Raw genomic sequence first — 111,883 nt, forward strand, 5'->3', positions numbered from 1 at the left:
TTGGTGTCGAGCACTTCGGTCAGCCACTCATTGGTGACTTCGAAGCGGAAGATCGGGTTCTCTGCCGGGATGACGTCGGTAAAGCGCACGTTCCACACGACGCGGCCCTGTTCGATCTGGCTGGCGGTGTTCAGTACCGGATCAGCGTAGACCTCGAAATTGATGAGCGCGCCTGCGTTGCGCTGATCGCGCATGAAGGCCTGCAGCCCTTCGGTGACGTCGTGAACGTACGTTTTGGTGATGCCACGGTCGACGGCCCATTTGTGGCCGGCCTGCGCGGCGTCCATGAGAATGTCGAGCGTACGCACGCGCGTGACGAACGACCATTTCGGATCGGCCGACAACGTGCGGTTGCCCCACAGGCGATAGCCGCCATCACGGATGATGGTGGCGATGCGGGCCTCGTTGAGCAGGTTGGCGCGGCAGGTTGGATCGTTGTCGAGAAACTCGATGGGCCGGCCGGTGCCGGTGATGCCGACAAATTCCTTGTTGGACGGCGACGCCCAGTAGCCGTACTGCGCATCGGTGTAGGCGAACAGGCCTGCAACAAAGGCTGAAGCCGGCGCATCGACCTCTGCATTGGTGGCCGTGTCCCACGTGCGCGCGCCGGGGTCGACCATGTAGAGGCGTTTGGAGCCGAAGTTGCGTGCGTACGCGAGCGCGGCTTCGTCGGTGGTGTTCGGCCCGTCGATGATGCCGATGGCGCGCAGCTTGGAAGCCAGCGCATCAACGGCCGTGGCGACCGGCTGGCGCGCGGAGAACCCAGGCGCGATCAGCAAGCGCGGCTGCACGTTGAAGCGCGATTTGGCATCGAGCATCGACTGCAGGCCTGTGCGCACGCCACCCGCCGTGACGCCACCGATGATGCCGGACGTGAGCGCGTTGGCGTCTTCCGACTCCGCCACGCCGGTCGCCACGATGACCGCCGAGGTGCGGGCATAGATGGCGTTGATGGCACGCGTGATGGCGCTGTTCTGACCGAAGGCCTGCGCTGCCTCGCGCGGGTTGGTGATCTGCACCGGCACATCGGGCTGCACGAGATCCGGGCCGGGAGTGTAGGTGTCAACCAGGCCGATGATGGACGACGACGGCACCGCAATCGGGCGCGGGCCGGTATCCACGATCGTGGTGGTGATGCCGTGGAAGAAGGAAGATGCCATGCGGCTCCTCGATGGGAAGTGAGAAAAGAAAAAGCCCCGCGCAGTGGCGGGGCTTGCTGGGTTGGGGGTGAGCGCGCTGACAGGCCAGCGCACTATGTCGACTTAGTTGTCGATGTCGATCTCGATGGGATAACGCCCGTCGCGCGGCACATGCGCCTGCTGCGTGTGGATGGATTTCCCTGCGCTGTACACCGTGACGGTGTAAGTGCCCTCGGCGATCTCGATTTCCTTGCCGAAATCGACGCCGTTATGGCCCCACCGCGCCGTGCCAACCGTGACGGCCGGCCCGACGAGATTCTCTTTGTTGTGCCCCACAAGGGTGACGACGACTTTTGCCATGATTGCTCCTCAACAGTTGAGCGTTGGACGGGTCGTCATGGGCGCCTGTATGAGAATGGCGCTCCGATGACCCTTCGTACGGTAGGGAGCGAGGCATCGGTTTCCTATGGGGCATGCGTCATGGGCCGGACGTTTCTGCCGCGGCCGCCTGATCATTCGAGGGCATCAGTTCCGACAGTGCATCGGGAATGACCGGCCATGCAAACTCGACCGGAAAGCCCGGCAGCGATGTCACGTCGCGCAACGCCTGGCGGTATTGGCCGGCCAGGCGCATGCGCTCCATGTCGCCCGCGTCCATCGCCTTGTAGACCAGCGTGTCGGCCACCTTGAGACGACGCTCTCGCTCGGCGCGCGCGTCGCGTGCCAGAACGAAGGTGCGCGCCGCAGCGCCGTGCTTCTGGACGAGCGCTTTGAGCCCTTCTTCTGTTGGCGCCGGGCTGGCGAGCTTCCATTCGTAGATCTGAGCGTCTGACAGTTGCTCGCTAGTCTCCGGGGAGACAAGGTGAAAAACCCAAAAATCGGTACCGTGCACCGCCTCGGGGTATTCCTGTTGAATACAGAAAATCAGTTCGTCGTGTGTCAGCATGGGGGCATATCACTGATTGCGCAGCCAGACGGCGCGTAGGTATAAGAGATAGAAGGCATTACGCAGGCCCACCAGCACCCATGGCGCTGGCACGTCGGCAGAACCACCGCGTTCACCCGTGGGGACTGCCCCAAACTCTGCAATACCGCTTGCCCACTGGCATTGCCCGCCGGCGCCAGCTTTGCCGTTGTTCAGGTTGGTGAGGTATTCGGACAACCACATCCCCGCCCACTGCATGTAGACATTGCCGTTGGTGGCGAGGATGCCGGCACCCGCCTTGATCGCGCCTTTGGAGACGAATTCACCGTTGCCGTTGAAGACAAAGGCAAGGCTGGTGTCCCCCACGTGCATCGCTACGAGTGGAACGGAGGCGTTGGTCCCTCCCGCATAGGCTTCCAGTGCGGCCAGATGCCGTTGACCCCATTGCGTCCATCGCAAGCCCATGTAAGCGGCGCCGGGTTCTGGGCAGTCGATTTGCAAAGCGGGCGTTCGGCCGCCGGTCCAGTCGACCCATGCACCGCCTATCGAACTACTTCCATTGGGTGAGACCGACAACGCTGTCTGACCGTATCCCACTCCGAATCGAAGCCCCTTACCTGCGGCGAGCGAGCCACCGTCCGCCGTGAGCGGCGCGGGAAGATTGCTTGTATCCCATGGCGTTGACCCCGCAAAAGCGGGCCTAGCCGCAAACTCGACGTTGCCTGACTCGAAGTCGATACAGAACGGCGTGTGTCTATTGGTGCCGTCGACGTTGTAACTATTCAGGACAAGGTTGCCCGACGGCCCGGCCATGAACAGGCGCCAGATGACCGTCTCACCGCCGAACTCAAGAAAGCCACGCCCGTCGTTGTTATGCGCCGGTAGGTTTACCCCGCCACGCGTCTTGAACAGATCGGCCACGATCCCGGCTGGGGAGAACATGTTTCCGTTGCCGTCGATTGAGCACACTCGCACGTACGTCGAGAAGTCGCCATTGGCAGCCGTATTGCGGTCGATGATGAGTTGCCCTTGGTTAGGCACCACGCGAAAGCGCCCAACCGTGATGGGCTGTGCCGTGTCAGTCAGGAGAAGCTCATTCGACGGGCCGCTGATGTCGACAATGCCTGTGACTACGCCACCTGAACGTGGCAAGGCGTCGGCCGCGATCTCTTGTACTTCATCGACATGCGCAGACAACGCCTCAACCGATGCCTTGGTCGCGTAACGCTTCTCGGCGTCGCCGCTTGCCATGCGCACGGCTGTCACCTGCTCATCAACGTACTCGCGCGTCGCTACCACGATTGCGGGGTCGATCTTGAGCACAATGCTGCCCGCAGCCTTGTGGATCAGCATCATGCGGTAGAACTGTCCACGCCCGGAGCCCTCTGCAAGGACGGGCTTGTAGCTGGGCGGCACGTTGGCCACTGCAAACAGCTCGCCGTCCTGATCGTACAGGCCCAGCTCGCGCGTCCACCAGCCGCCCACCTCTTCGGGCAGGTAGACCTCTGCAATCACGATGCTTGGGTTCTTTTCATCGCGTACGAGGCGGTTCAGCGGCCGGCGCAGGCGCTCGCGCACCAACGCGCGCTGTACGGCGCTCGGCATGACGTCTGCGTCTGCGCCGCCGTCGATACCGCCGTCGCCGACGGCCATTTCCGTGAGCGGAACCATCGTATTGGTGACCAGCGCGCGGGCCATTTTGGCCTCGCCGATCTCCGTCAAAGTCGCAAAGTACTTAGCCATTCGATACCGTAGTGATTTCAATGATGTGGGCGGCCACCGCTGAGTGGGTGGTGCCTTCTGCGGCGACAACGTCGGGCATGTACGGGTACACGGTCACGGTATCGCCCTCGATGCAGGCAGCGTGCGTGCCTGCGTAGCCCGCGATCTCTGCACTGAGCGTGAGGCTGGCGAGGTGCCGCGAGAGCGGCCGTACGTCGTCGACGATCTGTTCAATCTCTTGATAGGCAGCCTCGGTAACGCCCGTGTTCTCGATGCCGACGTCGAGCGCGAACGTGCCGCGCCTGCCGGGTGGCTGCGTTTGCCACCACTCCTGAAGCGTCAACCGATAGCCCAGTGGCTCCAGAGCGCGCCGCAAAGCCCCCGCCGTGCCCTTGCGCTGGTGCACGGCAAACGCATCTCGGACGACATGGCGCTTGACCTCTTCCGGCCAGTTCGCATTCCACCGGTCTACCGATCGGGCACTTGCCAGGTATGGCAGCAGCGGCACGGGGCACGTGTCTGCATCCCAAAGCTGATTGAGCGGTACCGGCGTGTCGAGCAGCGTGAGGATGGTCTGCGCAAGTGCCCGCTCAAGCGGTGTGGCGTTGGCCGGCAGCAGCGTCTTGTCACTCATCCATGCCCCCGACAACGACGTCGATACCCTCGCAGTACGACGCCTCTGTCAGGTCGACAATGACGTCTTCGGCGGGCTCTGACACCTCGACGCGCTGCACGCCTGAAACGTGCGCGGCTGCGAAGATGGCAGAGCGCCGGACGTCGCGGCCGATGCGGCGCTGTTCGCGTGCGTAGGCGTTGAGGCGCTCCCATGCCGCGGCCACCATCGGCTCGGCCTCGGGGCCTGGGTAGTGGTACAGCACGATGCGCAGGCGGTACCGAATGATGCGGGCGGCCTGCACGGTCAGCCGGTCGCCCAGCGGGCGCACGTCTTCATCGCTCAGGGCCTGCCGCACGCGCTCGACGAGTTCGTCGGACGCGGTGCCATCGCCTTCGTTGCTGAGCACGGAGACAATGACTTCTGCCGGCGCCGGCGAGATCGCTCGCGCATCTGCCACGCGGCCGTCTGCGGCACGTGCGTGCAGCTCGTAGGCTGCGCGTGGGCCAGCCACAGAGAGACGCTCGAACGCGCCCTGCGCACGCGTGCGCAAGCTGGCTTCCGATTCCATAACGGGCGCGACGGGCGGGAACGCTTCCGGGTCGCCCGGCACGGCAACAAGCCGTTTCGTGTCCAGGCCGGCCGCAAGGTGTTCGAGATCGGCGCCGACGGCAAAGCCCAGCATGGTCGACCGAGCGGAGTCGTTCACGTGCGCGCGCTGTTGCACGTCGACGTACGCGAGCAGCTCGAGCAGCTTCACCACAGGGTCTGATTCCATGGTGGCGGACCACTCCGGGCACAGCGCCCTGAAGGTCGCAAGGTGCCGCTGGTAGCTCGCCTCGATGTCGAGCGGTTCAACGACATCGGGCGGTGGCAATGCGGACAGGTCAATTACGCTCATGACATCACCTTCAGATCGACGGCCCGTTCGTTGTAGATACCGACGACACGCCAGACCACTTTGCCGTCTTCAATGCCTTCCACCCGCACGCGCGAGAGGCGTAGACGCGGCTCCCACCGGGTAATGGCGCGTGCGGCTTCGGCCTGCGCTGCGGCAACCCACCCACGTGTAATGGGCAGGTCGACGCGGTTGGGCAGATCACTGCCGTATTCGGGCCGCTCGCGCCGCGTGCCGCGACGTGTGCTGAGGATGTCGGTCAGGCTTTGCAGCAGGTGGTCCATGCCCGAGAGCAGCGCGCCCGTGCGTCTGTTCATGCCGACGATGGCCACTGTGCCTCCAACGAAAAAAGGCGGCACGTGGCCGCCTTGCGATTGATGATTGGGAAACCTAGAACGGCGCGCCCACCGGGGCGCCGTCGCCCTGCTCCATGTGGGAGTGGCCGCGCAGGGAAACATCGCCTGCGACCACGTCGTCGGTGGCTTGGATGCCGCCTTGAATGGCGACAGCGGCCCCGCCTGCGGCGCCCTGCCCGGTCATCCCGCCCATGAACGCCAGCGCCTTTTCCACCAAGGCATTGCCGGTGAAGGTGGAGGCCGGCACATCGGCGAGCAGTTGCGGCGCCTTCAGCTCGGCGCCGTCGCTGCGCAGCGTGAGCGACGTGTCGCCCACCTGCAGGACGATTTGACCGCCTGCCGGCACCGCGAGCCGGTATTCGTGCGCGGCGTGGTCGTAGTGCTCGCGGGCGCCGTCTGGGTAGTCGCAGGCGGTAACGTCTGCCGAATCGCCGTTCGCGCCGCCGTGCTGGTCTGTGTAGAAGCCGGCCAGGACGAAGCCGCCTTCGAGGCAGCCCGACGGCGAGACGAGCAATGCCTGCTCGCCCGGCGACGGCGGGCGCCACTCGCGCACGGCGCCCGCGGCACGCGACCACCACGGCAGCCAGTCAGACGTCCAGTCGGCAACGTTAACGGTGCAGCGGGCGGCGGCGACGTCGACCTGCGCTATCACGCCGGCCTGCACGATGCACGCTAGGCGCCGGTCTGATTCACCCGCTTCGTAGCCCATAGTCGGCCCCGGTGTGGCGCGGCTGGATGTCGAAATCGACGGTCGTGCCGCTGGTGTCTTCAAACGCCCATTCGGGCGGCCCGAGGTCGAACTCGTGTTTCCATTCGGCGGCGATGACGCTATAGCCGTCCAGATCGGGGCGCATGCCGTCCGGGTGGAAGCCGTCGCTCTCCAGCTCGGCCATCGTGACGGGCAGGCCCCACGTCTGGTGGTGCAGTACCTTGATGAGTCGCGCGGCCAGCGCCCACATGGCAGCTTCCGCGTTTGCCTCTGTTGGATCGCCGACCACGCGCACCTCCACTACCATCGTGACGGGCGGTTGTCCGGTGCCGGCATCTGTACCGGGCCGGAGCGCGCCAACATACAGCAGGATGGCGGGCAGCGGCAGGCGTTCTTCGATCTCTGGCGCCCAGCCGATGAGGGCGACGTCGGGGAACTCCGCTTTCAAGCGGGATTCGACGGCGTTGAACAGTTGTTGCAGATCAGCGAGCATGGCCGGTTGCCTTGAGGATTTCGTATTTCACTTCCTGCTCCAGGATGACCATGAGGCGCGCTTCGATTTCGGCGGCGGCTTTGCGGAAGGCGGCTTCGCCCTTGTCTGCCCAGTCGAGGTTGACGCCCTCGATAGGCATTCGCGCCTTGCCGACCCGGCGGAAGACCTTGCCGTCGTTTTTGCTGCCGCGCTTGCTTCGGTAGATCCACGCATTGTCGAACCGGTGCCGGCCGACGGACACGCCGCGCCGTGTTTGGCGAGGGTTGCCGAGCCGGTGCGCCTCGATGGCGTTGAGGCCAAGCCAGACCTTGCCTTTGTCGGCGCTGCGCAGGAAGAAGTACAGCCGCTGCCGTATCAACTTCTGGGCGATCTGCATTTCCGCAGAGACCTGCTTGGCGGTCTGGCCCTTCACCCAGTTGGCGCTCTTCTTCAGGGCGCGGCGCCAGGCGTTTCGCATGGCTTCCTTTCCTAGGTGACTCAGGGGCGCAAGCGCTCCAGCAATGTCGAGCTCGGCCTTTAACGTGACGGACATGGTTCGGGCCTCAGAACGAGCTTGGTCATGCCGGAGCCATCCGGTTGCAGTTCCATGACGCTGAACACATCGCCCAGCGCCTTCACCCGCGTGCGCGGCCGGACGCCTGCGGCATCGGCATCACGCAGGATCACGAACGGCTCACGCAGGCCCGTGCGCTGCCCGCGCATGGCTTCGACGTCCAGCCAGGGCGAATAGAACATGCCCATCACCGGCTCTGGCTTGCCGTCGATTTCCACCGCGTCGGACAGCGCTTCAAAGACTGCCGTGTCGAGGTCGGCCACGTGGTCCCGGAACGCCATATCAGGCGGCCTTGCCCGTGGTGGCCGACAGCTTGATCACGGCGCGCGGGCGGGTGCACAGGTGCAGCGGGTTGGACTGCGCTTCCAGCTCGACGGCCTTACCGAATTTGCCGGCTTCCTGCTTGGCGTAATACGGCAGGCCGTTGGTGTTGACGGCCTCCATGTAGTCGGCCGGCGCGAAACGCGTGATGAACAGTTCGGGCACGCCTTCCGGCACGGCGTAGGCTTCGTCGTCGCCGATGTAGCCAACGTTGCCAACGCGCCCGCGATAGCGCTCCCACGTGACGCCGCCGAAGTCGAACGTGTCACGCGGGTCGCCACGCAGAGCGGCGGCCATCTGGGTGTTGAGATACGTCTCGCGGATGTCCTTGGACGTCATCAACTGACGCCAGAAGTTGCGCCCGCACAGAGCGCGCACGCCCGTATGCGGCGTGGCGCCGAGCGAATCCTCGATCATGTCGAGCAGTTCCAGCGTGGAGGAACGCACGTCGCCGATGAGGATGGGCAGTTGCTGTTGCTTCAGGCCGAAGCGCTCGAACAGATCGACCAGGACGGATTTGCCGTCCGAGTCGAGGATCTGGCCCTTGATGGCGCCGATGCGGTGGAACTCGTGGGTGGCATCGAGCTGGCGGCGCATCTTCTGCAGGCGCTTGCTGACCACGCTCTGCAGGGCTTCCAGTTCGGTTTCTTCGCCGAAGGCGCGCAGGTTCTGCACTTCATCGGCCTTGATGGTGGCGATTTCGGGCAGGTGCACGGCGTTGAACGGAATCACCTGACGCTTGCCGCCGACCACAACCTGCCCGGGCGAGCCACGCTCTGCCGAGGCGACGAGCTGCAGTTGTTCACCGTCGCGCTCGATCTGTGCGGTGGTGACGGTCATGCCCTCCTCTTCGAACAGGCCGAGGGCGGCCAGCCGCGAGGGCACCGTCTCCAGCTCGTTGATGCTGGCGGTGAGCGCCGTCATGGAAAAGGCGTCGTCATTGAACAGGGCCATATCAGCCATGTGTTTCTCCTGAATTCGGGTGGGTGTGCTTAGCGGACGGCGATGAAGGCGGCGAGCAGGTCGGTGCGCGCTTTGGCGTCCAGGCCGGTCAAGCGAGCCTCGGCTACTTCCGCGAGGCGCACGATGGCGGTGGCGCGGCGGACGGCTTCCGAGGCACGCAGCGGTGCGTAGAGGATGGCGGCGGCTTTGCCTTCGTCGGCGGTGCCGTAGGGGACGTAACCGGTGCCATCGGCTGCGTGCTCGAGCAGTTGGCCCGCAGGCAGCGCGTCGCCAGCGGCGACGGCGATCTGCTCACGCGAAAGGCTGCCCGGCGCTTCGGTCAGCAGGAATTCGGCGGTTTGCACGCCTTGTGTCTGGATCTGCATCTTCGTGACTCCAATGTGTGGCTTCAGGCGAACGCCGAAGCGGATTTCTTGCGGCGGGCGCTGTAGATGCTCGGGCCGTGCGGGCCGGTCTTGCGCTCAATGGTTTCCTGCCCTGTCACAGGCTGGCGGTTAGACAGGCCCGGCGTGCTGCTCGCCATGACGCGGTCGTACAACCGGGCGCGGACCTGATCGGCGTTCAGGCCGTCAGCAACGAATTGCGCGGCCAACTCAGGCAGGTGCGCTGCTGTGCAGAGGCCGGCGATGTCTTTAGCGCGGGCGACAACGGCGTCGATGGCTTCGGTGCTGGCGAGCGCGCTGGATGACACGACGGCCTCGGCCAGTTGCGGCAGGCCGGCGGCGCGGCACGCGGCAAAGGCGTGTTGCGCGAGCGCGCCGGGATCGGGTGGCGGCGTGGTGGCGACAGGCTGCGGCGATGGCGCGGGCGGTTGCAGCGTTGCGGGCGGCGCAACCTCCAGCGCGTTCAGCAATGCCTCTGGCGTGTGCTGGAAACGCGCGAGCAGCTCTTCGGTGCGCACGGACGCCTGCAGCTTGACGGGCGCCTCGATCTGGTCGGCGAAGCCGCGATCTTTGGCCTCGACCGCCGTCATCCACGTCTCGGCGTCCATCATGGCGACGATCTCATCGTCGGCCAGGCCGCACTTGTTGCGGTAAGCGGCGACGATGCCGTCGCGCGTCTTGTCGAGCAGGTCGGCGGTCTTGCGCATCTGCGCCGCGTCGCCGGCGGCGATGGTCCACGCATTGTGGATCATCATCATGGCGTTCTCCGGCATGACGATGGCGTCACCCGCCATGACGACGAGCGACGCAGCAGAGGCGGCGATGCCATCCACCCGCGCCGTGACCTTGCCGCTGTAGCGGCGCAGCGCGTTGTAGATGGCAAAGCCGTCGAACACATCGCCGCCGCCAGAATTGACGGCCACGAGGATTTCGTCGGCGTCCTTTGCCACGGCGTCCAGCTCGTTGACGAATGCCTTGGCGGTGGTGCCCCAAAAGCCGATGTCGTCATAGATGCGCAATTCAGCGACCGTCTTGCCGGCGGCGTTGCGCGCGGCCTTGAGGTCGTACCACTTCCTCTGTTTAGCTTTCATCGTTGGTGTGTTCCATGTTGTCGGTGGCATCGCCGGACATGTCGCGCTGGCGGGCGTCGGAATCGAACACGAGGCCGAGCCTGTCGGCGCGTTCGAAGTCGGCTGCGTACTCGGCGTCGGTGGTTTCCGGGTCTTCGCCCTGGGCGAGGATCGTGGCCGAGCGGCTGGCCAGCCCGGCGCGGATGGCGATGCGCTGTGCCTGCACGTCTTGCAGCGGGTTGATGTACGGCCAGCCTTGCGGCACCCAGCGCACACGCAGGTAGAAACGGCGGTCCCGGTAGTAGTTGGGCATGGGCAGCACGCCCGACAGCGCCACTGCGTCTGTCCAAGCGGCCCACACGGGGCGGCAGTACTGGTGGATGAAGACGTTCCACTGCAACTGCTCAAGCTGGCGCCGGAATTCACCGAGGATGACCCGCAGCGCGCGATCGCTGACGTCTCGCAGGTCGCCGGTGAGCACTTCGTATGGCAGGCCCACGGATGCGGCGGCGGCCATGAGCTGCTGGCGCATGAAGGGGCCGTAATCGGTGCCGGCGCCCGGCGGTTCGGCAAACTGCACCTCCTCGCCGGGCAGCAATTCCTGCAGGGAGCCGGGCTCCATCGACGTGAGCGCTGTGCCATCGGCATCGAACTCGATTGGCTTGCCCGTCACCGTATCCAGCTTCACGCTGGTCGGTGCTGGCCGGGTGATGAAGCCGGCGAAGAGGTTTGCCACCTCCTGCCGCACAAGCACTGCATCGTCGAAGCTGTCGAGCGTGTGCAAGCGCAGGAGCACCGTCGCCAGCGCTGAGCAACCCCGCACCGCACCCGGCCGCACTGGCTCGAATACGTGCTGGATCTCGGCGGCCGGCACGCGCACCATTCCCGCCTGCGTGGTCGCCCGCCCTGTCTCGCCCGGGTGGCGTCGGTGCAGGTGGTAGGCAACGCGGTCGCCGTCTCGGTCGAACTCGACGCCGGAAACAATCTCGCTGCCGTTGGGCAGCAGTTGGTTCATGTTGGCCGGCAGGTGGTCGGCTTCGAAAAGCTGCACCTGCAGCGGCACGCACAAGCCACGTTCGGGACGGCGCGGACGTACGCGGTTCAGCACCTCCCCGTCGGTAAACAGGGAGCGAGCGGCGAGCGTCTGCAAGCCGTAGAAATCGAGCAGGCCATCGGCGTCGGCTTCCGGTACCCAGTCGCTCCACAGCTCTTTGAGCGCGCTGCACATGTCGGGGTCGGGATGCTCGGGATGAGGCACGATGCCAGTCCCAATCGCATTGGTCACCAAGCTTGCAATCGCTTTCTTGGCCCATGGGTCATTGCGGACGGCACCTCGGGCGCGCGTGCGGATGGTACCGAGGTTTTGCGTGACAGAGGCGTTTGGCCCAGCGCCCGAAGTGCGCCAGGCGCGACCACGGCTGCCGGTGGTGCCGCCAGCCTCGTATGCCTGCGCCCGGACCGCCCGCTCCGCCGGCAAGACGAAACCAAGCTGGCCCAGCGCAGGAAAACGGGTCATGTCACCCCCTTCCCTGCCGAGCGCAGCCGGATCACGCGCGATGCCGGTGCGGCGTCTTCGAGGTTGCGGACGATCTCGCTGCGGATGCGCAGCATTTCGTCCACGGAGCGGTATCGAGCGCGCCGGTCCTGAAACTGAACCTCGAGCTCGCCCTTTACCAGCGCACGCTCGATGCGCTGGAGATCTTGCTTCGTGTAAGCCATGCGGTTCTCTATCGTCGTTTGAGGTAGCGCGACGCCGCCACGCGGCGGCGTGTGTGCGCGGTGCGCGGCGGCTCTAGGGCCGGTGGTGCGGCGGCTTCTTGCGGCGCTTCGTCGTTAACGGGCGCCGCGGCAAACAGGCTGCCTTGATCGAAGTGCAGCCGCAGCCGGCGCCAGTCGGGTTCCTGATACTTGTGCACGCCCAGGTAATACGCGGCGGCGAGGTTGTAGACGTTGAGGTCCAGGATCTCGTTACGGTCGCCGCGCGCCTTGACCCATTCGGTGCGCGGGAAGCCCTTCACGTAGCGCACGATCTGCTTTTCAGCGGTGAGCTGCTTGTAGAACTCCATGGGGAGATCGTTCGAGAAGTGCAGCGCGCCGGGGCCGCTGGTCAACTTGAAGCGGTTGTAGATCCAGTCCTTGGCGGTGTCGGTGCCGACGATCCACAGTTCGGCGCCATCGACTTCGGTGGTGCCTTGCCACGTGACATCCACGCGCGAGGGGCGCTGTGCGATCACGGGCCGGTTGGGCTTGCTGGCGCCCTTCACTGCAAGCACGTGGCGCCACTGACGCAGGCGCGTGAAGTGGTACACGTCCTGCGTGTGGCTGCCGCCGGAGTCGATGGCAACGGCACGGATCTGCATCTCTTTGCCGGAGGCGTGCAGGAACGTTGCCTGCAGGGCTTCGTCCAGCGTGGTCCATAGCGCGGCGTCGGACGGGTCGCCCATGAACACCTGGTGGTCGATCGTCCAACGCTCCATGCCCTCGCCCCAACCCATGATGAGCAGTTCGAGGCGGTCGTCCTGTGTGTCGACGGCGGCGGTGAGCAGCAGCGCGCCGGCGGGCAAGGTGCGCAGGCGGTAGTCCTCGGCGCGGTCGCGCAGTTCGTCCGCGCTGGTGCGCTGCTGGGCGTTGTCCCAGACGCGCGCCAGGCGCGTGTTGTAAAACACCTGCATCAGGCCCGGATCGCCTTTCTCAAGCGCCAGCTTGGCCTCGCGGTGTTCCTTGATGAGCGCGCGCCACGACACCCAGCCCAGCGGCGAGTACACCGTCGACAGGTGAAAACCCACCGTCTCGCCGTCGCCCTGCGCGTGCGCGATCCAGCGGCCGGTCTTGAACAGTGCGGGTTTCTCGTGCTCGCGGATGCGGTAGAAGCACGCGGGGCACTCACAGTAGACGTCGGTCAGATCATCACTGGCGCGTAGCTGCTCGAATTCGAGGATGTGCTCATGACCGCAGTGCGGGCACGACACGTAGTAGTGGCGCTGGTCGCTCTGGGCGTAAAGCTCGGCGATGCGCGAGGCGCCGTCGATGGTGGGCGAACTCGAGTAGTAAAACTTGGCGTTGCGGCCGAACGTGCTGGCGCGCTTTTCGGCGATGCCGATGGGGTCGCCTTCGTTGTTCAGGTCACGCACCCAGCGGTCGATTTCGTCGCCATAGATGTAGCGCGCGGAGACTTCGGCCAGGTTGGCTGCGGAGCCGGCTGTGTTGATGAACAGCGTGCCCTTGCGGAAGTCTTTGCGCTCGGCGGTGTTGGCGGCGTCGCGCGAGCGGGTTGATGCGACGCGCTCGCGCAGGACCGGCACAGCTTCGATCGTTTTTGCCGCACGCGAAGAGAAGCGCCGTGTGAGGTTGAGTGTCGGTTGCAGCGCGAGGAAGTTGGCCGGGGCGCGATGAATCGTCGCCGAGATCCAGTTCAACGCAATCTGCGTCTTGAACAACTGCGATGCGACCATGGCGACCACGCGCAAGCACGGGTGCGCAGGCGACAGGCACTGCATGGGCTCGACGGCGTACGGCGTGCGCGCGGAGCGGTAGGGTCCAGTTTCAGCGGCGCCCGACTCGTCGGGAATCACCATGAATTCTTCGGACCACTGGTCTACCCACAACTCGGGGTCGGGCTTGAGGCCGGCCAGGAAGGCGCGGGCGAACAATGCGGCTCCGTCAGGATGGCTCACGATGTGTCGATGGGCTCCATGGAGCCGTACCTCTCTTTCCCCGCGCGTGACAGGTCGGCCAACTTGCCGCGGTCGGGATCGTTGATGGATTCAGAAAGCACGGTGGCGCCGTGGGCGATCATGTCGTCGAGCACCTTGCGCAGGGCGGCTTCGAGATGGCGCTCGACGGCCCAGGGGTCGGTCATCGAGGCAAGCTCGGGGGCGATCTGGCGCGGCAGGCCCATGATGCGATCGCGCAGGTTGGCGCCGATCTTCTCGGCGGCGTCTTCGACGGCGATGCGGCTGACCAGCAGGCCAGAGACCCATTGGTATTCGGTGCGGGCTAGCTGTGCCTGGTAGTACTCGCGTTCGGCGCGGGCGGCTTGGAAGTCGTGACCAAGGGATGGGTCGACATCGGGCGTTGTGTCTTTTGGGCTGTAGACGTCGCGGTTGATGCGTTCGGCTTCGTGGCGGGCGCGGACGGCTTCCTTTGCCGGGTCTGCGCCGCGTTTGATCTTTGCGAGCGTGGCATCGACGTCGACCAGCTTGCCGTCGGGCGTGGTGACCAGCTTCCCTTCTTTGCCAAGCTTGGTGACGTAGCTGGGCGACCAGTTCTGCCGCGCCGCGAACGCAGAGCGCGTCAGGAGGATCGTTTCACCCATGATTTCACCATTTCACCTCGTTGGAGGTGAATTTCACTAAGCTGGAAAACTGGCCGCTAACGAAGAATCGCAGGTCCGCTCACCCGCAGTACCCCATGAGCCCAGGGGCCCCCTGGCTTTCCGGGGGGGGCGAGGCCTGTGAGCTCGCGTGGCCCGACGCCCCGCCCGGCAGTCCGCCGAGCTCCAGCGAGCGCACAAAACAAAAAGCCCGACACGGCGAACCGGTCGGGCTTACGTTTTCTATGGGCGTGCGTCGCCCCACGAACCGAACTTTAAGCGACGCCCCCACGCCCCATCAATACTCGACACCGAATTTAACAATCCACGGCCTGATCGCCACCTTCGCCGCCGCATAGGCCAGCGGCTGCCGCAGCCCCGCACGCGGGTTCCGCCACACACCCGGCCCACGCCTGTTCCGGCACTCCACCCGGATCGCCAGCGCGTGGTCGCCCGAGATCGCCTCCATCGCCGCCGCCACCTGCTGCATCTGCCACGCATCCACGCTCGCCTCGTGAATGTCATCCGTCGACATCCACTGCCGCGAGCTTGCAGACCCACCGCACGTCGCATCCCGGTTCGAAAACCACTTCTCCCCCGAATACTGCGCCTCCCAGCAGAACCACGCGAACAGCAGATCATCGAGCGCCTGATCCTCGCTCGTCACCAACGCAGATCGCCTCGTCACCTCACGCGGCTTAACGCAATACATCCTGCCTCCTCGATCCGACGATTTCGCGCATGCGCGCAAGTTGCTGCTCCGCCCGCACCACAGACGGCGGCGCCCCCACCAACGGCGCCTCCGGAATCGGCGGCAAATGCTCCACCACCGCCACCCGCCAGAACGCCGACCACCGCTCCTCAGCATCCGCCCAGCGCGCCGCCTCGACCGCACGCATCCCAAACCGCACCGCCGACCAGAACACCGCCCGCGACGGCCACTCACCCTTGCCGCACGCCGCCAGCGCCGCCGCGTTGAACGCCTCTTCACCCGTCATGCCGCACCTCGCTGCAAGCTCGCCGGCCGCAACCGCCCCGCATGCCACGGCAACCCCGCCACCGCCTGCTCTGCCTGCGCCTGCAACCGCGCCAACGCCTCATCCTGCTGAGCCCGCAGCGCCCGCGCCCGCTCTCGCGACTCCCGCACAGCATTGGCATAAGACGGCACCCAATCCGGATCGCTCGCCCGCTTCGCGTGGTACGCCAACATCGCAAACGGATCATCAACGCCACCGGCTGCCATACGGCCCCGCCATTCGTCGATCACCACCTGCCTCATGGCCTGAGGAGCACGAGCCACAATCCGCGCAACACGCGCTCGCTCCGGGCCTCTCAGGTCAACCGGCCACGCAAGGTCTGCCTGCCACGCCACGTCCTGCCCTTCTTCACTCTCTGATCGCGGGGCCGCAGGCCCATCCCCAACCACACGTGCGGTCTGACCACGTTGCTCTGAGAGCCGGTGCCTCCTTGCGCCGCGACGGTGTTGGGGGCCGTTTCGATCCTCCCGCGCCGCAGGCGTGGGGGACTCAATCTCCTGCTTCTCACGCCCCCGGCGTGGGGGGTTAGGGGGGTTGGTGTTTACGGGGTTACCGGAATACGGATGTGTGGCGGCTTTCGCGTTATCCACAGACTCCGGCACATCCTTAAAACCCGCGTCAGCATTGAATTCGTAGCCATCCTGCGGGTGTATCGAACCTCGACCGGCTTTCTTTTGGACGCACGAATCCGTATCCGCCAACGGGCACGCAAAAACGAGCTCGTACTGCCCGCCGAGCCGGCGCAGCAGCCCCAGCTTCTCCAACTGCGCCAGCATCCGCTGCAGCTTCGACTTGTCATGCGCCAGGTAGCGCACGCCACGGCGCGCAGTGCGCTCCGTCCACTCACGCAGCGCCTGATACGAGATCCGCACCACGCGCCCCACAACGCCCGTACGGAAGTCCATACGCGGGCGCAGCGCCACCAAGTACAGATGCGCGATCTCCGCACCCGCCCCGGCCAGCGCGCTCAACTCAAGATCATTGATGCGATACGCCGACACCCTCGCCTCCATGCTTGCGCGCCAAGCCCATGTACCCCGCCAGCCACGCCGCGTGATGCGCGCTGCCAACCGGATACTCGTTCGCCTCATCCAACGCGCGGCCAGACAATGCAGCCGCCCTGCCCTTGGCCCAAACAGCGCCAACGGCCTCGATAGGAATGTCCATGGAATCGCCCTTACAGCCGCAGAGGCGCGGCCCTACACAGCACGTCAAACACCGCCACAAACTCCGGTGGCGTCGACGCAACAACGGTGGATCGAAAAGCGAGGCGCTCCGCCTCAGTAGAAATCGCGCGATAACGCGACGCGCAGGCCAACGCCAGCGCAGAAGACTCACCAGCCGCATTGAACGGCCAAAACACATCAGCCAACGGCCACGCGCAAGCATCCAACAGATGCTCCGCAAACTTCGACAGCACCGGCAACCCGCGAGGCTTAAACGCCCCCGCGATGCGATGCCACGCACAACACATCTGGTCCACCCGCTCGCACGACAAGCCCACAGCAACACGCCCCGCCTTGCAGCACGTCATACCGTGTGAAAAGCGTGGCGTGTTGTCCTGCGTTTGTGTCATGCGCGGTCTAGCCCTGTCAAAAATCGATACAACGTGGCGCTACAGGTTGCCGCCCCGGCTGCTGGCGGCAACACTGCTTCGTCGGGTTTACGGACCCGATGAAAATCACTTCAACCCTTTCAACGAGAAAACATGGAACTCAAAGAAGCACGCCACACTGCAACTCAATTGCTCTTGAAGTTGATCGAACATCAGCCGTATCTACTTCAAACTCCACAGCCCGTCGCGGGTGTAACTGGAGCAGCCGCAGCGCTGTTCTGCGAACACTTCATCGAGACCTACGCTGCCGGCCTGGTCAAGAAGGCTCAATAACCTCTGCCAATAGCATCAGCTCGCGCGTGAGGGCCTCACGGGTCTGAGCCAGGCGCGCGGGCATCGTGAGATTAAAGTCGTTGTATTCCTTGACTTGGGCGCACAGCACATCAGCAATTTTCTGGGCATGCTCAGGCGACAACTTCGCCGCCCCACCGCAATTCGCTTTACAGCTTTGCATCACTTCTCCTATGCGCTCTCGCGCTTCAAAAAACAGTCAATCACGCCTTGCCACGCAACCGCAGCAACCGCTCCGCATCACGCTGCGCACGCACACGCAGCAGCTCACGCAGCACCATCACAGAAGCAGTCGCCTCTTCAAACTCCCGCTCCAGCTTGCGCATCTCACCCTCGGAGAGATGGTTGTCAGCCAGCGCCGCAGACATCGCGCGGCTCACATCGCCCACCTCGGCCAACACCCCGCACAGCGCCTCATACAGATCCGTATTCGGCAGATCCTCCCGCGCCACCTCGGGCAGCGGAATCGCCACCATCCCGTGCCGCCAGCACAGCGCCTGAATCGGCAGCTTCGCGTTCGGCACGCCAGCACCTTCCGCGTGCTCCACAATCACCGACACCTCTTCAAACGACACATAGTTCGTCTGCACATGCGGCAGCAGCTTGTTGCGCAGCACCGCGGCGGACTTGTCCATCCGTGCGGCCAATCCTTCAACGCCGCCCGGATAGCCGCGTGCAACCCAGTAGAGCGCGTCGTGTTGGTTGATCTCGGAATAGTGGTGGCTCAAGTTGTCTCTCCTAAAGAAGCTGTCATGGGCGGGCTGTGCGGGTCGCACTACCGGCGGTTTTGGTGGGCGCGTACACTTGCCTCATCGTTGGAATGGCACGGGCCAGCGCGCAGAAGCTGACGGCTGAATGCCCTCATTGGCGAGCAAGTACTGCTTGCCCGGCTCACGCGACGAATGCGCCAAAGACGGGCCGCAGATGCCGCAGCCGGTATCATTCGAGGCTTGGGCAGCATTGGCCGTTGGTGTAGCCGTGTGGACGGCGCGCGGGCAGAGACAAGCTCGGGCCAGATCAGATGCCAGTCGTCGGGCCGGAGATCCGGACGTCGAACCGCGCCCTGCGTCGCGACTTCAATTGCGACGCATCGCGCTGGGCTGATCCGCAGACCCTTGTTCACGACTTGCGACAAGTAGATCGGCGACATGTCGATGGCGCGCGCGAGTGCCGTCAGACGGCCACGTTGAGCACGGACATACTCGATTAGTGTCATGGCCATGACGATAGCGTTTTCTATCGCACCAAACAATAGAATCACATAATTTTGCAATCGCTAGGAAAGGGACAACACCATGGATTTGCGCGCGCGAAGAGTTGAGAAACTTCGCCAAGTGGTGAATGACGCGGGCGGTCCCGCCGCCTTCGCTCGATTGCACGAAGGCGTCAACCCGACCTATGTCTCGCAACTGCTCAATGGCACCGCACCGTTTGGTGATCGAGCAGTGGAGAAGATGGAAAAGCTCATTGGGCTACCGGCCGGGACATTCGACGCTGGAGAGGCCGCCCCTGACACGCAGCTTGCAGAGCGTGACCGAGTTATTGCAGAACTCCGGCAACAGTTGGCGGCAAGTCGCGCCCGCGAGGCCCGCGCAGTGAAATTGCTGACTGAGGCAGCCAGCCTGCTCGTTGACACGGAAGTACTTGCGTTGGACCCGGCAGGGAGCAAGTCACGACGCTTCGAGGATGCGCCAGCGGAGGTTGCCAAGCCATCCGACTACGGCTACCCCCCTCTCCCAAATACTAAGGCGCAGCGCAAGCGCGCCAGTTGATGAATCCCGCTTCGGCGGGATTTTTTGTTTCCTGTTGAGCAGGATGCGAATAAGAGAATTCTTATTCTATTGTTGGCCGCCCACCAACAACATGACTGCCCGCGCGGGCCGTCAGTCGAATCAACAATGGGTATCCTCATTCAGTTTCCTCAGCCAGGCACGCGCACACCGCCTGGAAAACGTCAGGCCAACCATAGCGCACCGCAGGACGAGCGCCTTGCAGCCGCCTACCGGCGCGACCTCGATCGCGCGGTCGCACTGTTGCTCGAGCACGTTCAGAGCAATGCATACGACGGCGTCTCTCTCATCTTGAAACCGAAGGCGCGGAACCAAAAGCCGGCCCTCGTCGTCGGGGGCTTCTACAGGCACAGACTGACTGAAGCAGCCGATGCTGCCATGCAGTTGCACCTTGCGATCAAGCTGCGGGCTAGGGAACAAGCTGCCGGGACACAGGCCCTAGACGCCCGCCTTCAACCTGAATATCCCCTGGATGGCAGCGTAAGAACTATGGACTCACAAATGCAGCAGAAATGGCACGAGGCCACCTTGCGCTATCACCGTTGCGAACAAATGCTGCGCATCGCGTTTAGCAAGCAACTCCGGGCTTCCCCGGAAACCACCTCTATCTTGCTTAGCATCACGCAGCTCCATATCGAGACGGTCGCCAACTGTCTTTGGGAGGTGGTGCGCCAACCAGGTCGGGCAACGCCTCAGTCAAAGCTCGAAACCCTCAATGCCATCCAACTATTTAGGACCGTGCGTGCCCAGGTCTCGACGTGGATGCCGCCCGCTGGCCAAGAGGCGGCATACTTTGCGGCCAATTCGGGCGCCCTTTCCGTGGACATGATGGACGAAGGCATTATGTTGCTCAGCGGTGTAGAAACCGCGCTTGCACGGATCATCGGCGAAGACTCCAGTGGGCCCGTAAGCGAGGAGCAACGTGCGGGTCACTGAACGTGCAATCAGCCGCCCCACTGTGTCTCCGAAGGCCCAGAGTCCGCTCGGTTCTGCCGCGAGTTGGACTCGACTTCGCTTTGTTCCCGATGCCAGTTTTTCCAGGCTTCCTGTTCGTGTTTGACATTCTCCAGGCTCACCAATCTCGGGCGGATGAGCGGAATGTCGCTTTTGAAGGTATCGAAAACATATCGATGTGCATGCTCGACAATGAGCTTCCGAATGAACGTTGCTAATTGGATGTCAAGCACTGCCCCCCGCCTCACACGCCGCCGACCTATCGATTTATGCAGCAGATGCTTCGGGCTAAGGGGAAGAAACACATCGCAAGGTCGGACTCCCCAGCCCCCGTCGAAGTCGTAGCTGGTAGAGCTATGCAAGCGGAGTTTCATGACCGGCTTGTCCGACGTAGGCCATGTAATACCTTCTGGGGCACGCAGGATCGTCCAGTCATCATAGGAAATCCGGTCGATCGTGCTTGTCAAATGATGCCGAACGCCCCACAACCACAACTTTCGGCCAACAACAGCAGTCGTTTTTATCGTACCGGCACCGTCCGGATCTCTCGTAATTGACACATCTACGGGGAAAAGGCTGGAGCGCTCAAGACTCTGCTTGGGCAGCGCCGTGCCGGCACGCGCGGCTGCTTTCAGCGTCCTTACAGAGGTCTCAAGGCTAGCGTCCATCACTGCCTGCAAAGATTGACGTTGCCGGTTCAGAAAAGCGGACAAGCTTGCCGGTGTACGGACGTCTTGGGCAACCGCAAACCTCACCAGTGTCCTCCAGTGATCAGAAGACATTCGCTCATCGTTCACAGCACGCCGAATGGCCTCCTCTGCGGGCTCCTCAAATTCTCGGCTCAACCAACGTTCAAACTCGTCCGTCTCTACCTTACCGTCCATGTAGGTGTAGAGGTGTTGGTGAAAAGCTATTCCGCGAAGCGAATGCGCCTTCCATTGAGAAACATTTTCGTGCGGAACAAGTAGCCGATAAACGAAAATTTGCCCACTCGAAGACCACTGCTTCAAATAGACTTGCGGAACATAATGATTATCTCGATGAAACTGTTTCATTTCAGCCACCACCACACGTCGATCAATTTCCAGATCAATGAATCAGCCGCACAAACATGCCACCAACCATCACAAACCCACTCCCCTTAATATTCTTTGGCCATCAAACCAACTTCAATTCCCCGTCAATAGCTTGTCCACAGCTAAGTGCACACGATCTCGAGGAAGAGAAATACTCATATCCAGCCAATGAACAACGTTGTAGTACCAGGTATCACCGGAATTCAAATATCTATCCAATATCAAAATTACACGACTTCGCGGGCTGACACGAATCAATTTTAGCGCAGCCACTCGCCGCACTGAGTCATCCTTGCTATTCAGAAATGAAAAGATTGCCTCATCCGAGAGGGACTTAAAGTCTTTGTCCTTCGACTTCGCAATCAGGGCAGCCAATAGATCGCCACCCATCTCGATCTGCACAACGTCAGCAAAACGCCCCCTTGATATAGAGAGAATTGCATCCGCACAAACGAGATATTTCTCACTTCTAGCTTGAGACAAAAGACTTCGGGTGCTGTAGTCAGAAAGGTCTGAATTCTCAACAATCAACCTTATATCAGACCATTCGCCATGCCTCCCCAAGAATTCGATTAAATCGCGACGAAAGTCTCCGCCCTTTCCCTCGGCGCGCAAGGCATTACGAACTCTCGCAATATCTTCAGATTGAGATTTTTCGCAGAGCAGCGAAATTCCCAGATCCATAAACTCTGAAACTAAGGATTTTTTCAAATTTCTTAACTTGGCAAATGACTCCGATCCCTCCCCAAAAACCTTCTCCATCATTTGAATTCGACTCTCTATAAAGTTTTCGAATCCATCATCGATTGCTTGCCTTAGCTCCCTCCCATACTTTGAAAACCGCTTACTAACGAGAGCAAAGTAAGGGTGGCCGTCGAAAATGATATCCGGCGAAGCAGCCAGCCGCTCAAGGTCTGCCGGCGACTGCGACATACTGTAATAGCGCCGATACTTTTCAAAATAAGATATCGCTGCCCCACCACCTAGTCCGAGAAGCCCGGGCTGCCGAACTCCATTCACGAGGGTCGACTTAGCTTGCTCATCCGCTACTGGAAGGCCTGCGTCAACGAGCGCCTCCAGCCCAAGCAGTCGAACGGCGACGTCTGCATCTGTCAGAAGTTTTTGTGCCAACTCGACGGTGAGGAGCCCCAACCTACGTGCTCCAGACACCGCTGCCGTACGTACATGTACATCCGAATGATTGACTCCCTCAATGAGGAGTTCGCGCGGGATTGACTCCGGATTCCGAAATAGAGAGTCCACCAAACTCTTATCAGTCGAGGTTGGCTGGAGTTCGTAAAGCGACCGGATCGCGAGGTCACGGCTTTCACGGAGATTTATGCGAACGATAGCTTCTGCTGCCGACTTCCGAGTCTGGTAGTCATTGATGTCGTACTCCGCTCGGATCAGGTCGATGTCCGCACCAACGCCATATTCGCCAAGATACGCTAGGGCCGCCTGCTTCACAGCGGAACTGGAAGAAAGCCATGCATCGACAAACATCGATCTATTTTCTAATTGTCTCGCGCTAATCCTCTCACCTAATAACCGCATAGCATTCAGTGCTGCGGCGTTTCTCCCACCGGACCGTCCAATGATCGAACGATACAGCAGTTCATCGCTCTTTAAGCCCCCTAGGGCTTTCAGCCAGCACCATACCGGAGCACTTTCGCCTGAAAAATGTTCCAACCCGGCGCGAAGCAGTGCGCGCAGTTCTGTTTCACCGAATTCATTCGTCGGATCTATTGAGAACAGTAAATTGCAGTCATGTACACCTAGAACACTGTCATCGTTCTCCTGGCTTCCGACCGTAGTGCCGAGCAATCTGAAGCGAGCAACGTCTCGTGCGGACTGCTTGGAATTTTCACCCTTCTCCACTTTTGATAGGAATTCACGAAGAAAATGCCCGCTTTCATTTGACAGTGACGATTGTGGGCTTCCTTTTTCCTTTTCGTTCGCGCGCTGACCGCCATGCTCCAAAGGTGCGTTGCTTACCGACGTTGACGCGCTTCGTTCAGCATCTCGCAACCTTTTGAGATAGCTGACTAGACACCGCCGCAGCCTTTTTTCAAACGAATCAGACTCAGAGAAAGTTTCATATAGAATTTCCTTTCCGTCTGTTATTTCTTGCTTGAAATCTAAAACCCTCTGCAAACCTGGACCCGGATCACGCGTCAACTCTGGATCGATATCTTTAAAGAACAAGCTAATATCCGGTTTGCCATCTTTTTTATAACGATCGACAGACAGCCGAAATTCCTCTTCAAATCCAGAAGTAAATCTTCCATTCTTGTCCGGCGGAGTACCCCATCGCTTCCACATTATGCCGACGAATAGCTCGCAGCGCTCCAGCTCGGTATTTATGAGCGCTTGCGGTCGGCCGGCTGCGGCGGTGGTGTCCTCCCACCCCACCAGCTCAAGCTGATAACCGTAGTCCTCTGCGACCAGTTGATTCACTTCGTCAACTGCAACTTTCGCCAGCTTTCTTTCGTCAACAACATCCCCCGGAGACGCGAGAAAGACTTTGATTATTTTTCGGCTTTCGGCCATCGATCCCCCCATTTAGACCTTGCACATGGTCCGCGAGATCTTACCAATTTGCGGCGTGTTTGCTTCTGCAAGCGGTTGTGGATTGAGTGAGGAACATCTTTATGGAGAAACCATGCAACACAAAATCACCTTTTTACTATTGATGCAATAGATAGTTTTTACTATCGTTCTTGCATCATGAGCCCGGAGAACGAAATGAGAGCTTTTCGCTGCAGTGCAGTTTTGGCATACCTCGTTACCATTGGCGTCGTCCTAGCCTTCCACGCATACGCCCTCCATCTCGACGAAACGTCCGAGACAGAGCCCACGCGCATCACCCAGCGCCAGGCATGAGGAGGACACGATGCGCCGTTCCGCCCTCCACCGCCTCGCGTCCGGCCACTTCAGCCACCACCCCGCCCTCGGCCTTGCCGTAGTGCTCTTCGCGTTCGGCCTCGCCGGCGCCATCGCGCCCGACGCCGCAATGGTGCTCGGGGGCTGACATGCCTCCGCGCCCCATCGCAGACGCGGCCGTGCTCGCCGAGCGCAACAAGCTGCGCCTCATTTGCACCGACGCGCAGGCCCTGGCTGCGGGCCCCGTCCGCACCGCCATCGAGGCATCCGCGCACGCCCGCACCCATCCGCGCATTCGCACGACCCGCCGCGTGTGGGTCGACCTCAAGAAACTGGCTGCAGGCGACTTCGACGACTGACCAGCCGCAACGGAGACCAACCATGCATCGCATAGTGAACCGTACCCCCGCCACCCTTCGCATCGGCAAGCACAACGTGCAACGCCGCCCCGTGCCCGGCTCGCTGCATTGCAGCTACACCCTGCGCATCGACGGCGTTGTCGTGTGGGAGAGCATCAGCATCCCCTGCGCACGAGACCTCGACGGCGCCGTCAAAACGCACCGCTCGTGTCAGAAAGTCATGCAGGCCGCGCGCCGTGGTGGGCGCCGGATGGGTATGCAGAAGATCAACGGTGCCGTTCGGCCGAAGCGGGGGGCGTTGTGATGACGGCCACGGAAACCGCAAAGGAAGACACGCTCAATCCCCCGGCCGGCTCAACGGAGCTCGAAAAGCTGCGCGCACTGATCGCAGATGACGGCTTTGCCGCCACATTCCAAACGATGGGGCGGTACCGGACGGCACTGCTGCAAGTAGCAGCCGCGCTTGCACGAAGCTCCACTCCGAACGCCGAGGCCGTTGTTACTGACCATTCTGTTGACGTCGACGAAATGGTTCAGCAGCAGACCGGGCCCCTCGTGCATGCAGAGGGCCGCGAATTATGAGGCCCATCATCTATCTTGATCTTCAGTCAGTTGCGGCCGCGATATCGCTCTCCGAGACAAGCGTCCAGCAACTGGTGCGCGAAGAAGCCTTTCCAAAGCCGCGCAAGATCTCCGCGCGTCGCGTTGGATGGCTCTTGCGTGAGGTGCAGGAGTGGGCGGAGGGCCGCCCGGTCTCCGACCTGCTGCCCCCAAAGAACACCAGCCGGCGCGGCTAACGGCTTGGCAGGGCCGCGCACCTCTCTAAATGCGCGGAAAGCTTCAGCAGCCACTCTCGCCGCTCCCGGTCGTAGGTGTGCCGGTTGTACACACCTTCGACGCCCGGGAGCATATGCCCAAGAATTGATTCGCCAACTTCCATCGGGCACCCCAGCGCAGCCAACATCGTCCGCCCTGTCCGTCGCAGATCATGGGGAGCCCAGTACTCCACTGGCAGCCGTGCACGCTCCCGCTGCGGGTGTGACTTGCAGTAGGACATGCGATTCCACACTGCGTGGCTGATTACCTTTTGCTCTGTGTGACCGGTGGTCTGCGACGGAAAAAGATACCCCTTCCGCGCTACCGCAAGGCGTCTACGCACGACCGCCTCCGCGCGGCCAACCAGCGGTACGCGCAGGTCGGTCGCACCCTCGTTCTTTACGTTCTTTGTCTTGGCGTGCGGCACAGTCCACCACAGCCCGTCCGCCTCCTCTGTAACCTCCTCCGCCTCCATGCTGACGATCTCGGCGCCGCGAGCACACGTCCAGAGGTAGAGCGTCAATACGTCGTCGATCAAGGCCGGGAAATTGGGCAACCAACGGATAAGCTCGCCCACCTCGGCATCTGTGAGCACGCGCTTCGCCGTGCCCATCGTCTTGCCCTGAATACGTCGACCGACGCTGCGCAGGCGACCGCGCATCACCTCGCGCCACCAGTTGGGCACGCCCTCGCTCAGCCGCCCAGAATCATGGCCATACGTCCAGGCCGCGCCCAATTCAGTACGGAGCTTCCCTGCCTGCGTCGGGATGTGGGCGTACGAGTTGATCAGGTCAAATGCCACTGAACGGGTTACCTGCTCGGGCAGCATGTGCGCAATCGGCTCGAGCATCGTGTCGAACATCCGCCGGATCTCTTTTGCACCCTTTAGCGCGCGATGGCGCTCCACGTGCCCGACCAGGTAGTCGTCACACATGCGTCGAACCGTGTAAGGAATGTGGTCCGGTACAATTTCGCCGTTTGAGACCGCCCGCGCCGTTGTGCGGCTATTGCGTCGCTCGTTTGCAATGTCGCGGCCGCTATCGCGCGCCTGGCGTAGCTTTTCCCATTCGACGATCGCCGCTGCCGGAGACATGGCCGGCCATTCGCCAATCTTCACTTGGCGCATGCGCGCATCAACGGGAGATTTGTATCGGTAGATCCAGGTCCGCCGCGTAGCGCTGCAGACCAGGCGCAGCCCGGGCTGCGTGTCGAGAGTCAGATGCAGCCCAGGTTTCAAGGCCTTGGCGGCACGTGCATCGAAATACATGGCGTAGCTTTTTTCAGCGTAGGTTTTGCCGCTACACCACCCCGAAGGGTCGGCGTAGGAATCGGGGCATGATACGCGAAAAAGCTACGCTGAAACGCCAAGTGTAGGCGAGCGAAGATGAGTGTAGACGTTATCCAAGAAAACTCGGGCATTGCCCAAGAACCCATATCCAGAAAGGGTTCACAGGCAGTTAGCCAAAAAACTCAAGACTTTGCGGAGCAGGATTTAAGCAAGCACACGCCGATGATGCAGCAGTATCTGCGGCTCAAATCGGGGCATCCGAACACGCTCGTCTTCTATCGCATGGGCGACTTCTACGAGCTGTTCTTTGAAGATGCCGAAAAAGCCTCGCGCCTGCTCGATATCACGCTCACCGCGCGCGGCAGTTCCAACGGGCATCCGATCCGCATGGCGGGCATCCCGTTCCACGCTGCCGAGCAATACCTTGCCAAGCTGGTCAAGCTGGGCGAATCCGTTGCCATCTGCGAGCAGATTGGGGACCCTGCCACGACCAAGGGACCGGTCGAGCGCAAGGTCGTACGCGTCGTCACGCCCGGCACATTGACGGATGCAGCGCTGCTGTCCGATAAGGTCAACAATCATCTGCTGGCCATTGCGCATCTGCCGGGCAAGCGTGGCACAGCGCCGCTGATTGGCCTCGCGTGGCTCAACCTCGTCGGCGGCGAACTGCGCGTGATGGAGTGCAGCCCCGACCAGCTCGACCGCGAACTCGAACGTATCCGCCCCGCCGAAGTGCTGGCCGACGATGCAACGCTGAGCACCATCCAGGTGGATGTTGCCCGCACGCGTTTGCCCGATTGGCACTTCGACGTGGAAGCCGGCACCCGCCGCCTGCGCGAACAACTCGGCGTGGCGAGCCTCGTCGCCTTTGGTGCGGAAACATTGACGGCCGCGCTGGCGGCTGCCGGCGCGCTGCTGAATTACGCAGCAGCCACGCAAGGGCAATCGCTACGTCACGTGATCGGCCTGACCGTCGAGCATGAAAGCGAATTCATCGGCCTGGACACCGCCACGCGCCGCAACCTGGAGCTGACCGAGACGCTGCGTGGGCAGGAATCGCCCACGCTGTTCTCGCTGCTCGACACCTGTGCGACCAGCATGGGCAGCCGCCTGCTGCGCCACTGGCTGCATCATCCGCTGCGGGATCGCGCAGTGCCGCAAGCGCGGCAGCAGGCGATCGAGGTGCTGCTCGGCAGCGATTGGCAAGCGTTGCGTACGACGCTGCGCACGCTGTCGGATGTGGAGCGCATTACCGGGCGACTGGCGCTGCTGTCGGCGCGCCCGCGTGATCTGTCGTCCTTGCGCGATACGCTCGCGCGCCTGCCCGAGATCCGCGAAGAGCTGCCGCAGAGCGATGCTGCACCGCTGCTAGCCGAGCTGTACGCCGCGCTCACCCTGCCCGAAGACGCCCACGCCCTGCTCCAGAGCGCCGTGATGGCAGAACCGGCAGCGATGGTGCGCGACGGCGGCGTCATCGCCCGCGGCTACGACGCGGACCTCGATGAGCTGCGCGACATCTCCGAAAACTGCGGCCAGTTCCTGGTCGATCTGGAGGCCCGCGAGCGCGAGCGCACCGGCATCGCCAACCTGCGCGTCGAGTACAACCGCGTGCACGGCTTCTACATCGAGGTCACCAATGGCCAGGCCGCCAAGGTGCCCGATGACTACCGCCGCCGCCAGACGCTGAAGAACGCCGAGCGATACATCACGCCCGAGCTGAAGGCGTTTGAAGACAAGGCCCTGTCGGCGCAGGACCGCGCGCTGTCGCGCGAAAAGCTCCTCTATGAAGAACTGCTGCAGAAGCTGCTGCCGCATCTGGCCGAGTTCAAGCGCATTGCCGCCGCGCTGGCGCAGGCGGATGTGCTCGCAACGCTCGCCGAGCGTGCGCATGCGCTGTCGTGGTCGCGCCCGATGCTGACAGATGCCCCCGGCATTGAGCTGACGCGCGCACGCCATCCGGTGGTCGAACAACAAGTCGAACAGTTCGTCGCCAATGACTGCGTGCTGCAAGACGCGCGCAAGCTGCTGCTGATCACGGGCCCGAACATGGGTGGTAAGTCGACCTTCATGCGCCAGACCGCATTGGTTGTGCTGCTCGCTTATGTGGGCGCGTTTGTACCGGCGGAAGCCGCGGTCATCGGCCCGATCGACCGCATCTTCACGCGCATCGGCGCGGCCGACGATCTGGCCGGCGGGCGTTCGACCTTCATGGTTGAAATGACCGAAGCTGCTGCCATCCTGCACCGGGCAACACCCAACAGCCTGGTGTTGATGGACGAAATCGGGCGCGGCACGAGCACGTTTGATGGCTTGGCGCTCGCCTGGGCGATTGCGCGCCACTTGCTGTCGCACAATCGCAGCCACACGCTGTTCGCCACGCACTATTTCGAGCTGACGCAGCTGCCGCAGGAGTTTGCACAGGCCGCCAACGTGCATCTCTCCGCAGTCGAACATGGTGACGGCATCGTTTTCCTGCATGCCGTGCAGGAAGGTCCGGCAAGCCAAAGCTACGGCCTGCAGGTCGCGCAACTGGCGGGCGTGCCGCAACCGGTCATTCGCGCCGCGCGCAAGCGGCTGGCCTGGCTGGAGCAGCATTCCGCCGACACCGGCGCCACGCCTCAGCTCGACCTGTTCGCACTCGCCGCCGATACGCCCATCGAAGACGAAGACAATGCCGAAGCCCCTGGCAGCGCGCTGACGGATGCGCTCGACGGAATCAACCCCGACGACATGACACCGCGTGAAGCGCTCGACGCGCTGTACCGGCTCAAGGCGCTGGCGAGCCCGTCCGCCTGATTCCGATGACCCGGCCCGGCGCAGCTTCCCGCACGCTTCAATGCATTGCCATGACGTTGGCGATGCTGCTGCCGGCGGCTGCGCCAGCCGCGCCAAAAGGTGCGAAGCCTGCAACTGACGCGCCGGCCGCCTTCACCTTCACGGTGATCGGCAACGTGCCCGAACGCGCGGAAGATATCGCCCCCGCGCGCGCGCTGCTGGACGCCATCGACGCCGAACACCCGGCCTTCGTCGTCCACCTGGGCAACCTCAAGGGCCGCGATGAACCGTGCTCCGACACGCTGCTCGAAGCCCGGCACGACCTGCTCGACAGCCTGATCGCGCCCGTCATCTACATCCCGGGCGACCACGACTGGAGCGACTGTCAGCGCCCCGCCGCCGGCAGCTTCGACCCGGTGGAACGCCTGTTGCGCCTGCGCGAGTTGTTCTACCCCGACGACAACTCGCTCGGCCAGCGCACCATGACTGTCATGCGCCAGTCCGACCAGGCCAAGTTCCGCAGCTACCGCGAAAACACGCGCTGGACGATGAGCAATGTGCTGTTCGTCACCCTCAACGTGCCCGGCGACAACAACAACTACAAGATCGCGGGCGGGCGCAACGGCGAATACGAAGATCGCCTCGAAGCCAATCGCCAATGGCTCGCGCGCGCCTTTGCCGTCGCGCGCCAACGCAAGATGGCCGGCGTGGTCATCATGATGCAGGCCGATCCGCTCTTCGAAGACGGGTGGGAACGGCGCCGCGCGCTCAACCTGTTCGACGGCTTGCTGCGTCGCCGCTCGCATGACGGCTACCTGGCACTCAAGCGCCAGTTGCGAACACTCACGCGCGACTACGACGGCGCCGTCCTACTCATCCACGGTGCCAGCCAGACCTTCACCCTCGACCGCCCGCTCAATGACGAAGACGGCCGCCCGGACTCGCACGTCATGCGCGCACGGACCTATGGCTCACCGGTGCTCGATCGCTGGCTGGAAGTGTCCGTCACGCCGGGCCGCACGCCGCTGTTCCATATCCGCAGCCGCCGCCTCGACAACACCCCCACCCCGGTACCGGAAATCACGCCGGCGCCGGCGCAATAAAAAAACGGGAGCCGAAGCTCCCGTTCTCGTATCTCGATGGACCTGCCGATCAGTGCAGCGTGTGCGGCTTATCGTCCTCGTCCTCGTCCACCACTTCAAGACCGTTTTCACCGTGCACGTGGCCATGCTCGATTTCTTCAGCCGTGGCTTCGCGCACTTCAATCACCTTCAGCTCGAAGCGCAGCGCCATGCCGGCCAGCGGGTGATTGCCGTCCAGCACAACCTTGTCTTCCGCCACGTCGGTGACGGTGTAGACGATGGCGTCTTCCTCTTCGCCATCTTCAGGCACGCCCTCGAACTGCATGCCGACTTCGAGCGGCTCCGGAAAGCGATCGCGCGGCTCGATCTTGATCAACTCTTGATCGTAGTCACCGAAGGCGTCGTCCGGTTCAAGCTGCAGCTTGGTCTCGAAGCCTTGCTCCTGGCCGTCCAGCGCTTCCTCGATCTTGGGGAACGTGCCATCATAGCCGCCGTGCAAATACACCATCGGCTCATCGGATTCCTCGATGACGTTGCCCTGCGCGTCGGACAGTTTGTAAGCCACCGACACCACCGTATTCTTCGCGATTTTCAATTGCGCACTCCATGAACGAAGTCTCATTATACGCTGCCGAGGGCGGCGTCCAACCCGCTCTTCCGGCGGAGCGTCCGGCGCAACTCCTCGGCGGGCTGTCCCCGCGCGATTTCATGCGCACGCACTGGCAGAAGAAGCCTCTGCTGATCCGTCAGGCGCTTTCCCCCGAAGAGATGCGTGCGCTGCACTTTCCGCTGTCGCCCGAACGTGTACTCGCCTTGGCCGAGCGCCCCGATGTTGAGTCCCGCCTGATCGCGCAATCGCGCGGGCGCTGGTCGTTCAACCACGGCCCCTTCGACGAACGCCCCCTGCCTTCGCGCAAGACGCGCAACTGGTCGGTACTGGTGCAGGGCGCTAACCTCGTCGAGCCGGCAGTCGAAGCGCTCATGCAGCGCTTTCGATTCATTCCCGACGCGCGGCTCGATGACGTGATGATCAGCTTCGCCACCGACGGCGGCGGTGTCGGCCCGCACTTCGATTCGTACGATGTGTTCCTGCTGCAGGCCCACGGCAAACGCCGCTGGCGCATCTCCGCCCAGGACGATCTCACGCTCGTGCCGGATCTTCCGCTCAAGATCCTCGCCAATTTCCAGCCCGAAGAGGAATTCGTGCTCGAGCCCGGCGACATGCTGTACCTCCCCCCGCACTACGCACACGACGGCGTGGCCGAGGGCGACTGCATGACCTACTCGGTCGGTTTCCGCTCACCGTCGTACCGCGAACTGGCCGGCCACTTCCTGGGCTTCCTGTCGCAAACGCTGGAAGACGACCCTAACTTCGAGGGCCGCTACGCCGACCCCGAACAAAAACCCACCGACCGCCCCGGCGAACTGCCGGCGGCCATGGTCAAGGCGCTTGCCCAAAAGCTCAACGCGTTGCGCTGGACGCCTGAACTCGTCGGAGAATTCCTCGGCGCGTACCTTTCCGAACCGAAGGATCACGTCGACTTTGTCACGCAGCCGCGCCTGCCGCTCGCTCGTTTCACGGCCCGTGCGCGCAAGGAAGGCATCGTGCTCGACGCACGTACGCAGGCGCTCTATGACGCGCAACGCTTCTGGATCAACGGCGATACGTTTGAGCCCTCGGGAACGCTGCTTGCGTGGCTCTCCGCGTTGGCGGACGCGCGGCGTGCGAGCGCTGCGTCCGTCGAGGCGGCGGCCGGCTTGCCGGATCTCATGGATACGCTGCACGCATGGTACGAAGAAGGCTGGTTGAGGCTGGCTGGACCCGCGCAACGATGACTCCGCGTTGAAACAGATCGTTACAAAAGCGTCTGAATCGTGGGTGCATCAGGCCCGACTCAGCTACACAGGGTAGGTAAAGGTCGCTATAATCCGACGCTAGCTTGCAGCCAAGGGGCCCTTGCGCTTGGCTGCCGGCACAGAAGAAGGTGTAGTACCAGAGCGATAATTACCGGTAATTATTCATCGCCCTTTCTGTTGTTCGCTTTCCATATTCAGTTTAAGGATCGAAAAAATGAAAAAGTCTCTCCTGATCGCCTCGCTGATGGCTGCTGTGGCTCTGGCTGCTTGCGGTAAGAAGGAAGAAGCTGCTGCTCCGGCTGCTGCTCCGGAAGCTTCGGCTCCGGCCGCTGCTGCTCCGGCCGCTCCGGCTGCTTCGGACGCTGCTGCAGCTCCGGCTGCCCCGGCTGCTTCGGACGCTGCTGCTTCGGCTCCGGCTGCTGACGCTTCGGCTCCGGCTGCCAAGCAATAATCGCGTTTCTCGCGAGACAAAAAGCCGACCTTCGGGTCGGCTTTTTTCATGGGCGCAAACTAAAGCAGCGGCATGCGAGCAGCAACGGCAACGCCCATCCGCCATTTAAAGTTGTTTCTGAATCTTACAGACAGCGTCGATCGGACCTGCCGCCCTCAAACGGTGCGCCAAAGCAGGCCCTCTTCCTGATCCGCGATCGGCACGTCTTCAACGCAAGCCCCCAGCGGCTGGGCAATCGCCTCAGCAGCCAATAAGGGCGTGTTGTTCTGCTTGGACAGATGCGCAGCCACGACCGTATGCAACGCGTCGTGGCGCACTCGCGCGAGGATCGCGGCGGCAATGTCATTGGCCAAGTGGCCAAAATCCCCACCGATACGACGCTTCAAAGACCATGGATAGGCTGAATTGGCCAGCATCTCCCGGTCGTGATTGCATTCGAGCACGAGGGCATGCATGCCCGCCAGATGGGCGCAGAGGTATTCCGTCGACATGCCGGCGTCGGTCAGCACGCCCAGGCGCCGCGCACCGTCGTTGAAGACGAACTGCAACGGCTCGCGCGCGTCGTGCGGCACGGTGTACGGCAAGATTTGCAAATCGCCGACACAGAATATATCGTCGGCGCGGCAGAAACGCACGGCCGCACGGTCGGCGCCGCGCAGGTTTTCTGTGGCGCGATACGTGCCGTGGCTGGTCCAGACGGGGATATTGAATTTGGCGGCAACCGCATAGGCGCTGCCAACGTGGTCGCTATGCTCGTGCGTGACGAGGATGGCGCTGAGGGATTCCGGCGTGCAGCCCAGGCGTTCGAGCCGCCGCACGGTCTCGCGGATACCGAATCCGCAATCCAGCAGGATGCGCGTGCACGTCGTTCCGCTAGCGGATTCGACGAGCAGCGCATTCCCTTCACTGCCGCTGCCAAGGCTGGCGAATCTCAGTGTCATCGCCCACCCAGGCAGCCGTACTGCATAACGCCGATTACCGCAGTTGCTCGTCGAGCAACGACAGGATGCGCTTGCCGATGTCGCCGGTCTGCGCGGAGCCATCGTCGTTCTGCACCAGCACCGTCGACGACGTGCCGGCATCCTTCACCACCACGCGGTAACGCTTGGCGCGCTTGAGGTCTTCGATCTTCGTGCCCGAGAACAGGCGCGAGAAGAAGCCCGGTGCGTTGGCTTCGGCACGCGTGTCAGCGTAGCGGACGAAGTACACGCCTTGCGAACGGTCGCGGTCATCCACAGTGAAGTTCACGCGGTCCAGTGCCAGACCCACGGTACGCCAGGCGCGGTCAAAGGGTTCCGGCACCTGCAGGGCCGGCTGGCCGTTCGATTGCGTCAGCAGCGACGGGCCGGTACGCGGGGCGGGCTCGGCCTTCGTGCCATCTTGCACCGGGTGCGCCGCCTGCGTTTGTGCAAGCTTCTGCTGCGCGGCTTCCTTGCTGGCGCCCAGACGCTGCATCAGGCGCGAGAGGAATTCGGCTTCGAGTTCCGGATCGGCCGGACGCGGTGTCCACACGGTCTGATCTTTGGACGAGCCGACCAGTTGTTCCTGCGCGCCACGGTGCGAGATGTAGATCTCGACCGTGCCGGTCGGGCCCTTCTCGATACGGGTGCGGAACTTGTCGCGCTCCGACGTCGAGTACAAACCATCGAACACCTTGCCGACAGTGCGGCGGATGATGTCCTGCGGGATCTTCGCGCGGTTTTCTGCCCAGTCGGTTTCCATGATGCCCGTCTCGGGCGAGTCGATCACCAACAGGAAGCCCAGTTCTTGCCAGAAAGTACGCAATTGCGGCCACAGGGCATCCGGCGTGGTCTTCACAACCAGCCAGCGCTGATTGCCATCGCGCTCGATACGCATGTCGGACACGGCAGGCAGGACGTTTTCAGTGCCCGAGCCAGGCGTCGTGACCTTGGGTGCCGTCGACGTGTAGGCCGACAGCGTGGTCGTGCCCGTGTCCGGTGCGGCGTAGCGGCGGTCAGCCTGGATACCGGTCAGGTCGGGCGGGACCTCAAGCGTCGGGCCCTTCTTGGCCTGCGATTTGTAATCGATGCGGTCCGGCTGCATCGCCTCATTGACGGTATCGCAACCGGAAATCAGGGCAACCGACAGCGCGGCCAGCAACAGTTGAGCGGACGTCGCCACAGCCCCGCGACGGGTTTGGTGCAGTTTCATTGACTTGCGATCCTTCAGATGAGAACGATGGCTTAAGGGCCTGAGAAGCGCCTTGAAACAATCAGGAGAGCAGCCCGGCATCCTTCAGGGATGCGCGCACAACCTCGTGATACTGGGGTGCCAGCGGCGTCAACGGCAGGCGAATACCGCCTTCCATCTTGCCCATGGCCTGAAGAGCCCACTTGACGGGAATCGGGTTCGACTCGACGAACAGATTCTTGTGCACCGACAGCAGTTGCATGTGGATGCGGCGAGCCGTTTCCACGTCGCCGCGCATGGCAGCGACGCACAGCTCGTGCATGGCGCGCGGCGCCACGTTGGCCGTCACGGAAATGTTGCCGTGACCACCCAGCAGCATCAGTGCGATAGCGGTCGGATCATCCCCGCTGTAAATCTTGAACGAGGCCGGTGCGCCCTTGATGAGCTGCGCAGCGCGATCGATGTTGCCGGTGGCCTCCTTCACGCCGATGATGCCCGGCACTTCGGCCAGACGCAGCATGGTTTCGACCGTCATATCGGCCACCGTGCGGCCCGGCACGTTGTACAGAATGACCGGCAGATCCACCGACTCGGCCACCTTGCGGAAGTGCAGGTACATGCCTTCCTGCGTCGGCTTGTTGTAGTACGGCACGACCTGCAGGGAGGCATCGGCGCCCACTTGCTTGGCATAGGCCGTCAACTCGACCGCCTCGGTGGTGGAGTTGCCGCCGGTGCCGGCGATGATGGGGATGCGCTTGTTGGCCTGCTCGACCGCCACGCGGATCAGCTCTCGGTGTTCTTCCACCGACACCGTCGGGGATTCACCGCTGGTGCCGACGATCACGATGCCGTCGGTGCCTTCGGCGATGTGCCAGTCGATGAGCTTGCGCAGGGACGGAAAGTCAAGGCTGCCGTCCTCGTGCATGGGCGTGACGATGGCGACGAGACTGCCGGAAATCTGGATCATGGTTTCGAAAGCAGACAAAAGCGTGAACGTAAACAGTCGGATTGTACCGGATCGTCAGAACGGATTCGCCACATCTGAGACCCGCCAAGAGACGGGTAAGCCGCCATCCTCAGCAACTTCAAAGTGCGTAGCGCGGCGCAACCGCACCAGCAGGCTGGCGAACCGCGCAAACCCGCTGCACGTAAGCGTCCCGGGGCGATGCGACAAAACCGTCTTCGTAGCCAATCACCCGCAGATGGCCTCGCACGGCATCGAGCAGTTCGCCCGGTGCCAGCAGGAATGCCGGATTGGACGGCTTCCCGACGGTTTCGTTTCCGACGGCAAAAGTTTCGTAGATCAGCCGGCCGCCCGGCGCGACGGCCGCCACCAAGTGCGGCCAGAGCGGTCGGTGCAGGTAATTCGTGACAACGACGGCATCGAAAGTGGCCCCCGCAGGCAACGGCCACGGGCCGCCTTCGACATCGGCGACGATGGTTTCGGCAATGCCCGAGAGCCCCGAAAGCGCTGCCGCATCGCGGTCGATGCCCGTCAGGCGCAAGCCGCGTGCGGCCAGCCAGCGCACGTGGCGGCCACTGCCGCAAGCCACATCCAGCACGGAGGCTCCGGGCGGCAGTTCAGCCGCCCAACGCGCCACCCACGGCGACGGCGCAGCGAGCGCGTGCGGATCCAATGCGACTGCAGACATCAACGGCCCATCAGCTGTACGACAGGCCCATCGCCTCGCGCACCTCCCGCATGGTCTCTTGCGTGACCTTGCGGGCGTTGTCGCAGCCGTCGGCGATGATGGCGCGCAGCAGTGACGGATCGTCCAGGTATTTCTGGGCGCGCTCGAGCATCGGCTGCTGTTCGCGCAGGATGCCCTCGATCACGGGCTGCTTGCATTCCAGGCAGCCAATGCCGGCACTGCGGCAGCCCTTCTGCACCCACGCCTTCGTGTCGGCGTCGGAATAGACCTGGTGCAATTGCCAGACCGGGCACTTGTCCGGGTCGCCCGGATCGGTGCGGCGCACGCGGGCCGGGTCGGTCGGCATGGTGCGAACCTTTTTCTCGACGGTTTCCTTGTCCTCGCGCATGCGGATCGTATTGCCGTACGACTTGGACATCTTCTGGCCGTCGAGACCGGGCATGCGCGATGCCTCGGTCAGCAGCACTTGCGGCTCGGGCAGGATGATCTTGCGGGAACCTTCCAGGTAGCCGAACAAGCGTTCGCGGTCGCCCATCGAGAGACTCTGCGATTCGGCCAGCAGTGCGCGGGCCTGCTCCAGGGCTTCGTCTTCGCCACGCTCCTGGTAGGCAGTGCGCAGCTCCAGATACAGCTTGGCGCGCTTGCCGCCCAGCTTCTTGGCCGCCTCGAGCGCCTTCTCTTCGAAGCCTGGTTCGCGTCCGTACAGATAGTTGAAGCGGCGGGCAACTTCGCGCGTCATCTCGACGTGCGGCACTTGGTCTTCGCCCACCGGCACGAAGCCAGCGCGATAGATCAGGATGTCAGCGGCCTGCAGCAGCGGATAGCCGAGGAAGCCGTAGGTGGACAGATCCTTCTCCTTGAGCTTCTCGATCTGATCCTTGTACGTCGGCACGCGTTCAAGCCAGCCCAGCGGCGTGCCCATCGAGAGCAGCAGGAACAGCTCGGCGTGCTCGGGCACACGGCTCTGGATGAACAGTGTGGACTGCGTCGGATCGACGCCGGCAGCGAGCCAGTCGATCAGCATTTCCCACACCGACTCCTCGATCACCTCGGGCGACTCGTAGTGCGTGGTCAGCGCATGCCAGTCGGCGACGAAGAAGAAACACGGGTATTCGGCCTGCAGCCGAACCCAGTTTTTCAGGACGCCGTGGTAATGCCCCAGGTGCAGAGCACCGGTCGGACGCATGCCGGAGAGAACGCGGTCAGGAAACATGTGGGAAATGGAGTTGAAGACTCAGGAAAACAGCATCTGCAGCGGACTCAGAATCCACTGCAGCACTTGAAACAACAGCGCCATGATCGGGCGCATCCAGACGTTGGTGATGACGTTGGAAATGATCAACGCCATCACGATGAAGAAGCCGAACGGTTCAATGCGCGACAGACCCAGCGCCATCCTTGGCGGCAGGAATGCGGCCAGCACGCGCCCGCCATCGAGCGGCGGCAGCGGAAACATGTTGAACGCCGCCATCACCATATTGACAAGAATGCCGGCGCGCGCCATGCCGACCAGGAACGGCTCGTTCACGCCGCCCACCGCGAACAGCACCGCCAGTACGCCCCAGAGGATCGCTTGGACAAAATTGGTGGCGGGCCCCGCCAGCGCCACCCACATGCCATGCCAGCGCGGATCGCGCAGGCGGCCGAAGCGCACCGGTACCGGCTTGGCATAGCCGAAAACGAAAGCGCCCTGGGTTGCGAAATACAGCAGCAGCGGCATCGCAATCGTACCGATGGGATCGATGTGCCTCAGCGGATTGATGCTGACGCGGCCCATGACATAGGCGGTATCGTCGCCGAAATGCTTGGCGACATAGCCATGCGCCGCCTCATGCAGCGTGATGGCAAACAGGACGGGAATCGCGTAAACCGCGATGTTCTGGATCAGTGTGGGGTCCATAGGCGGCCTATTGTAGCAAGCGCGCGCCGCAGCACGGCGCCACCGGAACACGCGCCAAGGGCTCGCCTACAGGCCCACGCGGGCCGGATCGCCCCGCCCCTGTCGCACGAGTTCGGGCTCGCCGCCGGTCAGGTCGATGACGGTGGTGGGTTCGGCCGGGGCCGGGCCGCCGTCGATGACGAGTTCGAGCTGCTTTTCGAGCCGATCCCGAATGGCCTCGGCCTCGTTGAGCGGTTCGTCGTCGCCGGGCAGTTGCAGCGTGGCGGAAAGCAGCGGCTCACCCAGTTCGGCCATCAGCGCCAGAGGAATCGCGTGTTCGGGTACGCGTAGGCCAATGGTCTTGCGCGACGGGTGCGAGAGCCGGCGCGGCACCTCCTTGGTGGCCTCCAGCAGGAAAACGAAGGGCCCCGGCGTCGCCGCCTTCAACACGCGGTACTGCTTGTTGTCGACGCGCGCAAACGTGGCCAGTTCGGAAAGGTCCCGGCACATCAGCGTGAGGTGGTGCTTCTCGTCGATGCCGCGCACACGGCGCAGGCGCTCGACGGCCGATTTGTCGTCCAGATGGCAGGCGAGCGCATAGCAGGAATCGGTAGGCAGCGCGACCAGGCCGCCGGCGCGAATGATCTCCGCCGCCTGGCGAATCAAGCGCCCTTGCGGCGTGGTCGGATGGATCTGGAAGAACTGCGACATAGTGGACGCGCGCTCAGGACATCCACCGGCTCCACACCGGCGTCAGGTTGTCGGGCAGCGGCGGCAGCATACCCAGTTCGACCCGTCCTTCACCAGGGCCATGGAAGTCCGAGCCGCGCGACGCCAGCAGCCCGTAGCGGCGGGCCACGTCGGCGTACAGCGCGTATTGGTCAGGCGTATGGCTGCCGGTGATGACCTCGACGCCTTCGCCGCCCAACTCTTTGAATTCGTCAAACAGCACGCCGTGCTCGACCAGCGACAGCGTGTAGCGCCCCGGATGCGCCATTACCGCGACGCCACCTGCGCCCTTGATCCAGCTGATTGCGTCGGCCAGGCGCGACCAGCGATGCGGCACATAGCCCGGTTTGCCGTCGCCGAGATAGCGGTCAAACACCTCGTGGATGTCGCGGCAGTGGCCGTGCTCAACCAGGAAGCGCGCGAAGTGGGTGCGCGAGACCATGTCGGGATTACCGGCGTAGCGCAATGCGCCTTCGTAGGCGCCTTCGATGCCGAGCTTGGCAAGCGCGGCGCTGATGTCTTCAGCGCGCGCGCAGCGGCCAGAGCGTGTGCGTTCCAGCCCCTGCACCAGATCGACGTTATCCGGATCGATACCCAGGCCGACGATGTGCAGCGTGCGCCCCGCCCAGGTCACGGAGATCTCCACGCCCGAGAGGTACTCCATGCCCATCGCCGCTGCCGCTTCGCGCGCGGCGGCCTGGCCCCCGACTTCGTCGTGGTCGGTCAATGCCCAGAGCGTCACACCGTGGGCGGCAGCGCGCGCGGCAACGTCTTGCGGCGCGAGCAAGCCGTCCGACACCGTGGAATGGCAGTGCAGATCGGCATTTCGGGCGGAGGCGGGGGAGATGTTCGGCATTTCGTCATTTTACTGCTGCGGCGCGCAACCGGGGGCCCTCACCTCACCCCGGATCGGCATCCGGAAGACCCGACTGTCCGTGTCGGTGTTCGCAGCGCGCCGCTTGCTGCAGGCTATAGTGGCCGCATTGTTTCGTTCTCTACGCTTTGCCATGACTTCCGCCGCCACCCTCACCGCCGATTCCACCCAGCCCTTGGAGCAACGCATCGACGTGCTTGTCGTGGGCGCGGGGCCGGTAGGCCTGTTCGCGGCGTTCCAGGCGGGCGTGCTCGGCATGTCGTGTGTGCTGGTGGACGCGTTGGACCGCCCAGGTGGCCAATGCACGGAGCTGTACCCAGAAAAGCCGATCTACGACATCCCGGCGCTGGTGTCGTGCACGGCACAGGAACTCGTCGATCGGCTCATGGCCCAGTGCGCGCCGTTCAACTACCCCATCCTCTGCGGCCGCCGCGCCGAAACCGTGGAAACGCTGCAAAGCGAGCACGGCCAGCGCTTTCGCGTCACCACCAGCGCCGGCGACGTGTTCGACTGCGCCGCCGTCCTCATCACCGCAGGCAACGGCGCATTCTCGCCACAACGCGTGGCGTTGCCCGAAGCGGCCGCGCTGGAAGGCCGCCATCTGCACTATGCGGTGCGCGACACCGCGCGCTTTGCGGGCAAGCGCGTCGTCATTGCCGGCGGCGGAGATTCCGCGCTCGACTGGGCGCTCGCGCTGCGCAAAGTGGCTGCACGCGTAACGCTGGTACATCGGCGAGAGGGTTTTCGCGCGGCCGACGCGAGCGTCGCTGAAATGCGCGCTGCCGTCGCCGCCGGCGAAATGGACTTCGTGCTTGGCATGCTTTCGCGACTGGACAGCACGCCCGACGGCACACTTACCAGTGCGGCCATCCGCGGGCGCGAAGGCGAAACCGTTCTGGCCTGCGATGAACTGATCGCCCTGTATGGCCTGGTCTCCGAACCGGGTCCAATTGCAAACTGGGGCGTGGAGATGCGCGCGGGCCGCATCACGGTGGAAACGACAGCGTACGAGACCTCGCGCCCGGGCGTGTTCGCGGCGGGCGATATCGCGCTGTATCCGAACAAGCAGAAGCTGATTCTGTCGGGCTTCCATGAGGTCGCGATGGCGCTGCGTCGCGCTTACCGCTATGCGAATCCGGACAAGACGCTCGTGCATACGCATTCAAGCAACGACACCGGGCTGCAGACGAAGCTGCATGTGGCGGTGGAATAAGTCCTCCGCATGCGCGCGCCATCCCTCTACGAAACCGTGCTTGGCGAGCGATACGCGCAACTGGCACCGGCGGTGCAGACGTTCCACCAAATGACCGGCGCAGTGACCCTGCGCGGCGAGGTCGAAACGGAACCGCCCGCCTCGTGCCTCGCGCGCGGGCTCGCATGGTGCATCCGCACGCCGCGTACGCCGACGCGTGGCCCGATCCGGGTCAGGCTCGACGCTGCTGCCACGGAAGAAACCTGGACGCGCCATTTCCCGCACCACACGATGCGCTCAACGTTGTCCCTGCATCGGGGACACATCATGGAGCGGCTGGGCGCGGTGCGTCTGCTCTTTGCGCTGGAAGCGGAGCACGGCACGCTGCGGATGCGCCTGGAAGGCTTGCGCTTCCTAGGCATCCCCTGCCCGACATGGCTGCGGCCGGCCGTGTTGGCCGAGGAAACCGGTGATGGCGATCGCCTCCACTTCAACGTACGCGCCAGCGTGCCCTTGCTGGGCGTGGTTGCGGCGTATCGCGGCCACTTGGACCTGACGACGCTGGAGCGTGAATGATCGTCGTCTACGATGCGCACTGCCTCCTGTGCAACGGTTCCATCCAGTTTCTGCTGCGACATGATCGTCAAGGCGTGCTGCGCTTCGCATCCATGCAGGGCGAGACGGGGCGGCAACTGCTCGCGCGGGCGGGCGTGAATCCGGATGACGTCGATACCGTGCTGTTCGTGCGGGATGGCCGTGCGTGGCGTGAAAGCGCCGCCGTCCTGCGCGTCCTGCATGCGCTCGGCTGGCCATGGCGGTTGGCATGGGTCGGCTGGTTGATCCCGCCGGCACTGCGCGATGCTCTGTATCGCTGCGTTGCGCGCAATCGCTATCGATGGTTTGGGCGGTCAGACACCTGCATCCTGCCGCCGCCCGACGCGGCACGGCGGTTTCTCGATTAAGCGCGCCGCTCAGCGCTGCAAGCAGAACGCTTCAATCAGCGCGGCCACCTGCTCAGGCTGATCGTGGTGCAGCATGTGCCCCGCCTCCGCAATCAGCACTTCGCGGAAATCGGGAAACGCCGCAAAGCGCGTCTTGAACTCGGGCAGCGGCACGTCGCCTGCAATGGCCTTCAGCGTGGGTGAATCGACTGCCTCGACGTGCAGCACGGGCGCGGTCACACGGCGCCAGATTTCCATCACCTCATCCAGCCGATAAAGCTGCGGATTGATGATCTTGTGCGCAGGGTCGCCGAGGATCTCCCAGCGGCCCTCGGCGTTCTGGCTCGACCAGTGTTGCGCCAGGAATGCCGCCTTGTCGGCCGGCAGGCGCGGGTTGATCTTCTGCAGGCGCGCGGCGACGTCTTCAACCGTGGCGTAGGTGTTCAGTCGCGGCTTGTCCTTCAGCTCGTCGAGCCAACGCGCATAGCGGCGCGGCGCCTGCGATGCCTTCGACGCCGACATACCGAAGCCCTCCAGATCCACCACGCGCCGCACGCGCTCGGGTCGGATGCCCGCGTACAGGCAAACCACGTTGGCGCCAAGGCTGTGCCCGACCAGCGTCACCTGCCCTTCGGGCTGGTAGTGATCGATGATCGCTTCGAGGTCGGCCACGTAATCGGCAAACCAATAACTCTCCACGCCTGGGGCGTCGGTGGGCCGAGCGGTCTGGCCGTAGCCGCGCCAATCGGGCGCCACGATATGCCAGCGCTCGCGCAGCGCATCCACGAGAAACTGGAACGATGCCGACACATCCATCCACCCGTGAAACAGGAACAGGATGGGCGCACCCGGCTCGCCCCATTCGCAGATGTGATAACGCAGGCCACGCACGGGCAGGTATGTCGAGCGGGAGGCCTGGCGCGCGGCAGGCTGTGTGGTGGAGTCCATGGTTTCCGTCACCGAATAGAAATCGAACGATCGTTCTTTTTCGGAAGATTATAGCGGCGGATGGGCAACGCCGTGGCGCTTAGAACGACGCTTCCAGCGCGGCAATTTCGTCGTCGTCGAAACCGGCCTGGCGGCGGGCTTCGAGATTGAATGGCCCGCGCAAACGCGGCGCACCGTATTGCTCGGCCAGCTTGCGATACGTCGGCACGGGGTCCAGCCCGGCGCGCTCGCACAACCAGCGGTACCAGCGGTTGCCGACCGCTACGTGGCCGATCTCGTCGCGCAGGATGACGTCGAGGATGCCTGCGGCCACCATGTCGCCGGCCTGCGCCAGCTTGGCGCGAATCGGCGGAGAGGCATCGAGCCCGCGCGCCTCCAGCGTGCGCGGCACCAGTGCCATGCGCGCGAGCGGATCGGCGGCGGTTTTCTCCGTCATCTGCCAGAGGCCGTCATGGGCCGGGTGATCGCCGTAACGGCAGTCGAGCGTCACCAGATGGGCGGAAAGCAGGGAAAAGTGCGTTGCTTCTTCGGCAGCCACACGCATCCAGTCCTGGTAGAACGCTGCGGGCATACCGGCAAAGCGCCACACGGCGTCCAGTGCGAGGTTGATGGCATTGAATTCGATGTGCGCGAGCGCGTGGAGCAGCGCTCCGCGACCACGTGGCGTATCGATCGCACGACGACGCGGGACTTCGGAAGGCGGCACGAGCACCGGCGCGTCTGGGCGGCCCGGGACACCGCTTTCCGGTGCCGCAATGACTTCATCAATGCCCCAGCTCGCGTCGTCGGCGCTCTTGGCACGCTCGCCCAAACGCAGCGTGGCGTCCACTTTGGTGGCCGGATCAGTGAGACAAAGCGCGGCCAGGGCGGCATGGCGCAGCGTGTCGGTGGGCGTTTGGGAGTCGGGCTGTGAAGCGGTCATCAGCGTACAATTTGGACTTTCCGCCATTTTAATTCGACGCATCGGCTTGCCTCGCCCGGCAAGCTTGAAGACGCGCCCATTTCCTCCATCTACGTAGATTCTGGAGACCGATCGTATGGCCCTCTACCAACTCGGCGACGTTGCCCCGACCATTGACGCAAACGCCTACGTGGCCCCGGAAGCGACCGTCATCGGCCGCGTGGAGCTGAAAGCACGCGCGAGCGTGTGGCCGGGTGCCGTCATCCGCGGCGACAACGAGCCGATTACCGTGGGCGAGGCGAGCAACGTACAGGAAGGCTCGGTGCTGCATACCGACCCGGGTTGCCCCCTGAACATCGGCGACCGCGTGACGATCGGCCACCAAGCCATGCTGCACGGCTGCACGATCGGCGAAGGCTCGCTGATCGGCATCCAGGCGGTGGTGCTCAATCGCGCGGTGATCGGCAAGAACTGCTTGGTGGGCGCGGGTGCGATCGTCACCGAGGGAAAGGTCTTCGAAGACGGCACGCTGATTCTGGGCGCGCCCGCCAAGGCCGTGCGCAAACTGACGGAAGACGACATTGCCAAGATGCACCTGAACACCGAAACCTATGCGGTGCGCCAGGCAATGTACAAGCAGCAACTGAAACGGATCGATGGATGACTGACGAGCTGAAGAAATTTGTATTCGACGCCGCGCCCGTGCGCGGTGAACTGGTGCGCCTGGAAGGGACGTGGCAAGAGGTGCTGAGCCGCCGCCGCTACCCTGCCCCGGTCAGCACGCTGCTGGGCGAAATGATGGCCGCCGCCGCGCTACTGTCAGCCAATCTCAAGTTCAACGGCGCGCTGGTCATGCAACTGCACGGCGACGGCCCGGTGCGCATGCTGGTCGTGGAGTGCAACTCCGACCTGTCGATGCGCGCGACCGCCAAGATTGCCGAAGGCGCCGAAGTTGCCGACGACGCCACGCTGGCCGCCATAGTCAACGTGCACGGCAACGGGCGCTTCGCTATCACGCTCGATCCGCAAGACAAGCTGCCCGGCCAGCAACCGTATCAAGGCATCGTGCCGTTGTCGGATGAGAACGGGCCGCTCGCCAGCATCACCGAGGTGCTTGAGCACTACATGCAAAGCTCCGAGCAGCTCGACACGCGCCTGTGGCTGGCCGCGAACGACAAGGTCGCGTCGGGCATGCTGCTGCAACGCCTGCCTTCGTATGGTGGTGCCATGGAAGGCCGCACGGGCCATGCGCCCGCGCAGATGGGCGAGACCGGCCTGCCGCTGCACACGGACGTGCAGGAGCAAGATCTCGACACATGGGAACGCGTTTGCCAGCTCGGCAAAACGCTGCGCCGTGAAGAACTGCTCGAGCAGCCCATCGACACGCTCATCAAGCGCCTGTACTGGGAAGAAATGGAAGCGGCCGGCATTCGCATGTTCGAGCCGCAACGCCCGCGTTTCCGGTGCTCGTGCTCGCGGCTGCGCGTGGGCTCCATGCTGCGCACGCTCGGCCAACCCGAGGTCGACAGCATCCTGGAAGAGTGCGGCAAGGTGGAAATTGACTGCGAATTCTGCGGCCAGCACTACAGCTTCGACGCTGTGGATTGTGCACAACTCTTCGCGCAGGAGACCGTCGCACAAGGCATCCAGGGGGCGTCCGACCAGCGCCACTGAACACGGCGACATAGTATGAAGTGGGCGTGGCGCGCGGCACTTATCGGTGCCGCCCACGCTCTAAGTTGCCAGTTCCTTCATCTGCCGCTTATTGCGGAGCGCACCATGTCTGAGTCCACTACCTGGCCTTCGCGATCGTCGAATCTCTCTCGCGCTGGCGCGCTGGCGTTGCCGATCGCGGCGGCGCTGCTGGCGTCGGCCTGCGTTGCCGTGCCGCGCGGCCCGGGCGGTACACCCTACACCGCGCGTTTGTCGGACGATACGCAGGCTGCAGCACCGGCGCCATTGTCGGCGGAAGACCGCAAGAAGCTGGATGCGCTGAATGCCAAGGCGCTGCGCGAATCTGATCAAGCCATCAGGCGCGATGCCGAAGCGCGCGCGTATGCGGCCGCGCCATACTACGCGCCGTATCCGTACTACGGGGGCTATTCGGTGTACTACGGTAGCGGATGGCGCCACCGTGGCGGCTGGGGTGTCAGCTACGGTGCACCCGTCTGGGGCTATCCGTACTACTGGTAAATCCCGGAAATTGTCCTGAAGACGAGCACGTTTGCAGAACGCGTTCGCATTGCGGGCTCAGTGATGAGCCGGCTGGCCTGCCGCAGGCGGGGGCGGCGGCGGAGTTTCGCTGGTCTTCGGGGCCGGCGCGACAAACTGCACGAAGCCTTCGTCGTCCTTCACCATCCCCAGCTCATAGCGCGCGCGCTCTTCAATGGCGCCCGTGCCTTCCTTCAGATCCTTCACTTCGCCTTCGAGCTTGGTGTTGCGCTGCTTGAGTTCAGCGTTGCGCTGATTCTGCGCCGTCACCTGCTTCTGCATGTCCCACACACGCAGCCAGCCTCCCTTGCCCAGCCAAAGCGGGTACTGGATGGCAAGCAACAGCAGCAATAGGAACAGCGTAATCAGGCGCATAGAGACAAGCGTTGGCGGTACTCGAGCCCCAAATGCCATGCGACCGCCAGAGCGGCGGTCGCACGGTCATGCAGAGCGAAGCTGCGCGGAATTATCGCAGGTTATAGAACGCCGACTTGCCCGGGTAGCTGGCGATATCACCGAGGTCTTCTTCGATACGCAGCAGTTGGTTGTACTTGGCCATGCGGTCCGAGCGCGACAGCGAGCCGGTTTTGATCTGGCCCGCATTCGTGCCAACAGCGATATCAGCGATGGTGCTGTCTTCGGTTTCGCCCGAGCGGTGCGAGATCACGGCGGTGTAGCCGGCGCGCTTGGCCATCTCGATGGCCGCGAACGTCTCGGTCAGCGTACCGATCTGGTTGATCTTGATGAGGATCGAGTTGGCGATACCCTTCTCGATGCCTTCCTTCAGGATCTTCGTGTTGGTGACAAACAGGTCATCGCCCACCAGTTGCACCTTCTTGCCAAGCTTCTCGGTCAGAACCTTCCAGCCCGCCCAATCGCTCTCGTGCATGCCATCTTCGATCGACACGATGGGGAACTTGTCGGCCAGGTTTGCCAGGTAGTTGGCAAAGTCTTCCGACGACAGCTGCAGGCCTTCACCTTCCAGGTGGTACTTGCCGTCTTTGTAGAACTCGGAAGCAGCGCAGTCCAGCGCCAGCAGCACGTCTTCACCGGCCTTGTAGCCCGCCTGCTCGATGGCCGAGAGGATGGTGTTCAGGCACTCTTCGTTGCTGGCGAAGTTCGGCGCGAAGCCGCCCTCGTCGCCCACGGCCGTGCTCATGCCCTTGTCGGCCAGGATCTTCTTCAGCGCGTGGAAGATCTCCGCACCGCAGCGCAGGGCTTCACGGAAGCTCGACTGGCCGACCGGCATCACCATGAATTCCTGGATGTCCAGGCTGTTGTTGGCGTGCGCGCCGCCGTTGACGATGTTCATCATCGGCACCGGCATCTGCATTGCGCCCGAGCCGCCAAAGTAGCGGTACAGCGGCAGGCCGGCTTCTTCGGCAGCAGCCTTGGCGACAGCCATCGACACGGCCAGCATGGCGTTCGCGCCCAGACGGCTCTTGTTCTCGGTGCCATCCAGGTCGATCAGCGTGCGGTCCAGGAACGCCTGCTCGGAGGCGTCCAGGCCCATGATCGCTTCGGAGATCTCGGTGTTGATGTGCTCGACGGCCTTGAGCACGCCCTTGCCCAGGTAGCGCGACTTGTCGCCGTCGCGCAGTTCGATGGCTTCACGCGAGCCGGTGGATGCGCCCGACGGCACCGCGGCGCGACCCATCACGCCCGATTCCAGCAGCACGTCGCATTCGACGGTGGGGTTGCCGCGCGAGTCCAGCACTTCGCGACCGATGATATCTACGATGGCACTCATGTAATCCCTCTTGATGTCTTAAAGCAGGTAACGCTACGAAGTCGATTCAGATACCTTCGACCACGATCATGTTCATGTTGGCAGCCTTGGCGCGCGCATTGCGCGCGGCCAGGTACTCCTCACTGTTGTAGAAGGACTTGGCTGCGTCGTAGCTCGGGAACTTGAGCACGACGATGCGGGTGGGGTTCCACTCGCCTTCCAGTTGCTCCGTCTTGCCGCCGCGCACAAGCGGCTCGGCCCCATGCGCTTGCATGGCCTTGGTCGACAGCGTCTTGTATTGCTCGTATTGCACGGGGTCTGTCACGTCCACGTACGCGAGGATGTAGCCAGCGGCCATGTCTCTCTCCGGATCCAGAAACAAAAACTGAACTGAGCTGAACCGAAAACGACAGCGGCGGCTGGTGGAGCCGCCGGTCGTCAGGGGGAAAATCAGTCGAACTGATTTTCCAGGAAACCGCTGCGCTTGGTGAGCACATCCAGTTCTTTCAGTACCGACAGCAAGTCTTTCATGCGGCGCAGCGGCACCGCATTCGGGCCGTCTGATTTTGCGCATGCGGGGTCCGGGTGCGTTTCCATGAAAACGCCCGCCACGCCAACGGCGATGGCCGCACGTGCCAGCACCGGCACGAACTCGCGCTGGCCGCCCGAGCTGGTGCCCTGGCCGCCCGGCAGTTGCACCGAATGCGTGGCGTCGAACACCACCGGCGCCCCCGTCTCGCGCATGATCGCCAGCGAGCGCATGTCCGACACGAGGTTGTTGTAACCGAACGAGGCGCCGCGCTCGCAAGCCATGAAGTTGTCTTCGGGCAGACCGGCATCGCGGGCAGCGTGACGCGCCTTGTCGATGACGTTCTTCATGTCGTGCGGTGCGAGGAACTGGCCCTTTTTGATGTTGACGGGCTTGCCGCTCTGCGCACAGGCGCGGATGAAATCGGTCTGACGGCACAGGAAAGCCGGCGTCTGGAGCACATCCACGACTTCGGCCACCGGCTTGATCTCGTCAATCTCGTGGATGTCGGTCAGCACCGGCACGCCCACCTGGCGACGGACTTCCGCCAGAATGCGCAGCCCCTCTTCCATGCCCAGACCTCGGAACGAGGCGTCCGACGAGCGATTCGCCTTGTCAAACGACGACTTGTAGATGAACGGAATGCCTAATGCGCCCGTGATCTCCTTGAGCGTGCCGGCGGTGTCGATCGCCATCTGCTCGGATTCGATTACGCAGGTGCCGGCAATCAGGAAGAACGGTTTGTCCAGGCCGACTTCGAAATCGCAGAGTTTCATGATGTTCCCGTGTGCCGGCGCTTAGGCGACAGCGCGTTGCGTGTTCTGCTGCTGATGCGCCAGCGCGGCTTCCACGTAGGCCTTGAACAGCGGGTGGCCGTCACGCGGCGTCGAGGTGAATTCCGGGTGGAACTGCACGCCGACGAACCATGGGTGCATCGACGCCGGCAGTTCCATCATCTCCGGCAGGTTTTCCGACGGCGTACGCGCCGAGATGATCATCCCGGCCTTTTCCAGCTGCGGCACGTAGTGGTTGTTCACCTCGTAGCGATGACGATGGCGCTCGTTGACTTCCGCGCCGTAGATCGCCGCTGCCTTGGTGCCCGATTGCACCGGCACGCGCTGCGAGCCCAGGCGCATGGTGCCGCCCAGGTCGGAGTCGGTCGAGCGCTTTTCCACGCGGCCATCGCGATCCAGCCATTCGGTGATGAGCGCAACCACCGGGTGTTCGGTCTCGTCGTTGAATTCCGTGCTGTTGGCGTCTTTCATGCCAGCCAGATGACGGGCGAATTCGATCACAGCCAGTTGCATCCCCAGGCAGATGCCCAGGTAAGGCACACCCTTTTCACGGGCGTACTGAATTGCGCGAATCTTGCCTTCCGTACCGCGCTTACCGAAACCGCCCGGCACAAGCACCGCGTCCAGCGTATCCAGCACCTGTGTATGGCCCGACTCCAGTTCTTCGGAATCGATGTACTCGATATTGACGCGCGTCGAGGTGTGCAGGCCAGCGTGGCGCAGCGCCTCGATCAGCGACTTGTACGACTCGGTCAGGTCAACATACTTGCCGACCATGCCGATGGTGATCTCGTGCTGCGGGTTTTCCAGCGTGTGCACCATGTGTGCCCACACCGACAGGTCCGCCGGCGGCGCTTCAATGCGCAGCTCTTCGCAGATAATGCGATCCAGCCCCTGCTCGTTGAGCATCTGCGGGATCTTGTAGATGGTGTCGACGTCCCACACCGAGATGACCGCGTCCTGCGGCATGTTGGCGAAGAGCGAAATCTTGGCGCGCTCATCGTCGGGAATCGGACGGTCGGCGCGGCACAGCAGCGCGGTCGGCTGCACGCCGATTTCGCGCAGCTTCTGCACCGAGTGCTGGGTCGGTTTGGTCTTCAGCTCGCCGGCGCTGGCAATGAACGGCACCAGCGTCAGGTGAATAAACGCGGCCTGGTTGCGGCCCAGACGCAGGCTCATCTGACGCGCAGCTTCCAGGAACGGCAGCGATTCGATATCGCCCACCGTACCGCCGATTTCCACGATCGCCACGTCGGCCTTGCCGTCGTGCGACGCCGCGGCACCGCGCTCGATGAACGCCTGGATTTCGTTGGTGATGTGCGGAATGACTTGCACCGTCTTGCCGAGGTACTCGCCGCGACGCTCCTTGCGGATCACGGATTCATAGACCTGACCGGTGGTGAAATTGTTCGACTTGCGCATCTTGGCCGAGACGAAACGCTCGTAGTGGCCAAGATCGAGGTCGGTTTCTGCGCCGTCCTCGGTCACAAACACCTCGCCGTGCTGGAGCGGGCTCATGGTGCCCGGGTCGACGTTGATGTAGGGATCGAGTTTGAGGAGGGTGACTTTGAGGCCGCGCGACTCAAGAATGGCCGCGAGCGAGGCGGCGGCGATGCCCTTGCCGAGTGAGGACACTACGCCACCGGTAACGAATACGAACTTGGTCATGACCTAGCTTGCCGGGGAAAGCCGGATTATAGCAAAGGTCCCCCTCCGATCCGTGACAGAACGGTGGAATTTGCCCGACAGCCGTCTCGCCTATGCGGCGTGCCGCATGGCGCCTGCGTTGGCGCGCATTTCGTTGATCAACTCGCGGATCAACTCAGCGGTTTCCAGTGGTTTTTCCATCGGATAGAGATGGCTGCCCTCGATCCAGCGGAGCTTGCTGCCGACGATGCGCCGGGTTGCCCCCAGTCCGACCTGGCGAATTTCACGCGAACGCGTGCCTGCCACAAAGCTGACAGGAAACGCCGTTCCGCCCGCAACCTTGCGCCCCATGTTGGTCGGCAACGTCCGGTAGATCTGGTATTCGATTTCGCGTGAGAAGCGCAGTGTGCGCTCGCGGTCACGGCCGGTGGGCTCGGTGCCGTGCTCGACGTAGTCGCGCAGCACGTCTTCGTCCCAACGATCGAACTTGCGTTTGGCCTTGAAGTGGCTCCAGACGGCGTCGAGATCGGGCCACAGATGACGGCGGTTCTTCGTGGCTGCGGCAGGCGATTGGCTCTCGTCGATGTCCAGCCATTGCGCCACGCGCAGCAGCTTGGCGCGCCACCCCGCGATGATCGGCGAATCGAGCATGACGACGCCGCGCACGCGCTCCGGCCGGCGCAGGGCCGCCATCAGGCTCAAAAAGCCGCCTAGCGAATGGCCCACCAGCCAGACCGGCTCGGGCTGTGCGTCGATTTCTGCGAGCAGCTCCTTCACCAGACCAGGCCAGGAACGTGTCACCGGAAAACGTGGATCGTGCCCAAAACGCTCTACCGCGCGGATCTCGAATTCGTCACCCAGCACGCCCAGCATCTTGCGATACGTTCCGACCGGAAAGCCGTTGGCATGCGAAAAGAGCATCACATCGCGCATCGCAGTTCCTGTGTCGTTCAGTGCGACTGCTGGGATCCGCCAGCCACGCGCTGGATCGTGGACACCTGCTCCAACGCCGGGCCGGGCGCACGCTCCGGCGCTGCCGCAGCTTCGGCAGCGGGCGGCGCAATGCGCACGGGCTCGACCTCTGCGGAGGGATGCCCTTCGCGGCGCAACGGATGCAACGGCGAAGTGCCGGTTTCCCAATCCGGATCGTCGATTTCGGCAAACACCTGGCGCAGCCGCTTGCCCCATGTCCCACGAATCATCGTGAAATAGGGATTCTCTTCGTCGATGGCGACAAAGCGCGTCACACGCAGGGAGTCAGCCTCGTAGACCAGCAGATCCAGCGGCAGGCCGACAGAAATGTTCGACTTCAGTGTCGAGTCCATCGAGATGAGCGCACATTTTGCGGCTTCGTCCAGCGGCAACCCCGGGCTGACCACGCGGTCGATGATCGGCTTGCCGTACTTGGCCTCGCCGATCTGGAAATAGCAGTTCTCGGGCGTCGCTTCAATGAAGTTTCCGGCCGCGTAGACGTTGAAGAGGCGCGGCCGCTCTCCGCCGATCTGCCCGCCAAAGATGATGCTGACATTGAAGTCGATCTTGGCCTTGGCGAGTGCCGCGGCGTCGCGGTCGTAGACCTCGCGCACGGCCTCGCCCACGATCGTGGCTGCCTCGAACATATCCCGCGCCGTCCACAGCGAGCGCGGCTTGGTACGCGCTTCGGTCAGCACTTGGCGCACCGCCTGGCTGATGGCGAGATTGCCGGCCGTCAGCAGCACCATGACCCGATCGCCTTCGCGTTCGAAGACGGTCATTTTGCGGAACGTGGAAATGGCGTCCACGCCCGCATTGGTACGGGAGTCGGACAGGAACACAAGGCCTGCGTCCAGGCGCATGGCGACGCAATAAGTCATGAGCGAAGCAACAAACGGAAACGGTGGGTTGAAGGCATTCTAACGCGCCGACCGGAACCCATCCGCGCGCTTGGAAGAGGTGCTCAGTTCACTCCAACTGCCTCGTCGGGTAGCGGCTCGATGGAGATGCTGACATCCAGCGTCTCGGCACCGCCGCCCTGCCGCACACCGCGAATTGGAGCGGCCGACTGGTAATCGCGCCCGACCGCCAACCGGATGTGGCGCGCATCGGTAAAGCATTGGTGGGTGACGTCGACGCTGCACCACGTATGCGATTCGGCGTCGAGGCAAACGTCGGCCCAGGCATGGCTGGCAAGTTCTTCTTCGCCCACCGCATGGAAATAGCCGCTGACATAGCGCGCCGGCACGCCCAGGGCCCGGCAGCACGCGACCATCACCTGCGCCTGGTCTTGGCATACGCCCGTACCCAGGCCAAACGCCTCTGCAGCGGTCGTGCCGACGTGGGTCGTGTTCGACTTGTAGCGTACACGCTTGGCGATGGCTTGCGCCAGGCGCACGGCAGATTCCGCGTCGCCGAGCATCAGCGCGTGCTCGTGCGCGAAGTTGAGCATTTCGGGCTGCGCCGAAGTCAGCGGCGTGGCGCTCAGAAAGTACAGCGGCGAAACGCGATAGCGCCCGTGTCCAGGCGCATCGACAAAGCGTTGGCTGCCGGGCGAGCCGGCTGGAAACACCTCGACTATGCCGCGCGCGTCGATGGTGACGTCTTCCGTACGGTTGCCGAGGGTGAAGTGATGAACGACGTTGCCGAAGCCGTCGGTGGCGCGCGTGAGGTTGCCAGGCGCGTGAATCTGCCAGTTGTCCACCCGCTGCAGCTCGCCGCTGCGAGGCGTCAGCCGCAGCTCATGCACGCTGTGGCGCAGCGGCTCGGCATAACGGTAGACCGTCGTATGTCGAATTTGGTATTTCACGATGACACGGGCGCCACCCCAAAGGGGCGCCCCGATGTATGCACAATGTCCTGCACGTCACACCACCTCGAGCGGCACCAGGAAATCCTGGCTGATGCCGTTGCCCAGGTCGCCGATCCGCTCCAGGAAGTTGGTCAGCCAGGCATGCAGGCCGACGGCAAAAATATCTTCGATGCGGGCGTACCGCAGGTCGGCGTGCAGTTTACCAGCGCGACGCTCAGTCTCCGCCGATTGACTGTTGCGCACGGTGGAAAGAATGTCGACCACCTCGTCCATGCTGGCCAGCAGCGAGCGTGGCATGTCGCTGCGCAGAATCAGCAATTCCGCCACGCGCGTCGGCGTGATGATGTTCCGATAGATCTTGCGGTAGACCTCGAAGCCGGACACGGAGCGCAGCGTGGCGGCCCAGTGATAGAAGTCCCCCTGCTCAGCGGCGGTTTCATCGCGCGTGGGCGTGGACTGGAACTTCACGTCAAGCAGCCGCGCAGTGTTGTCTGCGCGCTCCAGAAACGTGCCCAGGCGCATGAAGTGGAACGCGTCATCCGTCAGCATGGTGCCGACCTGCACGCCGCGCGACAGATGCGAGCGGAACTTCACCCACTCAAAGAATTGCGACGGATCATCGCGCAGCATGCCTTCGGCAATCAGGCGCTGCACCTCCAGCCACGTGGTGTTGATGGTCTCCCACACCTCGGTCGTGATGGAGCCTCGCACGGCGCGGGCGTTCTCGCGCGCGCCACGCAGGCAACTCATGATCGACGACGGGTTCGTCATGTCGCGCACCATGAAGTCGATCACGTCGTCGCGCGAGAGCAGGCCGTAGCGTTCGTCAAAAACCTGCGTCAGTTCAGAGATGTCGAGCATTGCCCACCAGCCCTGCTCGGCCACTTCCGCGGATTGCGGCAGCAGCGAGGTCTGGTAGTTCACGTCAAGCATGCGGGCGGTGTTCTCGGCGCGTTCGGTGTAGCGCGCCATCCAGAAAAGGTGGTCTGCGGTGCGGCTGAGCATGGCGTTCCCTTCTACGTATTCGATAGGCGATTGATCGATTGCCTGGTTGCGGCAATGAGCGAGCGTTCAGCGCTCCAGCACCCACGTATCCTTCGTTCCGCCCCCCTGCGACGAGTTGACCACCAGCGAGCCTGCCCGCAGCGCCACGCGCGTGAGGCCGCCCGGCACCATGCGCACATCCTTGCCGGACAGCACGAACGGCCGCAGATCGATGTGGCGCGGCGCGATGCCGGCTTCCACATACGTTGGGCAAGTCGACAGCGCCAGGGTGGGCTGGGCGATGTACTGATCAGGACGGGCCTTTACCACCTCGCGGAAAGCGGCGATCTCTTCCTGCGTAGCAGCCGGACCGACCAGCATGCCATAGCCGCCTGCACCGTGCGTCTCCTTGACCACCAGTTCGCCCATGTGGTCGAGCACGTATTGCAGGTCGTCCGGCCGACGGCACATGTAGGTCGGCACGTTATTGAGGATCGGCTCCTCGCCGAGGTAGAAGCGAATCATGTCGGGCACGTACGGATAGATCGACTTGTCGTCCGCCACGCCGGTGCCGATGGCATTGCAGATCGTGACGTTGCCCGCGCGATAGACCGACAGCAACCCTGCCGCGCCCAGCGAAGAATCGGGCCTGAACACCAGCGGATCGAGGAAGTCGTCGTCCACACGGCGGTAGATGACGTCGATACGCTGCGGGCCCTGCGTCGTGCGCATGTAGAGGTGGTCGTCCTGCACGAAAAGGTCGTGCCCCTCGACCAGCTCAACGCCCATCTGCTGCGCCAGGAACGCATGCTCGAAATACGCCGAGTTGTACATGCCCGGCGTGAGCACCACCACAGTCGGGTCGGCAATGTTCTGCGGCGACACGCTGCGCAGCATGTCGAGCAGCATGTCAGGGTAATGCGCGACCGGCGCCACACGATTGCGCGCGAACAACTCCGGGAACAGCCGCATCATCATCTTGCGGTTTTCGAGCATGTAGGACACACCCGAGGGCACGCGCAGGTTGTCTTCCAGCACGTAGAACTCGCCCTCGCCGGCACGCACGATGTCGATGCCCGCCACATGCGCGTAGATGTCGCGCGGCACGTCGACGCCCAGCATGTCGGGGCGGTATTGGGCGTTGTTGTAGATCTGATCGGGCGGGATGACACCGGCGCGCAGGATGTTCTGCTCGTGATAGATGTCGTGCAGGAAGCGGTTGAGCGCATCAACGCGTTGCCGCAGGCCGCGTTCGAGCTTGGCCCACTCACTGGCCGGGAAGATCCGCGGAATGATGTCGAACGGAATCGTGCGTTCGGTGCCGCTGTTCGATTCGTCCTTGTCGCCGTACACGGCAAAGGTGATACCGACGCGGCGGAAGATCAGATCTGCCTCGGCGCGCTTGTTCTGCAACGTCGTGGCGGATTGCGCACCCAGCCATTCGGCGAAACGTGCGTAGTGGCCGCGAACCTCGCCCTGCTGGACGAGCGCTGCCGGGGCCGGTTCGGCGGCATGGGGGCTGCGGTCCCCATCATGCCAGTTGAGCATTTCATCGTAGAACCGGACTGCCATGCTTTTCTCCCCTGACGGCGCCGCGCAATGTACGCGGCACGTGGTTTTTATAGCACAGCGGTTTTGACCCCCACAATGGGGCCAACCCGTTATGCCGCCAAGTTTACGGCTGGGCGTCGAAGGCGCCGGCGGCCGTTGCCAGGGGTTCCACTTCCTGTGTGGAAGACCAGTACCGCGGCCGCAGGGCCCGCGCAGTCTGGACGTCCAGCACATCGCCGTCGGTCTGGATGACGACGGCACCGGTCCTGTCCGTACGCAAACCGTCGATGTCGCGCGCCATGTAGCGCTGCCAAACCTCGGGATGCGGATGTCCGTACCGGTTGCGGTAGCCGACCTGGAAAACCGCCACCTGCGGAGAAACCGCTTTCAAGAACGCGCCGCTGGAGCTTGTCTTGCTGCCGTGATGCGGCACAAGCAAGATGTCTGCCATCAGTCGCTCAGGCGTTTCGGCAGCGATGAGCGCCCTTTCCTGTGCAGCTTCGATATCGCCGGTCAGCAACGCAGCGTGGCGGTCATTGGCGATGCGCAGTACACAACTGTGGGCGTTGCTGGACAGGCGCTCGCCTTCAGCGGCCGGGCGCAACGGGTGCACCATCTCGAAGACAACGCCGTCCCACGTCCATGCTTGCCCAGCCAGACAATCGGTAAGGCGGATGTCGTGTGCATCGGCCACGCTGCGCAGGGCGTGCCCTTGAGGCAAAGACGCCAACATGGTGCGTACCGGGACCGCGTCGATCACCGTTTCGGTGCCACCGGCGTGGTCGCTGTCTTCGTGGCTGACGACAAGAGTGTCGAGCGCTTCCACGCCATGGCCGCGCAGGTACGGAGTGATGACGCGGGCGGCGGCATCCGCGTGGTCGCCGTAGCGCGGGCCGGTGTCGAACAAGAGGCGATGGTTGGCCGTTTCGACCAATGCCGCAGCCCCCTGGCCGATGTCGAACGCGACGAGCCGGAATTCGCCGGGTAACGGCACTGGCACGCGCGCCAGCACCAGCGGCAAGAGGAGCACGGCGCCCTGAGCGCGCCATGCCCAAGCACGCAGGCCACCCGGCACCAGCAATAGCGCCACGCCGGCCATCGACAGCAGCAACGCCCACGTGGGCGCGACCGGTGCAACCCACACCGACCAGCGCGGCGTCGCCAGCCATTCAAGCCACACGGCCAGCCAGCGAAAGCTCGCTTCGGCCAACATCAGCACCGGCTGCGCCAGCGGATCAGGGAGCGCCGCGCCGATCAGCGCCAGCGGCGTCGTCACAAAACTCACTGCAGGAATCGCCAGCCCATTTGCCGCCGCAGAGACCACCGACGTCTGCTGGAACAAGAGCAAGGTCAATGGCAACAGGCCGAATGTGACTGCAAACTGAATCCGCGTAGCGTCCGTCAATCCACGTCGGGTGCGTTCAATCCAGCCGGCCGTGGTGCCGTTGCGCCGGCCATCGAACACCATCTGCGCGGCGATGAAGATGATCGCCACCGCGCCGAACGACAGCCAGAACCCGGCCGACATGACTGCCCACGGGTCCACCACCGCCACCACGGCGGCCGCCCAGCACAGCGACAGGCTGGCCGGCACATTGCGGTCGGTCAGCCGAGCGATAGCGACGGTGGACAGCATCAGCAGCGTACGCTGCGCCGGCACGCCCATCCCGGCCAGCAGGCAGTAGACGAACGCCGCCAGCATGGCCGCGATTGCGCCTGCGCGCGGGGCCGGCATGCGCAGCGGCAATGGCGTGCGCAGCCAGCAGCTCAGCCCGAACGATCGGCGCCACAACGCCATCCACAACGCGGCACACAGCCCGGCGATCATCGTGATGTGCAGCCCTGAGATGCTGACGAGGTGGCTGATGCCGGTACGGCGGAACAGTTCCCAGTCGTCGCCGGCGATGCCGCTCTGGTCGCCCACCACAAGCGCAACGATGACGGCCGCGTAGCGCGCGTCGGGCAACGCGGCGAGGATGTGGCGCCGCACGCTGGCGCGCCAGCGTTCTACGCCAATTCCGAAACCGGTGCCCGCCGCTTCCAGCGCGATGTTCTGCACGCGCTTGCCCGTACGCACATAGCCGATGGCGCGGATGTTGTCGGCCAGCATCGCGTATTCGCCATCAAAGCCGCCGGGGTTGGACAGGCTGTGCGGGCGCTTTACGCGCAGTGTCAGTTGCCAGCGCTGGCCGGGTTGCAGATCGGGGATGCCGGCGCGTCGGTCCTGGCCTGTCCCCTCCTCGCCCATGTTGCCCCAGGTCCGCGTGCCATACCAGGACAGGCGTACGCGCGGCGGCACGGCATCGCCCGCGTTGCTGGATTCGATATGGAAGAGAAACCGCGTGGCGTCATCGCCGTTCTGCGGCAGCGCGGCCACCACGCCGGTTGCAATGATGTCCTTGCCTTCCCACGCAGGGCTGAGTGCCACGGCCATGCGTTGCTGCGCGCGCCAATCGCTCCAGCCAAAACCCGCCGCGACGGTGCTGGCGACCAGCAACATGGAGAACAGCATGGGCCGACGCCGCATGACGGCAGCCGCCAACAGGCAGAGCAACAGCACGCCAACGGTCTGCCACACCGGCACGAGCGTTGCCTGCATCTGCAATGCCACGCAGCCGGCGACAAAGCCGATCAACCATAGACGCACGCGCGGGCGTCAGGCTTGCAACAGCGCTGCCAGGCGAGGAATGGCCTCGATGCTGTTGCGGCGCGCCTGATCGGCCAGCGCCTCGATGGAGATGCCACGCAATTGCGCCATCGCATCGGCAATGCGTGCGACTTCCGTGGGCACATTGCGCACCCCGCCCTGCTCGCCGAACTGGTCGTCGGCCAGCCATGCAGGTGCCAGGTCAGGCGCGTCGGTTTCCAGCACGATCGACTCGATCGGCATTTCGAGCGCCAGCCGACGCACGCGATTGGCGCGCGAGAAGGTAAAGACGCCGCCAAACCCCAGCTTGAAGCCGGAATCGACAAAGCGATGCGCCTGTTCCGGGCTGCCGTTGAACGCATGCGCAATGCCGCGTACGCCCGCTTTGGCGGCGGCGCTCAGCACCTGGTCCTGCGACTTGCGCACGTGCATCAGCACGGGCAGATCGAATTCGCGGGCGATGCGCAGTTGCGCGCGGAATACGGCGCTCTGCCGTTCAACGTCGTAGTTGGGAATGAAGAAATCGAGGCCGATCTCGCCGATCGCCACAAAGCGCGGGTCGTCCATCGACGCGGCGACCTGGCGGTGCAGCTCGAGCAGGTCGTCGTCGCTGGCCTGCGCGGCGTAGATCGGATGGATGCCCAGCGCATAACTGCACCCGGCATGCCGATGTGCCAGCGCCCGCACCGTATCGAAATTCCAGCGCGCCACCGCCGGCACGACGATGTGGTCGACCCCCACTGCATGCGCCTGCGCGACGACCGCATCACGGTCGGCATCAAAGTCACTGGCGTCGAGATGGCAATGGGTGTCGATCCACATGGTCAGTTCTGCGTTGGAAAAAGCGGCAACGTACCGGAAAGCGCGGCGATCTGGAATCCGCCTTTTCCGATCATGCCGCCCGGCTCAGCGCTCCTGGTGCAGGTGGCCTTCCCGCAGGCGGAAGATGCGGTCGCAGCGGCCAGCCAGTTCGATATCGTGCGTGACGATGACAAAGCTGGTGCCCAGCGTGCGCGTGAGTTCCAGCATCAGGTCGAACACCTCGCCGGCGGTGTGATCGTCGAGGTTGCCGGTGGGCTCGTCCGCCAGCACGCAAGCGGGAGACCCCACCAACGCGCGTGCAATGGCCACGCGCTGGCGCTCGCCGCCCGACAGCTCGCCCGGACGGTGTGCCGTGCGCGGGCCCAGACCCACGCGTTCGAGCATCGCCTGTGCGGTGTGGCGCGCTTGCGCTTCTTCCACGCCGCGGATGCGCAGCGGCATCGCCACGTTGTCCAGCGCGGTGAATTCCGGCAGCAGATGGTGGAACTGATAGACGAAGCCCAGCGCCTGGTTACGCAGCGTATTGCGCTCGCGCTCCTTCATTGCCGTGAAAGGCTTGCCGAGCAGCGAGACGCGGCCCGATGTCGGCTCATCCAGCCCGCCCAGCACATGCAGCAGCGTGCTCTTGCCCGAGCCCGAGGCGCCGACGATGGCAACCTTCTCGCCCACGCCGATGCGGATGTCCACGCCCTTGAGCACGTCGACGTTCAAGCCGCCTTGGCGGAACGACTTGGACAGCCCTTCCGCCTGCACCACCACCCCTTGCGGCGCTGCGGCCGGCGCTTCCATCGAAGTCATGACGGCCTCACTCATAACGCAGTGCCTCCGCGGGATTCACGCGCGAGGCGTGCCAGCTCGGATACAGCGTCGCCACCGACGCGAGGATGAAGGAGATGATGCCAATGGTCGCAATGTCGTTCACGCGGGGGTCCGAGGGCAGTTCGCTGATGAAGTAGATGTCACGCGGCAGGAATTGCACGTGGAAGAGACGCTCGATGAAAGGCACGATCACGTCGATGTTGTAAGCGATGAGCGTGCCGAAACCCACGCCCAGTAACGTGCCGATAAACCCGATCGCCACGCCTTGCACGATGAAGATCTTCATGATCGAGCCCGGTTGCGCGCCCATGGTGCGCAGGATGGCGATGTCGGCCTGCTTGTCCGTCACCGTCATCACCAGCGTGGACACCAGGTTGAACGCCGCCACGGCGATGATCAGCGTGAGGATGATGAACATCATCTTCTTCTCGGTCTTCACGGCGGCAAACCAGTTGCGGTTCTGGCGCGACCAGTCGCGGATGTACAGCTCGCCGGTCAACGTGCGCGACAGGGCTTCGGCGACTTGCGGGGCGCGGTCCATGTCGACCAGCTTCAGGCGCACGCCGGTCGGGCCGTCCAGGCGGAACAGACGCTCGGCGTCTTCCATATTGACCAGCGCCAGCGAGCTGTCGAACTCGTAGTGGCCCGATTCGAATATCCCCGTCACGGTGAATTGCTTCAGGCGCGGCAACACGCCCGCCGGGGTGATGGTGCCCTGCGGCGCCACCAACGTGACCTTGTCCCCTTGATGCACGCCCAGGCCGTTGGCCAGTTGGCTGCCCAGGGCGATGCCGAATTCGCCGGGTTTCAGGTCATCGATCGTGCCCGATTTGAAATCCTTGGCAATGTCAGACACCTTCGGTTCGTCCGCCGGCGACACGCCGCGCAGCAGCACGCCGCGCACCGCCTCGTCGCGCGTGATCATGGCCTGCGCGCCCACGTACGGCGCCGCGCCGATGACTTCCTTGTTCTGCATCGCCTCATTGGCGGTCCGCTGCCAGTCCGGCAGACTGTTCGGCGCCATCACCTCGATATGCGCCAGCACCGACAGCATGCGGTCCCGCACTTCCTTCTGGAAGCCGTTCATGACAGAGAGCACGATGATCAGCGCCGCCACCCCCAGCGCAATGCCGAGCATGGAGATGAGCGAGATGAAAGAGATGAAGCTGTTGCGGCTGGCGCGCTTGCTTGCGCGCGTATACCGCCAGCCGATCTGCCATTCGTATGGAAATTTCAAAGGGGGTTCCCCGTGGGTGTGATTTGTCCGGCTCACTGGCCGACCAGCCGGAAGTTTACAATCTCGGAGCCATGATTCCTGAACTCACCCTGATTGTCCCGTTTTGCGCGCCCGCTGCCGAGGTAGCGGACGATGCTTACCGTCAATTGACCTTGCCGGGCCTGGAAAGGTTGCTCGCGCGTGCGCGCGAGACGGAACGCGAGCGCCACGACGACGCCTACCTGCCTACCCTGCCGCACGAGCGCTGGCTGGCTGCGCATGCCGGGCTACCCATTTCTCCGCTGCCGTCGGCGCCTTATATGCGCCTGGCGGACGGCGGCAGCGCCGACACGCGCACCTGGGCCTGCCTGCAGCCGGTCCACATCCACGCCGCCCGGGACCATCTGGTGATGCTCGACCCGGCCCAGCTGCGCCTGGAAGCCGCCGACGCCGACGCCCTGCGCGCCGCCATCGCCCCGCTGGTTGCCGAGATGGGCATCACGCTCGATGCGACGCACGCCGCGCGCTGGTACGTGGCCGATTCGCCTTTTGGCGACCTCATTGCCGCTGCGCCGCAGCGCGCCAGCGGCCACAACATCGACATCTGGATGCACAAGGGCGAGCAGGAACGCGCCTGGCGCAAGTTCCAGAACGAGATCCAGATGACCTGGTACGACCACCCCGTCAATCAGGCGCGCGAGGCGCGTGGCCTGCTGCCGGTCAATTCGGTCTGGCTATTCGGCCAGGGCGCGCTGGTCGATGCCCGCCCCATTGCCGAACGCATGATCGGCTCCGATCCGTTCTTCGCCGGCCTGTGCCACGCCAGCAACGCCACCGAACTGTGTGCGGAAACACTAGCCGCCGTGCCATTCGACGACACGAGCGCCGCCGCTCTGCTGGGCGACGCCGGCAAGCCGTATCTCTCCGCCGACTGGTACGACTGGATCGAAACCCTGCGCGCCTATGACCGCGACTGGTTCACCCCCGCCGCCGATGCGCTGGCCGACGGCCGCATCGACGCCGTCTCGCTCGTGCTGACTGGCGACTCGCACTACGCCCGCTACCGCGTCACCCGCCGTGAACTCGCCAATGGCCCGTTCGGCTGGCTGCGCCGCTTGAGCCACCCACTGAGTCGCCCGCGCACCTTGCGCGACGCGCTGTCCCCGCTTTCCATGCCCGCCTGAGCCTGATCCTGCATGACCCGCATCGCTGTCCGTTCGCATTCCGCTGACGCCGCCACCACGCTGGCCGGCCACGGCATCCATCCCGTCCTGGCGCGCATCCTTGCTGCCCGAGGCGTCGCCCGCCCCGACGAACTGTCGACCGAACTGACCGACCTGTTGCCCCCCGCGCAACTCAAGGGTATTGACGGCGCAGCGCGCTACCTCGCCGACGCCATCGCCGCCAACAAGCGCATGCTGATCATTGCCGACTACGACTGCGACGGCGCCACCGCCTGCGCCGTGGGCGTGCGCGGCTTGCGCATGCTGGGCGCGCAGGTCAGCTACATCGTCCCGAACCGCTTCGAGTACGGCTACGGCCTGTCGCCCGAAATCGTGGCACTCGCCTCGCGCGAGAAGCCGGACGTGCTGGTCACCGTCGACAACGGCATCGCTGACGTGGCGGGCGTGGCGGCCGCCAACGCGCTGGGTATCGACGTGGTCGTGACGGACCACCACATGCCCGGCGCGCAGTTGCCCGAGGCGCGTGTGATCGTCAACCCGAACCAGCCGGGCTGCGGCTTCCCGAGCAAGAATCTGGCGGGTGTCGGCGTGATGTTCTACGTCCTGCTGGCCCTGCGGGCGGAATTGCGCAGGCGCGGTGTGTTCACGCCGCAGGATCAGCCGCGCCTCGATGCGCTGCTCGACCTGGTGGCGCTCGGCACCGTGGCCGACGTGGTCAAGCTCGACGCCAACAACCGCCTGCTGGTCGCGCAAGGCCTCAAGCGCATGCGCGCCGGGCGGATGTGTCCGGGCATCGCCGCGTTATTCCGCGTGGCTGGCCGCGAGGCGCGTCGCGCGTCGACGTTCGATCTCGGCTTCGGCCTTGGCCCGCGCCTGAACGCCGCTGGGCGCCTGGCCGACATGTCGCTCGGCATCGAATGCCTGCTCACCGACGACTACGACCGCGCCATGTCCATCGCCGCAGAACTCGACGGCATGAACCGCGAGCGCCGGGAGATCGAAGCCGGCATGCAGCAGGAAGCGCTCGCCATCCTCGACAGCATGAACGCCATCGACGGCGCGGGCCGCCACACCATCGCGGTCTACAACGAGACGTGGCACCAAGGCGTGATCGGCATCGTCGCGTCGCGCATCAAGGACAAATTCCACCGCCCGGTCTTCACCTTCGCGCCCGGCGACGATGGCGTCATCAAGGGCTCGGGCCGCTCGATTCCGGGCTTCCACCTGCGCGATGCGCTGGACGCCGTTCACAAGCGCAGCCCGGGGCTGATCGTCAAGTTTGGCGGCCACGCCATGGCGGCGGGGCTCACGCTGCGCGAAGACGGCTTCGAGACATTCGTCGCCACCTTCGAGGCGGTCGGCCGCGAATGGCTGACCGAGGCTCTGCTCTCGCGCGTGCTCGAAACCGATGGCGAAGCCGACCCGGAATGCTTCACGCCGCAGTTCGTCGAGTTGCTCGAAACCCAGGTCTGGGGTCAGGGTTTTCCGGCGCCGAGCTTCTGCGGCGAGTTCGATGTGCTGTCGCAGGCCGTGCTGAAGGAAAAGCACCTCAAGCTCAAGCTGGGCCGGGGCAAGCAGCATTTCGACGCCATTTGGTTCAACCACGCCGAGCCGCTCGGCGCCTCCGCCTATGTGGCCTATCGGCTCGACAACAACACCTTCAACGGCATCACGCGCGTGCAGATGGTGATCGAGCATGCGCAATAGCGGATTGGCCAAACCTTGCGCCTGCGCATAAACACATGCCAAAACTGTCTGACGGCACGCAGATGACGCCGCAGTCTGGCACGGCCGGTGCGTTACAATGCGGGATTGCCGGCATGGAGACGCACAAGCATCCATGACCGCGCGCCCCACGAATTCCTAGCTTCAACTTCCAAGCGAAATGACTCACGTCGTTACCGAAAGCTGTGTCCGCTGCAAGTACACCGACTGCGTGGACGTCTGCCCCGTCGACTGCTTCCGTGAAGGCCCGAACTTCCTGACGATTGATCCGGACGAGTGCATCGACTGCGCCGTCTGCGTGGCCGAATGCCCGGTCAACGCCATCTACGCCGAAGAAGATGTGCCCGCCGATCAGCAGAAGTGGATCGCCATCAATGTCGAGCTTGCACAAGCCGGCTGGCCGTCCATCACCAAGACCAAGCAACCCTTGCCCGACGCAGACGACTGGAAGGACGTGAAGGACAAGGAGCAGTACCTCGACCGCGGCTGAGCGAACTTGCTCGACACACTTTTTGTAGTGCATCGCAAAAAAAGGTGTTGACGGGCAGATCGGAAACTAGCTAGAATTCATTTCTTCGCTGTTGCAGCGATTCCCCGATAGCTCAGTCGGTAGAGCGCCGGACTGTTAATCCGTAGGTCCCTGGTTCGAGCCCAGGTCGGGGAGCCAAAATAACAAAACGCCTCGCTTCGTGCGGGGCGTTTTCATTTGTGGCATCGGTGTCGTGTATTGTTTGCACCCGCCCCAAGCCCGAGTGGTGAAATTGGTAGACACCGCGGACTTAAAATCCGCTGCGCCCTAATCGGCGCGTGCCGGTTCGATCCCGGCCTCGGGCACCAATCTCTTCTTCACCTCCCCTCGCCCCCCTTCTGCCCCAGCGCCTTACGACGCGCAGCACGCGTGCGCCTTCGGTGCCTCTTCGTATTCGTCATGACGGCGCACCCATGACATGGGGCCGGTCTCGTTGCGGCCGAGCGGCGCGCGATCGAGCAGCAGCAGCGTACCTACCATGTCTTCCAAGCCGCGTGCATAGGTCGAGTACGTGTGGAAGACGTTGCCCGCCTCGTCCTTGTAAAACGCGCTCATGCCCGGCAATTCGTCGTGGGCTTCCTCGCGCGGCGTGGCGGTGTAGTTGTAGTCGACCGAGCCGCTTGCGAGTTCGTCGGGTGAGAAGCTCACGCGATAGTCGTGGTTGAACGTCGTGCCGAACGACGACACCCACGGGAATTGCCAACCCATGCGTTTCTTGTAGGCGGTGATCCTGTCCATCGGCGCGCGCGATACCGCGACGAACGTCACGTCATGGTGGTTCAGATGCGGGAGCATTCCATCCACATGGTCGGAGAGGAAGGAGCATCCGGGGCAGCCCGCATCCCAGTCGGGGCCGAGCATGAAGTGGTAGACCATCAACTGGCTGCGACCGTCGAACAGCTCGGCCAGCGTCTTCTTGCCCTCAGGCGACTCGAACACGTATTGCGCGTCGACCTTGACCCACGGTAGCGCCTGACGCTCGGCGTTGATGGCATCGCGCAGATGGATGGCCTCCTTCTCGCGGGCCAGCAGCGCCCGGCGCTCGATCAGCCATTCGTCTCTTGAAACTACGGGATGCGCTTGCATGATCGCCCCTTTGTCTAAGACACAGGACTTCATACTAGGCGGCCTCACGCGATTGAAAAGCCGCGGCGCGCAAGTCGCCAACCGGATGCGACTTGTGCGCCATGGAAGAGCATCAGCCGTCTCTGCACATGCAACTTCAGGTGCCGGATCAGCCCACAAGACAGCGCACGCCCACGTTGATGAGCGCGCCGCCGCCCACCAGCCCAACCCACAGCACAGCAGCGCACAGCAGCGGACGCACACCAGACTTCAGCAGCATCGGCACATGCGTTTGCGTACCGATGGCAAACATCGCACAGGCCAGCATGGCGGTATCGATAGCGTCGATCGGGGCATGCCATGCGCCAGGGATCGCACCGGCAGAATTCAGCAGCGTCACGATCAGCAGGCCCACCGCAAACCAGGGCATCGCTTTCCACGCATGGCCGGCGGCTTTGCGGAGCGCATCTTCGTGCGACGCCGAAGCGCAAGCCTGGCCTTCAGCGGGCGTTGTGCACGCCAGCACCACGAGCAGCGGGGCCAGCGCCAGCACGCGCACCATCTTGCTGACGACGGCCGCGTTGGTGGCATCGTCGCCCAACGGACGCGCAGCGGCAATCACCTGCGCGACCTCGTGCATCGTCGAACCGATGTAGACGCCAAAGTGCTCCGGCGTGATGGCCGTACCCGCATGCGCCGCAAGCGCGTACAGCCACGGATACAGGAAGATGCCGATCGTGCCGAACAGCACCACGCTGGCAATCGCCACAGCCGTTTCGCGTGGCGACGCCTTCACCGCTGGCGCAACGGCCAGCACGGCCGCCGCCCCGCACACCGCGCTGCCGGCCGCCACCAGCACGGCTTGCGAGCGCGTGAGGCGAAACCAGCGCGTGCCGATCCACGTCCCGGCAAGCATCGTCGCGGCCAATACCGCCAGCGGAATCACCACGCCCGACGTGCCCAGATCCTGGATCTGCGCCAGCGTCAGCCGCGCGCCGTAGAGAATCACGCCAGTGCGCAGCAGCGTGTGGCGCGCAAACTGGATTGCCCTCGGCGTCAGCCAACGCTGGTGCCCAGGGACATGGCCCACGGCCATGCCGAGCAGGATGGCGAGCGTCAGCGCGCTCAAGCCAAGATGCCCCGCCCACGGCATTGCGCCGAGCGCCACCGCAACGCCCGCACACCCAAACAACACCACCACGCCGGCGAGCGTCCGCCCATCGAATCCCGCTGCCACACGCTGGGGCGCCAACTGCTTCTGTGCAATCGTCATCACATTCGCCTTGCATATTCGTTATGCGCATAACGATATGCGGGCCGTGATAACATGTAAAACAGGTAATTTTCGTAATTCCAACCACTTTTATGGATAACAAAGCGCCTCGCGTCACACTGCGGCAGTGGGCCGTCTTCGCCGCCATCGCCCAGAGCGAGACGACCACCGCCGCCGGCGAGGTCCTCGGCCTGTCGCAATCGGCCGTCAGTGCGGCGCTGTCGGAGCTGGAATCCACGCTCGGGCACCCGCTGTTTGACCGGCATGCACGGCGCCTGCATCTGAACGCGCTGGGCCGGCAGCTTCTGCCGCAAGCGCAGGCGCTGCTCGATCACGCCGATGCGCTGGAACACGCAACTGCCCAGCCCAACGTGCGCCTGAAGCTCGCGGCCAGCAGCACGATCGGCAACTACGTGCTGCCCGTCCTGCTGGCAAATTTTCGGCACGAGATCGCACCCGACAGCCAGTTGGACGTGCTGATCGGCAACACGCAGGACGTGGTCGACGCCGTGCAGCGCTTCGAGGTGGACATCGGCCTGATTGAGGGCACCTGCCGCGGCGAGGCTCTGGAGATCGAAACGTGGATCGACGATGAAATGGTGATCGTGGCCGCGCCGGGGCACCCGCTCACCCAGGGGAGCGGGCCCGTCTCACACGCAGCGCTGCGCGAAGCAGGTTGGCTGATGCGCGAACCCGGCTCCGGTACGCGCGAGCTTATCGACAGCCGCATTGCTTCTGTGGTGGGGCCGCTGCATGTGGCGCTCGAACTCGGTCACTCCGAAGCCATTCAGCGCACGGTGGCGGCAGGCTACGGCATCAGTTGCCTGTCGCGCCACGTGGTGGGCGATGCGTTGCGCGACGGCCGCCTGGTGGAGGTGGACAGCGGACTGCCGCGCATCGCCCGGCCGCTGCTTATCGTGCGCCATCGCGACAAGCATCCGACGCACGGGCTCGCTCAATTCATCGACGTGCTACGCAGTCACACCACCGATTCGAAAAAATTCGCGCGAGGGACTAGCGCGATCTAAAAAAGGTTGATATAGTCTCGTTTCTTCGCGGGGCGTTAGCTCAGTTGGTAGAGCAGCGGACTCTTAATCCGTAGGTCGAGTGTTCGAGTCACTCACGCCCCACCAGGTTTTAAAAAGGCTCGACAGGCAACTGTCGGGCCTTTTTCATTTGCGCAATTTCATTTTGCCAATTCGCGGCGCGCTTCCGTTTCGGTGTGCGGAAAACAAAGCGGCCGACGCTTCTGACGCCGGCCGATCGTTCACAAGACTTCTCCCCCGCTCAGTGCAGCAGCTTGAGCAGAATCGTCGCGAACACCACCATCGCGGCCCCGCCGATGCGCGTGGATATCTGCGCAAACGGCATCAGACCCATGCGATTTGAGGCCGAGAGAATCGCCACATCGCCCGTGCCGCCCAACCCGCTATGGCACGCGGTAACGATGCCCGACTCCACCGGATACATCCCCAACCATTTGCCGACGAAGAAGCCTGACGCCACCAGCGCCAGCACCGTCGCCGCGCAGATCGCGAAATAGCCCGGCGTGAACGCAGCCACCAGCTCTTTCCACGAGACGAACAGCGCGCCAAGGCCGACAAGAATCGCGAACGTCAGGTTGGTCGAGACGAACCTGTACATCTGGTAAGCGCCCAGCTCCATGTTCTGCGGCAGCACCTTGGACACCTTCAGCAGCGCCGCGCTGACGATCATCAGGATCGGGCCGGGAATCCCCGTGAAGCGCGACAGCAGCGCACCGAAGATGAAGAACGCACAGCTGATCAGCAGGCCGGCGCCCATGAGGCCCAGATGGAGCGGCGCCTCGGCGTGATCGTTGCGCAGCAGATCGGCGCCGTTGCCGGATCTGACGAGATCTCCATCGCCCGTCAGGTGCGGCCGCTTCTCACCCAGCGACTTGAGGACGCCGCTCGAGAGGATGGCGACAACGTTGCCCAGGAGCGCCGCCGGCACCAGCATGGCAATCAGCTCGGCCTGCGGTCGGCCAAGAATCTCGGCGTACCCGATCGACAGCGGCAGGATGCCTTCGCCAATACCGCCCCCGACGATCGGGATGACGATGAAGAAGAACGTGTGTTTGGGGTCATAGCCGAAGAACAGGCCGACCGTCACGCCCGCCACGACCGCCGCCAACGTGCCGATCAGCAGTGGAATGAACATCCGCATGAAACCCTGCACCAGCACCCGATGGCTCATCCCCAGGATGCTGCCCGCCACCAGGCACGCGATGTACAGGTACTGCAGGTTGGCGGTCTTCATGGTGGTGGTGAGCGCCTTCAGCATCTCGGGGTCGATCACCTTGTAGCCCACCAGCGCCGAGGGCACGAACAGGCACAGGATGGCCGCGCCGCCAATGTGCTTGAACACCGGCAGCCGCGCGCCGATCTCGCCCAGCAGGAAACCGAGCAGCATCAGTACGGCAAGGCCGCCGATCATGTCGTTGGGCAGTTTCTTGTTGAGCGTCGCGAGCAGCGTGATGACGGCAATCGTGGTGTACACGGGAAGAGGCAACGGCCCGATCCTGTAACCGGTGAGCGTGCGCCAAAAGCCCATGCGCGTGTCGTCCTGCGCCCGGATGGATGCTTCCATGATGGTCTCCTGAATCAGCCGCGCGGCGCGCCTCGTCTTCAAGCGAGGTGGGTAGGCGCCGGCGTCGCTGTGTGGGTTTTCAAAAAACGCGCTGCCAAACACTCAAAGGCTGCTGCCCGGCGTCATCGCTGCCAGGCGTGCGCGGGTGGTCGCCGCGATGTCGCGCAGCCACGGGCGCGCGTTCCAGTGCGCCTGCTGAAAGGCGTTGATGTCGTTCCAGCGCGCGAGCGTCGCGCCGATCATGTCGAGCCCGTGCAGGAACATGTGGCGATGGCGCTCGGACAGCGTGAACGGCACCTCCACGCTGTGGCTGCGCACGGTCATCGATTCCACGTCGATGGCGATGCGGCTCGTGGCCGCGTCCGACACGTCGGCCAGGATGCGCTCCACATCCGCCTCGTCGAGCATCACCACCAGCAGGCGGTTGTTCATTGCGTTGCTGTAGAAGATCTCGCCAAAGCTCGGTGCGATGACGGCGCGGATGCCAAATTGCTGCAGGCCCCACACCGCGTGCTCGCGGCTGGAACCGCAACCGAAGTTGCTGCCGCCCACAAGGATGGAAGTGCCCTGATACGCCGGCAGGTTCAGCACAAAATCGCTGCGCAACCGGTGATGGGCGTCGTAGCGCAAGTCGTAGAGCAGGCCCTTGTCCAGCCCCGATTTGTCGATCCCGCGCAGGAACTGCTTGGGCATGATCTGATCGGTGTCGAGGTTGGGCGTGGGCAGCGGGGCGGCCATGCCCTCGATGTATTTGGTGTCAGACATGGGCAGCCTCTGCTTGCTCCGGTTGCTGTTGCAGTTGGCGAACGTCGGTGATGCGGCCGGTAATGGCAGCGGCCGCCGCCATGGCCGGGCTCATCAGATGCGTGATGCCACCCCGCCCCTGACGCCCTTCAAAGTTGCGGTTGGTGGTGGAGGCGCAGCGCTCGCCGGGGGCGAGAAAATCGTCATTCATGGCCAGGCACATCGAGCAGCCCGGCTGTCGCCATTCAAAGCCGCTGGCGATCAGGATGTCGGCAATGCCCTCCTGCTCAGCCTGCACGCGCACGGCGCCCGAACCCGGCACCACCATGGCACGCACGCCGGGCGCCACCTTGTACCCCTTGACGATGCCGGCCACGGCGCGCAGGTCTTCAATGCGCGCATTCGTGCACGAACCGATGAACACGCGTTGCACCGGCACGCCTTCGATGGCGGTACCGGCCACCAGGCCCGTGTAGCGCAATGCCTGGACCGTGGCAGCGCGCGTCGCCACGTCCTTGGCCGCCTCAGGCTGCGGAATCTTGCCGGTGATGGGAATCGCCTGATCGGGGCTGGTGCCCCATGTCACGTACGGTGCAACATCGCTCGCGTCAAAGACATGCTCGGCGTCGAAGTGCGCATCCGCATCGCTGAACAACTGCCGCCAATCCGCCAGCGCTGCGCTCGCGTGGGTGTGAGCCACATCACGCGCATGTTCGAGCACGTAGCGCGTGACCTTGGCGTCAGGCGCAATCAGTGCGCCGCGTGCACCGGCCTCGACAGCCATGTTGCACAGGGTCATGCGCGCCTCCATGGAGAGCGCGGCAATCGCACTGCCCGTGAACTCGACCACATAGCCGCGTGCGCCTTGCGCGCCGATGCGGCTGATGATGTGCAGGATCAAGTCTTTGGCCGTGGTGCCGACGGGCAGCTCACCATCCACGCGGATGTGCATGTCCTGCGCCAGCCGGTAGACCAGCGTCTGCGTGGCCAGCACGTGCTCCACCTCGGACGTGCCGATGCCAAAGCCGAGCGCGCCGAACGCGCCATAGGTGGTCGTGTGGCTGTCTCCGCAGAGCACCACCATGCCCGGGCGGATCATGCCCAGCTCGGGCGCGATCACATGTTCGATGCCTTGCAGCGCGTCGTTGGTGTCGAACAGGACGATGCCGTGCGCGCGGCAGTTCTTCGCCAGGTTGGACGCCTGCAGCGCCGACGCGGGGTCCTGGATGACCCGCACGCGCACGGGGTGCGTGGGGATGATGTGGTCCACCACCGCCATCTGCTGGCCCGGCACGGCCACCGTGCGGCCCGCTTCGGCCAAGCCGGCGAAGGCCTGCGGGCTGGTGTACTCGTTCATGATGTGCAGGTCTGCGTACAGCAGCACGTTCTGCGCATCGAGCTGGGCAACGGTGTGGGATTCGACCAGCTTCTGATACAGCGTCTTCGCCATGCTTCCTCCAATTCGCGTGGCCGGTCTTACCGATCGGACCCGGACCACTGGCGAGAGGAAGTGTAGACATGCGATCTGGTTTTATAATTGGCGCATGTCTTCATCTATTCTTTAATTTATCTGAATAATGGATCGCGTCTCGGATCTGGAGTTTTTTACCCAGCTCGTCAAACAAGGTTCGCTGGCCGCGCTGGCGCGCGAGCTTGGCGTGACACCCCCCGCCATGACGGCGCGCCTGGCGCAGTTGGAAAAGCGGCTCGGCGTACGGCTGCTGAACCGCACCACACGGCGGCTGAGCGTGACACACGAAGGTGAAATCTATCTGGCCACCGGCGCGCGCCTGCTCGAAGAACTGCAGGAACTGGAGCAGACGGTCTCCGCCAGCCGGGGCACGCCCAAGGGCTTGCTGCGCATCAACGCCACGTTCGGCTTCGGGCGACGGCATGTGGCGCCCGCCATTGCGGAATTCGCGCGGCGTTATCCGGATGTGGAGGTGCAGCTTGAACTGACCGACCGCTCCGTCAACCTGACCGACAAAGCGTTCGACATCGGCATCTGGTTCGGCACGGTGCCGGATTCGCGCATGGTGGCGCGCAAGATCGTGAGCAACAAACGCGTGCTGTGCGCTTCGCCCGACTACCTCGAACGCGCGGGCATGCCACAGGTGCCGCGCGATCTGCAATCGCATCAGTGCATCGTGCTGCGCGAGAGCGACGCCGCTTACGGCACGTGGTACCTCACGCGCGGCAGTCGGCAAGAAACCATCAAGGTGCGGGGTGTGCTCAGCACAAACGACGGCGAAACGGGCGTGCTCTGGGCCCTGGCCGGTTACGGCATCCTGATGCGATCGGAATGGGACATCCACGAGCACGTGCGCGCCGGCCGGCTGGTGCCCGTGCTGGCGGAGTGGACGCTGCCCGTGGCGGACATCTTTGCGGTGTATCCGGAACGCGCCAACTTGTCGGCCAAGGTCAGCGCGTTTATCGACTTTCTGACGGACTGGTTCGGCAAGGAAGCCGCGTGGGCGGGCGAGCGCCGCTAGCGCGGCGTCGCCTTTCAGGCCGTTGTTTCGATGCGCAGTTGCATGCGCATGTGCATCGTCTCGCCCGGCGCCAAAGCGCGCAGGCCCGTGCCTTCCCATCCCTGCGCCGCGAGATTGATCGCATCGGCCACGTGCGATATGGGCTCCAGGCAGAAATACGGCTGCGCGTGCGGTGCGTGCAGGATGAAGTGGTCGAGCGGGTCCTGGGCGCTCAGCGTGAGCACGCCGCCTGCGCACGACACCACGGCACGCTGCCGCCATTCGCTGTAGTAGACGCTGAGCGCCGCATCCGGCAATGCGCGCGCGTGGCGGAAATCTTCCTGCAGCGTGATCGGCTCGCGGCGGATGGCGACTTCACCCGCGTCGGTCGGCCACATCGTCGCAGCATCGAACTGCACGCGCGTATCGGGCGTGCGCGCGAAGTACGGATGGAAACCACCCCCGGCCGGCATGCTGCTGTCGCCGTCGTTGCGCAGGGTCATGACGGCATCCAGACCGGATTCGCTCAGCATCAGCGTCTGCGTGGCGGTGAACGGCCAGGGCCAGTTGTCTGCCTCGGGCACATAGCGCAAGCCGAGTTCGATCGACGATGCCGTGCACTGCTCCACTGTCCAGGCACGCGCATGCGCCAATCCATGCATGGCATGCGCCTGGCCCGGATGCGGCGCGAGACGGATCTCGCGGCCGCCCCAATGGAAGCGCCCGTCGCGGATGCGGTTGGAGAACGGCAGCAGCGGGTAGCACCCGGCCTTGGGCCACGCCAGGCCCTCGAAGCCGTCGCGCAGGCAATCGGCCGACATCGGCGCCAGCCAGTCGACACGCCGCCCGCCCTCGCCGGCCGAAGCCAGCAAGGCAATGCGGCCACCCGCGGCTGGCGCGACATCCATCGTCAATGCGCCGGCCTGCAGCCTATGCACCGCTCCCGGTGCAAGCCAAGTCTTGCTGTGCATCAGAACGAATGCCGAATGCCAACCATGCCCACGAACTGGCTGCGCCCGTTCGACGGCGTGCCGTTCTGCGAGTCACCCACCGACGCCACCGCATCGACGATGGAGGTGCTCGTCCCCGAAGCGCGCAGCGTCTGGCCATTGGCGCGCTGATACGCCTGGATCGCGTAGAACGCGGTGCGCTTGGACAGCGAATACAACTGCTCCATCGAGAACTGGTTGTACTTGGCGGGCGAGCTGATACCGTTGCGCGCCTTCTCAGCCGTGTAGCTGTAGCCGAAGGCGAGCCGCAATGCCGGCGTCAGATCGTAGGTGGCAATGGCGCCCACCGTATTGAACGTGGCCGATTGGGTGAACAGCGACAGCGCCCCCGGCTTGTACTGAACGTTCGAGTAGTTCAGTCCCACCATCAGCTTGCCGAACGTATAGCGCGCTGCCGTGGCGATGAGTTGGGCAGAGTCGGCCGTGGCATAGCCGGAGTTGACCGGCGAATTGTTGGCGAACGTTCCGACGTTGCTGAAGTTGCCGGCCGTCGTGCCGCTCGATACGTTTTTCAGGCGCGTATAGCCCGCGCCCCACGAGAAGGCCTGGTAGTCATAGCGCAGCGCGGTGCTGACGCTGCTGCCGTTCGAAACGCTGCCGGCTTGCTCGCCAAAGCCGTATTGCACGCCCGCTTGCAGACCGCCCCACACCGGCGTGGTGTAGGTGATGGAATTGTTGAAGCGCAGCGTGGTATCCAACGCGTCCACATCGCCGGGGTGCGCGCCAGTGGCACCCGTCAGCACGTTGGTCGGGCCCAGCGATGCGACGTACTGGAAGTACGGCGTGTACGCACGACCCAGCGTGACCTGGCCATAATTGGTGTTGCTCAGGCCGACGTAGGCCTGACGGTTGAAGATGACCCCGGCTTGGGCTTGCTGACCCGTGTCGGCATTGAAGCCGCTCTCCAGCCGGAACAGCGCCGTATTGCCGCCGCCCAGGTCTTCCGTGCCATACAGGCCGAACTTGCTGGCCAGCAAGGCACCCGAGTTGATGTAGGTGTTGGAGTGCCCGCCCTGGTTGCTCGAATAGGCGAACGCATTGTCGACCACGCCATACAGCGTGACCGACGTTTGCGCTGCGGCCTGCATCGAAGCGCCTGCGCAAAGCAGCGCAGCCGATACGTAGACCGGAGTGAGGGAACGGGAACGTTTGGCTCGTGTGGTTTTCATCGTTGTTATCTCGGAAATCTCCTGCACCAAGGGAACACCGCGCATCACCGGGCCTCTGCGGGCCCCGAACGTGATGCGAAGCGAGGATGCGGCACTAGGCCGGCAATTGCAACGTCAGGCGGCGCCAGCCACCTACAACAACGGTTTCCAGCACGCGGGCATGCGGCGTCTGCACTGGCCGCGCATCACCGGCGGGCAGGTGAATCTCCACCGTGTCGGCGTGCGACGGCATCTTGCCTTCGCGCGATACGTGCAGCGTGATGGCTTGCGCGTCAGACACTGCACGCACGCTCCAACGTCCCTGCTCGCCACTGCGCCACGCTTCGGTTTCGCCGTCGTCTTCAATGCAGCCGCCAGCGGCCTCGCCAACGCCGTGCATGGGCACGACCAGGAAGCCGCGCTGATCGGCGCGCTGGTCAAAATGCTGCTCCGCCACGTTCAGTGCGATCACACCGCCCTCGCGAATCAGCATGACCGGCTGGTCCCAAGGCGAAGGCAGCGTGATGACCTGCCCGCCGTCGAAGGCCTCGCCGCTCCAGTACGACACCCAGCGTGCGCCGGCCGGCAGATAGACGGTGCGCTCGGTCTGCCCTTCGTCCACCGTAGGCGCCACCAGCAGCGACGTGCCGAGCATCATGTCATCGCACTCGGCGTAGCAGCGGCGATCGTTCGGGAACTCGGCAAACGTGGGACGCAGCACGGGCTCGTAAGCCTGTGTGGATTGCCACAGCAGTTCGTACAGATACGGAATCAGCCGATAGCGCAGCTTGATCAGCGAGGCGATTTGCGAGGTGGCCTGCGGATACATCCACGGCTCGTTGACGGTCTTGTCGTCGTTCCACGAGTGGATGGAGAAGCGCGGCATGAACACGCCAAACGCTACCCAGCGCACCAGCAACTCGGGCGACGGCGCCGGGCCCGCAAACCCGCCGATGTCGTGGCCGATGTTCGAGACGCCCGACAGCGCGAGCCCCAAGCCCATCTTCAGGTTGTAGCGCAGCGTTTCCCACGAGGTGTAGTTGTCGCCGGACCACGTCTGCACATAACGCTGCATGCCGACCCCGCCCGAGCGCGACACCAGGAACGGCCGACGCTGCGGCGCGAACTCCAGTTGCGCTTCGCGCGAGGCGCGCATCATCAGCATCGTGTGCAGCACTTTGGCTTCACGGATGGGCGCCTTCTTGCCGAACCCGTGGGCGAATGCGTTGGGCGTCCAGACTTCGAACTCGTTATTGTCGTTCCAGGTGGACGCCATGCCGTATTCGAGCAGCGCGCTCTTGACGTTGCCCTTCCACCAATCGAGCGTTTTCGGGTTGGTGAAGTCGAGATACGCGCCTACCTCATCCCAGAATTGCACCCAGGCCGGCTCACCGTTTGCATCGCAAATCAGCAGGCCGGCTTCCTTGGCTTCTTCAAATTTCGGGTGATCGCGCAGCAGGCACGGCTTGATGTTCGGGCACAGGCGAATACCGGCGTCCAGATAGCTTTGGACAAAGCCGCGCGCATCCGGGAACTTATCTGTGTTCCAGTTGAAGACGTAGCGCTTCGGCCCGATCGACGTATAGCCCGACGACAGGTGGAACGAATCGCACAGGATGTCGTGCTCTCGGCATCCCTTGATGAACTCGGCCATCTGTTCCTGCGCGTTGGGCGCGTCGGTGTACGTCATGGTCGAGCCAGAGTAACCGAGGCCCCACTTCGGCATCCACGCGGGGCGGCCGGTCATCCACGTGAAGCGGCGCGTGGCATCAAGCGGCGTGTCGGGCGATGCGATGAAGTAATAGTCGAGATCGCCATGCGGCGCGACAAAGTAGCGATAGTGGCCGTGATAGTTGTCCAGTTCGCGGCCCATGTCGAAGCTGCAATCGGACAGCGTGTCGTAGAACAGCCCGAAGCCGGTGCTGTTTTCCGGGTGCCACGTCACGTAGAACGGAATGTGCTTGTACAGCGGATCCGTCGTGCGCGCGCTGTAGCCCATCGCATCGATGTTGCGCATCTCGTAGCGCTGGTGTGCCCGGTTCATGTCACCGGCACGCTCGCCCAGGCCGAAATACATCTCGCCGGGTTCGCGGCGCACGTAATGGTAGACCTGCTCGTCCCAGTAGCCAAAGTTGTAGGCCTGCGTGGGGCGATCGTTCAGGACGGTCTGCCATTCGCCTGCCCGGCGGATTTGCCATGTGCAAAAACCGCCAGCGAGCGCCACGCTCAAGCGGATCTTGCTGGTTTCCACGTGCAGCGTGTCGGCATCGGTGTGCAGCGCAAACGCAGGCAGCGAGAAGCCGCTGAGGTCACGGCGGTCGCGCCCTTCGAGCGGTGTATCGTCACCGCCCGGGGCAATCGACCACGTGGCAGGGCCGCGCAGATCGCCCTGCGGCAGCACGAGCACGCGGATGATGTCCTCTTCCAGCACGAAGAGTTCAATCGCAGCGCCGGCGCTGCTGGCCAGCCGCAGCCGGTTGCCTTCATGCGCCTGGACTTCGAATCGGGGGGGATTCAACATGGACATCGGTTTCAACTCAGTTTGAAGCAGAAAGACGCATCTGATGCGCGGCGCGCTCTTCCTGCGATTGCCCGCGAATCAGCACGATCAGCAGCGCCGCGCCAATCAGATCGAACGCGCCCAGCATGCCGAACAGCGGGCCATAGCCGACCTTGTCGGCCAGCGCACCCACCAGCAGCGAGAAGCCCAGGCCGCCGATCCACGCCGCCATGCCGGCAAAGCCGCTGGCGGTGCCCACCTCTTCCGGGTCGAACACGTCCGCCGACAGCGTGTTGACCAGGCCAGAGATCATCTGGTGCGCAAAGCCGCCCACGCAGAACAACGCAATCGCCGTATAGGGAGACGCCACGAGCCCGACGCACGCCGGACCAATCATCATGACCGCACCCAGCACGACGCCGCACACACGCGACCACACCAGTGGGATACGGAAACGCTTGATCAGGAACGGCGACAGGTAGCCGCCGGCCAGCCCGCCCAGGTCAGCCGCCAGGAACGGCAGCCACGCGAACATGGCGATCGCCTTCAGATCGAGGTGGCGCTCGTTGACGAAATACAGTGGAATCCAGAAGCTGAACGTCTGCCAGGCCGGCTCGGCAAAGAAGCGCGCCAGCGCAATCGCCCAGAAGCGGCGCGACGTCACGACATCCTTGACCGGACGCTTGCCGCGCTCGGCACTCACGGGGCGGAGCTGCCCGCCGATGATCTTTTCGCGTTCGGCATCGGACAGTGCGGCATGGTCCTTGGGCGAACGGTAGAACGCGAACCACAACGCGGCCCACAGGAAGCCGAGGGCGCCGGTCACCACAAACGCCGACTGCCACCCGTAACGCAGATGCAGGAAGATCACCAGCGGCGGCGCCAACATCGCCCCGAGCGAGGTGCCCGAATTGAACCAGCCAACGGCAACGGATTTTTCCTTGTCCGGAAACCATTCGGCCACGGCCTTCATACCCGACGGAATGGCAGCGGCTTCGGTCAGCCCCATCAAAGCGCGAAAGCCCGCCAGCGACAACCAGCCGCTCGCGCCCGCATGCAGCACCCCAGCAAGCGACCACAACACACCGAACAACGCAAAACCGATACGCAAGCCAATCAGGTCGACAATAAAACCGCAGACCGGCTGCATGATGGTGTAGCCGACCTGGAAGGCCGCCACCACGTAGGAATACTGCTGGGTGCTCATCCCCAGCTCGTCCTTGAGCGTGGGCGCAAGCACGCCCAGCGAGTTACGCGCCAGATAGTTGACGATCGTGCCCAGGCACACCAGCACGATGATCCACCAGCGCAGGCCCTTGATGGTCTTCACGGTGTTTGTCTCCAATTCTTTCTTTTTTATATGGATGCCGCGGCGCGCACGATACCGCGCGTACCGCCGCCGGTTGCGCCTGCGCTGCTCAGCGGACCATGCAGGGGCGCTTGTTGTCGAACTGCCAGTTGGGAATCAGTTGGCGCATGGCGATCGCATCGTCGCGTGCGCCCAGGCCGTGCTGCTTGTAGAGCGCGTGCGCTTTCTCCAGTTGCTCCATGTCGAGCGTGACGCCCAGGCCCGGTGCCGTCGGCACGTCGATCTCGCCGCCGACAATCGGAAACGGTTCGCGCGTCAGGCGCTGGCCGTCCTGCCAGATCCAATGCGTGTCGATAGCGGTGATGTTGCCCGGCGCCGCCGCGGCCACGTGCGTGAACATCGCCAGCGAAATGTCGAAGTGGTTGTTGGAGTGCGAACCCCAGGTCAGGCCCCAGTCGTCGCACATCTGCGCCACGCGCACAGAGCCCTGCATCGTCCAGAAGTGCGGATCGGCCAGCGGAATATCGACCGAGTGCAACTGAATGGCGTGCCCCATCTGGCGCCAGTCGGTGGCGATCATGTTGGTGGCCGTCGGCAGGCCGGTGGCGCGTCGGAATTCGGCCATCACCTCGCGGCCGGAGTAACCGCCTTCGGCGCCGCACGGGTCTTCGGCGTAGGCGAGCACGTCGTGCTTGTCGCGGCACAGGCGAATGGCCTCGGCCAGCGACCATGCGCCGTTCGGGTCCAGCGTGACGCGTGCTTCAGGAAAGGCTTCGGCCAACGCGGTGGTGACGACCATTTCGTCATCGCCGCTCAGCACGCCGCCCTTGAGCTTGAAATCCTTGAAGCCGTAGCGCGCATGGGCCGCCTTGGCCAGGCGCACCACCGCTTCCGGCGTGAGCGCTTCTTCGTGGCGCACGCGGGTCCAGTCGTCGGTGGCGTCGCTGCCGTCGGCGTAGTCCAGATCGGTGCGTTTACGGTCGCCTACGAAGAACAGGTAGCCGAGCACCGGCACCTTGGCGCGCTGTTGCCCCTGCCCCAGCAGCGCCGCCACAGGCACGCCCAAGTGCTGGCCAAGCAGGTCGAGCAGCGCGCTTTCCAGTGCCGTCACCGCGTGCACCGTGGTGCGCAGATCAAAGGTCTGCAACCCGCGGCCACCGGCGTCGCGATCGGCAAATTGGCGCCGCACGCTGTTGAGCACGTTGTTGTACGCACCGATCGGTTGTCCGACGATCAGCGGCGTCGCATCCTCAATGGTCTTGCGGATGGCCTCGCCGCCCGGCACCTCGCCCACGCCGGTATGACCCTCGGAGTCTTCCAGGATGACGATGTTGCGGGTGAAGAACGGCCCGTGGGCGCCGCTCAGGTTCAGCAACATGCTGTCTCGGCCCGCCACGGGAATGACCTGGAGGCGGGTAACGCGCGGCGTGCGAATGGGGGTTTCGGTGGTTGGGTGATCCATGGTCATCACGTATGTCATCAGTCGTCGTACAACATGGAACCGGAATATAATGGACACATTCCTAGCGAACCACCCCTGGTAAACCCGCATCCACCGGAGACCGCATGCCCACTGCCAGTTCACCCGCAACGCACGTGCGCCGCACCCAAAGCCTGGCGGACGTGGTGGTGGACCACGTCAAAGGGCGCATCGCCAACGAATCGCTGCGCATCGGCGACAAGCTGCCGACGGAATCCGCGTTGATGGAGGCGCTCGGCGTGAGCCGTACGGTGGTACGCGAAGCCATTTCGCGCTTGCAGGCCAAGGGGCTGATCGAAACGCGTCACGGCATTGGCAGCTTTGTCCTGCCGCCGCGCGCAGACAACAGCATCCCGCTCGGCGACGCGTCCACGATGCACGACATCTTGAGCATGCTCGAATTGCGCGTCGCTATTGAGACGGAGTGCGCGGGCCTGGCCGCACAGCGCATTTCTCCCACCGAGATCGATGCCCTGCGCGCGGCACTCGACGCCATCGAGCAGGACCAGGCGGAGGGTAACGACAGCGCCACCTCCGACCTGCAATTTCACCTGAGCATTGCGCGCGCCACCGGCAACGAACACTTCGTGGGCGCCCTCGCGCAACTCGGCAAAACGCTCATCCCCCGCACGCGGATAGGGCTGGCGCAGGTGGGGTACCTGAACGCCCCGGAATTGCGCGCCACGGTCAACCGCGAGCACCACAGCGTCTTCGAAGCCATCGCGCGCAAAGACCCGGAAGCCGCTCGCGCTGCCATGCGCATGCATCTGTCAAACAGCCGCGAACGCCTGCGTCGCGCGCACGAAGCGGCCGGCACGCAGGCACCGACCACGGCGGACTGAACCGGCGCCAAACCGGCCCAAGTTGTACGACGTCTTATCACCCAATCGTCGCCGTTACGCGCGCCCCATGTGCCGGCGCTGTTGACAAAGATTTGCATTCTCGCGCTCTCAGCCACGTAACCTGAGCTTGCACCGACCCCTCGTGGGTGCGCTCCGGTCGCGGAAGAGAGAGCCGCGACCTTCTTGGCCCTGATGCTGCTGTCCTGAGTATCAGGGCGTTTCTTTGGACGCCGCGCCGTTCGATTCCGCCCTGCCCCACCAACAAAAAAAGCCCCGACTCGCGGGGCTTTGTGCTTTGGAGCGACGTACTCAGCGTTCGCGTGCGACCACGTGATAGCCGGCCAGCACGACAACGGCGCCCGCGACCGAACCGACAAACCCCGCCAATTGGCCCGGCTCATACCAGCGCATCAACTGGCCGAGAAATGCGGCTGTCAGCGCACCGGCAATGCCAACCATGATCGCGAGGAGAAATCCGGTCGCGCCGCGCCGCGGCGTAACCCACCGGGCCACAAGCCCGGCCAGAATACCGATGAGGATGGTGATACAGAGCAGTTGCATGGCAGTGGCTCCGTAGATTGAGGCTGTCAGTGCGTTTCCGCCGCATCCATCACGCGTTCCAGGCAGAAGCCCTGCCCGTAGATGGCTCGCAGGCGCAGGCCGTTCTCCGTGCCCAGCAGCAACTTCTTGCGCAGGCGCGAGACATGCGTATCGAGCGTGCGTGAATACGGGCTCAGCTCACGGCCCCAGAGCGCCAGTTCGATGTCGGCGCGCGAGAGAACGCGCCCCGCATTCGCGAACAAGAGCAGCGCCAGCTCAAACTCACGCGCATGCACCGACACCGAAGCATCGTGCAGGCGGATGGAACGGTTCTGCCGATCAAGCGTGTACGGCCCCAGACGAATCTCCGACGCTCGCACAGCCCGGCTCACGGCAAAGCGGCGGATCAGCGCATCGAGCCGCGCGAGCAGTTCGGGCGGACGGATATCGCCTTGAAAGCACAGGTCTGCGCCGTGGTTGAGGGCCTCTGCGGTTTCGGTATCAGCCTGGCCGTCGGCGAGGTAGACGATTGCCATGCCGGGTCCGACGCGCTCGCGCACGGTGCGCACCAGCGACAAGCCGGGCATGTCATGCGCATGCGCGCCGACCATCAGCAGATTGATGCCGTGCAGGTCGATGGCTTCAAAAACCTGGCGAGAGAGAAACAGCGGCACACATTCAAAGCGCGTGGGCTGCAGCGCGGAATGGATCGCCTGCTGGCGGGCGAAGTGCGTGTCGATCAGACCGATTTTCATGGCTCGGTTTCGTTGTTGACTGCGTGCGGCGCGGTCAAGCGGTGGTGCGACGATTCTGTGCATTGCCGTCGTCGCGACCACCGCCGCGCCACATGGATACATGCCGACCAGCCAGCCAGAAGCGTTCGCCCTGCGGCGGGTTCCCGTCGCCGCGCAGGGCCTGATGCAGTTGCGCGCGAACGCGTTCGTAATCGCATTCGTTCAAAACATCGGTTGCTGTCTGGCTCAACATACGTGGCGCCTCGGGCGTGTCTGTGCTCGGTTTTTCCAAGGTGCTGTCGTCTCTCGACCGGTGTGTCACCGGTGCATGCTGTGCGGGTCGGCCAATGCACTGTAGGGCCACCGCGGGGCCGAAATGCAAATGATTGAAAAGGACATGCGGCAAAGGCCACACGAGAGCGCGATAGCCTCAGGCGTCGCGGCGATGTGCGCCGCGCGGCAACCACAGCGTGAAGGTGGAACCCAGCCCCGGTGCGCTCTGCACGGCAATGCGGCCGCCGTGCCGGTCAACCACCGTCTTCACGAACACCAGACCCAGCCCACTGCCGGACGGTGCATTGGCAGCGCCCTCATGCAAGCGATGGAACGGCTGGAACAACCGGGGCTGATCGGCCAGCGCGATGCCGGCACCCTGGTCGGCCACGGCCACCGAGAACATCGCCTCGTCCTGCTCCACCGACACCGTCACCACGGAACCTGCCGCGCTGAACTTGATGGCGTTGTTGAGCAGGTTCACCAGCGCGCGCACCAGCAAGCGCGGCTCACCTTGCACGGTCGCTTCGATGTCGGCCGCCACGCGCACTTCCACCTGGTGGCGATTCGCAAGCGCCCAGACCTCGTCGGCGGCGTCGAGCACCAGGCCCACCAGATCCACGTCCATCAGCTTGAGTGTTTGCGATTCGGCACGCGCGAGGTCGATGAAGGCATCGGCCAATTCCAGCGTGCGCGACGACAACTGCCCGATGCGCGAGAGCAGCGCCTCGCGATCCAACGCGCGTGATGCATCGCGCTGCAGTTCGATCAGGGCAAGGATGGCGCTCTGCGGCGAGCGCATGTCGTGTGAGATGAAGCGCAGCGCTTCTTCACGACTGCGCTCGGCCTGACGCACCGGGGTAATGTCGGCAAAGCTGACGATGATGTCGACGGGACGGCCTGCTTCGTCCCGCAACGCGGCAGCGTGCATCAGCATCGCGCGGCCGTCGTGCGTGTGCAACTCGGCAGGTTCGAGCCCCGTGGGGTTGGCCAGCCAGCGTGTCCAGTAGTGCTCGCCCGCGGCCGGGTCGGCAAACGCACGCGCCAGCAGCGTCGACAAGTCGCGCAACGCGGCGGCACGGTTCTGGCCGGGCGTCTGCAACTGGCCAGCCAGGTCTGCGCTGCGGCCATTCGCCAGGCGGATCGTGCCGTCGTGCGTGCAGACGACAGTGGCATCGGGCAGGCTCTCGAGCGCATCGGCCAGGAAGCGGCGCAGCCGGCGCAGCCGGTCTGTGAGCGAGGCGACGGCATCCATGTGGGCGCCCAGCGTGCGGCCGGTGCGGGCCAGCGGCGCGGCATCGGCCAACAGGCCAGGCTCGCGCGCCAGACGCTGCATCTCATCACGCAGAAACCGCAGCGCGGCTTCCTGTTGGCGCCAGCTCCACAGCGGATACAACACCAGCGGGCCGACCAACGCGGCAAACGGCGGCAACCAGCGATTGCCGAACACCAGCGCGCCGATCGCGCTCAACAACAACACGGCAGCACCCACCAGCGCCACTGCAAGCGCCATGCGTGGCGTGAGCCAACGCACCGCCAAGGCAGTCGTCAGCAAGGGAAGCAGCGTCATTGCCCAGAACACGCCCGGTGGCACCGGCAGGATGGCGCTGCCGTCCAGTACCGTTTGGGTCGCATTGGCCAGCACCTCCACGCCGCTCATCGTGCGCGACGGCGGCGTCGCAAAGATGTCCGACACGCCCGATGCCGTGGCTCCGATCAGCACCAGCTTGCCGGCAAACGCTTCGGGCGGCACGTGGCCGCTGAGCACGTCCAGCGCCGGCACATGCCGATACGTACCCGCCGGCCCGGCAAAATTCAGGCGGATATGCGCCCGCCGCGTCCAGCCGCCGGCATCGGTCTCCACATCCGTCAGCGCTGGGATGGAGGCCGGCGGGCGCAGTGCCTGCCGCGCGAGCTGCACAGCAAGATGGTCCAGCACATGCGCACGCGGCCCCTCGGCCAGATACACGCCGCGCACCACGCTGTCCGCATCGGGGGCGGCATTGATATGCGCGACGGCGGCATTGATCCCGAGGAACGGATAGTGATACACGCGCCCCTGCTCCGTACGCTCAGGCAGCGCGGGCAGGATGACCTGGCCGGCTTGCTCGATGGCCGCCGTCAATGCGCGATCGCTTTCGGGGTGTGCGAGGTCGGGTTCGATCAACAGAATATCGACGCCGATGGCACGCGGACGTGCCTGCCCCACGCGCGCAATCATATCGGCCAGGCGGCTGCGCGGCCACGGCCAGCGTCCCACCGCGTCAAGGCTCTGGTCATCAATGGCAACGATGACGATATCGTCGCGCGGCACATGCCCGTGCAGCGTAACGACCGTGTCGTACAACGCCGCATCAAGCCGCGCGACCACGCTCCAGCGCACCGCGCCCAACGTCAGCAGTGCAGCCAGCGCCACCAACCCCACCCACTCCGCCAGCGCGCGAAGCCGAAGGCTGCGCGCGGCCGATTTGGCGGGTGCGGGTTCAGTCATTGAGGAGGAGATTGCCGCCGCCGCTCCGCACCGGGCTGCGCACGGAATCGCCGACGAAGGTGCCGACGTCAATGCGCTGCGGCTTGGCGTAGATCACCGATGCCGCGTCGCCCAGGTCGACACCGGTGCGCACGTAGTACACGCCGGATGGCGGCTGCGGAATGGCGACCTCGTTACCTTCGCTCACGATGTCGGCGATGGGGTTGGCAAAGCTTGTGTCGCCTGCCAGTTGCACGCGCGTGCGCGCGCCAGATGCCGCCAGTTCGGGCGACAGCGCAGGCCAGTGGGCATGCAGCTTGCCGTCATTGCCGGCGTCCACGGCGGCCGTGGGCACGGCATCCGGCGGAATGTCGAGGACGCGAAAATGCAGCGCATCGCTCCACGGGCCGGTTTTGCCGTCCGCCGCCACCGAGCGCACACGCCACCACCAGGCGCCAGCCGCCAACGGCTTGGTCACACGCACATCCTTGCCATGCTGCTGAACGGCTGGCGAGGCGAAGGTCTCAGCGTCTCCGACTTCCATGTCATAGCCGACAGCCTCGGACACGACAGCCCACGCAAATGCCACGTCCCCACTGCGGTAGGTCCGGCCGCTGGCGGGCTGGATCGTATATGGCGCTTCCGGGTGCAGGCGTACGGTGAACGGCCGCGTGGCCGATTCGCTTGTCAGCCCGAGTGCGTCGACACTTTGCACGACGAGCGTGTAGTCGCCGTCCTCATCGCCGCAGAGATTTGCCGCGGGCGTCTTGCTCAATTGATAGGCGCCGAGTTCGGTCAGCGCGGCATCTCGCGCCACGGCAGCCCGATAGCCGACCGCGCCCTTGACGGGCTGCCACGTCGCGCGCAGGCACGGCGTCTGCACAAGCTCGGGAATAGCGTCCAGCTTGGGCGCCGCGGGCAGCGCTGCGCGCTTGAGGTGCCCACCCGACGCCAGCACGCCAAAGCCGGCCCTGACCGCTTGCTTCTGACGACCGGCGCTCGTGGCCACCTCGCCCTCAAGCACGGAACTCGTCGATGCGGCTTCGCTGGCCTGCACGCGGAAACGCGTTCCACGCACACCCGTCACCAGCGCCGGCGTGGAAATCTCATATCGGCCCACGCCGGTCTTCCTGGGTGAAACGTTGGATTCGGCTTCGCCCTGCTTCACATGCACGCGCACATCGATCAGCCCGGCACGCGCAAACGCCCGCACACGCGACAGCGCCACGTGGCTGCCGGGCGGCACCGTCACGCGCGTGCCGTCATCAAAGGCCAGCGTAACGGCACCTTTGTCCGCGGTGTCAATCTGCGCATCTTCTGCGAGCTTCATGCCCGCTTGCAGCGGCTTGCCTGCGGAGGTTGCATCGCGTGCAAACACCACCTGCGCCGTAGCCGGCACCACCGGAATGCGATCGAACGGAATGCGAAGGAGCGAGCCCGGCTTCAACCGATACGGATCGGCCACATGGTTGCGCTGCTGCAGCAGGCGCCAGCCTTCGACGCTGTCCATGTAGCGTTCTGCGAGGTTGATCAGCGTGTCGCCCTGCTGCACGCGATAGATGAAATCGGTGCCATCGGCGCCGGAAGGCTGCGCCATGGCCGTCTGCCACACGCCGCCAAAAAGAACGAACGCGCCGACAAACGCGGCGCGCCCAATCAAGCCACCCCACGTTGCGTCAGCTTGCTTCACCATCTTCCTGCGTGGTTTCGAGCCGATAGCCATGTGAATACACCGAGACCAACCGCACGCCATTCTTCTGATTGAGATCGAGTTTGAGCCGCAGCTTGGAGATATGCGTGGCCAGCGTACGCGAATCCGGGCCAATGCTGCGCCCCCAGACCGCCTGCTCGATCAGATCACGCGGCACCAGCTTGCCGACATTGCGGAACAGGTACAGCCCCAGATCAAACTCGCGCGGTGACAGCTCGACCTGCGAGCCATTCAATGTCAGCACGCGCCCGACCGGGTCCACCGCGTACGGGCCGACGCGAATGCGTTCGAGCGATTCGCTCGTGCGCGGTGCGGCACGACGCAGCAGCGCACCAACGCGCGCCACCAGCTCGGCGCGGCGCACCGGCTTGATGACGTAATCGTCTGCGCCGGCAGCCAGGCCGCGCACCACGTCGTCTTCGAGCGAACGGTTGGTCAGAAACAGTACCGGCAGCGCCGGTCCGACCGTCTGCCGCACCCAGCTCACAAGCTGGATGCCGCTGATATCGGGCAACTGCCAGTCGAGCAGCAGCAGGTCGAACGTGCGATCCCGCAGCGCCTTGACGAAGGCATCCCCACTACTGAAACACTCGCATTCGTATCCGGACGAAATCAGGATCTCGCGAATCAAATCCGATTGCGCCTGATTGTCTTCTACCGAGGCAATTCGTATCGACATCTGGACTGCCCTTTCCCCGTTTCGGGTCCGGCATCGCTACGCGAAATGCCGGCTCACTCCCTTCGTCGCTGTGGTTGGGAGCCCGGACCGGCACGTCGTTGTTCGATCCCCCAGCCACCACTGGCGCGGCACCCGCTCCCCGCGCAAGACCTTACCGATGCCCTGCCAGCAGGTGACGCACGCCGGCTTGAGCCCAACCCATCCTAAAAGGCCGCCCCCGTCGCATTGCAAACAATTGTGAAAAGCTAGTCGCAGAGCCGGGTTTTGTGGCGTTCTATCATTTTTCATCACGCCATTACAAGGTGCGTGCGCTCAGAAAGTATAGAAACCGGCCAGTCGGCTGGTGGAGCGACCGAGTATAGCGGCCAGCGATCGCTCAGCGGCACGACTAGCGCCAGGCAAGCGCACAACCACCTTGTGTCGCACCGATGATGCCGTCCGCCCATGCGTCGTTGAGCGCAAAGTCACGAGCCAGTACTTTGAGCAGCGGCTGGGCGAAATAGACGTTGGATACGCTGGCTGCTGCGCAACATGCCAGCATGACAAGCCACGCGTGCGGCAACGCCGGAGAGGGAATGGTGCGCTCGATAGACGAGCCCTCGACCACGCAGTCACGAGACATTTCACACCTCATGCAGTTTCAAAATAGAACCACACGAGTCTAGGCAAACCAGTTTTCTTATGCAACTACTCAGCCGTGGTGGGAGTTGCCGACGATGCCGTCAGGGTTCTGTGGCAACCCAGGGGGCCGTTCGTCAAATGGAAGAATGCACGGTGAGGAAGGCCAAGCCCAGCCAGCGTCGCGTACGAGCAAAAGAAAAAGAAAAAGCCCCGAACCAGTCGGGGCTTTTTTCGTTGCATTCTGGAGGCGGAGGCCGGAATCGAACCGGCGTACACGGCTTTGCAGGCCGCTGCATAACCACTTTGCTACCCCGCCAGGGGCTCAGCACCGCATTGTAGCAATTCGTGAAGAACCGCGTGTTTGCCGTGCCGATAAAGAAAAAGGGAAGCAAGGCTTCCCTTCGGGATTGGAGCGGGAAACGAGGCTCGAACTCGCGACCTCAACCTTGGCAAGGTTGCGCTCTACCAACTGAGCTATTCCCGCGTAACCGGTTATGCCGCCGTGCTATCACATCAACACAGCCACACATTTCAAACTGGAGCGGGAAACGAGGCTCGAACTCGCGACCTCAACCTTGGCAAGGTTGCGCTCTACCAACTGAGCTATTCCCGCATTTTGGCCACCAGCACTGCCGTACAACCTTTGTGCTGCCAGACCGTTTGCGTCACATCACTGCAACGCGAGAACGAAATTATGGCAAAGAAAGATCGTCCTCGTCAACAGTTTTGCGCAAGAGTTTTTACAGACTCATTTTGCGCGCTCGCGGATCTGCGGCCACGCGAGCTTCATGTAGTACGCCATCGACCACAGCGTAAGCACCGCCGCCACGTAAATCAGCCACGTGCCCCACACTTGCGCGTCGATCATGTCGAACAGGCGGCCCTCGAACAGCAGCAGCGGAATCGCGATCATCTGGAAGGTCGTCTTCAGCTTGCCGAGGAAGTTGACGGCCACGCTCTTCGACGCGCCAATCTGCGCCATCCATTCGCGCAGGGCGGAGATGGTGATCTCGCGCCCGATGATGACGAGCGCGATGACGTCCGACACGCGGCCCAATGACAGCAGCACCAGCAGCGCGGCGGCCACCATCAGCTTGTCAGCCACCGGATCGAGGAAAGCGCCGAAGGCGGAAGTCTGGTTCCAGCGGCGTGCGAGAAAGCCATCGAACCAATCGGTGAGGCTCGCGACGATAAAAAACACCGCGGCCGTCAGGTTCTTGGCGGGCAGTGCCATCCAGGTGTCCGGCACGTAGAACACACCCACCACCAGCGGGATCATGGCCACACGCAACCAGGTCAGGAGGATCGGGAAGTTGAAAGGCATGGCAAATCGAGAGGACAACCGCCGCGCAAGCTCACACCCACGCGACAAGATGGGGCATTGTCGCCGATCAATGCAGCTGACGGTAGATTTCTTCGGCGAGGGTCTGCGAGATGCCTTCTACCGTAGCGAGTTCGTCGACGCTCGCGGCCATCACGCCACGCAGGCCGCCGAAGCGCGCCAGCAGCCGCTGCCGGCGCTTGGCGCCGATGCCTTCGATCTCTTCCAGCCGCGACGTGTTGCGCGCCTTGGCCCGCTTGGCACGCATGCCGGTGATGGCAAAGCGGTGCGCCTCATCGCGAATTTGTGCGACGAGCATCAGTGCGGCGCTGCCTTGCCCCAGCTCCAATGACGGACGGCCATCGGCGAAGACAAGCGTTTCCAGGCCGACCTTGCGACCCTCGCCCTTGGCCACTCCGACGAGCACTCCAATATCCAGCCCCAACTCCTCAAAGACCTGGCGCGCGACTTCCACTTGCCCCTTGCCGCCGTCGATCAACACGATGATCGGCATGTTGGGCGTGTCTTCGCCGGCCTGTTCGACGATCTTCTGGTAGCGGCGCGTGAGGACTTGCCGCATGGCCGCGTAGTCGTCGCCCGGGGTGATGTCCTGGATGTTGTAGCGGCGGTACTCGCTGTTTTGCATGGCGTGGCTGTGAAAGACCACGCACGAGGCTTGTGTGGCCTCGCCGGCGGTGTGGCTGATGTCGAAGCACTCGACGCGCAGCGCGGCAAGGTCTTCGAGATCGATGCCGATGGTCTCGGCCAGCGCGAGCGTACGGGCCTGCTGGCTGCCTTGCTCGGAAAGCCGACGCATGAGCGACAGCTCGGCGCCCTTCTCCGCCATCTCCAGCCAGGCGCGGCGCCCGCCCTGCGGCTGGCGCACAACCGAAACACGACGCCCGGCCTGCTCGGCCAGCGCGTCGATCAACTCGGTCGCATGAATCTGATGGCTGACCACCAGCACCGGCGGCACGAACTGATCGAGATAGTGCTGCGCGACGAAGGCTTCGAGGATGTCGCTGGCCACGCGTTCGGCATCGCGCGATGTTTCCGCCGCAGCTTCGCCGTCGGCTTCGACATCCACGCCGACGATGGCAGCCCCCTCTTCCACGTGCGTGGGAAAGTAAGCCTTGTCGCCCAGATGACGCCCGCCGCGCACCATCGCGAGGTTCACGCAGGCGTGACCACCCTTGATGGCAACGGCCAGAATGTCGATGTCGCTGGCGTGGCCAACTTCTTCGACCGACTGCTGCTTGAGCACCGTCGACAGCGCGCCGATCTGGTCGCGCACGATGGCGGCCTGCTCGAACTCCAGCGACTCGGAGTAGCGCTGCATCTTTTCCTGCAGCGTCTGCATGACTTCGTCCTGACGACCTTGCAGAAAACCGGCGGCGTTGGCGACGTCACGTGCGTAATCCTCGGTGCCGATCGCCTGGACGCACGGCCCGCTGCAACGATGGATCTGATACAGCAGGCACGGTCGCGTACGGTTGTTGAAGACGGTGTCTTCGCACGTGCGAAGCTGGAACACCTTCTGCAGGATCTGCATGCTCTCGCGCACCGCATGCGCACTCGGGAATGGGCCGAAGTACTGGTGCTTGCGATCCGTCGCGCCACGGTAATACGTCATGCGCGGATACGCGTGCTGCGTGAGCTTGAGATACGGGTACGACTTGTCGTCGCGAAACAGGATGTTGTAACGCGGGGCCAGCGCCTTGATGAGGTTGTTCTCGAGCAGCAGCGCTTCGGCCTCGCTGCGCACGACCGTGGTGTCGATGCGCGCGATCTTCGCGACCATCATCGCGATGCGCGGCGAAAGCAGCGTCTTGTTGAAGTAGCTCGACACGCGCTTCTTGAGGTCGCGGGCCTTGCCCACATAGAGCACGTTGCCCTGCGCATCAAAGTAGCGATACACACCCGGCAGGTTCGGCAGGCGCGCGATGTGCGCCTTCGCGTCGAACTCGGGCACATGTGCGGGCGCGCTGGGCTCGACGCTCTCGGGCGTCTCAGGGGGCTGGGGTTGCGTGGGGTCGGACGACATGGCGTTCGCTGGATCAGAGGCCGTCAGTGTAGAACAAGCCGCCGACTACAATGTCGGCCCGTCCTCTTCACTGCTCGACTCGCCTTCCTGCATGCGCACCATCACATCCTGGGATCTCTTCTGCCGCGTCGTCGACAACTACGGCGACATCGGCGTCTGCTGGCGCCTGGCTCGCCAGCTGGTGCAGGAGCACGGCCACATCGTCCGCCTGTGGGTCGACGATCTCCGCTCGTTCGAAAAGATCTGCCCGGCTGTCGACGCGAAGGCCGATGCGCAGCGCGTCTCGGGCGTCGATATTCGCCACTGGGCTGACGATGCGCAGGTCGCGAACCTGCTCGCCGCCAATGCACACCCCGCGCTGCACGATGTGGTGATTGGCGCCTTCGCATGCGCTGTCCCAGAGCCCCTGTTGAAACGCATGGCCGAGCAGGCATCCCAGGGGGCGGCGCCGGTTTGGATCAACCTGGAATACCTGAGCGCCGAGAACTGGGTAGCCGAACACCACGCGATGCAGTCGCCACATCTGCGACTGCCGCTCGTCAAACACTTCTTCTTCCCCGGCTTTGCTCGCAACACGGGCGGCGTCCTGCGGGAATCGCATCTTGGCGCGCAACGCACGACGTTCGAGGCCAGCCCCGCCGCCCGCGAGGCGTTGTGGCACCGCCTCGGCGTTGACGACCTGATGCGCGCCACCCCAGACGCCCTGCGCGTGAGCCTGTTTGCCTATGCCAACCCGGCACTACCGACGCTGGTCGCTCAATGGGAATCTTCGCCCCAGCCGGTGATCTGCCTGGTGCCGGAGGGCTTGGCCGCCTCGCAGCTCGCCGAGCTATTGGGTGACGCCGGTGGCGCCAGGAATGGTGCCCGGTGGACGCGCGGCAACCTGAGCGTGGCGGTCGTCCCGTTCGTGCCCCAAGAGCACTACGACCCGCTCCTCTGGGCATGCGACATCAATTTCGTGCGCGGGGAAGACTCGTTCGTGCGCGCCCAATGGGCCCTGAAGCCGTTTGTCTGGCATATCTACCCACAAAGCGACGACGTACACCTCACCAAGCTGGACGCATTTCTAGCGCGCTATACAGCTGCCTTGACCGAGGCCGACGCCAAGACGCTCATCGCCTTCTGGCACGCCTGGAATGGTGCGCCCGCGTCACTCGACTGGGCGGACTTTGCGGCCATTGCGCCTCGCCTGCGCGCACGGGCCGCCACCTGGGAGCAAAGCTTGATGCAGCTGGGTGATCTTGCCGCGAATTTGGTGGCATTTTGCGAAAAACAGGTAAAATAGCGGGCTAATCTGTATGCGACCCCGGCTCTGACCTGGTTCGCGCGACCCGGAGGGTATCGCGCGGTGCTTCGTTGCTTGGCGCGCATCGAACCCTCTTACTCTCAGGAAATGTGAAATGGCTTTGAAAATCGCGCAAGAACTCCGCGCTGGCAACGTGTTCATGATCGGCAACGACGCAATGGTCGTGCTCAAGACCGAGTACAGCCGTTCGGGCCGTTCGGGCGCCGTCGTCAAGATGAAGTACAAGAACCTGCTGACGGGCGCAGGCGGCGAGTCGGTTTTCAACGCCGACGACAAAATGGACCAGGTCATCCTGGAGAAGAAGGAAGCCGAGTATTCCTACTTCGACGGCACGATGTACGTGTTCATGGACCCGGTCACCTACGAACAGTACAACGTTGAGCCCGCCGCCATGGGCAGCGCGCTGAACTACCTGCAAGACGGCATGAAGGTCGAAGTGACGTTCTACAACGAGAACGCTATCTCGGTGGAACTGCCGACCACGGTTGTCCGCGAAATCGTCTACACCGAACCCGCCGTCAAGGGCGACACGTCGTCGGGTAAGGTTCTGAAGGCGGCTCGCATCAACGACAACGAAGAGTTCGTGATCATGGTGCCGCTGTTCTGCAACATCGGCGAGAAGATCGAAATCGACACGCGTACCGACGAGTACCGTAGCCGCGCCAAGTAAGCTGGCGTTGCAGCAAGAAGAAAGGCTCCCTCGGGAGCCTTTTCTTTTGCGATCGCGTTTTGGCGTTTTGGCGTTTTGGCGCTACGCGATAAGTTTTGCCTCGCGCAAAGTACGCAGCGCCTGCTTGTAGGCCGATTGCTGCTGCAGCTTCGCCCAGTCCTTCACAGCCCGGCCGCCAAACAGCCGGCGCACGCGACGCTGCGACGCTTTGCCCATCGGCACGTCCAGTTCGCCGAGCAATTGATCGGCTTTCGCCGGCGCATTGCAGATCAGCACCATGTCGCAGCCGGCCGTGAGGGCCGCTCGCGCACCGTCGACGACCGTGCCGGCAACGCTCGCACCTTCCATGCTCAGGTCATCGCTGAAGATCACGCCGTCAAAGTTGAAATGCGCGCGCAGCATGTCCTGCAGCCAGAAACGAGAGAACCCCGCCGGGTTCGGATCGACCGCCGAGTAAATCACGTGCGCCGGCATCACCGACTGCAGGCCGATTCCCATCCAGCCGTAGGGCTGCGCGTCGTCAGCGAGGATGGCCTCCAGCGGGCGCTCGTCCACCGGTACAGCGATGTGCGAATCAGCCTGGACGTAGCCGTGGCCGGGGAAATGCTTGCCGCAGTTGGACATGCCGGCCAGGCGCAGACCCAGCGTCAGGTGGTTGGCGAGCAACGTGACCACGCGCGGGTCGCGATGGAACGCGCGATCGCCGATCACGCTGCTGGTGTCGTAGTCGAGATCGAGCACGGGCGTGAAGCTGAGGTCGATATCGCACGCACGCAGTTCGGCGGCCAGCACGTAGCCGCAGGCGGTGGCAGCGCGCGTGGCGGCCAGAACATCAGTGTCCCAGAGCTTGCCCAGCGCGCCCATGGCGGGCAGGTGCGTGAAGCCGTCGGTCTTGGCGCGCTGCACACGACCGCCTTCGTGGTCGATGCAAATCAGCACATCATTGCGAGTCGCGCGAATGGCTTGCGTGAGCGCCGTCAATTGCGCGCGCGATTCAAAGTTGCGCGCAAACAGGATCACGCCGCCCGTCAACGGATGGGCAATACGTCGAACATCATCGGGGCGGAGTTCGAGGCCGGCAACATCCAGAACGATCGGGCCGGGGTGCTTCTGCTTCTTGGTTTGAGTCATGCGGAGGATTTCGTTTGCAACTCGGCGACGGCGAAGGCGACTGCGTAGTCGCGTTCGTCCGTCACACTGATCTGGATATGAAGGCCGTGCTGCGCAATCCAGTCGGCCAGTTCACCGCTGTAGCGCACCACTGGTTGGCCGGATGGCAGGTTGAGCGTCTGCACCGCACGCCACGTCATCGGCCAGCGCATGCCCAGGCCGATGGCCTTGGACACGGCTTCCTTGGCGGCAAAGCGCGTGGCAAGAAATGCAAGGCCGCGCCGCTCGGAGCGTGCCTTGCGGGCGTGATAGACACGCAACTCATCGGGCCCAAGCACTTTCTCGGCGAAGCGGCCGTTAGTCCGCTGTATCACACCTTCGACGCGCTCGATCTGGATGATGTCGGTGCCGATGCCGTAAATGGCACCGGACACCGAAGCGGCTGCGGCCCGTTCGCTCATGCAGGCACGCCCGGATGTGCGGCCGCCGGCGTTGTGGACGACAGCCGCGCCGCGACCATGATCGCCTTCATCTCGCGCACCGCGTTCTGCCAGCCTGCAAACACAGCATGCGCAACGACGGCGTGGCCGATGTTGAGTTCATGAATGCCGGCGATGGCCGCGATCGGCTGCACGTTCGTGTAATGGAGGCCGTGGCCGGCGTTCACTCGCACGCCCCAGCGGATGCCCTCTTCCACTGCGGTTTCGATGCGGACGAGTTCCGCACGCAACTCCGCATCGTCGGTCGCTTCGGCATAGCGGCCCGTGTGCAGTTCGATGACCGGCGCACCAGCGGCGGCGGCGGCTTCGATCTGCGCCGCATCCGGATCGATGAACAGCGACACGCGGATACCCGCATCGGCCAGTTGCTTGCATGCGGCTTGCACCTTGGCGAAACCGCCCACCACATCCAGGCCGCCCTCGGTGGTCACTTCCTGGCGGCGCTCTGGGACGAGACAGACGTCCTGCGGGCCGATGTCGCATGCGATGTCGAGCATCTCCTGCGTGACGGCGCACTCCAGGTTCATGCGTGTGCGCAGTTGCGGCCGCAGCGCGCGCACATCGGCGTCCTTGATGTGGCGGCGATCTTCGCGCAGGTGCAGCGTGATGAGATCGGCGCCGGCCTCTTCAGCCAGCAGCGCCGCGGCAATCGGGTCCGGGTAAGTGGTGCCGCGCGCGTTGCGCAGCGTGGCGACGTGGTCGATGTTGATACCCAGGTCGATGATTCCCGGCGAGGCATGAAAGATCATAGTTTCTGCAAGTCGATCAGGATCTGGCGCGTCGAAAGCGGCGTGCCATGCAAATGATAATGCAGCAGGAAACGCATCAGGCTGCGGCTTTGCTGCGCGGTCGTCGGGCGTGAGGCGTAATCGTCATGCTCCATGTCGATCAGCGTCTGGCCGCGCAGAACAGGCCAGGACGATGGATCGCTCGGCAGCGTGCGCCGGATGCCGCGTTCAGGGTGATAGACGTACTCGGCATCGGCCTGCACGGGTTCACCGTCGATACAGCGGTCAAGCTGCGCGGCAAAGCCGGTCTCACGTAGCAGCACACGTTCGAACGCGCGCAGGGTGAAGGCCGCGGGTTCACCATGAGCAAGCTTATTGAGCGTTTCAACGTAATGCGCGAACAGCACCGGGTGGCCGTCTTCGCGAGCAACGAACTTGACGAGCAGTTCGTTCAGATAGAAACCGGATAGCAGCCCCTCCCCGCCCAGCGGCAGCATGCCGCCCACCCACTCGGCGCGGGTCAGCGTGCGGACATCACCGCGTCCGCTCCAGGACAGCGACAGCGGCTGGAACGTCTGCAGCACCGCTCGCAACGCCGAATGCGGTCGCTTGGCCCCCTTGGCGACCAGCGCCATGCGCCCGTAGTCCGGTGTGAAGACGTCGATGATGAGGCTGGTTTCCCGATACGGGTAACTGTGCAGCACGAAAGCCGGCTGCGCAGCAACGCGTGTTTCGGAACGCCCGGCAGGAAAGCCCCTGCGCGGTGCGGCGCCGGTAACACCTTCCTCGGCTAGCCATTCCGCGGCTTCGTCCGGAATCGGATCGGATCGTCCCGCCATCGAGCGTGTGTAGAGTGGCGCGGGTGACTGGTTACTCGTAGCCGTAGGCGCGCAGGCCGGCCTCGTTGTCGGCCCAACCGCTCTTGACCTTGATCCAGACCTCCAGATACACCTTGCCGTCGAACAGTTTTTCCATGTCCATGCGGGCTTCGGTAGAAATCTGCTTGAGCTTGGCGCCCTTCGCGCCAATGATCATTGCCTTGTGCGCGTCGCGGTCGACCAGGATGGTCACGAACACGCGGCGCAGACGGCCTTCGGTCTCGAATTTATCGACGATGACGGTGCTGGAATACGGCAACTCGTCGCCAGTCCAGCGAAAGACCTTCTCGCGAACGATTTCCGCGGCCAGAAAGCGCTCGCTGCGATCGGTCAGCGCTTCCGGGTCGTACATCGGCTCGCCTTCCGGCAGGTACGGGCGCACGATGCCGAGCAGGCGGTCGATGTCGTCGCGGTTCTTGGCCGACATCGGCACGATTTCGGCAAATGGAAACACCTGTGCCATGTCCTGCAGGAACACGGCAACCATCTCGGCGCGCGTGTACGCATCGAGCCGGTCGACCTTATTGACGATCAGGATCACGGGCGTCTCGCGCGGCAGCAGCGAGAGCACCTTCTCATCGTCCGGGCCGTAGCGGCCGGCCTCGACCACGAACAACACCGCGTCGACGGACGTAAGCGTGGAGGTGACCGCTCGGTTCAGCGAGCGGTTCAGCGCCGTAGCGTGACGGGTCTGAAAACCGGGTGTATCGACGAAGACGAACTGGGCGTCATCCGTCGTCTGAATACCGGTGATGCGGTGGCGCGTGGTCTGCGCCTTGCGCGATGTAATGCTGACTTTCTGGCCCACCAGGGCGTTCACCAGCGTGGATTTGCCGACGTTCGGCCGCCCAACAATGGCGACCATGCCGCAGCGGAACCCCTCCGGCACACCAGATTCTGGCTGCGGAGGCTGCAATGGGGTGTCGCTCATTTACCTGATTATTCCTTCAACCTGAGAGACAACTGCGGATCGGGAGGCGTAGCCTGCTTGCGCGTCTTGCCGGTGCGCTCGGCGCGGCTGCGCTTGACGAGCTGCGGCACCAGGCGGTGCGCTTCATCCAGGGCCAGCTTGGCCGCCGATTGTTCGGCCGCGCGCCGCGATGCCCCGTTGCCGGAGACGCGAATCTCCAGCTTCGGGATCGAGCACTCAACCTCGAATTGCTGATTATGCGCCGCGCCGTGGGTGGCAACCACTGTGTACAGCGGCAACGCAATCTTGTGACCTTGGAGGTACTCCTGCAACAGCGTCTTGGCGTCCTTGCCCAGCGTGCGCGGGTCGACTTGTTCAAGGATCGGGATATACAGCTTGCGGATCAGCGTGCGGGCAGCATCGAAGCCACCGTCAAGGAACACCGCCCCGAAAATCGCTTCGAGGGCATCAGCCAGGATGGAGGGACGGCGAAAACCGCCGCTCTTCAACTCGCCTTCGCCCAAACGCAGGGCATCGGGCAACTGCAACATCTGCGCGATCTCGTACAGCGCCTGTTGCTTGACCAGATTGGCCCGCACGCGCGAGAGATCGCCCTCATCCAGCTTGCCGAACATGCCGTAAAGCATGTCGGCGACAGCGCAATTCAGGATCGAATCGCCAAGAAATTCCAGGCGCTCGTTGTGCATCGCACTGTGGCTGCGATGGGTGAGCGCCTGCTGCAGCAACTCCGGTTTGCTGAAGCGGTAGCCAAGACGTTGCTGTAGTGCATCCAGACTCATGTCAACGCTGGGTCCCCGAATAGGTGATCACCAGACCGATGGGGCCATACAACGGGATCTCGCGCTTGTACGAAAAACGCACCGCCTGGATGGAACCGCCGCCGTCCAGCACTTCCAGATCTTCACCCTTGATCGACGTGATGTCATCAATCGCGGCTTGCTTGTCGAAGGCGCTGGCAACCTCTTCGCGCGTGCTCGCACGCTCGCGCGCCTGCTTCACGGCGCGCGTGATGGCCTGGTATTCCATCAGGCTCGGAACGGAGCGAATCGCCGGCAGCACGAACGTGATCAGCACAATGATGCCGATCAGGATGCCGAACATCGTAATCCCGCGCGACGGGCGTTTGAGGCCGGCCTGACGAATCCGCATTGCATTTCCCCCGTTGTGCAATTGCCGAGTTTTAATAAGAGAATTTTGCGTCACTTTTGAATCAGTGGAAAGCACCGATCCGCTTCAGGTCACCCAGATTCATCCAGATGAAGAACGCCTTGCCCACAATGTTCTTGTCCGGCACAAAACCCCAGTAACGGGAATCCGCGCTGTTGTCGCGATTATCGCCCATCATGAAATAGTGACCTGCAGGTACCTTGCAGGTGAAGCCGGTCTGATTGTAAGTGCAGTTTTCGCGGAACGGAAAATCGTCGGGCCCAGAGACATAGGCCGGGCGGTCGGCGTCGTTCAGGATGTTGTGCGTCACGCTGCCAAGGGTCTCCTGGTACTGCTTCGAGTACGTCAGGCGTTCGCCATCGAGGTAATCGGCCTGCGGTGCGTAGGTAGCTGGCTGGCCGTTCACCGTCAGGTGCTTGTTGTCGTACTTCACCACGTCACCCGGCACGCCAATCACGCGCTTGATGTAGTCCATCGACTCGTCTTTCGGATATCGGAAGACCATCACGTCGCCGCGTTGCGGCTGGTTCAGTTCGACGATCTTCTTGTTCACGATCGGCAAACGAATGCCATACGTGTACTTGTTGACGAGGATGAAATCGCCGATCTGCAGCGTCGGAATCATCGAGCCCGACGGAATCTTGAACGGCTCGATCACGAACGAGCGCAACAGGAACACCGCGGCGATCACCGGGAAGAAGCTGGCGGTGTACTCCAACCACCAGGGCTGGCGCAGCTTGTCCTCAGCCAGTTGCAAACGCGCGGCACCGATGTCGCCACCGCCACCGTACTGGGCCTGCACCTGCGCGCGTGCATCAAATTCAGCCAGCGCGGCGGCCGCAGCCGCTTGACGCTGGCGCTGGAACACGAGCTTGTCAGCCACCCACGCAATACCGGTGAGGACTACGAGAACAAACAGAATCAGGGCGAAGTTCATGGATGAGAGATCGTCCGAGCGATGTCTGGATTATTTTTCTTCGACGCGCAGGATGGCCAGGAAGGCCTCTTGCGGAATTTCAACGGTACCCACCTGCTTCATGCGCTTCTTGCCCTCTTTCTGCTTTTCGAGGAGCTTCTTCTTGCGCGAGATATCGCCGCCGTAGCACTTGGCCAGCACGTTTTTGCGCAGTGCCTTGACGTTTTCGCGGGCGATCACGTTGGCGCCAATGGCAGCCTGGATCGCCACGTCGTACATCTGGCGCGGAATGATCTCGCGCATCTTGGCGGCCACTTCGCGGCCACGGTAGGTGCTGTTGGAACGGTGGACGATGATGGACAGCGCATCGACCTTGTCGCCGTTGATCAGGATGTCGACCTTGACCACGTCCGACACGCGGTATTCCTTGAACTCGTAATCCATCGACGCATAACCGCGCGAGACGGATTTCAGCCGGTCGAAGAAGTCCAGCACGATCTCGCCCATCGGGATTTCGTACGTCAGCTGGACTTGGCGGCCGTGGTAGCTCATGTTGATCTGGGAACCACGCTTCTGCTCGCACAGCGTGATCACAGCGCCCACGTAATCCTGCGGCATGTACAGATTGACCGTGACGATCGGTTCGAGAATCGCCTCGATCTTGCTCGGGTCCGCCGGCATCTTGGCAGGGTTTTCCACCTGCACCGTCGTGCCGTCGCGCAGTTGCACCTGATAGACCACCGTCGGCGCGGTGGTGATCAGGTCCATGTCGAATTCGCGCTCCAGGCGCTCCTGCACGATCTCCATGTGCAACAGACCCAGGAAGCCGCAGCGGAAGCCAAAACCCAGCGCCTGCGACACTTCCGGCTCGTACTGCAGCGACGCGTCGTTGAGCTTGAGCTTTTCCAGCGATTCGCGCAGCGCTTCGTACTGGTTGGCTTCCACCGGATACAGGCCGGCAAACACCTGCGGCTTGACTTCCTTGAAGCCGGGCAGCGGCGCCTCGGCCTTGCGCGCCACGTGGGTGATGGTGTCACCCACCTTGGCGGCCTTCAGTTCCTTGATGCCAGCGATGACGAAGCCCACCTGCCCTGCCGACAACGATTCCCGCGGTACCGACTTCGGCGAGAACACGCCCACCTGCTCCACCAAGTGCTGCGCACCGGTTGCCATCAGCAAGACTTTGTCCTTGGCGCGCAGCGTGCCGTTCACCACACGCACCAGCATCACCACGCCGACGTAGTTGTCGAACCACGAGTCGATGATCAACGCTTGCAGCGGCGCAGCCGGGTCGCCCTTGGGTGCCGGCACTTTGGCGATCAGCGCTTCCAGCACGTCTACCACGCCTACGCCGGTCTTGGCGGAGCAGCGCGTCGCGTCGGTTGCGTCGATGCCGATCACGTCCTCGATTTCCTGGATTGCGTTGTCCGGATCGGCCGCAGGCAAGTCGATCTTGTTGAGCACCGGCACCACTTCCACGCCAAGCTCGATGGCGGTGTAACAGTTGGCGACGGTTTGCGCCTCCACACCCTGGGAGGCATCGACCACCAGCAGAGCACCCTCGCATGCGGACAGCGAGCGGCTGACTTCGTAGCTGAAGTCAACGTGTCCCGGCGTGTCGATCAGGTTGAGGTTGTAGACCTTGCCGTCGCGTGCCTTGTAGGACAGCGCGGCGGTCTGCGCCTTGATGGTGATGCCGCGCTCCTTCTCGATGTCCATCGAGTCCAGCACTTGGGCTTCCATCTCGCGGTCGGAGAGCCCGCCACACAGCTGGATGATGCGATCGGCCAGCGTCGATTTGCCGTGGTCGATGTGGGCGATGATCGAGAAATTGCGGATATTGTCCATCGAATGCGTCGAAAAGCGCCCATCCCGGGCGCGTCTGCCGGGAGCGCGAGGCGGTTCCGGCATGGCCGGCGCGCGTTGGCTGCGTCGGCGGGAGGTATTGGATTTCAAGCCGAAGTTGCGGCACAAGAATCGTGCAATGCAAAAATCGGCGCTAACAGGCGATTTTACCGGATTTCAGGGGGCTTCCCGCGCGTCTTTTTGCGGCAGCGGCGTTGCGTCAGTTGTGCGCGGCCTGTGCTGCCAGCCACGCCTGCACGGCCGGCACATCCAGAAAGTAGTGGCACAGCTCACGCGCATGTTCAGGCGGTGTTTCCGGCGCCCCCGTCATCAGCACGGGCACCCATTCGTCAAACCGCGCTTCCAGCACGGGATCGCTATCGACGTCCACTTCGTGCAGCACAAAAGAAAAACCGCGCCGAAGCGGCTCCAGCGCGTTCTTCATGTCGTCGCACAAATGGCAATACGTGCGTCCGTAGAGCGTCAGTTCGATCACTGGCCGCTACCCGAACGGGCCGCACTCGGGCGCAGTGTCACCACCTGGGTGGCATCGCCGCGGCGTACAAACACGGCAACCATGCGGTTCTTGTCGAGCTTGGCGACCACCTCGTTGAACTGCTTGGCGTTGGTGACATCAGTATCACCCACGCGCAGAATCAGGTCGCCCGGTCGAATGCCGACACGAGCCGCCGGCCCTTCAGACACCTGCACTTCAACGCCACTCTTGGTTTTGAACTCACGACGCGCGCCGTCGGACAAGTCAGCCACCACCATCCCCAGCGCATTCGGCTTGCCAGGACCCTGCTGGCTGTTATCAGGCTGCGCGCCCTTGGTGCGCTGCGCCACCTTCGTGTCAGCCTGCAACTCGGCGACCGTCACGGTGAGATCGCGCGTGCCGCCCTTGCGCCACACCTGCACGGTAGCGCGCGTGCCCGGCTTGGTTTCGCCGACCTGGCGCTGCAGATCGCCCGCCTTCTCGACATCGCGGCCGTTGTATTTCAAGACGATGTCACCTGCCTCGATGCCGGCCTTGTCCGCCGGACCGCCCGATTCGACATTGCCCACATAGGCGCCGCGCGCACGGCCCAGACCCAGCGACTCCGCTGCGTCCTTCGGCACGTTATCGATTGCCACGCCGATGCGACCGCGTGTCACGCGCCCCGTCGCCTTCAACTGCTCAGCCACACGCATCGCCTCGTCGATGGGGATCGAGAACGAGATACCCATGTAGCCGCCGCTCTGGCTGTAGATCTGGTTGTTGATGCCGATCACCTCGCCGCGCAGGTTGATCAGCGGGCCGCCCGAGTTGCCCGGGTTGACGGCCACGTCGGATTGGATAAACGGCAGGTAGTCGCCCGTATCGCGCCCCTTGGCCGACACTATGCCCGCCGTAACCGTATTGTCCAAGCCAAACGGGGAACCGATCGCGAGCACCCACTCGCCCACGCGAACCTTATCGGAATCGCCGAGCTTCAGGCTCGGCAGACCGCTCGCCTCCACCTTGACGAGGGCCACGTCGGTACGTTTATCCAAGCCGATCAGCTTGGCCTTGTACTCACGCTTGTCGATCAGCGTGACGTAGATGGTTTCCGCGCCTTCCACCACATGCGCGTTGGTCAGGATGTAGCCGTCACCCGAGACGATGAAGCCCGAACCGACACCGCGGCTCTGCTCTTCTTCCTGTTGCGGCGGCGCGTTGCGGCGCTTCTGGCCTTGCCCCTGGCCGGGCACGCCCGGCATCGGCACACCGAAGAAGCGACGGAAGAATTCGGCCATGTCGTCATCGCTCGGACCACCCTGCTGCATGCGAACCTTTTCGGTCGTACGGATGTTGACGACGGCGGGACTTACCTTCTCGACCAAGTCGGCAAAGTCGGGCAGGCCATACGTGCCCGTGGCCACGCTACCCGTGGCGTTCTGCGCGTGGGCCGGCGCCAGCACGCCCCCAACCGCCACAGCGGCGGCAACACACAGCAGGCGCAAGGCGTGAACGGATCGAGCGGTACGCATGGAAGCTCCCCGGAACAAAGACAAATAGAGAAATGTCGCTGCGCGACCACGCCGCGCAGCGAAGACAGATGCCGGCTGCGGCTACTGTGGCGCGCTGGCCGGCTTGTTGGTCGCGTTGGCGGACATCGGCTTGTAGTCGACTGCCGCGCCAAACTGCTTGATGGTAGCAAACGGGACTTCGCCCACGACCGTCAGCCAGAAATCGGCAACACGTCGCACCATCACATGCGTGGCACCTTGCGAGATAAAGCCTTCGCGGCGCGAGCGCTTTTCCGACACCGGTTCGATAAAGAGCGACAGCCCTGCCAACCCGTCACTAAACACGACCTGCTGGACTTCAAAACCCAAGCTGTTCTTGCCGGCCGGCGCAATATCACCCAGCGGACGGCGCACCTCGCGGATCTTCTGGAAGCCCTTGACGGGGGTGCCGATCGTCCAGCCTTGCTCGGCCAGATTCGTCGGCTGCGTGACGATCTCGTACTGATTCCAGCCGTTCAGGTTCTTGAATGCAGCGACGATCTTCTGCTTTTCAGACGGCACACCCAGCTCAACTTGGGAGAAGGCGACCTGCTCCAACACCTTGCCGTCCTCACCGATGGTCTGGGCGCGCATCAGCAAACCACTGTTGCGCTCCGCCCAGATGCGGTAGGCGTAACGGTAGCCGTCCTTCGGATCAAGCTGGAAGACCTCGCAATCCATGCCTGCGACGCGCTCGGCAGGCAGGCGGCGCATGTCGTATTGATCAAGCACATCGCCATTGGTGGTGGCGAGCAGCGCCGGGAAGCTGTCCTTGTGCTCCTGCTTCTCCGTCACAACGAGTTTGACGTCGTAAATCAGGTTCCGGACGACGTCGTTCTGGCGCAGCATCTCGCGCTGCTTGCCGTCCAGCGCTTCGACACGCTCATACTCGTTGTTGAAGAGATCAGCATAGTGCTGAATGCGAGTCGAATGCATGCCGGTGCCACGCTGATACGTGAGCGTACCGACGTAGTTCTGCTTGAGCGCTGCGCGATGGATTTTGACCAGCCAGGAGGCCGCTTCCTTGCGCGGCATGGGATCGGGTTGCGGCTGCGCAGCCGTCGCCAACGCCGAAACACACAGAAGAAGAAAAACCGACCGACGAACGGCCTGCAGCTTTCGGGCGCCTGCCCCGGCAACGGGGTGCCACACCTTCGACATGGATGCCCGCATTATTCCTGATTGGAGTCCTGGGTGTTCGCCACCCCATTGGCCACTGCACGCAGATACGGAACCACCATACCGTTGGTCGCCGATTGACGATGGGCACTCAGGTACTCATCCAGACGGGCGTCGCGGATCATCGGCGTATTGTCGGTTGCCGCTACGGTCAACGCCTGCGCGCCAGCACCTTGCGTTGCTTTGGCGACCAGTGCGGGAGAGCCGTCGGCGCCATCGACAGGACCGCGCATTTGCGGCACGACGACCCAACTGACGGCCGCCACCGCCGCCGCCACGGCGGTCGTAGGCATGATCCGGCGGACCCACGCAGGGCTAACCAAAAAACGATGCTTCACTTGGGTTTTCGCACGCTGCGCCACAGCCGGCACAAGCAGATGAGGCTCAGCGTCGAGTTTGGCGGAAAACCGGCTGAGGAAATCTTCAGAGGAACGCGTGTTCAGCAGATCTTCCGACCGGAGCACGTCGCCGATCAGTTGATATTCGTGCCAATGCGCTGCGCCCTCGCCATCCTTGGCGAGTTCCACGGCAGACGACACTTCGTGCGCTGCGACTTCACCGTCCATCAAGGCAGAGATGCGTTGTGCGAACTCCGCTTCTGCCGTTTGCAATTGAGCCTGACCCATTTCCCGACCCCAAAAACTCCAACGTCCAATCAACGATCCAAGAGAAGACTTCCCGAGTTTTCACCGTTTGCAGCCGCATGCGGCCGCCGGCTTGTCATATCGGCTGGCTACCACCGTTTGCCCTCCACCGTTCCCAGCAGGGGGCGCAATTTCTCGGCAATCGCCTCGCGCGCCCGGAAGATGCGGGATCGGACGGTACCGATCGGGCATTCCATCGCTTCGGCGATTTCCTCATAGCTCAGACCCTCGATCTCCCGGAGTGTGATTGCGGTACGCAATTCTTCGGGTAGCGCTTCCATTGCACGGTTGACCGTTTCGGCCACCTGCTTGGTGTGCAGCATGGAGTCCGGCGTATTGATATCCCTTAGTAGCTCACCGTCGGCAAAAGTTTCAGCCTCTTCGGTGTCGATGTCGCTGGACGATTCCGGACGCCGACCCTGTGTCGCCAGGTAATTCTTGGCCGTGTTGACGGCGATGCGATACAGCCACGTATAGAACGCGGATTCCCCCCGAAATTGGGGTAACGCACGGTAGGCCTTGATAAAGGCATCCTGTGCCACATCCTCGACTTCGGCCGGGTCACGGATCAGGCGCGAGACGAGCCGGATGATCTTGCGATGGTACTTGACCACCAGCAGCTCAAACGCTCGCTTGTCGCCTTGCTGGACGCGCTCGACGAGGATCTGGTCGGCTTCGCGTTCACTCACGGATTCTTCACCTGCAGTGTATCGCCTTGAATTTTTGTGACTTGGAAACGTTGTATTTTACCTACGACACACCGGACACCCGGGAGCCCACGTGGGGTGGCCCCAGGCGCAGCAGACTTCGCATACGACGCAGCGTCCCGGCAGAGAACCACGGCGGCATCAGCACAAGAATCTGCGGACACCACCCGTGACGCGCGATCCCAAGGACCAAGACGCGCTCACCGAGTGACCATGACCATAACAGAGCCGCATTTTGGACCGCTTCTGGCGCTTTCAATCGGACCTGCCACACGGCTTGACCGGGCTCTCCGTCCTCTTTGAGACGAACGCGCCACATCAGTTCCATTGCAAGCGGCGAACGGTTCACCATCAATGGAAGGCACCCCGCGATGACCAGTCCGCTGACGACAGCCCAGGTGCTCAACGGCAACGCGGCCCCCCACGTTTGGATCATCCAGAAGGCCACAGCGCCAACGAGGCCTGCCATGCCGATCCGACCAATCGCGCACAACCGCCGATACGGCGCCGGAAAAACGATGTGCTGAACAACCAAGGCAAAAACGAAGCGGCACGCGCCGTGAGGCTACGTGCCGCCTTGCCTTACGGGCGCTTGAACACCAGCGTGCCGTTCGTCCCGCCGAAGCCGAAGTTGTTCTTCACGGCCACGTCGATCTTCATGTCACGCGCGGTGTTGGCGCAGTAATCGAGATCGCACTCGGGATCCTGATTGAAGATATTGATGGTCGGCGGCGACACCTGATTGTGCAGCGCCAGCACCGTGAACACCGACTCCAACCCGCCCGCGCCACCCAGCAAGTGGCCGGTCATGGACTTGGTGGAGTTCACGACGATCTTGCCGGCATGATCGCCGAAAGCCGCCTTGATGGCTTCGGATTCGTTCTTGTCGCCCAGCGGCGTGGATGTACCGTGCGCGTTTAGGTAATGGACCTGATCCGCATTCATGCCGGCATCGCGCAGCGCATTCAGCATGCAACGGCGCGGGCCGTCCATGTTCGGCGCCGTCATATGGAACGCATCGCCACTCATGCCGAAGCCTGCGACTTCGGCGTAGATCGTGGCGCCACGTGCCTTGGCCGATTCGTACTCTTCCAGCACCATCACACCAGCGCCTTCGCCCAGCACGAAGCCGTCGCGGTCCTTGTCCCAGGGGCGGGACGCGGTGGCCGGATCGTCATTGCGCGTGGACAGCGCACGGGCTGCGGCAAAGCCGCCAATGCCCAGAGGCGAAACGGTCGATTCAGCACCGCCGGCAACCATCGCGTCAGCATCACCCGCCTGGATCAGGCGTGCAGCCAGACCAATGCTGTGCAGACCAGTCGTACAAGCCGTGACGGCAGCCAGGTTCGGGCCCTTCAAGCCGAACATGATGCTCAGATGGCCGGAGATCATGTTGATGATGGAACCAGGCACAAAGAACGGCGAAATCCTGCGCGGGCCGCGATCGACGTAGGTCTGGTGCGTATCTTCGATCATCGGCAGACCGCCGATACCGGAACCGACCAGCACACCGACGCGCTCCGCATTGGCTTCGGTCACTTCCAGCCCGCTGTCCTTCAGCGCTTGCACGCCGGCAGCGATGCCGTAATGGATGAAGGTATCCATGTTGCGGGCTTCCTTCGCCGGGATGTAATCCTCGGCGTTGAAACCCTTCACCTCGCCCGCGAAATGCACGGCCAGGTTCGACGGATCGAATTTGGTGATGGTGGCGATCCCGGACTTGCCGGCGACCAGATTGGCCCACCCTTCGGCGACCGAGTTCCCTACCGGAGAGACCAGCCCCAGGCCGGTTACCACTACGCGACGACGGCTCACTATGCTTTCCTGCAACTCTGTATCAGCGACAAAGGCCACAGAAAACGCGCCACCCGGTCAAGCCGGACAACCGCCCTTTCTGTGGCCCGCGATGTCAAGAGATCGATTGACGCTTACGCCTTGACGTGGGCGGTCGCGTAATCGATGGCTTGCTGCACCGTGGTGATCTTCTCTGCTTCTTCGTCCGGAATTTCCATACCGAACTCGTCTTCCAGAGCCATCACCAGCTCAACCGTATCGAGCGAATCCGCGCCCAGATCGTTCACGAACGACGATTCGTTCTTGATGTCCGCTTCGGCCACGCCGAGTTGCTCAGCAACGATCTTCTTAACGCGTGCGTCGATGTTGTCCATTTAACCCTCCAGGGAAGTATTCGACAAAAAGTGCGCGCATTCTAGCAGGTTTGCGCGGTGAAAAACCGTGCCGGAATCCATGCAAAAAGTGCGCCCAACATGTTGCTAAAAGCCAGTTAAATCAGCGATCGCACAGGATTTTGCACATGCGCAAAGCCCCGCACACCCGCCGCCGGGACGGCTTCCTTATCCCATGTACATGCCGCCGTTGACGTGCAGCGTCGAGCCAGTAATGTAGCCCGCCGCCGGTGACGCCAGGAAGGCAACCGCGCTGGCGATGTCCTCAGGCGCGCCCAGGCGGCCTAGCGGAATCTGCGCCTTCAGCGCGGTGTGTTGCTCTTCCGACAGGACCTTGGTCATGTCGGTATCGATAAAGCCCGGCGCGATGCAATTGACCGTGATGTTACGGCTGCCGATCTCGCGTGCCAGCGCGCGGGCCATGCCCTCCACGCCAGCCTTGGCTGCGGCGTAGTTCGCCTGACCGGGGTTGCCTGCCGAGCCCACCACCGAAGTAATGTTGATGATGCGGCCACCGCGCGCCTTCATCATCGGGCGCAGCACGGCGCGCGACAGGCGGAACACGGCGGAGAGATTCGTGTCGATGACCGACACCCATTCATCGTCCTTCATGCGCATCGCCAGGTTGTCCTGCGTGATGCCGGCATTGTTGACGAGGATGTTCAGGCCGCCGTGCGTTTTGATGGTTTCGTCGATGACGGCTTCGCAGCGCGTGGCGTCATTCACGTTGAGCACCACACCCGAGCCCTTCACGCCGGCTTCGGCAAAGTAAGCCGTGATGGCTTGCGCACCGGCTTCCGACGTGGCCGTACCGACCACCGTCGCGCCCTGGCGCGCCAGTTCCAGCGCGATAGCACGGCCGATGCCGCGCGAGGCACCGGTAACGAGCGCAACCTGATTATTCAATGCTTGGGTCATACGAATCCCGTTGATTATTTGAGTTGGCCCAGCACGGCTTCCAGCGATGCCGGATCGAAGATCGCGTCGCCGACGATCTCGCCATCGATACGTTTGACCAGACCAGCCAGCACCTTGCCCGGGCCGCACTCGACCACGCGGGTAATGCCGTCCGCCTTCATCTTCTGGACCGTCTCGACCCAGCGCACGGGCGCTGCTGCCTGGCGCACCAGCGCATCCTTGATGGCAGCCGGGTCGCTCACCACAGCCACGTCCACGTTATTGATGACGGGGATCACCGGGGCATTGACCGTCACATTAGCGAGATACTCGCGCAGACGATCCGACGCTGGCTTGAGCAGCGACGAGTGGAACGGCGCCGACACCGGCAGCGGCAGGGCGCGCTTGGCACCCTTGGCCTTGGCGATTTCGCACGCCTTCTCGACAGCCGCCTTGGCACCTGCGATCACCACCTGGGCCGGCGCGTTGAAGTTCACGGCCTCGACCACGCCCGCAACCGAAGCTTCGGCACATGCGGCGCGCACGTCGTTGTCCGACAGGCCAAGGATCGCAGCCATACCGCCCTCGCCAACCGGCACGGCTTCCTGCATCGCCTTGGCGCGGAAACGCACCAGCGGCACGGCGTCTTTGAACGCGATGGCGCCTGCGGCGACCAGCGCCGAATACTCGCCCAGGCTATGGCCTGCCACGACGGTCGGCCTCGGGCCGCCGGCAGCCTGCCATGCACGATAGACAGCAACAGCTGCCGTCAGCATGACGGGCTGCGTGTTGGTCGTCAGGTTCAGCTCTTCAGCCGGGCCTTCGGCAATCAACTTGCCGATGTCCTGACCCAACGCGTCGGACGCCTCGGCCAGCGTGGCCGCCACGGCCGGATGATCGGCAAACGCATTGAGCATGCCGACCGATTGCGAACCCTGGCCGGGAAAGACGAAAGCGAATGTCATGGCTCGTATTGTTCGTTCTGGAAATTCGTCGATCAGAAGCGCAGCAGCGCAGCGCCCCAGGTAAAGCCGCCGCCCACACCTTCGAGCATCACGTGCTGACCTCGCTGGATGCGGCCGTCGCGCACAGCAACATCCAACGCCAGCGGAATCGAGGCAGCCGACGTGTTGCCGTGCTCGTCGACGGTCACGATCAGGCGCTCGTTAGAGAGGCCCAGCTTTTTGGTCGTGCCCTGCATGATGCGGATGTTGGCCTGGTGCGGAATCAACCAGTCGACTTGCGAGGCATCAAGTTCGGCAGCGGCCAGTGCTTCGCGGGCAACCTTGTCGAGCACCGTCACGGCCAGCTTGAAGACAGCCTGACCATCCATGTAAAGGAAGGCGCTGCCCTGGATTGCACCTGCGGCCACGTTGCCCGGCACGCACAGGATATTTGCGTGGCTACCGTCAGCATGCAGCGCAGTCGCCAGGATGCCCGGCTCGTCAGAAGCCTGTAGCACCACGGCGCCGGCGCCATCGCCAAACAGCACACAAGTGGTGCGATCGCTGAAATCGATGATGCGCGAGAAGACTTCCGAGCCGATCACCAGCACGTTGCGGTACGCGCCCGAGCGGATGAATTTGTCGGCGGTCGCCAGCGCATAGACGAAGCCGGAACACACGGCCTGCACGTCGAACGCAGCGCACCCGTTGGTGATGCCGAGCTTTTGCTGCACCAGGCACGCCGTGCTCGGGAACACGAAATCCGGCGTAGACGTCGCGACCAGGATCAGGTCGAGTTCGGAGCGATCGATGCCGGCGGCTTCAATAGCGCGCTCGGCCGCCTTCACGGCGAGGTCGCTGCACGCAACATCGGGCTCGGCGAAATGACGCGCGCGGATGCCGCTGCGCGAGACGATCCATTCGTCGCTCGTCTCGATGCCCTGCTCGGCCAATTGGGCGGCCAGTTCGTCATTGGTAACCCGCTTGGGCGGCAAGTAGCTGCCCGTACCGATGATCCTTGCGAAACGTGTCATGTGCGGTGGGGTGAAATCTGACTCGGAGGCGACGCGTTCAAGCCGCGTCGGCGGCCGGAGTGGAAGTGGAGACCGGCGCAGCGCCCGCTGCGTCATGGTGCGATTCGAACGCCTGCGCAATGCGGGCGATCACGCCGTTGGCCGCGGCGTCGTAGGCACGCTTGATGGCCCATTCGAACGCGTAGGCATCGGCCGAGC

118 protein-coding genes and 6 tRNA genes (2 of these 124 cut by a window edge) are annotated in these 111,883 nt (G+C 63.5%); 29 read left to right on the plus strand and 95 right to left on the minus strand.

Features of this window, described 5'->3' with window-relative positions; translation table 11 throughout:
* The 22 genes from R2N16_RS05255 to R2N16_RS05360 all read right to left on the minus strand — a co-directional run.
* On the minus strand, nt 1-1,160 hold the 5' portion of the coding sequence (locus R2N16_RS05255) for a phage tail sheath subtilisin-like domain-containing protein (protein ID WP_316664500.1). 4 nt of this gene lie to the left of the window's left edge; 1,160 of the gene's 1,164 nt are visible here — the first part of the coding sequence; its start codon is at nt 1,158-1,160; its stop codon lies off the left edge, out of view.
* A 102-nt stretch (nt 1,161-1,262) separates the two neighbouring features.
* Nucleotides 1,263-1,499, minus strand: coding sequence for a hypothetical protein (locus R2N16_RS05260; protein WP_316664502.1), 237 nt, complete (start codon nt 1,497-1,499; stop codon nt 1,263-1,265).
* A 118-nt stretch (nt 1,500-1,617) separates the two neighbouring features.
* On the minus strand, nt 1,618-2,085 hold the full coding sequence (locus tag R2N16_RS05265; protein WP_316664503.1) for an XkdW family protein: 468 nt from the start codon (nt 2,083-2,085) through the stop codon (nt 1,618-1,620).
* Nucleotides 2,086-2,094: 9 nt separating this feature from the next.
* Nucleotides 2,095-3,876, minus strand: a complete 1,782-nt coding sequence (locus R2N16_RS05270) for a phage tail protein (protein WP_316664504.1) — start codon at nt 3,874-3,876, stop codon at nt 2,095-2,097.
* Complete coding sequence (locus R2N16_RS05275; protein WP_316664506.1) at nt 3,800-4,420, minus strand: phage tail protein I; 621 nt, start codon at nt 4,418-4,420, stop codon at nt 3,800-3,802. The genes R2N16_RS05270 and R2N16_RS05275 overlap by 77 nt, the downstream gene beginning before the upstream one ends.
* Nucleotides 4,413-5,300: a baseplate assembly protein gene (locus R2N16_RS05280; protein ID WP_316664507.1), complete on the minus strand. Its 888-nt coding sequence runs from the start codon at nt 5,298-5,300 to the stop codon at nt 4,413-4,415. Before R2N16_RS05280 ends, R2N16_RS05275 begins: the two co-directional genes overlap by 8 nt.
* Nucleotides 5,297-5,614: a GPW/gp25 family protein gene (locus R2N16_RS05285; protein WP_316664508.1), complete on the minus strand. Its 318-nt coding sequence runs from the start codon at nt 5,612-5,614 to the stop codon at nt 5,297-5,299. The genes R2N16_RS05280 and R2N16_RS05285 overlap by 4 nt, the downstream gene beginning before the upstream one ends.
* A 73-nt stretch (nt 5,615-5,687) precedes the next feature.
* The gene (locus R2N16_RS05290; protein WP_316664509.1) at nt 5,688-6,362 is read right to left on the minus strand and encodes a phage baseplate assembly protein V; all 675 of its coding nucleotides are present in this window, start codon (nt 6,360-6,362) and stop codon (nt 5,688-5,690) included.
* Complete coding sequence (locus R2N16_RS05295; RefSeq protein WP_316664510.1) at nt 6,343-6,855, minus strand: hypothetical protein; 513 nt, start codon at nt 6,853-6,855, stop codon at nt 6,343-6,345. The genes R2N16_RS05290 and R2N16_RS05295 overlap by 20 nt, the downstream gene beginning before the upstream one ends.
* Entirely contained in the window at nt 6,845-7,387 is a 543-nt protein-coding gene (locus R2N16_RS05300; protein ID WP_316664511.1) for a phage tail protein, read from the minus strand. Before R2N16_RS05300 ends, R2N16_RS05295 begins: the two co-directional genes overlap by 11 nt.
* A complete protein-coding gene (locus tag R2N16_RS05305) occupies nt 7,372-7,689 on the minus strand; it encodes a head-tail joining protein (protein ID WP_316664512.1) in 318 nt (105 codons plus the stop codon). The genes R2N16_RS05300 and R2N16_RS05305 overlap by 16 nt, the downstream gene beginning before the upstream one ends.
* A 1-nt stretch (nt 7,690) precedes the next feature.
* Nucleotides 7,691-8,692: a major capsid protein gene (locus tag R2N16_RS05310; protein ID WP_316664513.1), complete on the minus strand. Its 1,002-nt coding sequence runs from the start codon at nt 8,690-8,692 to the stop codon at nt 7,691-7,693.
* A 29-nt stretch (nt 8,693-8,721) separates the two neighbouring features.
* Entirely contained in the window at nt 8,722-9,057 is a 336-nt protein-coding gene (locus R2N16_RS05315; protein WP_316664514.1) for a head decoration protein, read from the minus strand.
* A 23-nt stretch (nt 9,058-9,080) separates the two neighbouring features.
* Nucleotides 9,081-10,166: a head maturation protease, ClpP-related gene (locus R2N16_RS05320; protein ID WP_316664515.1), complete on the minus strand. Its 1,086-nt coding sequence runs from the start codon at nt 10,164-10,166 to the stop codon at nt 9,081-9,083.
* Entirely contained in the window at nt 10,156-11,661 is a 1,506-nt protein-coding gene (locus R2N16_RS05325; protein WP_316664516.1) for a phage portal protein, read from the minus strand. The genes R2N16_RS05320 and R2N16_RS05325 overlap by 11 nt, the downstream gene beginning before the upstream one ends.
* A complete protein-coding gene (locus tag R2N16_RS05330; RefSeq protein ID WP_045203149.1) occupies nt 11,658-11,864 on the minus strand; it encodes a phage head-tail joining protein in 207 nt (68 codons plus the stop codon). The genes R2N16_RS05325 and R2N16_RS05330 overlap by 4 nt, the downstream gene beginning before the upstream one ends.
* 8 nt (nt 11,865-11,872) lie before the next feature.
* On the minus strand, nt 11,873-13,819 hold the full coding sequence (locus tag R2N16_RS05335) for a phage terminase large subunit family protein (protein WP_316664517.1): 1,947 nt from the start codon (nt 13,817-13,819) through the stop codon (nt 11,873-11,875).
* The gene (locus R2N16_RS05340) at nt 13,816-14,460 is read right to left on the minus strand and encodes a hypothetical protein (RefSeq protein ID WP_316664518.1); all 645 of its coding nucleotides are present in this window, start codon (nt 14,458-14,460) and stop codon (nt 13,816-13,818) included. Before R2N16_RS05340 ends, R2N16_RS05335 begins: the two co-directional genes overlap by 4 nt.
* A gap of 295 nt (nt 14,461-14,755) precedes the next feature.
* Nucleotides 14,756-15,124: a hypothetical protein gene (locus tag R2N16_RS05345; RefSeq protein ID WP_316664849.1), complete on the minus strand. Its 369-nt coding sequence runs from the start codon at nt 15,122-15,124 to the stop codon at nt 14,756-14,758.
* 31 nt (nt 15,125-15,155) lie between these two features.
* Entirely contained in the window at nt 15,156-15,455 is a 300-nt protein-coding gene (locus R2N16_RS05350) for a hypothetical protein (protein WP_316664519.1), read from the minus strand.
* A complete protein-coding gene (locus tag R2N16_RS05355) occupies nt 15,452-16,495 on the minus strand; it encodes a hypothetical protein (RefSeq protein ID WP_316664520.1) in 1,044 nt (347 codons plus the stop codon). The genes R2N16_RS05350 and R2N16_RS05355 overlap by 4 nt, the downstream gene beginning before the upstream one ends.
* A complete protein-coding gene (locus R2N16_RS05360) occupies nt 16,473-16,661 on the minus strand; it encodes a hypothetical protein (protein WP_316664521.1) in 189 nt (62 codons plus the stop codon). The genes R2N16_RS05355 and R2N16_RS05360 overlap by 23 nt, the downstream gene beginning before the upstream one ends.
* Nucleotides 16,662-17,202: 541 nt before the next feature.
* On the opposite strand from R2N16_RS05360, the gene R2N16_RS05365 reads away from it, so the two are divergent.
* Nucleotides 17,203-17,382: a hypothetical protein gene (locus R2N16_RS05365; RefSeq protein WP_252691391.1), complete on the plus strand. Its 180-nt coding sequence runs from the start codon at nt 17,203-17,205 to the stop codon at nt 17,380-17,382.
* Here R2N16_RS05365 and R2N16_RS05370 read toward each other — a convergent pair.
* The 3 genes from R2N16_RS05370 to R2N16_RS05380 are packed head-to-tail and all read right to left on the minus strand — an operon-like array spanning nt 17,366 to nt 18,622.
* Nucleotides 17,366-17,563: a hypothetical protein gene (locus tag R2N16_RS05370; RefSeq protein WP_316664522.1), complete on the minus strand. Its 198-nt coding sequence runs from the start codon at nt 17,561-17,563 to the stop codon at nt 17,366-17,368. The genes R2N16_RS05365 and R2N16_RS05370 overlap by 17 nt on opposite strands.
* Nucleotides 17,564-17,603: 40 nt before the next feature.
* Nucleotides 17,604-18,128 carry a phage regulatory CII family protein gene (locus R2N16_RS05375; protein ID WP_316664523.1) on the minus strand — a complete coding sequence of 175 codons (525 nt, stop codon included), beginning with the start codon at nt 18,126-18,128 and terminating at the stop codon, nt 17,604-17,606.
* 47 nt (nt 18,129-18,175) lie between these two features.
* Nucleotides 18,176-18,622, minus strand: a complete 447-nt coding sequence (locus R2N16_RS05380) for a transcriptional regulator (RefSeq protein WP_316664524.1) — start codon at nt 18,620-18,622, stop codon at nt 18,176-18,178.
* A gap of 73 nt (nt 18,623-18,695) precedes the next feature.
* On the opposite strand from R2N16_RS05380, the gene R2N16_RS05385 reads away from it, so the two are divergent.
* Both R2N16_RS05385 and R2N16_RS05390 read left to right on the plus strand, forming a co-directional pair.
* Complete coding sequence (locus R2N16_RS05385) at nt 18,696-19,172, plus strand: hypothetical protein (RefSeq protein ID WP_316664525.1); 477 nt, start codon at nt 18,696-18,698, stop codon at nt 19,170-19,172.
* 126 nt (nt 19,173-19,298) lie between these two features.
* On the plus strand, nt 19,299-20,126 hold the full coding sequence (locus R2N16_RS05390; RefSeq protein WP_316664526.1) for a hypothetical protein: 828 nt from the start codon (nt 19,299-19,301) through the stop codon (nt 20,124-20,126).
* An 8-nt stretch (nt 20,127-20,134) separates the two neighbouring features.
* Here R2N16_RS05390 and R2N16_RS05395 read toward each other — a convergent pair whose 3' ends face one another.
* Nucleotides 20,135-21,199: a DUF4238 domain-containing protein gene (locus tag R2N16_RS05395; protein WP_316664527.1), complete on the minus strand. Its 1,065-nt coding sequence runs from the start codon at nt 21,197-21,199 to the stop codon at nt 20,135-20,137.
* A 114-nt stretch (nt 21,200-21,313) separates the two neighbouring features.
* Nucleotides 21,314-23,770 carry a DUF4062 domain-containing protein gene (locus R2N16_RS05400; protein WP_316664529.1) on the minus strand — a complete coding sequence of 819 codons (2,457 nt, stop codon included), beginning with the start codon at nt 23,768-23,770 and terminating at the stop codon, nt 21,314-21,316.
* 343 nt (nt 23,771-24,113) lie between these two features.
* Between R2N16_RS05400 and R2N16_RS05405 the strand changes: the two genes are divergently transcribed.
* From R2N16_RS05405 to R2N16_RS05425, 5 genes are read left to right on the plus strand one after another with little or no spacing between them, the layout of a single operon-like run.
* Nucleotides 24,114-24,251 carry a hypothetical protein gene (locus tag R2N16_RS05405; RefSeq protein ID WP_316664531.1) on the plus strand — a complete coding sequence of 46 codons (138 nt, stop codon included), beginning with the start codon at nt 24,114-24,116 and terminating at the stop codon, nt 24,249-24,251.
* Nucleotide 24,252: 1 nt separating this feature from the next.
* Nucleotides 24,253-24,462 carry a hypothetical protein gene (locus R2N16_RS05410; RefSeq protein ID WP_045203160.1) on the plus strand — a complete coding sequence of 70 codons (210 nt, stop codon included), beginning with the start codon at nt 24,253-24,255 and terminating at the stop codon, nt 24,460-24,462.
* A 22-nt stretch (nt 24,463-24,484) separates the two neighbouring features.
* The gene (locus R2N16_RS05415) at nt 24,485-24,766 is read left to right on the plus strand and encodes a hypothetical protein (RefSeq protein ID WP_316664532.1); all 282 of its coding nucleotides are present in this window, start codon (nt 24,485-24,487) and stop codon (nt 24,764-24,766) included.
* A complete protein-coding gene (locus R2N16_RS05420) occupies nt 24,766-25,044 on the plus strand; it encodes a hypothetical protein (RefSeq protein ID WP_316664533.1) in 279 nt (92 codons plus the stop codon). The genes R2N16_RS05415 and R2N16_RS05420 overlap by 1 nt, the downstream gene beginning before the upstream one ends.
* Entirely contained in the window at nt 25,041-25,259 is a 219-nt protein-coding gene (locus R2N16_RS05425) for a helix-turn-helix transcriptional regulator (RefSeq protein ID WP_316664534.1), read from the plus strand. The genes R2N16_RS05420 and R2N16_RS05425 overlap by 4 nt, the downstream gene beginning before the upstream one ends.
* Here the strand turns inward: R2N16_RS05425 and R2N16_RS05430 are convergent.
* Nucleotides 25,256-26,545 (minus strand): tyrosine-type recombinase/integrase, encoded by a 1,290-nt coding sequence (locus tag R2N16_RS05430; protein ID WP_316664535.1) that lies wholly within the window; start codon nt 26,543-26,545, stop codon nt 25,256-25,258. The two genes, R2N16_RS05425 and R2N16_RS05430, sit on opposite strands and share 4 nt — an antisense overlap.
* A 243-nt stretch (nt 26,546-26,788) precedes the next feature.
* Here R2N16_RS05430 and mutS point away from each other — a divergent pair, with 243 nt between their 5' ends.
* Both mutS and R2N16_RS05440 read left to right on the plus strand, forming a co-directional pair.
* Complete coding sequence (gene mutS / locus R2N16_RS05435; RefSeq protein ID WP_428984090.1) at nt 26,789-29,362, plus strand: DNA mismatch repair protein MutS; 2,574 nt, start codon at nt 26,789-26,791, stop codon at nt 29,360-29,362.
* Nucleotides 29,363-29,367: 5 nt separating this feature from the next.
* Entirely contained in the window at nt 29,368-30,444 is a 1,077-nt protein-coding gene (locus R2N16_RS05440; protein WP_316664536.1) for a metallophosphoesterase family protein, read from the plus strand.
* Nucleotides 30,445-30,493: 49 nt separating this feature from the next.
* On the opposite strand, the gene R2N16_RS05445 is transcribed toward R2N16_RS05440, so the two are convergent.
* Complete coding sequence (locus tag R2N16_RS05445; protein WP_316664537.1) at nt 30,494-31,018, minus strand: FKBP-type peptidyl-prolyl cis-trans isomerase; 525 nt, start codon at nt 31,016-31,018, stop codon at nt 30,494-30,496.
* Nucleotides 31,019-31,029: 11 nt separating this feature from the next.
* Between R2N16_RS05445 and R2N16_RS05450 the strand changes: the two genes are divergently transcribed.
* Nucleotides 31,030-32,259 carry a ribosomal protein uL16 3-hydroxylase gene (locus tag R2N16_RS05450; protein ID WP_316664538.1) on the plus strand — a complete coding sequence of 410 codons (1,230 nt, stop codon included), beginning with the start codon at nt 31,030-31,032 and terminating at the stop codon, nt 32,257-32,259.
* Nucleotides 32,260-32,494: 235 nt separating this feature from the next.
* Nucleotides 32,495-32,731 (plus strand): hypothetical protein, encoded by a 237-nt coding sequence (locus tag R2N16_RS05455; RefSeq protein WP_316664540.1) that lies wholly within the window; start codon nt 32,495-32,497, stop codon nt 32,729-32,731.
* A 155-nt stretch (nt 32,732-32,886) separates the two neighbouring features.
* Here the strand turns inward: R2N16_RS05455 and R2N16_RS05460 are convergent, their stop codons facing one another.
* The 8 genes from R2N16_RS05460 to R2N16_RS05495 form a co-directional block, all read right to left on the minus strand.
* Nucleotides 32,887-33,672 (minus strand): MBL fold metallo-hydrolase, encoded by a 786-nt coding sequence (locus R2N16_RS05460; RefSeq protein WP_316664541.1) that lies wholly within the window; start codon nt 33,670-33,672, stop codon nt 32,887-32,889.
* Between the two features lie 34 nt (nt 33,673-33,706).
* Nucleotides 33,707-34,903: an NlpB/DapX family lipoprotein gene (gene bamC, locus R2N16_RS05465; protein ID WP_316664542.1), complete on the minus strand. Its 1,197-nt coding sequence runs from the start codon at nt 34,901-34,903 to the stop codon at nt 33,707-33,709.
* 61 nt (nt 34,904-34,964) lie between these two features.
* Nucleotides 34,965-35,849 carry a 4-hydroxy-tetrahydrodipicolinate synthase gene (gene dapA, locus R2N16_RS05470; protein WP_316664544.1) on the minus strand — a complete coding sequence of 295 codons (885 nt, stop codon included), beginning with the start codon at nt 35,847-35,849 and terminating at the stop codon, nt 34,965-34,967.
* Between the two features lie 118 nt (nt 35,850-35,967).
* On the minus strand, nt 35,968-36,534 hold the full coding sequence (locus R2N16_RS05475; protein WP_316664545.1) for a class I SAM-dependent methyltransferase: 567 nt from the start codon (nt 36,532-36,534) through the stop codon (nt 35,968-35,970).
* 10 nt (nt 36,535-36,544) lie between these two features.
* On the minus strand, nt 36,545-37,747 hold the full coding sequence (locus R2N16_RS05480) for a tryptophan--tRNA ligase (protein WP_316664546.1): 1,203 nt from the start codon (nt 37,745-37,747) through the stop codon (nt 36,545-36,547).
* 21 nt (nt 37,748-37,768) lie between these two features.
* Nucleotides 37,769-38,434: a site-2 protease family protein gene (locus tag R2N16_RS05485; RefSeq protein WP_316664548.1), complete on the minus strand. Its 666-nt coding sequence runs from the start codon at nt 38,432-38,434 to the stop codon at nt 37,769-37,771.
* 66 nt (nt 38,435-38,500) lie between these two features.
* Complete coding sequence (locus tag R2N16_RS05490) at nt 38,501-39,124, minus strand: L-threonylcarbamoyladenylate synthase (protein WP_316664549.1); 624 nt, start codon at nt 39,122-39,124, stop codon at nt 38,501-38,503.
* A 13-nt stretch (nt 39,125-39,137) separates the two neighbouring features.
* A complete protein-coding gene (locus R2N16_RS05495; protein ID WP_316664550.1) occupies nt 39,138-39,998 on the minus strand; it encodes a 3',5'-nucleoside bisphosphate phosphatase in 861 nt (286 codons plus the stop codon).
* Nucleotides 39,999-40,149: 151 nt separating this feature from the next.
* Between R2N16_RS05495 and R2N16_RS05500 the strand changes: the two genes are divergently transcribed.
* From R2N16_RS05500 to R2N16_RS05510, 3 genes are read left to right on the plus strand one after another with little or no spacing between them, the layout of a single operon-like run.
* Complete coding sequence (locus tag R2N16_RS05500; RefSeq protein WP_316664551.1) at nt 40,150-41,229, plus strand: NAD(P)/FAD-dependent oxidoreductase; 1,080 nt, start codon at nt 40,150-40,152, stop codon at nt 41,227-41,229.
* A gap of 9 nt (nt 41,230-41,238) precedes the next feature.
* Nucleotides 41,239-41,784: a DUF4166 domain-containing protein gene (locus R2N16_RS05505; protein WP_316664552.1), complete on the plus strand. Its 546-nt coding sequence runs from the start codon at nt 41,239-41,241 to the stop codon at nt 41,782-41,784.
* Complete coding sequence (locus R2N16_RS05510; RefSeq protein ID WP_316664554.1) at nt 41,781-42,170, plus strand: thiol-disulfide oxidoreductase DCC family protein; 390 nt, start codon at nt 41,781-41,783, stop codon at nt 42,168-42,170. Before R2N16_RS05505 ends, R2N16_RS05510 begins: the two co-directional genes overlap by 4 nt.
* Nucleotides 42,171-42,179: 9 nt before the next feature.
* Here the strand turns inward: R2N16_RS05510 and R2N16_RS05515 are convergent, their stop codons facing one another.
* Complete coding sequence (locus R2N16_RS05515) at nt 42,180-43,097, minus strand: alpha/beta fold hydrolase (RefSeq protein ID WP_316664555.1); 918 nt, start codon at nt 43,095-43,097, stop codon at nt 42,180-42,182.
* Nucleotides 43,098-43,176: 79 nt separating this feature from the next.
* A complete protein-coding gene (locus R2N16_RS05520; protein ID WP_428984094.1) occupies nt 43,177-44,046 on the minus strand; it encodes a ferritin-like domain-containing protein in 870 nt (289 codons plus the stop codon).
* Nucleotides 44,047-44,134: 88 nt separating this feature from the next.
* Between R2N16_RS05520 and R2N16_RS05525 the strand changes: the two genes are divergently transcribed.
* The 3 genes from R2N16_RS05525 (at nt 44,135) to R2N16_RS05535 (ending at nt 46,191) form a co-directional block, all read left to right on the plus strand.
* Nucleotides 44,135-44,662, plus strand: coding sequence for a gamma carbonic anhydrase family protein (locus R2N16_RS05525; protein ID WP_004626140.1), 528 nt, complete (start codon nt 44,135-44,137; stop codon nt 44,660-44,662).
* Nucleotides 44,659-45,672, plus strand: a complete 1,014-nt coding sequence (gene hslO / locus R2N16_RS05530; protein ID WP_316664558.1) for an Hsp33 family molecular chaperone HslO — start codon at nt 44,659-44,661, stop codon at nt 45,670-45,672. The genes R2N16_RS05525 and hslO overlap by 4 nt, the downstream gene beginning before the upstream one ends.
* Nucleotides 45,673-45,777: 105 nt before the next feature.
* Nucleotides 45,778-46,191 carry a hypothetical protein gene (locus R2N16_RS05535; RefSeq protein WP_316664559.1) on the plus strand — a complete coding sequence of 138 codons (414 nt, stop codon included), beginning with the start codon at nt 45,778-45,780 and terminating at the stop codon, nt 46,189-46,191.
* A 57-nt stretch (nt 46,192-46,248) separates the two neighbouring features.
* Here R2N16_RS05535 and ftsB read toward each other — a convergent pair whose 3' ends face one another.
* The 14 genes from ftsB to R2N16_RS05605 form a co-directional block, all read right to left on the minus strand.
* Nucleotides 46,249-46,584, minus strand: coding sequence for a cell division protein FtsB (ftsB, locus tag R2N16_RS05540; protein WP_316664560.1), 336 nt, complete (start codon nt 46,582-46,584; stop codon nt 46,249-46,251).
* Between the two features lie 91 nt (nt 46,585-46,675).
* Nucleotides 46,676-47,959 carry a phosphopyruvate hydratase gene (gene eno / locus R2N16_RS05545; protein ID WP_024976045.1) on the minus strand — a complete coding sequence of 428 codons (1,284 nt, stop codon included), beginning with the start codon at nt 47,957-47,959 and terminating at the stop codon, nt 46,676-46,678.
* A gap of 46 nt (nt 47,960-48,005) precedes the next feature.
* Nucleotides 48,006-48,296, minus strand: a complete 291-nt coding sequence (locus R2N16_RS05550) for a DUF1330 domain-containing protein (protein ID WP_316664561.1) — start codon at nt 48,294-48,296, stop codon at nt 48,006-48,008.
* A 92-nt stretch (nt 48,297-48,388) separates the two neighbouring features.
* A complete protein-coding gene (gene kdsA, locus R2N16_RS05555) occupies nt 48,389-49,243 on the minus strand; it encodes a 3-deoxy-8-phosphooctulonate synthase (RefSeq protein ID WP_316664562.1) in 855 nt (284 codons plus the stop codon).
* Nucleotides 49,244-49,264: 21 nt separating this feature from the next.
* A complete protein-coding gene (gene pyrG, locus R2N16_RS05560; protein ID WP_316664563.1) occupies nt 49,265-50,929 on the minus strand; it encodes a CTP synthase in 1,665 nt (554 codons plus the stop codon).
* Nucleotides 50,930-51,019: 90 nt separating this feature from the next.
* A complete protein-coding gene (locus tag R2N16_RS05565; RefSeq protein ID WP_316664564.1) occupies nt 51,020-51,841 on the minus strand; it encodes an alpha/beta fold hydrolase in 822 nt (273 codons plus the stop codon).
* Between the two features lie 17 nt (nt 51,842-51,858).
* On the minus strand, nt 51,859-52,761 hold the full coding sequence (locus R2N16_RS05570; RefSeq protein WP_316664565.1) for a proteasome-type protease: 903 nt from the start codon (nt 52,759-52,761) through the stop codon (nt 51,859-51,861).
* A gap of 83 nt (nt 52,762-52,844) precedes the next feature.
* Nucleotides 52,845-53,690 carry a transglutaminase family protein gene (locus R2N16_RS05575; protein WP_316664566.1) on the minus strand — a complete coding sequence of 282 codons (846 nt, stop codon included), beginning with the start codon at nt 53,688-53,690 and terminating at the stop codon, nt 52,845-52,847.
* 57 nt (nt 53,691-53,747) lie between these two features.
* Nucleotides 53,748-54,698 carry an alpha-E domain-containing protein gene (locus R2N16_RS05580; RefSeq protein ID WP_316664567.1) on the minus strand — a complete coding sequence of 317 codons (951 nt, stop codon included), beginning with the start codon at nt 54,696-54,698 and terminating at the stop codon, nt 53,748-53,750.
* A 66-nt stretch (nt 54,699-54,764) separates the two neighbouring features.
* The gene (locus R2N16_RS05585) at nt 54,765-56,249 is read right to left on the minus strand and encodes a circularly permuted type 2 ATP-grasp protein (RefSeq protein WP_316664568.1); all 1,485 of its coding nucleotides are present in this window, start codon (nt 56,247-56,249) and stop codon (nt 54,765-54,767) included.
* 103 nt (nt 56,250-56,352) lie between these two features.
* Entirely contained in the window at nt 56,353-58,875 is a 2,523-nt protein-coding gene (locus R2N16_RS05590) for a DNA internalization-related competence protein ComEC/Rec2 (protein ID WP_316664569.1), read from the minus strand.
* 9 nt (nt 58,876-58,884) lie between these two features.
* Nucleotides 58,885-59,697, minus strand: a complete 813-nt coding sequence (locus tag R2N16_RS05595; protein WP_316664570.1) for a TatD family hydrolase — start codon at nt 59,695-59,697, stop codon at nt 58,885-58,887.
* Between the two features lie 84 nt (nt 59,698-59,781).
* On the minus strand, nt 59,782-60,510 hold the full coding sequence (lolD, locus tag R2N16_RS05600; protein ID WP_316664572.1) for a lipoprotein-releasing ABC transporter ATP-binding protein LolD: 729 nt from the start codon (nt 60,508-60,510) through the stop codon (nt 59,782-59,784).
* Nucleotides 60,503-61,753 carry a lipoprotein-releasing ABC transporter permease subunit gene (locus tag R2N16_RS05605; protein WP_316664573.1) on the minus strand — a complete coding sequence of 417 codons (1,251 nt, stop codon included), beginning with the start codon at nt 61,751-61,753 and terminating at the stop codon, nt 60,503-60,505. The genes lolD and R2N16_RS05605 overlap by 8 nt, the downstream gene beginning before the upstream one ends.
* Nucleotides 61,754-61,824: 71 nt before the next feature.
* Here R2N16_RS05605 and R2N16_RS05610 point away from each other — a divergent pair, with 71 nt between their 5' ends.
* From R2N16_RS05610 to R2N16_RS05630, 5 genes are all read left to right on the plus strand, one after another.
* A complete protein-coding gene (locus R2N16_RS05610) occupies nt 61,825-62,916 on the plus strand; it encodes a hypothetical protein (protein WP_316664574.1) in 1,092 nt (363 codons plus the stop codon).
* A gap of 12 nt (nt 62,917-62,928) precedes the next feature.
* Nucleotides 62,929-64,623, plus strand: a complete 1,695-nt coding sequence (gene recJ, locus R2N16_RS05615) for a single-stranded-DNA-specific exonuclease RecJ (RefSeq protein WP_316664575.1) — start codon at nt 62,929-62,931, stop codon at nt 64,621-64,623.
* A 178-nt stretch (nt 64,624-64,801) separates the two neighbouring features.
* A complete protein-coding gene (gene fdxA, locus R2N16_RS05620) occupies nt 64,802-65,131 on the plus strand; it encodes a ferredoxin FdxA (RefSeq protein ID WP_004626101.1) in 330 nt (109 codons plus the stop codon).
* A 101-nt stretch (nt 65,132-65,232) separates the two neighbouring features.
* Nucleotides 65,233-65,308, plus strand: a tRNA-Asn gene (locus R2N16_RS05625).
* Between the two features lie 79 nt (nt 65,309-65,387).
* A tRNA-Leu gene (locus R2N16_RS05630) sits at nt 65,388-65,478 on the plus strand.
* A gap of 43 nt (nt 65,479-65,521) precedes the next feature.
* On the opposite strand, the gene R2N16_RS05635 is transcribed toward R2N16_RS05630, so the two are convergent.
* Together R2N16_RS05635 and R2N16_RS05640 are read right to left on the minus strand one after the other, a co-directional pair.
* A complete protein-coding gene (locus R2N16_RS05635) occupies nt 65,522-66,256 on the minus strand; it encodes a DUF899 domain-containing protein (protein WP_316664576.1) in 735 nt (244 codons plus the stop codon).
* A 148-nt stretch (nt 66,257-66,404) separates the two neighbouring features.
* Entirely contained in the window at nt 66,405-67,508 is a 1,104-nt protein-coding gene (locus R2N16_RS05640; RefSeq protein ID WP_316664577.1) for a YeiH family protein, read from the minus strand.
* A gap of 92 nt (nt 67,509-67,600) precedes the next feature.
* Between R2N16_RS05640 and R2N16_RS05645 the strand changes: the two genes are divergently transcribed.
* Both R2N16_RS05645 and R2N16_RS05650 read left to right on the plus strand, forming a co-directional pair.
* Nucleotides 67,601-68,536: a LysR family transcriptional regulator gene (locus tag R2N16_RS05645; protein ID WP_316664578.1), complete on the plus strand. Its 936-nt coding sequence runs from the start codon at nt 67,601-67,603 to the stop codon at nt 68,534-68,536.
* A 29-nt stretch (nt 68,537-68,565) separates the two neighbouring features.
* Nucleotides 68,566-68,641, plus strand: a tRNA-Lys gene (locus tag R2N16_RS05650).
* Between the two features lie 154 nt (nt 68,642-68,795).
* On the opposite strand, the gene R2N16_RS05655 is transcribed toward R2N16_RS05650, so the two are convergent.
* The 3 genes from R2N16_RS05655 to leuC all read right to left on the minus strand — a co-directional run bounded on the left by R2N16_RS05655 (nt 68,796) and on the right by leuC (nt 72,312).
* Entirely contained in the window at nt 68,796-70,118 is a 1,323-nt protein-coding gene (locus R2N16_RS05655; protein ID WP_316664579.1) for a 2-hydroxycarboxylate transporter family protein, read from the minus strand.
* A 102-nt stretch (nt 70,119-70,220) separates the two neighbouring features.
* The gene (leuD, locus tag R2N16_RS05660; RefSeq protein WP_316664580.1) at nt 70,221-70,883 is read right to left on the minus strand and encodes a 3-isopropylmalate dehydratase small subunit; all 663 of its coding nucleotides are present in this window, start codon (nt 70,881-70,883) and stop codon (nt 70,221-70,223) included.
* Entirely contained in the window at nt 70,876-72,312 is a 1,437-nt protein-coding gene (leuC, locus tag R2N16_RS05665; protein WP_316664582.1) for a 3-isopropylmalate dehydratase large subunit, read from the minus strand. The genes leuD and leuC overlap by 8 nt, the downstream gene beginning before the upstream one ends.
* A 127-nt stretch (nt 72,313-72,439) precedes the next feature.
* On the opposite strand from leuC, the gene R2N16_RS05670 reads away from it, so the two are divergent.
* On the plus strand, nt 72,440-73,354 hold the full coding sequence (locus R2N16_RS05670; RefSeq protein ID WP_316664583.1) for a LysR family transcriptional regulator: 915 nt from the start codon (nt 72,440-72,442) through the stop codon (nt 73,352-73,354).
* Between the two features lie 14 nt (nt 73,355-73,368).
* Here the strand turns inward: R2N16_RS05670 and R2N16_RS05675 are convergent, their stop codons facing one another.
* From R2N16_RS05675 to gudD, 5 genes are all read right to left on the minus strand, one after another.
* Nucleotides 73,369-74,304, minus strand: a complete 936-nt coding sequence (locus tag R2N16_RS05675; RefSeq protein WP_316664584.1) for an aldose 1-epimerase — start codon at nt 74,302-74,304, stop codon at nt 73,369-73,371.
* Entirely contained in the window at nt 74,304-75,512 is a 1,209-nt protein-coding gene (locus R2N16_RS05680; protein WP_316664585.1) for a porin, read from the minus strand. The genes R2N16_RS05675 and R2N16_RS05680 overlap by 1 nt, the downstream gene beginning before the upstream one ends.
* A gap of 94 nt (nt 75,513-75,606) precedes the next feature.
* Nucleotides 75,607-78,018 (minus strand): glycoside hydrolase family 31 protein, encoded by a 2,412-nt coding sequence (locus R2N16_RS05685; RefSeq protein WP_316664586.1) that lies wholly within the window; start codon nt 78,016-78,018, stop codon nt 75,607-75,609.
* Nucleotides 78,019-78,028: 10 nt separating this feature from the next.
* Nucleotides 78,029-79,321: an MFS transporter gene (locus R2N16_RS05690; RefSeq protein WP_316664587.1), complete on the minus strand. Its 1,293-nt coding sequence runs from the start codon at nt 79,319-79,321 to the stop codon at nt 78,029-78,031.
* A gap of 88 nt (nt 79,322-79,409) precedes the next feature.
* Nucleotides 79,410-80,780 (minus strand): glucarate dehydratase, encoded by a 1,371-nt coding sequence (gene gudD, locus R2N16_RS05695; protein WP_316664588.1) that lies wholly within the window; start codon nt 80,778-80,780, stop codon nt 79,410-79,412.
* 86 nt (nt 80,781-80,866) lie between these two features.
* Here gudD and R2N16_RS05700 point away from each other — a divergent pair, with 86 nt between their 5' ends.
* Nucleotides 80,867-81,622 carry a FadR/GntR family transcriptional regulator gene (locus tag R2N16_RS05700; protein ID WP_316664589.1) on the plus strand — a complete coding sequence of 252 codons (756 nt, stop codon included), beginning with the start codon at nt 80,867-80,869 and terminating at the stop codon, nt 81,620-81,622.
* A 309-nt stretch (nt 81,623-81,931) separates the two neighbouring features.
* On the opposite strand, the gene R2N16_RS05705 is transcribed toward R2N16_RS05700, so the two are convergent.
* The 12 genes from R2N16_RS05705 to uvrC form a co-directional block, all read right to left on the minus strand.
* A complete protein-coding gene (locus R2N16_RS05705; RefSeq protein WP_316664590.1) occupies nt 81,932-82,183 on the minus strand; it encodes a GlsB/YeaQ/YmgE family stress response membrane protein in 252 nt (83 codons plus the stop codon).
* A 26-nt stretch (nt 82,184-82,209) separates the two neighbouring features.
* Nucleotides 82,210-82,917 (minus strand): response regulator transcription factor, encoded by a 708-nt coding sequence (locus R2N16_RS05710; RefSeq protein WP_316664592.1) that lies wholly within the window; start codon nt 82,915-82,917, stop codon nt 82,210-82,212.
* A 34-nt stretch (nt 82,918-82,951) separates the two neighbouring features.
* Nucleotides 82,952-83,149 carry a hypothetical protein gene (locus tag R2N16_RS05715; protein WP_316664593.1) on the minus strand — a complete coding sequence of 66 codons (198 nt, stop codon included), beginning with the start codon at nt 83,147-83,149 and terminating at the stop codon, nt 82,952-82,954.
* A gap of 177 nt (nt 83,150-83,326) precedes the next feature.
* A complete protein-coding gene (locus tag R2N16_RS05720) occupies nt 83,327-85,660 on the minus strand; it encodes a CHASE2 domain-containing protein (protein ID WP_316664594.1) in 2,334 nt (777 codons plus the stop codon).
* A complete protein-coding gene (locus R2N16_RS05725; RefSeq protein WP_316664595.1) occupies nt 85,653-87,332 on the minus strand; it encodes a FecR domain-containing protein in 1,680 nt (559 codons plus the stop codon). The genes R2N16_RS05720 and R2N16_RS05725 overlap by 8 nt, the downstream gene beginning before the upstream one ends.
* Nucleotides 87,316-88,029 carry a response regulator transcription factor gene (locus R2N16_RS05730; RefSeq protein ID WP_316664596.1) on the minus strand — a complete coding sequence of 238 codons (714 nt, stop codon included), beginning with the start codon at nt 88,027-88,029 and terminating at the stop codon, nt 87,316-87,318. Before R2N16_RS05730 ends, R2N16_RS05725 begins: the two co-directional genes overlap by 17 nt.
* Before the next feature lie 388 nt (nt 88,030-88,417).
* Complete coding sequence (locus tag R2N16_RS05735) at nt 88,418-88,651, minus strand: hypothetical protein (RefSeq protein ID WP_316664598.1); 234 nt, start codon at nt 88,649-88,651, stop codon at nt 88,418-88,420.
* 241 nt (nt 88,652-88,892) lie between these two features.
* A tRNA-Cys gene (locus R2N16_RS05740) sits at nt 88,893-88,966 on the minus strand.
* 92 nt (nt 88,967-89,058) lie between these two features.
* A tRNA-Gly gene (locus R2N16_RS05745) sits at nt 89,059-89,134 on the minus strand.
* Between the two features lie 53 nt (nt 89,135-89,187).
* A tRNA-Gly gene (locus R2N16_RS05750) sits at nt 89,188-89,263 on the minus strand.
* A 135-nt stretch (nt 89,264-89,398) separates the two neighbouring features.
* The gene (gene pgsA / locus R2N16_RS05755; protein ID WP_232042414.1) at nt 89,399-89,974 is read right to left on the minus strand and encodes a CDP-diacylglycerol--glycerol-3-phosphate 3-phosphatidyltransferase; all 576 of its coding nucleotides are present in this window, start codon (nt 89,972-89,974) and stop codon (nt 89,399-89,401) included.
* Between the two features lie 67 nt (nt 89,975-90,041).
* The gene (uvrC, locus tag R2N16_RS05760; RefSeq protein WP_316664599.1) at nt 90,042-92,015 is read right to left on the minus strand and encodes an excinuclease ABC subunit UvrC; all 1,974 of its coding nucleotides are present in this window, start codon (nt 92,013-92,015) and stop codon (nt 90,042-90,044) included.
* A gap of 91 nt (nt 92,016-92,106) precedes the next feature.
* Between uvrC and earP the strand changes: the two genes are divergently transcribed.
* Nucleotides 92,107-93,300, plus strand: a complete 1,194-nt coding sequence (gene earP, locus R2N16_RS05765; protein ID WP_316664851.1) for an elongation factor P maturation arginine rhamnosyltransferase EarP — start codon at nt 92,107-92,109, stop codon at nt 93,298-93,300.
* Nucleotides 93,301-93,421: 121 nt separating this feature from the next.
* Nucleotides 93,422-93,991, plus strand: a complete 570-nt coding sequence (efp, locus tag R2N16_RS05770; protein WP_316664852.1) for an elongation factor P — start codon at nt 93,422-93,424, stop codon at nt 93,989-93,991.
* A gap of 81 nt (nt 93,992-94,072) precedes the next feature.
* Here efp and nagZ read toward each other — a convergent pair whose 3' ends face one another.
* The 20 genes from nagZ to plsX all read right to left on the minus strand — a co-directional run.
* The gene (gene nagZ, locus R2N16_RS05775; protein WP_316664601.1) at nt 94,073-95,122 is read right to left on the minus strand and encodes a beta-N-acetylhexosaminidase; all 1,050 of its coding nucleotides are present in this window, start codon (nt 95,120-95,122) and stop codon (nt 94,073-94,075) included.
* Nucleotides 95,119-95,562 (minus strand): holo-ACP synthase, encoded by a 444-nt coding sequence (acpS, locus tag R2N16_RS05780; protein WP_316664602.1) that lies wholly within the window; start codon nt 95,560-95,562, stop codon nt 95,119-95,121. Before acpS ends, nagZ begins: the two co-directional genes overlap by 4 nt.
* The gene (gene pdxJ / locus R2N16_RS05785) at nt 95,559-96,350 is read right to left on the minus strand and encodes a pyridoxine 5'-phosphate synthase (protein WP_316664603.1); all 792 of its coding nucleotides are present in this window, start codon (nt 96,348-96,350) and stop codon (nt 95,559-95,561) included. The genes acpS and pdxJ overlap by 4 nt, the downstream gene beginning before the upstream one ends.
* Complete coding sequence (gene recO, locus R2N16_RS05790) at nt 96,347-97,168, minus strand: DNA repair protein RecO (protein ID WP_316664604.1); 822 nt, start codon at nt 97,166-97,168, stop codon at nt 96,347-96,349. Before recO ends, pdxJ begins: the two co-directional genes overlap by 4 nt.
* Nucleotides 97,169-97,199: 31 nt before the next feature.
* Entirely contained in the window at nt 97,200-98,138 is a 939-nt protein-coding gene (gene era / locus R2N16_RS05795; RefSeq protein ID WP_316664605.1) for a GTPase Era, read from the minus strand.
* 8 nt (nt 98,139-98,146) lie between these two features.
* Nucleotides 98,147-98,917, minus strand: coding sequence for a ribonuclease III (rnc, locus tag R2N16_RS05800; protein WP_316664607.1), 771 nt, complete (start codon nt 98,915-98,917; stop codon nt 98,147-98,149).
* 1 nt (nt 98,918) lies between these two features.
* The gene (locus tag R2N16_RS05805; RefSeq protein ID WP_316664608.1) at nt 98,919-99,287 is read right to left on the minus strand and encodes a DUF4845 domain-containing protein; all 369 of its coding nucleotides are present in this window, start codon (nt 99,285-99,287) and stop codon (nt 98,919-98,921) included.
* Between the two features lie 61 nt (nt 99,288-99,348).
* Complete coding sequence (lepB, locus tag R2N16_RS05810) at nt 99,349-100,242, minus strand: signal peptidase I (RefSeq protein ID WP_316664609.1); 894 nt, start codon at nt 100,240-100,242, stop codon at nt 99,349-99,351.
* 30 nt (nt 100,243-100,272) lie between these two features.
* Nucleotides 100,273-102,069: a translation elongation factor 4 gene (lepA, locus tag R2N16_RS05815; RefSeq protein ID WP_316664611.1), complete on the minus strand. Its 1,797-nt coding sequence runs from the start codon at nt 102,067-102,069 to the stop codon at nt 100,273-100,275.
* A gap of 217 nt (nt 102,070-102,286) precedes the next feature.
* Nucleotides 102,287-102,562 carry a glutaredoxin family protein gene (locus tag R2N16_RS05820; RefSeq protein ID WP_316664612.1) on the minus strand — a complete coding sequence of 92 codons (276 nt, stop codon included), beginning with the start codon at nt 102,560-102,562 and terminating at the stop codon, nt 102,287-102,289.
* The gene (locus R2N16_RS05825; RefSeq protein WP_316664614.1) at nt 102,559-104,076 is read right to left on the minus strand and encodes a DegQ family serine endoprotease; all 1,518 of its coding nucleotides are present in this window, start codon (nt 104,074-104,076) and stop codon (nt 102,559-102,561) included. The genes R2N16_RS05820 and R2N16_RS05825 overlap by 4 nt, the downstream gene beginning before the upstream one ends.
* 81 nt (nt 104,077-104,157) lie before the next feature.
* Nucleotides 104,158-105,255, minus strand: a complete 1,098-nt coding sequence (locus R2N16_RS05830; RefSeq protein WP_316664615.1) for a MucB/RseB C-terminal domain-containing protein — start codon at nt 105,253-105,255, stop codon at nt 104,158-104,160.
* An 11-nt stretch (nt 105,256-105,266) separates the two neighbouring features.
* Nucleotides 105,267-105,899 carry a sigma-E factor negative regulatory protein gene (locus R2N16_RS05835; RefSeq protein ID WP_316664616.1) on the minus strand — a complete coding sequence of 211 codons (633 nt, stop codon included), beginning with the start codon at nt 105,897-105,899 and terminating at the stop codon, nt 105,267-105,269.
* Nucleotides 105,900-106,006: 107 nt separating this feature from the next.
* Nucleotides 106,007-106,606 carry an RNA polymerase sigma factor RpoE gene (rpoE, locus tag R2N16_RS05840; protein WP_004635646.1) on the minus strand — a complete coding sequence of 200 codons (600 nt, stop codon included), beginning with the start codon at nt 106,604-106,606 and terminating at the stop codon, nt 106,007-106,009.
* A gap of 600 nt (nt 106,607-107,206) precedes the next feature.
* Nucleotides 107,207-108,439, minus strand: coding sequence for a beta-ketoacyl-ACP synthase II (gene fabF / locus R2N16_RS05845; protein WP_316664618.1), 1,233 nt, complete (start codon nt 108,437-108,439; stop codon nt 107,207-107,209).
* A gap of 113 nt (nt 108,440-108,552) precedes the next feature.
* Complete coding sequence (gene acpP / locus R2N16_RS05850; protein WP_004635650.1) at nt 108,553-108,792, minus strand: acyl carrier protein; 240 nt, start codon at nt 108,790-108,792, stop codon at nt 108,553-108,555.
* A 186-nt stretch (nt 108,793-108,978) separates the two neighbouring features.
* Nucleotides 108,979-109,728 carry a 3-oxoacyl-ACP reductase FabG gene (fabG, locus tag R2N16_RS05855; RefSeq protein ID WP_316664621.1) on the minus strand — a complete coding sequence of 250 codons (750 nt, stop codon included), beginning with the start codon at nt 109,726-109,728 and terminating at the stop codon, nt 108,979-108,981.
* A gap of 14 nt (nt 109,729-109,742) precedes the next feature.
* On the minus strand, nt 109,743-110,672 hold the full coding sequence (fabD, locus tag R2N16_RS05860) for an ACP S-malonyltransferase (protein WP_316664622.1): 930 nt from the start codon (nt 110,670-110,672) through the stop codon (nt 109,743-109,745).
* Nucleotides 110,673-110,704: 32 nt separating this feature from the next.
* Entirely contained in the window at nt 110,705-111,685 is a 981-nt protein-coding gene (locus R2N16_RS05865; protein WP_316664624.1) for a beta-ketoacyl-ACP synthase III, read from the minus strand.
* Nucleotides 111,686-111,722: 37 nt separating this feature from the next.
* Nucleotides 111,723-111,883, minus strand: the 3' portion of a protein-coding gene (gene plsX, locus R2N16_RS05870) for a phosphate acyltransferase PlsX (protein ID WP_009238535.1). The gene runs 901 nt beyond the window's last position; the window shows 161 of its 1,062 coding nt (coding positions 902-1,062); its start codon lies off the right edge, out of view; it ends in the stop codon at nt 111,723-111,725.

The sequence above is a fragment of the Ralstonia psammae genome (assembly GCF_958405935.1).
Taxonomy (GTDB): Bacteria; Pseudomonadota; Gammaproteobacteria; order Burkholderiales; family Burkholderiaceae; genus Ralstonia; species Ralstonia psammae.

Coding starts and splice junctions, on each gene's coding strand:
- R2N16_RS05260 (WP_316664502.1), bottom strand. CDS start 1,499: ATGGCAAAAGTCGTCGTCACCCTTGTGGGGCACAACAAAGAGAATCTC.
- R2N16_RS05265 (WP_316664503.1), bottom strand. CDS start 2,085: ATGCTGACACACGACGAACTGATTTTCTGTATTCAACAGGAATACCCC.
- R2N16_RS05275 (WP_316664506.1), bottom strand. CDS start 4,420: ATGAGTGACAAGACGCTGCTGCCGGCCAACGCCACACCGCTTGAGCGG.
- R2N16_RS05280 (WP_316664507.1), bottom strand. CDS start 5,300: ATGAGCGTAATTGACCTGTCCGCATTGCCACCGCCCGATGTCGTTGAA.
- R2N16_RS05285 (WP_316664508.1), bottom strand. CDS start 5,614: ATGAACAGACGCACGGGCGCGCTGCTCTCGGGCATGGACCACCTGCTG.
- R2N16_RS05290 (WP_316664509.1), bottom strand. CDS start 6,362: ATGGGCTACGAAGCGGGTGAATCAGACCGGCGCCTAGCGTGCATCGTG.
- R2N16_RS05295 (WP_316664510.1), bottom strand. CDS start 6,855: ATGCTCGCTGATCTGCAACAACTGTTCAACGCCGTCGAATCCCGCTTG.
- R2N16_RS05300 (WP_316664511.1), bottom strand. CDS start 7,387: ATGTCCGTCACGTTAAAGGCCGAGCTCGACATTGCTGGAGCGCTTGCG.
- R2N16_RS05305 (WP_316664512.1), bottom strand. CDS start 7,689: ATGGCGTTCCGGGACCACGTGGCCGACCTCGACACGGCAGTCTTTGAA.
- R2N16_RS05310 (WP_316664513.1), bottom strand. CDS start 8,692: ATGGCTGATATGGCCCTGTTCAATGACGACGCCTTTTCCATGACGGCG.
- R2N16_RS05315 (WP_316664514.1), bottom strand. CDS start 9,057: ATGCAGATCCAGACACAAGGCGTGCAAACCGCCGAATTCCTGCTGACC.
- R2N16_RS05320 (WP_316664515.1), bottom strand. CDS start 10,166: ATGAAAGCTAAACAGAGGAAGTGGTACGACCTCAAGGCCGCGCGCAAC.
- R2N16_RS05325 (WP_316664516.1), bottom strand. CDS start 11,661: ATGACCCGTTTTCCTGCGCTGGGCCAGCTTGGTTTCGTCTTGCCGGCG.
- R2N16_RS05330 (WP_045203149.1), bottom strand. CDS start 11,864: ATGGCTTACACGAAGCAAGATCTCCAGCGCATCGAGCGTGCGCTGGTA.
- R2N16_RS05340 (WP_316664518.1), bottom strand. CDS start 14,460: ATGGGTGAAACGATCCTCCTGACGCGCTCTGCGTTCGCGGCGCGGCAG.
- R2N16_RS05350 (WP_316664519.1), bottom strand. CDS start 15,455: ATGACGGGTGAAGAGGCGTTCAACGCGGCGGCGCTGGCGGCGTGCGGC.
- R2N16_RS05360 (WP_316664521.1), bottom strand. CDS start 16,661: ATGGACATTCCTATCGAGGCCGTTGGCGCTGTTTGGGCCAAGGGCAGG.
- R2N16_RS05365 (WP_252691391.1), top strand. CDS start 17,203: ATGGAACTCAAAGAAGCACGCCACACTGCAACTCAATTGCTCTTGAAG.
- R2N16_RS05370 (WP_316664522.1), bottom strand. CDS start 17,563: ATGCAAAGCTGTAAAGCGAATTGCGGTGGGGCGGCGAAGTTGTCGCCT.
- R2N16_RS05380 (WP_316664524.1), bottom strand. CDS start 18,622: ATGGCCATGACACTAATCGAGTATGTCCGTGCTCAACGTGGCCGTCTG.
- R2N16_RS05385 (WP_316664525.1), top strand. CDS start 18,696: ATGGATTTGCGCGCGCGAAGAGTTGAGAAACTTCGCCAAGTGGTGAAT.
- R2N16_RS05390 (WP_316664526.1), top strand. CDS start 19,299: ATGGGTATCCTCATTCAGTTTCCTCAGCCAGGCACGCGCACACCGCCT.
- R2N16_RS05395 (WP_316664527.1), bottom strand. CDS start 21,199: ATGAAACAGTTTCATCGAGATAATCATTATGTTCCGCAAGTCTATTTG.
- R2N16_RS05400 (WP_316664529.1), bottom strand. CDS start 23,770: ATGGCCGAAAGCCGAAAAATAATCAAAGTCTTTCTCGCGTCTCCGGGG.
- R2N16_RS05405 (WP_316664531.1), top strand. CDS start 24,114: ATGCGCCGTTCCGCCCTCCACCGCCTCGCGTCCGGCCACTTCAGCCAC.
- R2N16_RS05410 (WP_045203160.1), top strand. CDS start 24,253: ATGCCTCCGCGCCCCATCGCAGACGCGGCCGTGCTCGCCGAGCGCAAC.
- R2N16_RS05415 (WP_316664532.1), top strand. CDS start 24,485: ATGCATCGCATAGTGAACCGTACCCCCGCCACCCTTCGCATCGGCAAG.
- R2N16_RS05420 (WP_316664533.1), top strand. CDS start 24,766: ATGACGGCCACGGAAACCGCAAAGGAAGACACGCTCAATCCCCCGGCC.
- R2N16_RS05425 (WP_316664534.1), top strand. CDS start 25,041: ATGAGGCCCATCATCTATCTTGATCTTCAGTCAGTTGCGGCCGCGATA.
- R2N16_RS05430 (WP_316664535.1), bottom strand. CDS start 26,545: ATGTATTTCGATGCACGTGCCGCCAAGGCCTTGAAACCTGGGCTGCAT.
- mutS (WP_428984090.1), top strand. CDS start 26,789: ATGATGCAGCAGTATCTGCGGCTCAAATCGGGGCATCCGAACACGCTC.
- R2N16_RS05440 (WP_316664536.1), top strand. CDS start 29,368: ATGACCCGGCCCGGCGCAGCTTCCCGCACGCTTCAATGCATTGCCATG.
- R2N16_RS05450 (WP_316664538.1), top strand. CDS start 31,030: ATGAACGAAGTCTCATTATACGCTGCCGAGGGCGGCGTCCAACCCGCT.
- R2N16_RS05455 (WP_316664540.1), top strand. CDS start 32,495: ATGAAAAAGTCTCTCCTGATCGCCTCGCTGATGGCTGCTGTGGCTCTG.
- R2N16_RS05460 (WP_316664541.1), bottom strand. CDS start 33,672: ATGACACTGAGATTCGCCAGCCTTGGCAGCGGCAGTGAAGGGAATGCG.
- bamC (WP_316664542.1), bottom strand. CDS start 34,903: ATGAAACTGCACCAAACCCGTCGCGGGGCTGTGGCGACGTCCGCTCAA.
- dapA (WP_316664544.1), bottom strand. CDS start 35,849: ATGATCCAGATTTCCGGCAGTCTCGTCGCCATCGTCACGCCCATGCAC.
- R2N16_RS05475 (WP_316664545.1), bottom strand. CDS start 36,534: ATGTCTGCAGTCGCATTGGATCCGCACGCGCTCGCTGCGCCGTCGCCG.
- R2N16_RS05480 (WP_316664546.1), bottom strand. CDS start 37,747: ATGTTTCCTGACCGCGTTCTCTCCGGCATGCGTCCGACCGGTGCTCTG.
- R2N16_RS05485 (WP_316664548.1), bottom strand. CDS start 38,434: ATGGACCCCACACTGATCCAGAACATCGCGGTTTACGCGATTCCCGTC.
- R2N16_RS05490 (WP_316664549.1), bottom strand. CDS start 39,124: ATGTCGCAGTTCTTCCAGATCCATCCGACCACGCCGCAAGGGCGCTTG.
- R2N16_RS05495 (WP_316664550.1), bottom strand. CDS start 39,998: ATGCCGAACATCTCCCCCGCCTCCGCCCGAAATGCCGATCTGCACTGC.
- R2N16_RS05500 (WP_316664551.1), top strand. CDS start 40,150: ATGACTTCCGCCGCCACCCTCACCGCCGATTCCACCCAGCCCTTGGAG.
- R2N16_RS05505 (WP_316664552.1), top strand. CDS start 41,239: ATGCGCGCGCCATCCCTCTACGAAACCGTGCTTGGCGAGCGATACGCG.
- R2N16_RS05510 (WP_316664554.1), top strand. CDS start 41,781: ATGATCGTCGTCTACGATGCGCACTGCCTCCTGTGCAACGGTTCCATC.
- R2N16_RS05515 (WP_316664555.1), bottom strand. CDS start 43,097: ATGGACTCCACCACACAGCCTGCCGCGCGCCAGGCCTCCCGCTCGACA.
- R2N16_RS05520 (WP_428984094.1), bottom strand. CDS start 44,046: ATGGCGGAAAGTCCAAATTGTACGCTGATGACCGCTTCACAGCCCGAC.
- R2N16_RS05525 (WP_004626140.1), top strand. CDS start 44,135: ATGGCCCTCTACCAACTCGGCGACGTTGCCCCGACCATTGACGCAAAC.
- hslO (WP_316664558.1), top strand. CDS start 44,659: ATGACTGACGAGCTGAAGAAATTTGTATTCGACGCCGCGCCCGTGCGC.
- R2N16_RS05535 (WP_316664559.1), top strand. CDS start 45,778: ATGTCTGAGTCCACTACCTGGCCTTCGCGATCGTCGAATCTCTCTCGC.
- ftsB (WP_316664560.1), bottom strand. CDS start 46,584: ATGCGCCTGATTACGCTGTTCCTATTGCTGCTGTTGCTTGCCATCCAG.
- eno (WP_024976045.1), bottom strand. CDS start 47,959: ATGAGTGCCATCGTAGATATCATCGGTCGCGAAGTGCTGGACTCGCGC.
- R2N16_RS05550 (WP_316664561.1), bottom strand. CDS start 48,296: ATGGCCGCTGGCTACATCCTCGCGTACGTGGACGTGACAGACCCCGTG.
- kdsA (WP_316664562.1), bottom strand. CDS start 49,243: ATGAAACTCTGCGATTTCGAAGTCGGCCTGGACAAACCGTTCTTCCTG.
- pyrG (WP_316664563.1), bottom strand. CDS start 50,929: ATGACCAAGTTCGTATTCGTTACCGGTGGCGTAGTGTCCTCACTCGGC.
- R2N16_RS05565 (WP_316664564.1), bottom strand. CDS start 51,841: ATGCGCGATGTGATGCTCTTTTCGCATGCCAACGGCTTTCCGGTCGGA.
- R2N16_RS05570 (WP_316664565.1), bottom strand. CDS start 52,761: ATGACTTATTGCGTCGCCATGCGCCTGGACGCAGGCCTTGTGTTCCTG.
- R2N16_RS05580 (WP_316664567.1), bottom strand. CDS start 54,698: ATGCTCAGCCGCACCGCAGACCACCTTTTCTGGATGGCGCGCTACACC.
- R2N16_RS05585 (WP_316664568.1), bottom strand. CDS start 56,249: ATGGCAGTCCGGTTCTACGATGAAATGCTCAACTGGCATGATGGGGAC.
- R2N16_RS05595 (WP_316664570.1), bottom strand. CDS start 59,697: ATGTGGATCGACACCCATTGCCATCTCGACGCCAGTGACTTTGATGCC.
- lolD (WP_316664572.1), bottom strand. CDS start 60,510: ATGAGTGAGGCCGTCATGACTTCGATGGAAGCGCCGGCCGCAGCGCCG.
- R2N16_RS05610 (WP_316664574.1), top strand. CDS start 61,825: ATGATTCCTGAACTCACCCTGATTGTCCCGTTTTGCGCGCCCGCTGCC.
- recJ (WP_316664575.1), top strand. CDS start 62,929: ATGACCCGCATCGCTGTCCGTTCGCATTCCGCTGACGCCGCCACCACG.
- fdxA (WP_004626101.1), top strand. CDS start 64,802: ATGACTCACGTCGTTACCGAAAGCTGTGTCCGCTGCAAGTACACCGAC.
- R2N16_RS05635 (WP_316664576.1), bottom strand. CDS start 66,256: ATGCAAGCGCATCCCGTAGTTTCAAGAGACGAATGGCTGATCGAGCGC.
- R2N16_RS05640 (WP_316664577.1), bottom strand. CDS start 67,508: ATGACGATTGCACAGAAGCAGTTGGCGCCCCAGCGTGTGGCAGCGGGA.
- R2N16_RS05645 (WP_316664578.1), top strand. CDS start 67,601: ATGGATAACAAAGCGCCTCGCGTCACACTGCGGCAGTGGGCCGTCTTC.
- R2N16_RS05655 (WP_316664579.1), bottom strand. CDS start 70,118: ATGGAAGCATCCATCCGGGCGCAGGACGACACGCGCATGGGCTTTTGG.
- leuD (WP_316664580.1), bottom strand. CDS start 70,883: ATGTCTGACACCAAATACATCGAGGGCATGGCCGCCCCGCTGCCCACG.
- leuC (WP_316664582.1), bottom strand. CDS start 72,312: ATGGCGAAGACGCTGTATCAGAAGCTGGTCGAATCCCACACCGTTGCC.
- R2N16_RS05670 (WP_316664583.1), top strand. CDS start 72,440: ATGGATCGCGTCTCGGATCTGGAGTTTTTTACCCAGCTCGTCAAACAA.
- R2N16_RS05675 (WP_316664584.1), bottom strand. CDS start 74,304: ATGCACAGCAAGACTTGGCTTGCACCGGGAGCGGTGCATAGGCTGCAG.
- R2N16_RS05680 (WP_316664585.1), bottom strand. CDS start 75,512: ATGAAAACCACACGAGCCAAACGTTCCCGTTCCCTCACTCCGGTCTAC.
- R2N16_RS05685 (WP_316664586.1), bottom strand. CDS start 78,018: ATGTCCATGTTGAATCCCCCCCGATTCGAAGTCCAGGCGCATGAAGGC.
- gudD (WP_316664588.1), bottom strand. CDS start 80,780: ATGACATACGTGATGACCATGGATCACCCAACCACCGAAACCCCCATT.
- R2N16_RS05700 (WP_316664589.1), top strand. CDS start 80,867: ATGCCCACTGCCAGTTCACCCGCAACGCACGTGCGCCGCACCCAAAGC.
- R2N16_RS05705 (WP_316664590.1), bottom strand. CDS start 82,183: ATGCAACTGCTCTGTATCACCATCCTCATCGGTATTCTGGCCGGGCTT.
- R2N16_RS05710 (WP_316664592.1), bottom strand. CDS start 82,917: ATGAAAATCGGTCTGATCGACACGCACTTCGCCCGCCAGCAGGCGATC.
- R2N16_RS05715 (WP_316664593.1), bottom strand. CDS start 83,149: ATGTTGAGCCAGACAGCAACCGATGTTTTGAACGAATGCGATTACGAA.
- R2N16_RS05720 (WP_316664594.1), bottom strand. CDS start 85,660: ATGACTGAACCCGCACCCGCCAAATCGGCCGCGCGCAGCCTTCGGCTT.
- R2N16_RS05725 (WP_316664595.1), bottom strand. CDS start 87,332: ATGGTGAAGCAAGCTGACGCAACGTGGGGTGGCTTGATTGGGCGCGCC.
- R2N16_RS05730 (WP_316664596.1), bottom strand. CDS start 88,029: ATGTCGATACGAATTGCCTCGGTAGAAGACAATCAGGCGCAATCGGAT.
- R2N16_RS05735 (WP_316664598.1), bottom strand. CDS start 88,651: ATGTCTCGTGACTGCGTGGTCGAGGGCTCGTCTATCGAGCGCACCATT.
- pgsA (WP_232042414.1), bottom strand. CDS start 89,974: ATGCCTTTCAACTTCCCGATCCTCCTGACCTGGTTGCGTGTGGCCATG.
- uvrC (WP_316664599.1), bottom strand. CDS start 92,015: ATGTCGTCCGACCCCACGCAACCCCAGCCCCCTGAGACGCCCGAGAGC.
- earP (WP_316664851.1), top strand. CDS start 92,107: ATGCGCACCATCACATCCTGGGATCTCTTCTGCCGCGTCGTCGACAAC.
- nagZ (WP_316664601.1), bottom strand. CDS start 95,122: ATGACTCAAACCAAGAAGCAGAAGCACCCCGGCCCGATCGTTCTGGAT.
- acpS (WP_316664602.1), bottom strand. CDS start 95,562: ATGAGCGAACGGGCCGCAGCCGCTTCGGTGTCCGGTGCCATTTACGGC.
- pdxJ (WP_316664603.1), bottom strand. CDS start 96,350: ATGATCTTTCATGCCTCGCCGGGAATCATCGACCTGGGTATCAACATC.
- recO (WP_316664604.1), bottom strand. CDS start 97,168: ATGGCGGGACGATCCGATCCGATTCCGGACGAAGCCGCGGAATGGCTA.
- era (WP_316664605.1), bottom strand. CDS start 98,138: ATGAGCGACACCCCATTGCAGCCTCCGCAGCCAGAATCTGGTGTGCCG.
- rnc (WP_316664607.1), bottom strand. CDS start 98,917: ATGAGTCTGGATGCACTACAGCAACGTCTTGGCTACCGCTTCAGCAAA.
- R2N16_RS05805 (WP_316664608.1), bottom strand. CDS start 99,287: ATGCGGATTCGTCAGGCCGGCCTCAAACGCCCGTCGCGCGGGATTACG.
- lepB (WP_316664609.1), bottom strand. CDS start 100,242: ATGAACTTCGCCCTGATTCTGTTTGTTCTCGTAGTCCTCACCGGTATT.
- lepA (WP_316664611.1), bottom strand. CDS start 102,069: ATGGACAATATCCGCAATTTCTCGATCATCGCCCACATCGACCACGGC.
- R2N16_RS05825 (WP_316664614.1), bottom strand. CDS start 104,076: ATGCGTACCGCTCGATCCGTTCACGCCTTGCGCCTGCTGTGTGTTGCC.
- R2N16_RS05830 (WP_316664615.1), bottom strand. CDS start 105,255: ATGTCGAAGGTGTGGCACCCCGTTGCCGGGGCAGGCGCCCGAAAGCTG.
- R2N16_RS05835 (WP_316664616.1), bottom strand. CDS start 105,899: ATGGGTCAGGCTCAATTGCAAACGGCAGAAGCGGAGTTCGCACAACGC.
- acpP (WP_004635650.1), bottom strand. CDS start 108,792: ATGGACAACATCGACGCACGCGTTAAGAAGATCGTTGCTGAGCAACTC.
- fabG (WP_316664621.1), bottom strand. CDS start 109,728: ATGACCCAAGCATTGAATAATCAGGTTGCGCTCGTTACCGGTGCCTCG.
- fabD (WP_316664622.1), bottom strand. CDS start 110,672: ATGACATTCGCTTTCGTCTTTCCCGGCCAGGGTTCGCAATCGGTCGGC.
- R2N16_RS05865 (WP_316664624.1), bottom strand. CDS start 111,685: ATGACACGTTTCGCAAGGATCATCGGTACGGGCAGCTACTTGCCGCCC.